The sequence below is a fragment of the Pseudomonas sp. DVZ6 genome (assembly GCF_024259445.1).
Taxonomy (GTDB): domain Bacteria; phylum Pseudomonadota; class Gammaproteobacteria; order Pseudomonadales; family Pseudomonadaceae; genus Aquipseudomonas; species Aquipseudomonas peradeniyensis.
On record NZ_JANCLM010000028.1, the window covers coordinates 1 to 88,179 of the forward strand.

General features: G+C 65.4%; 59 protein-coding genes, 1 pseudogene and 1 riboswitch. Of the genes and pseudogenes, 25 read left to right on the top strand and 35 right to left on the bottom strand.

Annotated elements, in window-relative coordinates:
• Positions 1–126: 126 nt before the first annotated feature.
• From NMG10_RS16660 to alaC, 5 genes are all read right to left on the bottom strand, one after another.
• Positions 127–378 (bottom strand): DUF3077 domain-containing protein, encoded by a 252-nt coding sequence (locus NMG10_RS16660; RefSeq protein ID WP_050703802.1) that lies wholly within the window; start codon positions 376–378, stop codon positions 127–129.
• Positions 375–620, bottom strand: coding sequence for a hypothetical protein (locus NMG10_RS16665; RefSeq protein ID WP_254464744.1), 246 nt, complete (start codon positions 618–620; stop codon positions 375–377). Before NMG10_RS16665 ends, NMG10_RS16660 begins: the two co-directional genes overlap by 4 nt.
• 571 nt (positions 621–1,191) lie before the next feature.
• Positions 1,192–16,476 (bottom strand): autotransporter-associated beta strand repeat-containing protein, encoded by a 15,285-nt coding sequence (locus NMG10_RS16670; protein ID WP_337994569.1) that lies wholly within the window; start codon positions 16,474–16,476, stop codon positions 1,192–1,194.
• Positions 16,477–16,854: 378 nt separating this feature from the next.
• Positions 16,855–17,238 carry a YkgJ family cysteine cluster protein gene (locus NMG10_RS16675; RefSeq protein ID WP_050703800.1) on the bottom strand — a complete coding sequence of 128 codons (384 nt, stop codon included), beginning with the start codon at positions 17,236–17,238 and terminating at the stop codon, positions 16,855–16,857.
• Positions 17,239–17,521: 283 nt separating this feature from the next.
• Positions 17,522–18,730, bottom strand: coding sequence for an alanine transaminase (gene alaC / locus NMG10_RS16680; RefSeq protein ID WP_203647943.1), 1,209 nt, complete (start codon positions 18,728–18,730; stop codon positions 17,522–17,524).
• Positions 18,731–19,099: 369 nt separating this feature from the next.
• On the opposite strand from alaC, the gene NMG10_RS16685 reads away from it, so the two are divergent.
• Positions 19,100–19,954, top strand: a complete 855-nt coding sequence (locus NMG10_RS16685) for an RHS repeat-associated core domain-containing protein (protein ID WP_254464745.1) — start codon at positions 19,100–19,102, stop codon at positions 19,952–19,954.
• Positions 19,955–20,042: 88 nt separating this feature from the next.
• Here the strand turns inward: NMG10_RS16685 and cyoE are convergent, their stop codons facing one another.
• The 7 genes from cyoE to hmpA form a co-directional block, all read right to left on the bottom strand.
• On the bottom strand, positions 20,043–20,930 hold the full coding sequence (cyoE, locus tag NMG10_RS16690; protein WP_028689798.1) for a heme o synthase: 888 nt from the start codon (positions 20,928–20,930) through the stop codon (positions 20,043–20,045).
• An 11-nt stretch (positions 20,931–20,941) separates the two neighbouring features.
• Positions 20,942–21,274, bottom strand: a complete 333-nt coding sequence (gene cyoD, locus NMG10_RS16695) for a cytochrome o ubiquinol oxidase subunit IV (RefSeq protein ID WP_110736808.1) — start codon at positions 21,272–21,274, stop codon at positions 20,942–20,944.
• A complete protein-coding gene (locus NMG10_RS16700) occupies positions 21,274–21,897 on the bottom strand; it encodes a cytochrome o ubiquinol oxidase subunit III (protein WP_023629875.1) in 624 nt (207 codons plus the stop codon). Before NMG10_RS16700 ends, cyoD begins: the two co-directional genes overlap by 1 nt.
• A gap of 3 nt (positions 21,898–21,900) precedes the next feature.
• On the bottom strand, positions 21,901–23,919 hold the full coding sequence (gene cyoB / locus NMG10_RS16705) for a cytochrome o ubiquinol oxidase subunit I (RefSeq protein WP_232854695.1): 2,019 nt from the start codon (positions 23,917–23,919) through the stop codon (positions 21,901–21,903).
• A 3-nt stretch (positions 23,920–23,922) separates the two neighbouring features.
• Positions 23,923–24,867, bottom strand: a complete 945-nt coding sequence (gene cyoA, locus NMG10_RS16710) for a ubiquinol oxidase subunit II (protein WP_028689802.1) — start codon at positions 24,865–24,867, stop codon at positions 23,923–23,925.
• A gap of 559 nt (positions 24,868–25,426) precedes the next feature.
• Positions 25,427–25,933 (bottom strand): disulfide bond formation protein B, encoded by a 507-nt coding sequence (locus NMG10_RS16715; RefSeq protein WP_203647945.1) that lies wholly within the window; start codon positions 25,931–25,933, stop codon positions 25,427–25,429.
• Between the two features lie 700 nt (positions 25,934–26,633).
• Positions 26,634–27,812, bottom strand: coding sequence for an NO-inducible flavohemoprotein (gene hmpA / locus NMG10_RS16720; RefSeq protein ID WP_254464746.1), 1,179 nt, complete (start codon positions 27,810–27,812; stop codon positions 26,634–26,636).
• Positions 27,813–27,966: 154 nt separating this feature from the next.
• Here hmpA and norR point away from each other — a divergent pair, with 154 nt between their 5' ends.
• Together norR and NMG10_RS16730 are read left to right on the top strand one after the other, a co-directional pair.
• The gene (gene norR / locus NMG10_RS16725) at positions 27,967–29,517 is read left to right on the top strand and encodes a nitric oxide reductase transcriptional regulator NorR (protein ID WP_254464747.1); all 1,551 of its coding nucleotides are present in this window, start codon (positions 27,967–27,969) and stop codon (positions 29,515–29,517) included.
• A 240-nt stretch (positions 29,518–29,757) separates the two neighbouring features.
• A complete protein-coding gene (locus NMG10_RS16730; protein ID WP_203647948.1) occupies positions 29,758–30,657 on the top strand; it encodes a chemotaxis protein in 900 nt (299 codons plus the stop codon).
• 196 nt (positions 30,658–30,853) lie between these two features.
• On the opposite strand, the gene NMG10_RS16735 is transcribed toward NMG10_RS16730, so the two are convergent.
• Positions 30,854–32,605, bottom strand: a complete 1,752-nt coding sequence (locus NMG10_RS16735; RefSeq protein WP_254464748.1) for an anti-phage dCTP deaminase — start codon at positions 32,603–32,605, stop codon at positions 30,854–30,856.
• Positions 32,606–32,792: 187 nt separating this feature from the next.
• On the opposite strand from NMG10_RS16735, the gene NMG10_RS16740 reads away from it, so the two are divergent.
• A complete protein-coding gene (locus tag NMG10_RS16740; RefSeq protein WP_050703793.1) occupies positions 32,793–33,098 on the top strand; it encodes a hypothetical protein in 306 nt (101 codons plus the stop codon).
• Positions 33,095–33,829 carry a YkgJ family cysteine cluster protein gene (locus NMG10_RS16745; RefSeq protein ID WP_232854699.1) on the top strand — a complete coding sequence of 245 codons (735 nt, stop codon included), beginning with the start codon at positions 33,095–33,097 and terminating at the stop codon, positions 33,827–33,829. Before NMG10_RS16740 ends, NMG10_RS16745 begins: the two co-directional genes overlap by 4 nt.
• Before the next feature lie 164 nt (positions 33,830–33,993).
• Here NMG10_RS16745 and NMG10_RS16750 read toward each other — a convergent pair whose 3' ends face one another.
• Complete coding sequence (locus NMG10_RS16750) at positions 33,994–35,577, bottom strand: PAS domain-containing methyl-accepting chemotaxis protein (RefSeq protein ID WP_234560466.1); 1,584 nt, start codon at positions 35,575–35,577, stop codon at positions 33,994–33,996.
• Positions 35,578–35,799: 222 nt separating this feature from the next.
• Here NMG10_RS16750 and NMG10_RS16755 point away from each other — a divergent pair.
• The 6 genes and pseudogenes from NMG10_RS16755 to NMG10_RS16780 all read left to right on the top strand — a co-directional run.
• Positions 35,800–36,921, top strand: a pseudogene (locus NMG10_RS16755) (efflux RND transporter periplasmic adaptor subunit); the annotation flags it as partial.
• Between the two features lie 140 nt (positions 36,922–37,061).
• Positions 37,062–40,154, top strand: a complete 3,093-nt coding sequence (locus tag NMG10_RS16760; RefSeq protein WP_254464749.1) for a multidrug efflux RND transporter permease subunit — start codon at positions 37,062–37,064, stop codon at positions 40,152–40,154.
• A gap of 9 nt (positions 40,155–40,163) precedes the next feature.
• Positions 40,164–40,835 (top strand): heavy metal response regulator transcription factor, encoded by a 672-nt coding sequence (locus NMG10_RS16765; RefSeq protein ID WP_028689812.1) that lies wholly within the window; start codon positions 40,164–40,166, stop codon positions 40,833–40,835.
• Between the two features lie 141 nt (positions 40,836–40,976).
• On the top strand, positions 40,977–42,392 hold the full coding sequence (locus NMG10_RS16770) for a heavy metal sensor histidine kinase (protein WP_203647952.1): 1,416 nt from the start codon (positions 40,977–40,979) through the stop codon (positions 42,390–42,392).
• Between the two features lie 130 nt (positions 42,393–42,522).
• On the top strand, positions 42,523–42,747 hold the full coding sequence (locus tag NMG10_RS16775; protein ID WP_050703787.1) for a hypothetical protein: 225 nt from the start codon (positions 42,523–42,525) through the stop codon (positions 42,745–42,747).
• A gap of 204 nt (positions 42,748–42,951) precedes the next feature.
• Positions 42,952–44,262 carry an OprD family porin gene (locus NMG10_RS16780; protein ID WP_203647953.1) on the top strand — a complete coding sequence of 437 codons (1,311 nt, stop codon included), beginning with the start codon at positions 42,952–42,954 and terminating at the stop codon, positions 44,260–44,262.
• 82 nt (positions 44,263–44,344) lie between these two features.
• Here the strand turns inward: NMG10_RS16780 and NMG10_RS16785 are convergent, their stop codons facing one another.
• Complete coding sequence (locus NMG10_RS16785) at positions 44,345–44,503, bottom strand: hypothetical protein (protein ID WP_232854783.1); 159 nt, start codon at positions 44,501–44,503, stop codon at positions 44,345–44,347.
• Positions 44,500–44,739, bottom strand: a complete 240-nt coding sequence (locus NMG10_RS16790) for a hypothetical protein (protein ID WP_062575113.1) — start codon at positions 44,737–44,739, stop codon at positions 44,500–44,502. The genes NMG10_RS16785 and NMG10_RS16790 overlap by 4 nt, the downstream gene beginning before the upstream one ends.
• A gap of 574 nt (positions 44,740–45,313) precedes the next feature.
• On the opposite strand from NMG10_RS16790, the gene NMG10_RS16795 reads away from it, so the two are divergent.
• On the top strand, positions 45,314–46,810 hold the full coding sequence (locus NMG10_RS16795; protein ID WP_203652705.1) for a diguanylate cyclase: 1,497 nt from the start codon (positions 45,314–45,316) through the stop codon (positions 46,808–46,810).
• A gap of 114 nt (positions 46,811–46,924) precedes the next feature.
• On the opposite strand, the gene NMG10_RS16800 is transcribed toward NMG10_RS16795, so the two are convergent.
• The gene (locus tag NMG10_RS16800; protein ID WP_203647954.1) at positions 46,925–47,401 is read right to left on the bottom strand and encodes a PA2169 family four-helix-bundle protein; all 477 of its coding nucleotides are present in this window, start codon (positions 47,399–47,401) and stop codon (positions 46,925–46,927) included.
• Between the two features lie 204 nt (positions 47,402–47,605).
• Between NMG10_RS16800 and NMG10_RS16805 the strand changes: the two genes are divergently transcribed.
• On the top strand, positions 47,606–47,827 hold the full coding sequence (locus NMG10_RS16805) for a DUF3820 family protein (protein WP_234560464.1): 222 nt from the start codon (positions 47,606–47,608) through the stop codon (positions 47,825–47,827).
• A gap of 144 nt (positions 47,828–47,971) precedes the next feature.
• Here NMG10_RS16805 and NMG10_RS16810 read toward each other — a convergent pair whose 3' ends face one another.
• Genes NMG10_RS16810 through ptsP form a run of 3 tightly spaced genes read right to left on the bottom strand, consistent with a single transcriptional unit; the run spans position 47,972 to position 53,489 of the window.
• Entirely contained in the window at positions 47,972–49,693 is a 1,722-nt protein-coding gene (locus NMG10_RS16810) for a PTS fructose-like transporter subunit IIB (RefSeq protein WP_254464750.1), read from the bottom strand.
• Positions 49,693–50,640 (bottom strand): 1-phosphofructokinase, encoded by a 948-nt coding sequence (gene pfkB / locus NMG10_RS16815; protein ID WP_203647957.1) that lies wholly within the window; start codon positions 50,638–50,640, stop codon positions 49,693–49,695. The genes NMG10_RS16810 and pfkB overlap by 1 nt, the downstream gene beginning before the upstream one ends.
• On the bottom strand, positions 50,640–53,489 hold the full coding sequence (ptsP, locus tag NMG10_RS16820; RefSeq protein ID WP_254464751.1) for a phosphoenolpyruvate--protein phosphotransferase: 2,850 nt from the start codon (positions 53,487–53,489) through the stop codon (positions 50,640–50,642). The genes pfkB and ptsP overlap by 1 nt, the downstream gene beginning before the upstream one ends.
• Positions 53,490–53,785: 296 nt before the next feature.
• Here ptsP and cra point away from each other — a divergent pair, with 296 nt between their 5' ends.
• Both cra and NMG10_RS16830 read left to right on the top strand, forming a co-directional pair.
• Positions 53,786–54,781 carry a catabolite repressor/activator gene (gene cra / locus NMG10_RS16825; RefSeq protein WP_186713203.1) on the top strand — a complete coding sequence of 332 codons (996 nt, stop codon included), beginning with the start codon at positions 53,786–53,788 and terminating at the stop codon, positions 54,779–54,781.
• Positions 54,782–54,783: 2 nt separating this feature from the next.
• On the top strand, positions 54,784–55,560 hold the full coding sequence (locus NMG10_RS16830; protein WP_203647959.1) for a TatD family hydrolase: 777 nt from the start codon (positions 54,784–54,786) through the stop codon (positions 55,558–55,560).
• Positions 55,561–55,712: 152 nt separating this feature from the next.
• Here the strand turns inward: NMG10_RS16830 and NMG10_RS16835 are convergent, their stop codons facing one another.
• From NMG10_RS16835 to NMG10_RS16850, 4 genes are all read right to left on the bottom strand, one after another.
• A complete protein-coding gene (locus NMG10_RS16835; RefSeq protein ID WP_234560459.1) occupies positions 55,713–57,725 on the bottom strand; it encodes a methyl-accepting chemotaxis protein in 2,013 nt (670 codons plus the stop codon).
• A gap of 220 nt (positions 57,726–57,945) precedes the next feature.
• A complete protein-coding gene (gene ampE, locus NMG10_RS16840) occupies positions 57,946–58,776 on the bottom strand; it encodes a regulatory signaling modulator protein AmpE (protein ID WP_254464752.1) in 831 nt (276 codons plus the stop codon).
• Complete coding sequence (ampD, locus tag NMG10_RS16845) at positions 58,773–59,339, bottom strand: 1,6-anhydro-N-acetylmuramyl-L-alanine amidase AmpD (protein ID WP_232854707.1); 567 nt, start codon at positions 59,337–59,339, stop codon at positions 58,773–58,775. The genes ampE and ampD overlap by 4 nt, the downstream gene beginning before the upstream one ends.
• An 88-nt stretch (positions 59,340–59,427) precedes the next feature.
• A complete protein-coding gene (locus NMG10_RS16850) occupies positions 59,428–61,578 on the bottom strand; it encodes a DUF1631 domain-containing protein (protein WP_254464753.1) in 2,151 nt (716 codons plus the stop codon).
• A gap of 244 nt (positions 61,579–61,822) precedes the next feature.
• Between NMG10_RS16850 and nadC the strand changes: the two genes are divergently transcribed.
• A complete protein-coding gene (nadC, locus tag NMG10_RS16855; protein WP_232854709.1) occupies positions 61,823–62,671 on the top strand; it encodes a carboxylating nicotinate-nucleotide diphosphorylase in 849 nt (282 codons plus the stop codon).
• A gap of 225 nt (positions 62,672–62,896) precedes the next feature.
• Here the strand turns inward: nadC and trxB are convergent, their stop codons facing one another.
• Positions 62,897–63,859 (bottom strand): thioredoxin-disulfide reductase, encoded by a 963-nt coding sequence (gene trxB, locus NMG10_RS16860; RefSeq protein ID WP_110736861.1) that lies wholly within the window; start codon positions 63,857–63,859, stop codon positions 62,897–62,899.
• 315 nt (positions 63,860–64,174) lie between these two features.
• Between trxB and cysZ the strand changes: the two genes are divergently transcribed.
• A complete protein-coding gene (gene cysZ, locus NMG10_RS16865; RefSeq protein WP_254464754.1) occupies positions 64,175–64,903 on the top strand; it encodes a sulfate transporter CysZ in 729 nt (242 codons plus the stop codon).
• A gap of 145 nt (positions 64,904–65,048) precedes the next feature.
• Here cysZ and NMG10_RS16870 read toward each other — a convergent pair whose 3' ends face one another.
• Positions 65,049–66,365, bottom strand: a complete 1,317-nt coding sequence (locus NMG10_RS16870) for a PAS domain-containing methyl-accepting chemotaxis protein (RefSeq protein ID WP_232854712.1) — start codon at positions 66,363–66,365, stop codon at positions 65,049–65,051.
• Positions 66,366–66,544: 179 nt separating this feature from the next.
• Between NMG10_RS16870 and NMG10_RS16875 the strand changes: the two genes are divergently transcribed.
• Positions 66,545–67,756, top strand: coding sequence for a glycosyltransferase family 1 protein (locus NMG10_RS16875; protein ID WP_254464755.1), 1,212 nt, complete (start codon positions 66,545–66,547; stop codon positions 67,754–67,756).
• Here NMG10_RS16875 and NMG10_RS16880 read toward each other — a convergent pair.
• On the bottom strand, positions 67,725–68,828 hold the full coding sequence (locus tag NMG10_RS16880) for an NADH:flavin oxidoreductase (RefSeq protein WP_232854714.1): 1,104 nt from the start codon (positions 68,826–68,828) through the stop codon (positions 67,725–67,727). The two genes, NMG10_RS16875 and NMG10_RS16880, sit on opposite strands and share 32 nt — an antisense overlap.
• 252 nt (positions 68,829–69,080) lie before the next feature.
• Here NMG10_RS16880 and NMG10_RS16885 point away from each other — a divergent pair, with 252 nt between their 5' ends.
• The gene (locus NMG10_RS16885; RefSeq protein WP_203647969.1) at positions 69,081–69,428 is read left to right on the top strand and encodes an HPF/RaiA family ribosome-associated protein; all 348 of its coding nucleotides are present in this window, start codon (positions 69,081–69,083) and stop codon (positions 69,426–69,428) included.
• 129 nt (positions 69,429–69,557) lie between these two features.
• The gene (locus NMG10_RS16890) at positions 69,558–69,857 is read left to right on the top strand and encodes a DUF3509 domain-containing protein (RefSeq protein ID WP_198743699.1); all 300 of its coding nucleotides are present in this window, start codon (positions 69,558–69,560) and stop codon (positions 69,855–69,857) included.
• A 3-nt stretch (positions 69,858–69,860) separates the two neighbouring features.
• Here NMG10_RS16890 and NMG10_RS16895 read toward each other — a convergent pair whose 3' ends face one another.
• Positions 69,861–70,331, bottom strand: a complete 471-nt coding sequence (locus NMG10_RS16895) for a phosphate-starvation-inducible protein PsiE (protein ID WP_050703765.1) — start codon at positions 70,329–70,331, stop codon at positions 69,861–69,863.
• A gap of 222 nt (positions 70,332–70,553) precedes the next feature.
• Between NMG10_RS16895 and NMG10_RS16900 the strand changes: the two genes are divergently transcribed.
• On the top strand, positions 70,554–70,817 hold the full coding sequence (locus NMG10_RS16900) for a YebG family protein (protein ID WP_186713189.1): 264 nt from the start codon (positions 70,554–70,556) through the stop codon (positions 70,815–70,817).
• Positions 70,818–70,886: 69 nt separating this feature from the next.
• Here the strand turns inward: NMG10_RS16900 and NMG10_RS16905 are convergent, their stop codons facing one another.
• The 6 genes from NMG10_RS16905 to NMG10_RS16930 form a co-directional block, all read right to left on the bottom strand.
• Positions 70,887–71,579 carry a sensor histidine kinase KdpD gene (locus NMG10_RS16905; RefSeq protein WP_186713188.1) on the bottom strand — a complete coding sequence of 231 codons (693 nt, stop codon included), beginning with the start codon at positions 71,577–71,579 and terminating at the stop codon, positions 70,887–70,889.
• Positions 71,576–73,183, bottom strand: coding sequence for a tetratricopeptide repeat protein (locus NMG10_RS16910; protein WP_050703762.1), 1,608 nt, complete (start codon positions 73,181–73,183; stop codon positions 71,576–71,578). The genes NMG10_RS16905 and NMG10_RS16910 overlap by 4 nt, the downstream gene beginning before the upstream one ends.
• Before the next feature lie 157 nt (positions 73,184–73,340).
• Entirely contained in the window at positions 73,341–76,058 is a 2,718-nt protein-coding gene (locus NMG10_RS16915) for a LuxR C-terminal-related transcriptional regulator (protein ID WP_254464756.1), read from the bottom strand.
• Between the two features lie 432 nt (positions 76,059–76,490).
• A complete protein-coding gene (locus NMG10_RS16920) occupies positions 76,491–77,855 on the bottom strand; it encodes a DUF1329 domain-containing protein (protein WP_203647972.1) in 1,365 nt (454 codons plus the stop codon).
• Between the two features lie 25 nt (positions 77,856–77,880).
• A complete protein-coding gene (locus NMG10_RS16925) occupies positions 77,881–79,806 on the bottom strand; it encodes a DUF1302 domain-containing protein (RefSeq protein WP_232854716.1) in 1,926 nt (641 codons plus the stop codon).
• Positions 79,807–80,137: 331 nt separating this feature from the next.
• Positions 80,138–81,820, bottom strand: a complete 1,683-nt coding sequence (locus NMG10_RS16930; protein ID WP_254464757.1) for a fatty acid--CoA ligase — start codon at positions 81,818–81,820, stop codon at positions 80,138–80,140.
• A 295-nt stretch (positions 81,821–82,115) separates the two neighbouring features.
• Here NMG10_RS16930 and NMG10_RS16935 point away from each other — a divergent pair, with 295 nt between their 5' ends.
• The 3 genes from NMG10_RS16935 to NMG10_RS16945 all read left to right on the top strand — a co-directional run bounded on the left by NMG10_RS16935 (position 82,116) and on the right by NMG10_RS16945 (position 84,965).
• Positions 82,116–83,081, top strand: a complete 966-nt coding sequence (locus NMG10_RS16935) for a 2-hydroxyacid dehydrogenase (protein ID WP_203647975.1) — start codon at positions 82,116–82,118, stop codon at positions 83,079–83,081.
• 50 nt (positions 83,082–83,131) lie between these two features.
• Positions 83,132–84,130, top strand: coding sequence for a class I SAM-dependent methyltransferase (locus NMG10_RS16940; protein WP_203647976.1), 999 nt, complete (start codon positions 83,132–83,134; stop codon positions 84,128–84,130).
• 39 nt (positions 84,131–84,169) lie between these two features.
• Positions 84,170–84,289: riboswitch (yybP-ykoY riboswitch) on the top strand.
• Between the two features lie 91 nt (positions 84,290–84,380).
• The gene (locus NMG10_RS16945) at positions 84,381–84,965 is read left to right on the top strand and encodes a TMEM165/GDT1 family protein (protein ID WP_203652706.1); all 585 of its coding nucleotides are present in this window, start codon (positions 84,381–84,383) and stop codon (positions 84,963–84,965) included.
• 73 nt (positions 84,966–85,038) lie between these two features.
• Here NMG10_RS16945 and NMG10_RS16950 read toward each other — a convergent pair whose 3' ends face one another.
• Positions 85,039–85,854, bottom strand: coding sequence for a M48 family metallopeptidase (locus tag NMG10_RS16950; protein WP_110735860.1), 816 nt, complete (start codon positions 85,852–85,854; stop codon positions 85,039–85,041).
• A gap of 152 nt (positions 85,855–86,006) precedes the next feature.
• Here NMG10_RS16950 and NMG10_RS16955 point away from each other — a divergent pair, with 152 nt between their 5' ends.
• Positions 86,007–88,148 carry a methyl-accepting chemotaxis protein gene (locus tag NMG10_RS16955; RefSeq protein WP_203647977.1) on the top strand — a complete coding sequence of 714 codons (2,142 nt, stop codon included), beginning with the start codon at positions 86,007–86,009 and terminating at the stop codon, positions 88,146–88,148.
• The last annotated feature ends 31 nt before the right edge of the window (positions 88,149–88,179 follow it).

Here is an 88,179-nt window from a genome sequence, read left to right on the forward strand (position 1 = left end):
CCACGCTGGAACTCTGTTACCTGCGCGACAGAGTAGCCCGAAGGGCTGGGCGATCTCCTACAGGAAACAGCAACTCCGGGTAGGAGCGGCCTTATGCCGCGAAAGGGCTGCGCAGCAGCCCCCCGTTCACCGCGCTCGGTTCAACCCCAACTCCATGTCATCGATCAGCCCCTTGGCCAGACCGCTGAGAATCCGCGCCGCACTGGCGGCCATGAGGTCCCCTTCCATCTCCGCCTCGGTGGTGAAATGCGCCACGCAGCCGAGCAGCACCGACAGGTCGCTGAAGGCGTGATCGAACGGGATGCCAGGCTGGATGCAGAAGATCTCGAGGCAGGTGGTCTTGCCCTGGGTCGGGCCGGGCTTGAAGTCGTCGCTCATACCGGCGCCCCCTTGGCCCGGGCGTGGAGGACCAGCGAGATGACCAGTTGGCCGAGGATCTCGACGCTGTCCTTCATCACGTCGAGGCGCTCGTCGCGCTGGCAGACGGTGTAGGCGTGGACGGTGTCGCTGAGGGTGTGCATCAGCTTGTTGGCGTGGGCCATGGCTTCCTCGGGGTCGAGGTCGCTGATGATGGTGACGAAGGGGATTGGGTAGGGTGGGTCAGGTACAAGTTTTTTCATGGTTACTCCTCGAAATTGAAATTCAGGAACAACCACCTCGATCCTTCTCACAGATTAGGGTGGCAGTCGTACGCATGGTGAGAAGCCCGTGTGTAACCATGAATCCACGGTCAGGCTAAAGCCTGCACGCGCACGACCGCCATTGACGGAATCGACATGGTTCACACAACGGGCTTCTCACACCCGGTCGCCAAATGTGACGACCCAGTGACGGTACCCCTGATGAGTTTCCCGGCCAATTCAGAGCCTTCCGGCAGGCGCGTAGGATAGGTCCGAAGCGCTGGCTGGCTGAAGGACTTGGTTTCAAATTCGGAAATGTCTTACGGGGTTTGGGACGAGGGTTTTGATCGCGTCATGGCCACCAGGTGCATGGCGCTGCAAAATTTGCGGCGAACGCCTGGTGGCCCTGATGCGGTCAACAGCCCTCGCGCTCGAAGACCAAGAAAAGGCCGGGGGCGCTTTGCGCCCCTTTCGCGGCACAAGGCCGCTCCTACAGAGAGGAACACGGTCTCCTCCTGTAGGAGCGGCCTCGTGCCGCGAAAGGGCTGCAACGCAGCCCCGGCGATCTACCTCAGAACCCCATGCTGAAGCTCACCACCACACCATGGTCACGGTTCTCGCTCGACAGCTGCCCGGAATACCCGACCCCCAGCTTGCCGCTCGCGCCCACCGACAGGTCCACCCCTGCCTCGACCACTGCCGCGTCCTTGGCGATCGGCACGCCCTCGGTGCTGAACCCGGCGCCACCGTCGATAAAGCGCAGATCCGCATCGGGCTTGTCGTCACCGAACGCATGGCGCCAACCCACCGACAGCCGCGGCGTGACGCTGCTGCCATTGTCGAGCAGGATGCGCTTGCCGGCCCGCACGCCCAGGGTGGAGAAGGTCACGTCCTGGTCGACCTTGCCTTCCAGCCGCCCTGCCCCGCCCTTCTCGTGGGCGGTGTCGCTGTCGTAGTTGACGTAGGCCAGCCCGGCGAACGGCTCCAGGGCGATGCCGCCGGCATCGATGGCGTAGCCCACCTCGCCGAACACCTGGGCGCTGCGCGCCTTGTACTTGGCCTTGAGCCGGTCGTCGTAGCTGCCGACGGTGACATCGCGCTTGGTGTCGATGTCGTGCCAGCTGTAGGCCACGCCCATACGGGCGGCGAAGGCGTCCAGCTGGTAGCCGAGGTAGGTGGTCAGGTGGTAGCTGTCTACCGTGGCGTCGGAGCGACGGCGGTGCGCATCGATGCTCGAGCGGGTGTAGCCGGCGGCGGCGCCGACTTTCCACTGGTCATCCAGGGCACGGTCGACGCCGAGCATGAAGCCCGACAGGTCGCGGTCGACGCTGGCATGGCTGCTGCTGCCGTCGTAGGTACCCCAGCCGCCGATGGCGCGGATCCAGCCCACAGCCTGGCCCTGGCAGCCTTCGCTGGTCAGCTGCTGGTTGGCGGTCGGCGCCAGGGTGCGACGCGGATCGTCCTGGTTGCTGCAGTCGGCCTGGCGCAGACGGTCGTTGACCGCTTCGCGGACGTAGCGCGAGTCCTCGATCAGCACGGTCGCGGTGCTGGCGTGGATCTCGCCGGACAGGCTGTCGAACGCCGCCTGGGCGCCCTGGCGGTCCAGCGGCAGCAGGTTGTTGACCAGCTCGGCCGGCGCCCCGGCGCTGCCCAGGGCCGTGGCCACGCCACGCTGGTTGCCGGTGGCGGCGACATCGGCGAAGGAGTTGCCGTTGCGGCTGACCGACAGGGTCACCTGGTTGGCGCCATAGTCCAGCGAGCTGTTGAGGAACGCCGAGTTGGCCAGGTTGGTGGTGGCGAAGGTACCGGTGACGCCACCCGCGGCGCTGACCACGGTGTACTGGCCATTGCCGCTGGCAAGGTTGGCCACCATCAGGCTGCCGCCGAGGTTCGCGGTGCCGCCCACGTTCAGGTAGTTCACCGGTGAACTGGCGAGGTCGATCACCAGGGTGCCGGTGGCGCCATTGGTGAAGTTGCCCGACACGTTCAGGTTGCCGGCCGGCCCCGGCAGCACGGTGCCGTTGTTGATCAGCCCGGCGACGGTGCCGTTGCCGGTCAGGGCGGCGCCGTTGGCCACCGTGACCTGGGCGCCGAGGTTGCTGCCCGGGTTGGCCGCGTCGCCCACCTGGAGCACGCCCTGGTTGACATTGAAGGCGCCGCTGAACGGCTGGTTGCCGGTCAGCAGCAAGGTACCGCCACCCTGCTTGGTGGTGGTGCCGGTACCGCTGAGGGTGCCGTTGAAGGTGCCGTTGCTGCCCTGGGCGAACACCAGGTTGGCGTTGTTGAGGATGTTGCCCTGCAGGCTGGTGGTGTTGCCGACCAGGGTACCGCCGCTGACGGTGGTGCCGCCGCTGTAGGTGTTGGCGCCCGCGAGGATCAGGGTGCCGGCATCGAGTTTCTCGATACCGCCAGTGCCGACCAGCGGTGCGCTGACGGTGGCCGTCGCGCCGGCGTTGACACGCACTGCCGCCAGGCTGCCGTCGGCATCGTTGACCGGGGTCAGGCTGCCGCCAGAGCCCGGGACGACCTGGTAGCCATCACTGAGGAACTGCAGGCCCTCGAACGACTGGTTGCCAACCACGGTAACGGTGCCCGACGTGCCGCCAAAGACCGCGTAGCCGCCACTCCAGCCTTCGCTGCTGGTACCGCCGGCATTGGTCCAGCCAGTGTTCGAGCCCCAGGTGCCACTGCCGCCGCCGACGCTGCCGTCGGGGTTGGTCTTGCCGCCGTTCCAGAACTGCAGCTCCTCGCCGTAGTTCTGCACCACCAGGTTGATCTGGTTGGCGATGGCGGTCTGCAGGCTGAGGTCGCCCAGGACCACGCTGCCGGGGATGGCGCCGAACACCAGGCCATTGTCGGTGAGCGTGCCGCCGTAGCTGAACAGTTGGTAGACACCGGTGCCGAAGCCGCCGGCATCGGTGATGTTCAGCGTGCCGTCAAGCACCAGGTTGCCGTTGACCCTGACCACGGTGGTGGAGGCAGCCGGAGCGCCAAGGCTGAAGTCCAGGGCGCTGCCCGACGCCAGGTCGAGGCTGCCTACTGTGAGCGGCGTGGCGCTCTGGCCGGCGGCCAGGGTAGCGCCGTTGGCGATCTGCACGCCGCCGCCGTAGGTGCCGCTGCCGCCCAGGCGGGCGCCGGTGGCGACCTGCACGCTGGTGCTGTCGAGACGGCCGTTGACCAGCAGGGTGCCGGCATTGACGCTGGTGGCGCCGGTGAAGGTGTTGACCCCGGTCAGCAGCAGCTCGCCGGTACCGTTCTTGGCCAGGGTGCCGTTGCCGCTGAGGTTGCCGGTGTAGCTGCCGTTGGCGTTCTGTTCGAAGGTCAGGGCCCCGTTGTTGAGGATCGCGCCCTGCAGGCTGGTGCTGTTGCCCACCACGCCGCCGGCGTTGATCTGGGTGCCGCCGCTGTAGGTGTTGGCCCCGTTCAGGGTCAGCAGGCCGGCGCCGTTCTTGATCAGCCCACCCGTGCCGCTGACTACGCCATTGAGAGTCAGGGCGTTGCTGCCGGCGATGGCCAGGGCACCGTTGAGTACGGTGGTGTTGGCCAGGGTGACGGCGGTGTTGCTGTCCAGCGTGGTGCCGCCTGCGGCCGTCAGCGTGCCGCTGCCCAGCGCGCTGTTGTTGCCAAGCACCAGGGTGCCGCCATTGAGGGCAGTGCCGCCGCTGTAGCCGTTGGCGGCGTTGAGCACCAGGGTGCCGCCGTCCTGCTTGGCGACGCTGCCGGTGCCGTTGAGGGCGACGTTGAGGGTCGCGGTGACACCGTTGTCGACCCGCAGGTTGGTGGTGCCGTTGCCCAGCAGTTCACCGGCGGTACCGGCGTTGAGCACATAGCCATCGGTGACGAACTGCAGGCCGGTGATGCTGTGGCTGCCGTTGACGGTGACAGTGCCGGGGGCGCCCTGGAACACCGCGAAGGTGTCGTTCCAGGTGCTGTTCAACACACCGTTGACGTCGGTCCAGTTGGTGTTGGTGGCGTCCCAGGTGCCGCTGCCACCGTCGATCTGGCCGTTGGCGACGCTCTGGCTGCCATCCCAGAACAGTACGTTGCTGGCACCGCCGACCACCAGGTTGACCTGGTTGGCCACGGCAGTCTGCACGGTCAGGTCGGTGATCGGCACCGGCGTGGTGCCGAAGCTCATGCCGTTGTTGGTGAGGCTGCCACCGTAGGCGAACAACCGGTACACGCCAGCGCCAAAGCCGCCGATATCGGTGACGTTGAGGGTACCGCCCAGGGTCAGGTTGTTGGCCACGTTGACCAGCGGCGTACCACCAGACGACGGCGTGCCCAGCGAGGCGTTGAAATTGGCGCCGCTGTCGAGCACCAGGTTGCCGGCGTTCAACGTGCTGCCGCTGGTGGCCGCGAGGTTGCCGCCGTTGGCCACCGTCACCGCGCCGCCGAGGCTGCCGGCGCCGCTGAGGCTGGCGCCGCTGGCGACGTTGACCGCGCCACTGGCCAGGGAGCCATTCACCTGCAGCCCCCCGGCCTGGACGTTGGTGGTGCCGGTGTGGCTGTTGGTGCTGCTCAACGCCAGGGTGCCGTTGCCGAGTTTGTTCAGGGTGCCGGTGCCGCTGATATTGCCGTCGAACACCCCACCCTCCACTGCCAGGCTGTTGCCGGCGGCGATCTGGATCGCGCCGGTGCCGCCGATGTCGCCGAGGCTGGTGTTGCCGTCAAGGTTGAGGCTGGCGCCGCTGCTGACGTTCAGCTGGCTCTGGGTACCGAGGGCAGTGGTGCCGATGGTGCTCAGGCTGCCGGAGAGGATGTTGAGGATGCCGCTGAAGGTGTTGTTGCCCGACAGGGTCAGGTCGGCCAGGCCGCTCTTGTTCAGCTCGCCCCCGCCGCTGAGCACGCCAGCCAGTTGCAGGTCGTTGCTTCCCAGCACGTTGAGCACGCCACTGACATTGACCGGGTTGGCCAGGGTGACGGCACTGGCGCTGTCGAGGTTGGCGTTGCCGCTGACCTCCAGGCCGCCGCTGCCCAGCGCCGCGTTGTTGCCGACCACCAGTGTACCGGCCTGCAGGTCGGTGCCGCCGCTGTAGGTGTTGGCGCCCATCAGCGCGAAGCGCGCGAGGCCAGCCTTGAGCAGGCGGCCGGTGCCGCCGACGGTGCCGCCCAGGGTCAGGTCGTTGCTGCCCAGCACGGTGAGATCGCCCGTGGTGGTGACGTTGTTGGCGAGGGTGACCGCCTGGCTGCTGTCCAGGCTGGTGCCGGGCGCCGTGGTCAGGCTGCCGGTGCCGAGCGCGGTATTGGAGCCCAGCACCAGGGTGCCGCCATTGAGCGCGGTATTACCGGCATAGGTGTTGTTGCCGGCCAGCGCCAGCCGCGCGCTGCCGGCCTTGACCAGGCCACCGGCGCCGCCGATGTTGCCGTTGAGGGCCAGGTCATTGCTACCGGCAATGTTCAATGGGCCCGCCAGGGTGACGGCATTGCCCAGGACGACCGAGGCGTTGCTGTCGAGGGTGGTGCCCGCCGCGGTGTCGAGCGCGCCGCTGCCCAGGGCCGCGTTGTTGCCGACAATCAAGGTACCGCCGCTGAGCAGGGTGCCACCGCTGTAGCTGTTGCTGCCGTTGAGCACCAGGGTGCCGCTGTCGAGCTTGTTGAGCTTGCCGACGCCGGTCAGGCCGACATCGAGGGTCGCCGTGGCACCCGGATCGACCCGCACGCTGGTGTCGCCACCGCTGCCGTTGATCAGGTCGAGCGCGCCGCCGGTGCCCGCCAGCAGGCGATAGCCATCGGTGACGAACTGCAGGCCGTTGACGGTCTGGCTGCCGTCAACGGTGACATCGCCCGCTGTACCCTGGAACACCGCGAAGGTGCTGCCCCAGGTGGTATTGAGCACGCCGTTGAGGTCGGTCCAGTTGGTGTTGCCGGCGTTCCACACGCCGGTGCCGCCATCGACCTGACCGTTAGGCACGCTCTGGCTGCCGTCCCAGAACTGGATGTTCAGGCCGGCGGCGCTTACCAGCAGGTTGACCTGGTTGGCCAGGGCGGTCTGCAGGGTCACGTCACCCAGGCCTACGCCCACTGGCAGGCTGCCGAAGTCCAGGCCGTTGTCGGTGAGCGCGCCGGTGTAGTCGAAGATGCGGTACACACCGTTGCCGAAGCCGCCGATGCTGCCGACATTGAGCGTGCCGTCGAGGGTCAGGTTGCCGCCGACGTTGAACAGCGCGGTGCCGCCGGTGGACGGGGCGCCCAGACCTACATCGACGATCGAGCCGCTGTTGAGCACCAGGCTGCCGAGGCCCAGGGTGGCGCCGCTCTGCCCGGCCAAGTGGCCGCCGTTGTTGATGACCACCGTGGCGTTGGCACTGCCGCTGCCGGTCAGGGTGGCGCCGCTGGCGACCGTCAGCAGGTTGCTGCCCAGGCTTCCGTCGATCTTGAGGGTGCCGGCGTTGACCTGGGTGTTGTCGGCCAGGTTGCTGGTGCCGGTCAGGGTCAGGGTGCCGCTGCCGATCTTGGTCAGGCCGCCCAGGCCGTTGAGACCACCGGCGAAGGTGCTGCTGAGGTTGTTGCCGCCCAGGCTCAGGACACTGCCGATGCCGACATCGACCTGGCCGCTGCCGGTCAGGCTGCCGAGGCTGGCGTTGCCGTTGAGGTTGAGCTGGCCGCTGGCGCCGACGTTGAGGGTGTCGACGTTGGCCAGCACACCGCTGCCGAGGGTGGTGAGGGAGCCGGCCTGGATGTCGACGTTGCCGATGAAGGTCTTGACGCCGACCAGGGTCAGGTCGTCGACGCCGGTCTTGACCAGGTTGCCGCTGCCGCCGAGGTCGCCGCTGAGGATCAGCGCGTTGGCGGCTTCAACGGTCAGGTTGGCACCATTGCTCAGGGCAATGGTGTTGCCCAGGGCCATGGGCGCGCTGTTGGCCAGGGTGGCGTCGGCGGTGACCGAAAGGGTACCGGTGCCCAGCGCACCGCTGCTGCCCAGGGTCAGGCGCCCGGCGTTGAGCTGAGTGCCGCCCTGGAAGCCGTTGTTGCCATTGAGGGTCAGGTTGCCGCTGCCGTTCTTGGTCAGGCCGGCGGTGCCGTTGATCACGCCATTGAGGGTCAGGTCGTTGCCGCCATCGACGCTCAGGCCGGCATTGAGGGTGACGTTGTTGGCCAGGGTGGTGCTGGCGCCGCTGCTCAGGGTCGAGGCCCCGGCGACGGTCAGGGCGCCCTGCCCCAGCGCGTTGTCGTTGCCGACCACCAGCCGGCCGGCATTCAGGGTGGTGCCGCCCAGGTAGTTGTTGGCGCCGTTGAGGGTCAGGGTGCTGGCGCCGGACTTGTTCAGGCCGCCGACGCCATCCACCACGCCGTTGAGGGTAAGGTCGGCGCTGCCCGGCAGGTTGAGGGTACCGCCCAGGTGTACATTGTTGGCCAGGGTGGCGCCTGCGCCACCGGCATCGAGGCTGGTGTTGGCACCGGTGCTCAACGCGCCGCTGCCCAGCGCGGTGTTGCTGCCAACCACCAGGGTGCCGGCGTTGAGGGTGGTGCCGCCGCTGTAGGTGTTGTTGCCATTGAGGGTCAGGGTGGCGGTGCCGTTCTTGACCAGGCCGTTGCTGCCGGAGACCACGCCGTTGAGGGTCAGCGCCTGGCTGCCGCCAAGGGTCAGGTTGCCACCGGCGAGGTTGACGGCGTTCACCAGCGCCAGCGCCTGGCTGGCATCGAGGCTGGCGGCGCCGTTGACGGTCAGCGCACCGCTGCCCAGGGCGCCGGCGTTGCCCAGCAGCAGGCTGCCGGCCTGCAGCGAGGTACCGCCGGCGTAGGTATTGCTGCCATTGAGCACCAGTTGCCCGGCACCCAGTTTGTTCAGCGCCCCGGCACCGCTGATGACACCGTCGAGGGTCAGGGCCTGGGTGTTGTTGACGCCGAGAGTGGTCCCGACGCCAAGGCCGATGGCATTGGCCACCTGCAGCACGCCGGTGGTGGCCAGGGTGCTGCTGCCGGTCACCGCCAGGTTGCCCGTGCCCAGGGCGGTGTTGTTGCCCAGGGTCAGGGTGCCGCCACCCAGGGTGGTGGTGCCCTGGTAGGTGTTGGCGGCGCCGAGGCTCAGGTTGCCGCTGCCGGTCTTGGTCAGGCCGCCGGTACCGCTGATCACACCATTGAGGGCCAGGTTGTTGTTGCCGGTCAGGCTCAGGGTGTTGTTGAGTGTCACCTGGTTGGCCAGGGTCAGGGCACCGGTGGTGGCCAGGTTGCTGGCGCCGCCGACGGTCAGGGTGCCGGTGCCCAGTGCCTGGTTGTTGCCCAGGGTCAGCGTGCCGGCATTGAGGGTCACGCCTCCGGTCAGGGTGTTGGCGCCACTGAGGGTGAGGTTGCTGGCACCGTTCTTGGTCAGGCTGCCGGCCCCCGTGACCAGGCCGCCCAGGCCCAGGTCGTTGCTGCCGGTGATGGTGAGGTTGCCTCCCAGGTTGACCGTGTTGCCGATGTTGATCGCCGCGGAGCTGTCCAGCGTGGTGCCGGCCGCCGCGTTGAGCTGACCGAGGCCAAGGGCGCTGGCGCTGCCGAGCACCAGGGTGCCGGCATTGAGGTTGGTGTTGCCCAGGTTGCCATTGGTGCCGTTCAGGGTCAGGGTGCCGCTGCCGGTCTTGGTCAGGCCGCCGACGCCGTTGACGTTGCCGCCCAGGGTCAGGTTCTGCGCCCCGGCGATCGTCAGGTTGCCGGCCAGGTTGAGCTGGTTGGCCAGGGTGACGTTGGCATTGCTGCTCAGGGTGGTGCCGCCGACTGCGTTCAGGGCGCCGGTGCCCAGCGCGGTGTTGCTGCCTACCACGAGAGTGCCGCCGTTCAGGCTGGTGCTGCCCTGCTGGCTGTTGCTGCCGTTGAGGGTGAGCGTGCCGGAACCTGTCTTGACCAGGCCCCCGGTGCCACTGAGCGCTCCGTTGAGGGTGAGGTCGTTTGTTCCCGGTAGGGTGAGGTTGGCGTTCAGGGCGACGGTATTGCCCAGTGCCAGGTTACCGGTGGTGTCCAGGCTGGCGGCGCCGGTGACGGTCAGGCCGCCAGTACCCAGCGCCTGGGCGTTGCCGAGGGTCAGGGTGCCGGCGCCCAGGCTGGTGCCGCCGCTGTAGGTGTTGGCGCTGCCCAGGGTCAGGTTGGCGCCGCCAGCCTTGACCAGGCTGCCAAGGCCGGAGACCACGTTGGACAGCCCCAGGTCGGCGGAACCGGCGACGGTCAGGGCACCGCTTAGATTGAAGGCGTTGCCAAGGGTCACGGTGGTGTTGCTGTCCAGGGTGGTGCCGTTGGCGGTGCTGACAGCGCCGCTGCCAAAAGCGGTGTTGTTACCGACCACGACCGTGCCGCCGTTGAACAGGGTGCCGCCGGTGTAGCTGTTGGCACCATTGAGCACCAGGGTGCCGCTGTCGAGCTTGGCCAACTGGCCGCTGCCCGAGAGGCCGACGTTGAGGGTCGCGGTGACGCCGGGGTCGACTCGCACGGCGAAGGCGCCGTTGCTGCCGTTGACCAGGTCCAGCCCACCGGCGCCGATCAGGCGATAGCCGTTGGTGACGAACTGCAGCCCGGTGGCGGCCTGGGTGCCGACCACGGTGACATCCCCCGCAGTGCCCTGGAACACCGCGAAGTCACTGGCCCAGCTGCCGTTGAGCACGCCGTTGACATCGGTCCAGTTGGTGTTGCTGCCATTCCAGGTGCCGGTGCCGCCGTCGATCACGCCATTGGGCACGCTCTGGGCGCCGTCCCAGAACTGTACGGTGCCGGTGGCGCCGCCGACCAGCAGGTTGACCTGGCTGCCGATGGAGGTCTGCACCTGCAGGTCGCCGGGCAACATGGCACCCGGCACGTTGCCGACCAGCAGGCCGTTGTCGAGCAGCGCGCCGGTGTAGTCGAACAGCCGGTAGATACCGGTGCCGAAGCCGCCGACGTCGGTGACGTTGAGGGTGCCGTCCAGGGTCAGGTTGCCGTTGACGTTGACCAGCGCGGTGCCACCAGTAGCGGGCGAGCCCAGGCCGAAGTCGAGGACCGAGCCACTGTGCAGGGTCAATGCGCCGGTGCCGAGGGTCGCACCGCTGTTGGCCAGCAGGTGCGCGCCGTTGGCGATGTCGACCGCCCCCAGCAAGCTGCCGGTGCCGCCGAGGCTGGCGCCGCTGTTGACCTGCACGCTGGCGCTGGCCAGCGAGCCGGTGACATTGAGCAAGCCGGTATTGACCGTGGTATTGCCAGCGAGCACGTTGACCCCGGACAGCTCGAAGCTGCCACTGCCGTTCTTGATCAGCCCGCCGCTGCCGGCCAAGACGCCGCTGAACACGCTGTTGAGGTTGTTGCCGCCCAGGGTCAGGGCACCACCGCCCGCGATATTCACCGTACCGGCGCCGCTCAGGCCACCGATGGTGGCGCTGGCGCCGAGGTTGAGGCTGGTGCCGGCGCCGACGCTGACCGCCGAGGTATTGCCCAGAGCGGTGGTACCGACGGTGGTGATGCTGCCGCCGAGCAGGTCGATGGCACCGCTGAAGGTGTTGTTGCCCGTCAACGTCAGGTCGGACACGCCGTTCTTGATCAACCCGCCGGTACCGGCGAGCACGCCGCCCAGGGTCAGGTTGTTGCTGCCGCCAAGGGTCAGGTTGGCGCCGAGGTTGACGTCGTTGCCCAGGGTCATCGCCACGCTGTTGGCCAGGGTCGCGGCGCCCCCGACGTTCAGCGCGCCGGTTCCCAGCGCCGCGGCATTGGCCAGGGTCAGGGTGCCGGCATTGAGGTTGAGGCCGCCGCTGAAGGTGTTGGCGCCCGACAGGGTCAGGTTGGTGCTGCCGTTCTTGGTCAGCGCGCCAGTGCCGCTGATCACGCCGCCAAGGGTGGTGGCGTTGCTGCCCGGCAAGGTCAGGGTGGCGCCGGCCCCCAGGTTGATGGCGTTGCCCAGGTTGAGCGCGGCGCTGCCGTCGAGGCTGGCGTTGCCGCCCACGCTCAGCGCGCCGCTGCCGATGGCGTTGTTGTTGCCCAGGGTCAGCAGCCCGGCATTGAGGGTGGTGCCGCCGCTGTAGGTGTTGTTGCCGTTGAGGGTCAGTCCGGCGCTGCCATTCTTGACCAGCGCACCGCTGCCGCTGATCAGGCCGCCGAGGGTGGTGGCGTTGCTGCCCAGCACGGTCAGGGTGTTGCCGCCCAGGCTGATGCCGTTGGTCACCGCCACCGCGGTGCTGGCGTCGAGATTGGCGTTGCCGCCCAGGGTCAGGGCACCGATGCCCAGCGCGGTGTTGCTGCCGAGGGTGAGCGTGCCGGCATTGAGCTGGGTGCCGTTGGTGTAGAGGTTGTTGCCGCTCAGGGTCAGGTTGGCGTTGCCGTTCTTGACCAGCGAACCGATGCCGCTGACCACGCCGCTCAGGCCCAGGTCGGCGCTGCCATCGATGGTCAGGGGGCCGGCGATGGTGACGTCGTTGGCCAGGCTGACTGCCGTGCTGGCATCCAGGTGGGTGCCGGCCAGCGTGTTGAGGGTGCCGGTGCCCAGCGCGGTGTTGCTGCCGAGCACCAGGGTACCGGCGTTCAGACGGGTGATGCCGCTGTTGCTGTTGTTGCCGCTCAGGGTCAGGCTGGTGGCGCCGTTCTTGGTGATGCCGCCGGCGCCGGCGATGGTGCCGCTCAGGGTCAGGTCGTTGCTGCCGGGCAGGATGAAGTTGCCGGCCAGGTTCAGCGCGTTGCCGATGTTCAGCCCGGCGACGCTGGTGTCCAGGGTGGTGTTGTTGGCGGCATTCAGCGCGCCAGTGCCCAGGGCGGTGTTGCTGCCCAGTACCAGGGTGCCGGCGTTGAGCGCGGTGGCGCCGCTGTGGGTATTGTTGCCGCTCAGGGTCAGGGTGGCGCTGCCGCTCTTGACCAGGCCGCCGGTGCCACTGAGGTTGCCGGCCAGGGTGAGATTGCTGGTGGTGGGCAGCGACAGGTCGGCGGCGAGGTTGATGGCGTTGTTCAGGGTCATGGCCGTGGAGTTGGCCAAGGTGGCAGCACCGCCGACGTTCAAAGCTCCGGTCCCCAGCGCCGCGGCGCTGGCCAGGGTCAAGGTGCCGGCATTGAGGTTGAGACCACCGCTGAAGGTGTTGGCACCTGACAGGGTCAGGTTGGTGCTGCCGTTCTTGGTCAGCGCGCCAGTGCCGCTGATCACGCCGCCGAGGGTGGTTGCATTGCTGCCCGCCAGGGTCAGGGTATTGCCGGCGAGGTTGATGGCATTGCCCAGGTTGAGGGTGCCGCTGCCGTCGAGGCTGGCGTTGCCACCCAGGGTCAAGGCGCCGCTGCCCAGGGCATTGTTGTTGCCCAGGGTCAGCAACCCGCCGTTGAGGGTGGTACCGCCGCTGTAGGTGTTGTTGCCGTTGAGGGTCAGGCCGGCGCTGCCGTTCTTGACCAGCGCGCCGGTGCCGCTGATCTGTCCGGTCAGGGTGGTGGCGTTGCTGCCCAGCACGGTCAGGGTGTTAGCGCCGAGGCTGATGGTGTTGGTGGCGGCTACCGCGGTGCTGGTGTCGAGGTTGGCATTGCCACCCAGGGCCAGGCCGCCGATGCCCAGTGCGGTGTTGCTGCCCAGGATCAGCGTGCCGGCGTTGAGCTGGGTGCCGTTGGTGAAGACGTTGTTGCCGCTCAGGGTCAGACTGGCGTTGCCGTTCTTGACCAGCGAGCCGATGCCGCTGAGCACGCCGCTCAGACCCAGGTTGGCAGTGCCGTCGATGGTCAGGGGGCCGGCGATGATGGCGTCGTTGGCCAGGCTCACGGCCGTGCTGGCGTCCAGGTGGGTGCCGGCGGCGGTGTTGAGGGTGCCGGTGCCCAGCGCGGTGTTGCTGCCGACCACCAGGGTACCGGCGTTGACAAAGGTGGAACCGCTGTTGGTGTTGGCACCAGTCAGGGTCAAGGTGGTGTTGCCGCCCTTGGTGATGCCGCCGGCGCCGGCGATGACGCCGCTCAGGGTCAGGTCATTGCTGCCGGGCAGATTCAGGTTGCCGGCCAGGTTAAGGGCGTTACCGATGTTCAGCCCGGCGACACTGGTGTCGAGGGTGGTGTTGGCGGCGGCATTGAGCGCGCCGGTGCCCAGCGCGGTGTTGCTGCCCAGCACCAGGGTGCCGGCGTTCAGCGCCGTGGCGCCATTCTGGGTGTTGTTGCCGCCCAGGGTCAGGCTGGCGCTGCCGTTCTTGATCAGCCCGCCGGTGCCGCTGAGGTTGCCGGCCAGATTGAGATTGTTGGCGCCGGCCAGGGTCAGGTTGGCGCCGAGGTTGACGCCATTGTTCAGGGTCATCGCCACGGCGTTGGCCAGGGTCGAGGCCCCGCCAACAGTCAGGCCGCCCGTGCCCAGGGCCGCCGCGCTGGCCAGGGTCAGGGTGCCGGCATTGAGGGTCAGCCCGCCACTGAACGTGTTGGTGCCACCCAGGGTCAGGTTGCTGCCGCCGTTCTTGACCAGTGCCCCGGTGCCGCTGATCACGCCACCCAGTGTGGTGGCGCTGGTGCCCGGCAGAGTGAGGGTGTTACCGGCCAGGTTGATGGCGTTGCCCAGGTTGACCGCCACGCCCGCATCGAGGCTGGCATTGCCGCCCAGGGTCAGCGCGCCAGTGCCCAGGGCGTTGTTGTTGCCCACGGTCAGCACGCCGCCATTGAGGGTGGTGCCGCCGCTGAAGGTATTGCTGGCGTTGAGGGTCAGGCCGGCGCTGCCGTTCTTGACCAGCGCGCCGGTGCCGCTGATGACACCGCCCAGGGTGGTGGCACTGGTGCCCAGCAGGTTGAGGGTGTTGGCGCCGAGGTTGACCGCGTTGCCCAGGTTGACCGCGGTGCCGGCGTCGAGGCTGACGTTGCCGCCCAGGGTCAGCGCACCGCTGCCCAGCGCATTGCTGTGCCCGACGGTGAGCTTGCCGGTGTTGAGCGTCAGGCCGCCGCTGAAGGTGTTGTTGCCATTGAGGGTCAGGTCGCCGGCGCCATTCTTGACCAGCGCGCCGGTGCCGCTGATGACACCACCCAGGGTGGTGGCGCTGGTGCCCAGCAGGTCGAGGGTGTTGGCCCCCAGGTTGATCGCGTTGCCCAGGCTGGCCGCGCTGCTGGCATCCAGGCTGGCATTGCCGCCCAGGGTCAGGCCGCTGGTGCCCAGCGCGGCGCTGTTGCCGACAGTGAGCTTGCCACCACCCAGGGTGGTGGTGCCGCTGTAGGTGTTGACGCCGTTCAGGGTGAGGTCGGCAGTGCCGGTCTTGGTCAGGCCGCCGGTACCGCTGATCACGCCGTTGAGGATGGCGGCATTGCTGCCCGGCAGCGTGAGGGTGTTGCCGCCCAGGTTGATGGCGTTGCCCAGGGTGAGCGCGGCGGTGTGGTTCAGGGTGCCGTTGCCAGTAAGGGTCAGCGCGCCGGAACCGAGGGCACTGTCGTTACCGATGGTCAGCGTGCCGCTGGCCAGTGTGGTACCGCCACTGAAGGTGTTGACGCCGTTGAGCGTCACGGTGCCGCTGCCGCTCTTGACCAGCGAGCCGGAGCCGCTGAGCACGCCGCCAAGGGTCAGGGCATTGCTGCCGGGCAGGGTCAGCGCCGCGTTCAACGCCACGTTGCTGTTCAGCACCAGTGGCACGCTGCCCTGCAGGCTGCTGGCGCCGCTGACGGTGAGGCCGCCGCTGCCCAGTGCCGCGGCGCTGGCCAGGTTGAGGCCGCCGGCGGCCAGGGTGGTGCCGCCGCTGTAGGTGTTGGTGGCGCCGAGGGTGAGCAGCCCGGTACCGGTCTTGGTCAGGCCGCCGACACCCGAGATCACGCCATTGAGAGCCATGTCGGTGGCGCCGCCGACGCTCAGGCCGGCATTGAGGGTGAAGTTGTTGGCCAGGCTCAGGCCGCCGACGGTGCCCGCCAGCCCGCCGCCGTTGACAGTGATGGCGCCACTGCCGAAGGCACTGGAATTGTCGAAGTTGAGCTGGCCTCCGTTGAGGGTGGTCTGGGTGGTGCCGTTGAGCACCTGGCCGATCAGGCTCCAGGTGCCGGCGTCGACAATCAGGCGGCTGAAGTTGATGTAGTTGGTGGCGTTGATCGTACCGCTGCCCGCGGTGCCGCTGCCGCCGCCAATGGCGTTCTGCAGCGCCAGGGTGTTGGTGCCGCCGGCGCCGCCGTCGATCTTCCCGGCTGCGGCAAAGGCGAGGTTGGGGTTGCTGGTGACCAGCAACGCCACGCCGACCCCAAGCCCTGCCCCGACGCTGGAGCCGGTGATGGCGTTGAAGCGGTTGGTGCTGTTGGCGCCCATCGACAGGCTGCCGGTCAGGGTCCCGGCGTTGGTGAAGGTGTTACCCGCCGCAGAAGCCTCGAACGCGGCACGGCCGAGGATGGTGCCGGTGTTGGTGAAGTTCACCGTACTGCCGCCGGTCACGGCGATGACCGGCGTGTCCTCGCTCACCAGCGTGAGGCTGGCCAAGGCCGAGGAGCCGATGCTGCCGGCGTTGCTGATGGTGGTGGTGCCGGCGGCGCCGTTGCGCGCGTCCAGCGCCATGCCGGTGAGGTTCAGCAGGTTGGCGCCGAGCAGGGCGCCGGTGCCCTTGATCACGCCCGTGGCGTTGTTGTTGATGGTGAGGGTGCTGCCGGTGCCGGTGTTGCCGATCAGCACGGCGGAGGACTGGATGCTCAACAGCCCGAGCAACGTCGGGTCGATGGTGCCGGAGTTGTTCAGGGTGTTGTTGTTGCCGGCCAGCGATAGCGAGGTGCCGCCCACGCCCAGCAAGGTGCCCAGGGTCGCGCCCGGGTTGACGTTCACGGTGAGGCCGCTGCCGCCGTTGGTATAGCTCGGCGCCAGCGGGTTGGCAGCGCCGTTGCAGGTGATCGTGGCCCCGGCCGCGCTACAGGCAGCCAGGGCCTGTTCGCTGGACAGACCAAATGCCATCGCACCTACAGCCAGGCTGACAGCCAGCGACAGTTGCGAGAAACGGGCGGGTGAACGGGGGGCGGCACGTCTGTCCACGGAGAGCTCCTTCGTGGATCAGGCGATTCAGTCCTTGAATGCGTGCACAGCGGGGCAGGAAAGAGCAGTGGAACACGCGACGGCCGAAACGCCTGATCTATGGCTACGAATTTCCTTTGAGGGAATGTGTAGCCGCTCAGGCGCGGGCGGTACGGCACAGGGGACGGTCAAATGGTGTTAATACTTTGTTTAGGCGGCACGTGTTTCGCGGGTTTCAGACTTGCGGCCATTGGATCCAACCGACGAACGGTCATGGAGAATGGCCAGAATGTGAAACGGTTTGTGGGAGCGGGCTTGCCACGGGATGACGCCGGCACCGCAATCGCGGGACAAGCCCGCTCCCACGCAGTTCGCAGTCTGCAAGGCCAAGTAATCCCTTCAGGCTACCTCCGCCCCCTCATCCGGCCAATGCGGCTCATTGGCGCCCGGTGGTGTCAGCGGTGGCAAGCCATAGGCTGCCCGGGCGTCGTCACAGCTGGGGTTGTGCACGCCGTTTTCCCACGAGGCATCGAACTCGCGGCAGGGGCTGGAGCGGTTCTCGTAGATGGAGCACGCCACTTGCGTGCCGATCTCGCCACCCAGGCTGACGCAGCGGCAAGGCTTGGCGTCGGTGCCGATCATGGCGACCCGGGTCGGGTTGATCTGCACCACCAGATCGTCGGGCACCACGCCGCCGGCGGACTGGCATTCACCCCAGAAGAAAGACACACGAAAGTAGCCGCAGCAGGCGCCGCAGGTCAGGCAAGGGTTCTGATCGGACATGATGGCCAGGGAAGGAGGTTGTTGTTATCGGGGCGAGCGCCCGCGGCGCTATTTGTAATCCAGGCGCGGACGGCTGAGAAGAGGGGGAAGCAAAAAAAGATCGCCGCTGATCGGCGTTCCGAGGTAAGCGATATGCGCAGGTCTGTGTAGGAGCGGCCTCGTGCCGCGAAAGGGCTGCAAAGCAGCCCCGGGTTCTTGGCAATGCTGCATACATCCCGGGGCCGCTTCGCGGCCCTTTCGCCGCACAAGGCCGCTCCTACACCCGCGATAGCGCCCTGGCGGCTTACTTGCTGGTCAGCCCATCGGCCCGGAACATCTGGCGAATGCCGCGAATGGCCTGGCGAATCCGGTCCTGGTTCTCGATCAGGGCAAAGCGCACATGATCGTCGCCGTAGTCACCGAAGCCGATCCCCGGCGACACGCAGACCTTGGCCTCGGCCAGCAGCTTCTTGGCAAACTCCAGCGAGCCCAGGTGCGCATAGGCCTCGGGAATCTTGGCCCAGACATACATCGAGGCCTTGGGGTTCTCGACCATCCAGCCCAGCTCGTGCAGGCCCTTGACCAGCAGGTTGCGGCGCTGGCGATATTGCTCGGCGATGTCTCGCACACACTGCTGGTCGCCTTCCAGGGCAGCGATGGCGGCCACCTGCAGCGGGGTGAAGGTGCCGTAGTCGTGGTAGCTCTTGATCCGCGCCAGGGCGCTGACCAGCTCGGGGTTACCGACCATGAAGCCGATCCGCCAGCCGGCCATGTTGTAGCTCTTGGACAAGGTGAAGAACTCCACCGCGATGTCCTTGGCGCCCGGCACCTGCATGATCGACGGCGCCTTCCAGCCGTCGTAGACGATGTCGGCATAGGCCAGGTCGTGCACCACCAGCACGTCGTACTGCTTGGCCAGGGCCACAACGCGCTCGAAGAAGTCCAGCTCGACGCACTGGGCGGTGGGGTTGGACGGGAAGCCGAGGATCATCATCTTCGGCTTGGGGATCGACTCGCGGATCGCCCGCTCCAGCTCGTTGAAGAAGTCCACCCCTGGCACCAGCGGCACGGAGCGCACCTGGGCACCGGCGATCACCGCACCGTAGATATGGATCGGGTAGCTGGGGTTGGGCACCAGCACCGTGTCTCCCTGGTCGAGGGTGGCCAGCATCAGGTGCGCCAGACCCTCCTTCGAACCGATGGTGACGATGGCCTCGCTTTCCGGATCGATGTCGACCTCGTAGCGATCCTTGTACCAGTTGGAGATCGCCCGGCGCAGGCGTGGGATGCCGCGGGAGGTGGAATAGCCGTGGGTGTCCTCGCGCTGGGCGACCTGCACCAGCTTCTCGACGATATGCGGCGGGGTGGCGCCATCGGGGTTGCCCATGCTCAGGTCGATGATGTCCTCGCCACGGCGGCGGGCGGCCATCTTGAGCTCGGCGGTGATGTTGAAGACGTACGGGGGGAGACGATCGATGCGCGCGAAGCGGCGCGGCGAACCTGGGTTGGCCATGTGTTCCTCTGCAGACGTAAGCGCCCGGAACCGTCCGAGCGACGTTGGCCGCTGCGGCGGCCTGATTCAGAAGATAGTGCCGAAACAATATTTCTGTAAAGGATAATTTCCTGTTTTGCTTAACATTTTCAGATGTATTTTTTGAAAATCAAAGATTTATGTTTTCAGGGCCGGCCTCTTCGCGGGTAAACCCGCTCCCACAGGGATCGCGCTAACCCTGTGGGAGCGGGTTTACCCGCGAGGAGGCCGGCACAGGACAAACAGGCATAAAAGCTTGCGGACGCCGACCTGTCATTTTTGCCAGCTGCGCTGTTCCAGCAGCCAGCCTACGCTTGATGCACCCTCACCCGACAGACCATGGGATGCATAATGGGAACGCATGAGAAGAAGGCTGAGCAGGGCCACCTCAGCAGCAACCCGCACTCCAGCATTGTCCATCTATTGGCGACTGAACACGGTGGCAGCGTGGTTGAGATACACCCACGGGACAACACCCCCACCATTACTTATTCACCCTACGGCATGACGCCCGGGGATATAGCCGTTTCAATACAACAGCGGTTCAACGGCCATTTCAGAGAGTGCTGGCTGGACGGTTACTTGCTGGGCAATGGTTACCGCATGTACAACACATTGCTGATGCGTTTCCACTCCCCCGACAATCTAAGTCCGTTCCTTCAAGGGGGCATCAATGCCTACATATATTGCTCTGGAGATCCAGTAAGTCGACATGATCCAAATGGTCACACCAGCGCAAGCAGGCGGAGAACAAACAGTCAATCGTCACTCAACTACGTGCAACGCTCGACTATAAAAAATCCACGCCCCACCAGTGCCCCAAGCAGAATAAAAGCACTTGAGCCATCGACCACTGTAGCTCGGAGCACCTCTCAGCAAAGGCCGGTTGTGATCGTGAAGCCGAGAGTAGAGCATGACAATCCATGGATATCAACATTCAATGAAATTGACTTGAGCAAAACATCAGCCACGAAACATATAGAATTCTGGATAAGTCAGTATGATTTTTCACACGTCCTCACAGACCGTTCTCAACACATGAACAGCACAGCAGTTTTTATTGCTAATGCCGCAGGAGGGAGAAACCCTTACAGCGCATTAAAACTAAAGAACAACATAAATGACATGGCACTTGGATTAGTAGCTTTAGATGCCGAAAATATCAGAAATCTTGTCGAGACAAGCTTGATAGCCAGCTCTACCTAAAATTCAAACTAACGGGCTTAGGCATCATTCAGAAGCACAAAAAAACCCCGGCACATGGCCGGGGTTCCTGGTGTAACAGGCTGCTGTATCAGCGCGCGTAGGTCATCAGCACATCGGCCGCGGTCTGGCTGTCCACGCCCATCATCACGCTCAGGGCGGTGACGGTGAGGATGGAGAAGCCGAACACCTTGCGGGCCCACTTGCTGTCGTCCTCGGCCTTGTAGCCGCCCCAGGCCATGTACAGCCAGTACAGGCCCATGGCGGCCGCCACGGCGAGGTAACCCAGGCCGGCATAGCCGCCGAGGGTCAGCATCAGGGTGGCGAGCACGAAGGCCAGTACGTACAGCACGATCTGCTTCTTCGCCGCGAGGATACCGCGTGCCACCGGCAGGACCGGAATGTTGGCGGCGCTGTAGTCCTTGAAGCGGAAGATGGCGATGGCGAAGCTGTGCGGCATCTGCCACAGGCTGAACATCACCAGCAGGGTCACCGCAGCCAGGTCGAAGCTGTTGCTCACGGCGCAGTAGCCGATCACCGGAGGCATGGCACCGGACAGGCTGCCAACCAGGGTGCCGTGCACCGATTTGCGCTTGAGCCACAGGCTGTAGAAACCGACGTAGACGACGAAGCCGACCAGGGCGCAGAACGCCGCCAGCGGGTTGGCTTGCACATACAGCAGGCTGAAACCCGCCACCCCGAGCAGGGTGGCGTAGATCAGCGCCAGGGGCAGCGACATGCCGCCCTGGACCATGACGCGGTTCTTGGTACGTTCCATCTTGTGGTCGATGTCACGGTCGATGCAGTTGTTGAACACGCATCCGGACGCGACCACCAGGGAAGTACCGATCACCACCGCCAGGAACAGGGCGAAATCCACATGCCCCTTAGCGGCAAGGAAGAAACCGCCTGCCACGGAAAGCACGTTACCGAAAATGATCCCCGGTTTGGTGATTTGGATAAAGTGCTTCACGGACATGCAGTCTTACCTCACTTGGCCAACATTTCGAAGTGGATGCTGAACATGATCCACAGCGACAGGCCGACCAGCAGTGCAATTACCAGGACGGTGAACAGGAACGTCGACACGTTGGAACGCTGCTCTTTCGAGCGGTCCATGTGCAGGAAGTACACGAGGTGCACGACAACCTGGATGATGGCCATGGCCACCACGATCAGGACGGTCAGGTTCTTCGGCAGGCTCGGGTACATCACCAGGCCGAACGGGATCGCGGTCAGGATGATCGACAGTACGAAACCGATCATGTACGACTTCACGCTGCCGTGATTACCTTCGTGGTGAGTGTCGTGTGCGTTAGCCATTACAGAACCCCCAGCAGGTAGACGACGGTGAATACGCAGATCCAGACCACGTCCAGGAAGTGCCAGAACAGGCTCAGGCAGCTCATGCGGGTCTTGGCGGTCGGCGTGATGCCGTGCTTGTTGATCTGGTACATCATGATTGCCATCCAGATCAGACCGGCAGTCACGTGCAGGCCGTGGGTACCGACCAGCGCGAAGAACGCCGACAGGAAGCCACTGCGCTGCGGGCCGTAGCCCTCGGCGATCAGGTGATGGAACTCATAGATTTCCATCGCGATGAAGCCGGCACCGAACAGGAAGGTCACGGCCAACCAGCCCAGCACGCCTGCCTTGTTGCCGGCGAACATCTTCAGCATGGCGAAGCCGAAGGTGATCGAGGACAGCAGCAGGAACGCGGTTTCAACCAGCACGAAGTCGAGCTGGAAGATGTCGTGACCCGACGGGCCGCCGGCGAAACCGCCGGACAGCACCGCGTAGGTGGCGAAGAGCGACGCAAACAGGATGCAGTCGGTCATCAGGTAGAGCCAGAAACCGAGTACGGTCATCTGGCCCGAGTCGTGGTGGTGGTCGTCGTGCGCATGGTCATGACCATGCGCGCCACCGTGGATTACTTGACTGGACATTGATTACACCCGTTCAAACGATTCGACACGTGCGCCGGCAGGCAGAGCACCTGCTTTGGCCAGCGCTTTCATGCGCTCGCCTTCGATGCGCGCCACTTCTTCGGCCGGAACCATGTAGCCCTGGTCGTCACGCGCGGCGTGGCGAACGAAGACAGCGATGGTTGCCACCAGGCTCGCGCCCACCAGCCACCAGATGTGCCAGATGAAGGCGAAGCCGAACACGGTCAGCAGCAGACCCATGAACAGACCGGTGGAGGTGTTGCTCGGCATGTGGATCGCTTCGTACTTGGCAGGTGCCTTGTACGCAGCGCCGGCTTCCTTGGCTTCGTGCCAGGCGTCCAGGCCAACATGCTGTGGCATGTGAGCGAAGTTGTAGAACGGAGGTGGCGACGAAGTCGACCATTCCAGGGTACGGCCGCCCCATGGGTCGCCGGTGACGTCCATGTTGTCCTTGCGGTCGCGAACCGAGACGTAGATCTGGATCAGCTGGCAGGCGATACCGAACAGGATCAGCACCGCACCGACCACGGCAACCCACAGGTAGGGTTCCCACAGCGGGTTGTCGGAGTGGTTCAGACGACGGGTCATGCCCATGAAGCCCAGGGCGTACAGCGGCATGAACGCGACGTAGAAGCCGGAGATCCAGAACCAGAAGGCAGCCTTGCCCCACTTCTCGTTCAGGGTGAAACCGAAGGCTTTCGGGAACCAGAAGGCGAAGCCGGCGATGTAGCCGAATACCGCGCCACCGATGATCACGTTGTGGAAGTGGGCGATCACGAACAGGCTGTTGTGCAGAACGAAGTCGGCACCTGGAACAGCCAGCAGGACGCCGGTCATGCCACCGATGGAGAAGGTGACCATGAAGCCCAGGGTCCACATGATCGGCGCGGTGAAGCGCAGACGGCCCTGGTAGATGGTGAACAGCCAGTTGAACAGCTTCACACCGGTCGGAATGGAGATCAGCATCGTCGCCAGGCCGAAGAAGGTGTTGACGCTGGCGCCGGCACCCATGGTGAAGAAGTGGTGCAGCCAGACCGCGAAGCCGAGGATGGCGATCGCGCCCGAGGCGTAGATCATCGAGTGGTGACCGAACAGGCGCTTGCCTGCGAAGGTCGAGGTGACTTCCGAGAACACGCCGAAGGCCGGCAGGATCAGGATGTAGACCTCAGGGTGACCCCATGCCCAGAACAGGTTGACGTACATCATCGGGTTCCCACCAAGCTCGTTGGTGAAGATATGGAAGTCCAGATAACGGTCAACGGTCAGCAGGGCGAGCGCGGCGGTCAGGATCGGGAAGGAAGCGACGATCAGCACGTTGGCCCAGGTGCAGGTCCAGGTGAAGATCGGCATGTCCATCAGCTTCATGCCAGGGGCGCGCATCTTCATCACGGTGACGAGGAAGTTCACGCCGGTAAGCGTCGTACCCAATCCGGATAGCTGTAGCGCCCAGATGTAGTAGTCGACACCCACCCCAGGGCTGTACTGGATACCCGCGAGCGGCGGATAGGCAACCCAGCCGGTCTTGGCGAATTCACCAACGCCCAGCGAGATGTTGACCAGCAGCACGCCTGCCAGCAGCAGGTAGAAGCTCAGGGAGTTCAGGAACGGGAAGGCAACGTCACGTGCACCGATCTGCAGCGGAACCGCGAGGTTCATCAGGCCGGTGAAGAACGGCATCGCCATGAAGATGATCATGATCACACCGTGGGCGGTGAAGATCTGGTCATAGTGTTCAGGCGGCAGGTAGCCTTCGGAGCCACCGGTGGCGGCGGCAAGCTGGGTACGCATCATGATGGCGTCGGCGAAGCCGCGCAGCAGCATGACCATAGCGACGATGATGTACATCACGCCGATTTTCTTGTGGTCGACCGTGGTCAACCACTCGGTCCACAAGTAGGTCCACTTGCGGAAATAGGTGATGGCACCAACGACAGCGATACCACCGAGCGCGATCATGGCAAGCGTCACCATGACTATCGGCTCGTGATACGGTATCGCCTCCAGAGTTAATTTACCGAACATCTCTTACTCCTCTGCACCGGCAGCTGGTTGCATACTCGATTCCACACCCTTGGTAGTGGCCAGGTCTTTGCTGCCTGCTTCTTCGTGGTTCGGACGACCGCGGTTCATGCCTTCGTACTTGTCGACGATGCGCTGGAACTGGTCAGCCGGAGCCTCGCTGTACAGCGCGACTGGGTTGTTTTCGCTAGCTTTGGCCAAGGCGTCATATTCGGCCTGGTCCAGTTTCTTCGGCGATGCCTTCACTTCAGCGACCCATGCATCGAAGTCAGCTTGCGAGGTGGCAACAGCCTTGAATTTCATACCGGTGAAGCCGGCGCCGCTGTAGTTGGCGGAGATACCGTCAAACACACCGTTTTCGTTGGCGATCAGGTGCAGTTTGGTGGTCATGCCGGCCATGGCGTAGATCTGGCCGCCCAGACCCGGGATGAAGAAGGAGTTCATCACGGCGTCGGAGGTGACACGGAAGTTGACCGGGGTGTTGGCCGGGAAGACGATCTTGTTGACCGTGGCGATGCCCTGCTCCGGGTAGATGAACAGCCACTTCCAGTCCAGCGCGACCACGTCGATCTGCACCGGCTTCACATCGGAATCCAGTGGACGGTACGGGTCCAGCTTGTGGGTGGAGTGGTAGGTGAAGTAACCCAGGGCGATGATGATCAGGATCGGGATGATCCACACCGCGGCCTCGATCTTGGTCGAGTGCGACCAGTCGGGGGTGTAGGTGGCGGCCTTGTTGGAAGCACGGTACTTCCAGGCGAACGCCAGGGTCATGATGATCACGGGCACGACCACCAGCAGCATCAGGCCGGTGGCGATCAGGATCAGGTTCTTCTGCTCAATGCCGACCTGGCCCTTCGGGTCGAGCAGGGTCCAGTTGCACCCACTGAGTAAAAGCATGCCTAAAAAGGGCAATATGCCAAACAGTCTGGGGTAACGCTTTTTACTCATCTCACGACCTCTAGATCAGCTTGCTTCAATGCAATTTGTGTTTTGGTAGCCAACACTTCGTCCTGCCAAGTGCGGCAATTGGCGCCCGTACTCGCCCCTGCCAGGGATCCGACTGCAGGATCTTGGCGTCAAGCGGGTGTGCGGTGCTTATGGTTTCGTAGGCAACAGGCCTGTACTTCAGACCAAGTCCATTTGGTGCGGAAAACGCGGAGGGGGGTCCGCCCGGTATCGCCGTTGGGCGAAACTTGACGAAGTCAGCAAATGGAAAGCGCTGCGGCTTCCATCAATCCTGCGACTTGCAAGCAGTGCCGAACGGAAATTGGGGGCGATTGTAGATAGGTCGTTCAACGATGACTATGACTTATTGAGCAACAGTCTTTTACAGAATGCGTAACAATGCTGGTCAAAAAATCAACTTCGCGACAGTTTGTCGCACCCCTTCCAGTAGCCCTGAAAGCCTTGCCGCGCAAGGGCTGGTGGCTGACCTGGATCAATCGTGCGGTGCGCACTGCGGCTTATCTCGCCGCGCAATAGACCCAGGTCAATTCGGGACTTTGGTCTAAGCGCGACGTCGGTTTCGGTAGATCCCCAGGGGCACCAGCACCGCCGTCAGGACGAAGGCCACCAGCGCCCATTGCGCCAGCGACAGGCCGAGGATCGGCGGGTACGGGGTGGAGCAGAAACCGTCGACCTGGAAGGCCAGCGGCCAGAGCTTGGCCAGCGGCAGGTCGTCGACGATGGGCTGCAGGGTGTCGATGCCGCAGCTGACCATCGGGTTGGCGAGTATATACACATGGTTACCCGCCGCAATGATCCCGCCGATGGCGCTGAGCACCACCAGCGCCTCGAAGAAGGTCAGGCTGCGACGCCCGGGCATGGCCGCGGCGATGAAGGCGAAGAGCGCGATGAACAGCAGGGCATAGCGCTGCAGGATGCACAGCGGGCAAGGCGCCTCGCCCAGCACCACCTGCATGTACAGGGCGCCGCCGATCAGCGCCAGGCAGATCACGCCGAGGAGCACCAGAAAGCGCCGTTCCCGATTCAGGCGCGATGAGAGTTCGTTCATTGCCGATTCCTTCGATGGAGAGTGGCAGCGCGGGCTGCCCGAGGGGCGCCCAGTCTACACGCTGGAGATGACCTTTGAATGCATCGAGGAGGGGCGTGCGCGGCTATCCATTGATGACCTAGTGTCCTGTCTCGGAAATACGTTCTCTTTTGGCGAGTGGCTTGGGTGTTCGGCCAAGGCGCCGCGACGAGTCATAGCAGGGCTATGGCGAGGAGTGGCAACGCCGGCCGGGCGCCCAAGACGCCGCCAAAAGTGAACAGCTTATTTCCGAGACAGGACACTAGGACCGAGCGGGTCGATTTCGGTTCACTGGCGCACATGAAAAATACGCCAGCCCGAGCGCCGGACAGGGGCAGGCCCCTCAACACCCGGGAGTGAAGGATACAGTGATTAAAGGAGGATTAAAGATGAACGCGGGTGTAGAGGCGTTCATCACTTTCTATATAGAGAAGGGGTGGTAGGCCCAATGGCTGGCAAGCCAGCCCCCGCACGGAGAATGCAATGGTCCGCTTCGTTCTCGATTACCCACGGTTGGGAGCATCCGGTACGGGAGCTGGCTTGCGAGCAATTGGGATGGTGAGCATCCCCGGGGGCGCTTTGCGCCCCGTTCGCGGCACAAGGCCGCTCCTACAGGGATCGCGCACTCCTGTAGGAGCGGCCTTGTGCCGCGAACGGGCTGCGCAGCAGCCCCCGGCGATTGCTACTCCAACGCCGCCGCCGGCCCGAAGAACTCGTAACGGCTCTGCCCTTCCGGCACGCCCAAGCCCTTGAGCTGGCGCTTGATCGCGGCCATGAAGCCCTTCGGCCCGAGGAAGTAGGCATCGACATCGCGCTCACGCGGCATCCACTCCGCCAGCAGGTCTTGATCCAGCAGGCCCACCGCGTCGGCAGCACGACTGCCATCGTCCTCGGCGTAGCAATAGAAGCGCTTGAGCTGCGGGTGACGCGCCGCCAGGCCGTCGACCCAGTCGCGGAACGCATGCACCGCGCCATTGCGCGCGCAATGGATGAAGTGCACCGGACGCTCGGTCTTGAGCGCCGCCTCGAGCATCGCCAGGGTCGGGGTGATACCCACGCCGCCACTGATCAGCACCAGCGGCTTGTCACTGGCGGCCAGGGTGAAGTCACCGGACGGCGGGAACAGTTGCAGGGTATCGCCGACCATCAACCCGTCATGCAGGTAGTTGGAGACCTTGCCACCCGCCTCATGCTTGACGCTGATGCGGTACTGCTCGCCGTCGCACAGGGCCGACAGCGAGTAGTTGCGACGCTGTTCCTGGCCATCGATGAACAGTTGCAGGCCAATGTACTGGCCCGGCTCGGCCTTGAGCACCGGCTGGCCATCGACAGGTGCGAAGTAGAACGAGACGATCTCGCTGCTTTCCTGCTCGCGGCGCACCAGGCGAAACTCGCGGGTACCACGCCAGCCGCCAGCGGCTTGCTCCTTCTCTTTATAGAGGTGCTCTTCCGCGCCGATGAGGATGTCGGCCAGTTGGCCATAGGCGGCGGCCCAGGCGGCGATCACTTCAGGGGTGGCAATGTCCTTGCCCAGCACTTCCTCGATGGCGCGCAGCAGGCAGCTGCCGACGATCGGATAGTGTTCGGGGAGGATCTGCAGGGCCACATGTTTGTTGATGATCTGCCCGACCAGGTCGCCCAGCTGCTCGAGCCGGTCGATGTGGCGGGCGTACATCAGCACGCCGTTGGCCAGGGCGCGCGGCTGGTCGCCGCTGGCCTGGTGGGCCTGGTTGAACAGCGGACGCACCTCGGGGTACTCGCTGAGCATCAGTTTGTAGAAGTGGGTGGTCAGGGCCTCGCCACCGCTTTCCAGCAGGGGGACAGTGGCCTTGATGATTGCACGTTGTTCGGCATTGAGCATTGCGACAACTCCTGAGCCTTTGGCTTCGAATGGTTGCGTAAGGCTTTTCAGCAATCGTGCCAACTTTAAACACCAATAAAATCAGGCTTTTGAGCACATCAGTGTCATAAAGACACACCCAGGCGTATAGTCATTACGACCAACAGGAGTCCATATGACTGCAAAGCCCCTGCTCACCGCCCTCCTCCCCCTGGTCAGCGACCTCTCCTGCGACCTGCCCGATCAGGAGCGCTACCGCCGCCTGCTCGGTGCCATGCGTGGCCTGCTGCCCTGCGATGCTGCAGCGCTGTTGCGCCTGGACGGCGAATGGCTGGTGCCGCTGGCGGTGGACGGCCTGTCGCCAGACACCCTGGGGCGGCGCTTCAAGGTCAGCGAACACCCGCGCTTTCAGACTCTCCTCGGGCGCCCGGAGCCGACCCGCTTCGCCAGCGACAGCCCGTTGCCCGACCCTTATGACGGTCTGGTCAATGCCGAGCATGTCGACCTCGAAGTCCACGACTGCATGGGCTGCCCGTTGATGGTCGACGAGCGCCCGTGGGGCCTGCTGACCCTCGACGCCCTCACCCCCGGACAGTTCCAGAGCCTGGAGCTCGATGCCCTGCAGGCCTTCGCCAGCCTGGCCGCCGCCACGGTGACCGTGGCCGAGCGCATCGAGCACCTGGCCCTGCGTGCCGAGGACGAACACCAGCGCGCCGAGGTGTACCGCCAGGCCAGCGGCCAGGACCGGGAACTGATCGGCCAGAGCAAGGCGCACAAACGTCTGGTCGAGGAGATCCGCCTGGTCGGCGGCAGCGACCTGACCGTGCTGATCACCGGCGAGACCGGCGTCGGCAAGGAGCTGGTGGCCCAGGCCCTGCACCACGCCAGCCAGCGTGCCGACAAACCGCTGGTCAGCCTCAACTGCGCCGCCCTGCCCGACACCCTGGTGGAAAGCGAACTGTTCGGCCATGTGCGCGGCGCCTTCACCGGCGCCCACGGCGAACGCCGGGGCAAGTTCGAGCTGGCCAACGGCGGCACGCTGTTCCTCGATGAGGTCGGCGAGCTGCCCCTGGCGGTGCAGGCCAAGCTGCTGCGGGTGCTGCAGAGCGGGCAGCTGCAGCGGCTGGGCTCGGATCGCGAGCACCGCGTGGATGTGCGCCTGATCGCCGCGACCAACCGCGACCTGGCCGAGGAAGTGCGCAGCGGCCACTTCCGCGCCGACTTCTACCACCGCCTGAGCGTCTACCCGTTGCACGTGCCACCGCTGCGGGACCGGGGTCGCGACGTGCTACTGCTGGCCGGCTACTTCCTCGAACAGAACCGCTCGCGCCTGGGGCTGGGCAGCCTGCGGTTGTCCGCAGACGCCCAGGCCGCACTGCTGGCCTACGGCTGGCCGGGCAATGTGCGCGAACTGGAGCATCTGATCGGCCGTTCGGCGCTCAAGGCGCTGGGGCAACACGGACAGCGGCCGAAGATCCTCACCCTGGAGGCGGCCGACCTCGACCTGCGCAACGTGGCGCCGCCCCCGCAGGTGGAAACCGAGGTGCCGTCGGCCGACGCGCCATTGCCCGAGGGTGGGCTGCGCGAGGCGGTGGATGATTATCAGCGGCAGATCGTCGAAGCGTGCCTGAATCGCCACGGGGACAACTGGGCCGCCGCCGCGCGGGAACTGGGGCTGGACCGGGCCAACCTGAGCCGGTTGGCCAAGCGACTGGGACTGCGCTAGCTTCAGGCCATGTGCAGCCCCTGCAGGAGCGGCCTTGTGCCGCGAAAGGGCTGCGCAGCAGCCCCTCATATCGATGAAACGCTGAAACTGCCGGGGCCGCTTCGCGGCCCTTTCGCGGCACAAGGCCGCTCCTACAGTTACAGCCCCGCGATGGACTGCAAATAGCAAACTAAGCTAAAGCCTGACGCCAAAAAGCCGATAACCCGGCATCCTCCCCCCATTTCGAACCGAAGGTTGCCCATGGCCACGCAAAAAGCCCGCGCGGACTCGTTGTCCCTGCTGCTGTTCACCCTGCGCAGCGGCAAGCTGATGGCAATCAACCTGCTCAAGGTCAGCGAGATCATCCCCTGCCCGCCGCTGACCAAGCTGCCGGAGGCCCACCCGCACGTCAAAGGCGTCGCCACCCTGCGCGGCAACTCGCTGTCGGTGATCGACCTGTCCCGGGCCATCGGCGAAATGCCCCTGGCCGACCCCGACGGCGGCTGCCTGATCGTCACCGAGATCAGCCGCTCGCGCCAGGGCCTGCACGTACAGGCGGTGAGCCGCATCGTCCATTGCCTGAGCACCGACATCAAGCCGCCGCCCTACGGCTCGGGCAACCGCTCGTTCATCACCGGCGTGACCCGGGTCGACAACGCCCTGGTGCAGGTGCTGGACATCGAGAAGGTCATCCATGGCATCGCCCCGCCGCCCCACGAGCCGCACCCGGGCGAAGTCAGCGAGGAAGACGCCAGCCTGCTGGCCGCCGCCAATATCCTGGTGGTGGACGACAGCCAGGTCGCGCTGCAGCAGTCGGTGCACACCCTGCGCAACCTCGGCATCGAGTGCCATACCGCGCGCAGCGCCAAGGATGCGATCAACGTGCTGTTGGAACTGCAAGGCACCGACAGGGAGATCAACATCATTGTCTCCGACATCGAGATGTCCGAGATGGATGGCTTCGCCTTCACCCGCACCTTGCGCGAAACCCCCGACTTCCAGCACCTGTACATCCTGCTGCACACCTCGCTGGACAGCGCGATGAGCGGCGACAAGGCCAAGCTGGCGGGGGCCAATGCGATCCTGACCAAGTTCTCCTCGCCGGAGCTGACCAACTGCCTGGTGACGGCGGCGCGGGCGGTGGTATTCGAGGAGCGCTGAAAGCCAGAGCGTGAAGAGCCATGCGAGTGCATGGCTCTTGAGGCCTCAGCGGCTATTCGTCGACTGAGGGCGGGGCTGCGAGGCCGCCCTGGAAACGACTGGCTCTCGGTTCGGCGCTTTCACGGCCCCCCGCTTCCAGGTCGGCCACTGCTCGACCTTTTCTCGACATTCATCGAGGTAACGAAGAAATTCCTCTTTACTTCCGTTCATCGGAATCATCCTTCAAGTACATTGACAAAGTATACCCAGCCTCATCCTCATGATCGATGTATGAACAAGGCAGCATCTGGGTGCGCAATCTAGCATCTGCTTCAGTCCAGTCAACCGTTTGCCCATCCTCGGTCTTACGTATGACAGCGTAGCCGCTACCCAGACTCATGGAAAACAGATCAAAGAAGCTTCTTGGGCCCACGCCGATGAACGCGTCAAAAAATACCCCTTTGTGCGAACGGTCCTGGGAAATCGAATCCGAATGAAATTTCTGAGCCTTACTCTTGGGGTAAGGCTCGACATAAACCACACGGTCGACACCTGCGGCAATAATGTGTTTTGCACAGTTGTGACAAGGGTAAGTGGTGCAATACAGCGTGCTATCAACTGCACTTACCCCCATTCTTGAAGATGACAGCAGCGCTTCCATTTCCGCATGGACGACCCGCCCGTATTCAGTGATATCTTTTATTCCGCTATTTCTTATCAACGGCGCCACTTCATCCCGACAGTGCTCGGGTAATGAGCGAATGATGTTGTCTACAATCTCCTTTTTTTGCATGGCGTTGGAGTCCTCGCCTCGTTTGTAGTCCCTTCCATCCTCCTCATCCACAATTTCATGTGTTTCACTCCTGGTTGGCCAGTACAGGCCGCCTCCTGCCTTGGGTACATCGTTAGCCCCCGTTGCGATGATGCAATCGTGCTTGGTCAGTACAGCACCGACCTGCCGTGATAGGTCAGCGGACCTCAGTGAGGCAGAAAATGCCATGAACATCGCATACTCATCGAAAGTGGGGGTGACGTAGGGCTTTCCGAACAACAGATCCAGAATTCGCCAGACCTGATTCTTGAGGGCATCAAGATTCCCGTCATAACTGACAAAGAAATCAGACAAATGGTAAGTATCTCGGGTGTGCTGCCCATGTGGCTCTTTTTCGTTCTCATCCCGTGAAATCAGATCCGCCGCCTGCTCCTTAGTCAACTGCAAGTCCTTGAGAAGATAGCGACTTCTGCGCTCATGGTCCGCATGCACGCCGATCAAGAAGAACCCTCCAGCGTAAATCTTCCGCAGTCGCTGCACCTCAAACGGTGTTTTCAGTGAGTTGATCAGATAGGCATTTCTACCAGGCGCTCCCTGATTTTTCTGGTACCTCAATTGGCTGATGGCGACAGCAGCACCCAACGCCAGTATCGAATTATCCCCTGACACCTCTCTTAACCGATTACCTTCACGCATGTACCTGTCTATACGCTCAACGCGGTTTTCTGTGTCCGGAACGTTCCCGATTTTTGAAATAACCTCATTGGATATACGAATGGAGTTAGAGGTATAGCGAAACGCCTTGAGCCGATCTTCGACAATTTGGCAAACCACTTTCAGGTCAGTTCCCAGTGCCCCGACGAATCCCAGAACCAACTCGGAATCCGCATAGGAATCATCCAGGAAGGACATATTCATGAATTCAGGAGCGTGCGCAAGATTTTCCATGAGTGGCCGGGCATCGGGCATGGCCTCACCGTCCTGTGACAGTATCCCTCTTACCAACTGCTCCAGCTCCAGGGAGGACTCCGGCTTCCCCTGAAAACTCAGTTCACCCGTGCCCGGGTACCAAGACATCACACCACCGCTATGGGTGCGAAACTCAAACTGGTTCGGGTTAAGTTCTTTCCATGTTCCAACCTGCGCCAATATTTCCAGGCGCTCCTTCAGCTGCGCGAATGATCCCTCGAAACGCATTCCATGACCTCACCGTTGCCCGTTGGCTTTTGAATCCCTACAGGTATAGCCACGAATCATCCTCTTTCCAGCGCGAGCAATGCTTGCTAATAAAGTTTCAGCCTTCCGCTAAAAACGTAGGAAAATTCGCAATTTGCGTTGCGCCAATGGAAAGGCATAATTCCCTCTCTTGTTGAGGTCATGCCCCATGCTACGTTCGATACTGCTTAGCCTTTCGTTACTAACCGTTTCCGCCCAAGCTTCGACGCCACAAGCCTGGAGCGACCAGCGCCAGCACATGCTCAAGGCCTGCCTGGCCGCCAGCCAGTTCAAGGATGCCCACGCCCTGGGCAAACCCGCCGAGTTCGACGACCAGGTCGGTTACAGCGCGCTGCTGATCGAAGGCACCTACCCCCAGAAGCACATGCAGAACCGCACCGGCACCGAGCTGTGCCTCTACGACCGCCAACGCCAGCAAGCCTTTACCAGCGAATGGGAAGCCGGCAAGCGATGAGCGACAGCATTCGCTTCGCCTGCACCGGCTGCGGCAAATGCTGCACGGGCCATCATGTGCCCCTGACGCTTGCCGAGGCCCATCAGTGGGCGGCCTCCGGCGGCCAGGTGGTGGTGCTGATCGAAGGGTTCATTGCCGATGGTCCTGGCATGCCGGCAGAGCAGCGCGAGCATGTGCTGCGCCGCTCGTTCCCGGTGCCCTGTGGCGCCGGGCAACTGCAGGTGTCGGTCACCTTCGCCGCGTTCAACCCGGGACGTTGTCGCAACCTCGATGACAACGACCTGTGCGGCATCTATGAAAGCCGGCCGCTGGTCTGCCGCATCTACCCGGCGGAAATCAACCCGCACCTGCCGCTGCGGCCGGAAAACAAGGACTGCCCGCCCGAGGCCTGGGAGCAGGGGCCTGAGCTGATTCATGGCAGCCTGCCGGTGGATGAGGCACTGCGCGCCTTGATCGAGGCCTCGCGCCAGGCGGACCGCGACGATATCGCCGCCAAGGTGGCGATATGCCAGGCGCTGGGGATGACCACCAGTGCGCTGAAGGGCAACGGGTTTACTGCGTGGTTGCCGGACATGGCGGCGTTTGCTGCGGTGCTGGAACAGGCGCCACAGGCGGTCGATGGGCCGTGGGGGGTGCATGTGCAGGACGAGGCGCTTGCGGCCGAACTACAAGCTCATCGCTTGCAGGTGACGGGCGAGGCGCCGGTCTACTATGCGTTCATCGGATTCTAGATAGATCCAATCGCGGGGCAAGCCCGCTCCCACGCCCTCCCCCTCCGATGCTTCGATGCTTCGATGCTTCGATGCTTCGATGCTTCGATGCTTCGATGCTTCGATGCCAACATTGTGGGAGCGGGCTTGCCCCGCGATAGGGCCGGCCCTGACAACTCAATCAATCACTGACACCGCCGCCAGAACTCATCCGCCAGCCGCCGCAGGTCCTTGGCCAGGTCCGCCACGTCACTGGCACTGCTATGACTGCGCTGCCCGACGCTGACCGTCGCCTCGCTGGCCTGGCGGATGCTGGTGATGTTGCGGTTGATGTTCTCGCTGACCTGGCTCTGCTGCTCCACTGCCGCGGCGATCTGCAGGCTCATCTCGTTGATCTGGTTGACCCGCACGCTGATGCTGTCCAGCGCGTCGCTGGCCAGCTGCGCCTGCTCGACACTGTGCCCGGCATGGGCGCTGCTCTGCTGCATCACCTGCACCGCCGCGCGGGCGCCGTCCTGCAGGGCGGCGATCATGCGCTGGATATCGTGGGTGGACTGCGCGGTGCGCTGGGCCAGACCGCGCACCTCGTCGGCGACCACCGCGAAGCCACGCCCCTGGTCACCGGCCCGGGCCGCCTCGATGGCGGCGTTGAGCGCCAGCAGGTTGGTCTGCTCGGCAATGCCGCGGATCACATCGAGCACCCCGGAGATCTCGCTGCTGTGACTCTCCAGCTGGTGGATCACCTCGCTGGCCTCGACCAGTGAACCTGCCAGGTCCTGGATCGCGCAGCGGTTGCGGTCGACCAACTGGTGGCCGGACTGGGTCTCGTCCTCGGCCTGGTCGGCGGCCATCGCCGCCATCTGCGCGCTGCTGGCCACCTGGGCGACGCTGGCGCTCATCTGGTGGATCGCGGTGGCCACCTGGTCGGCTTCGCTCTGCTGCTCAAGGCTGTTGGCATGACTGCTGTGCAAGGCCTCGACCAGCGAGCCGGAATGTCCGGCCAGGCGTGACGAGGTATCGCCGATACGCCCGACCACCGCCCCCAGTTGCGCCTTGAGCATGCGCATGGCGAACTCGATCTGCCCCAGGCCATCACGCCGGCCGGTGTACAACTGCTGGCTCAGTGGGTTGTCGGCGATCGCCTGGGCCTGCTGGCGCAGCCGCTCGTAGGGGCGCAGCAGTAACAGGATCGCCAGGCTGCTCAAACCTGCCGCCGCCGCCACTTCTACCAGCGATTCCAGCAGCGGCGCCCCCAGCCACCACTGCCCGGCCCCCAGCACCAACGCCAGCACGACGCCGACCGCCAGCGACAGACGCGAACCCAGCCCCAGCACCGGCAAGCGCTCGCGCCAGCCACGCCGACCTTCGCGCAGACGCGCATAACACCGTTCAGCCGCGGCGACCTGCTCGGCCCCGGGCTTGGTCCGCACCGACTGGTACTCCAGCGCCTGCCCGCCGCTGCTGATCGGCGAGACGAAGGCGCTCACCCAGTAGTGGTCGCCGTTCTTGCAGCGGTTCTTCACCAGCCCCATCCACGAGCGCCCGGCCTTGAGCGCCTGCCACATCTGGGCAAATGCCTGGGGCGGCATGTCGGGGTGGCGGACGATGTGATGGGCGTTGCCCAGCAGCTCCTCGCGGGAGAATCCGCTGACCCGCAGGAAATCGTCATTGGCATAGGTGATGCGGCTGTCCAGGTCGGTGGTGGACAGGATATTGGCGTCGCCGGGGTAATCCACTTCGCGACCGGTAACAGGCATATTGCACTTCATCGGAGGCTCTCGTTGTTGTACGTGAAATCGGCAGGGCGTACGACTCTAGGGGCAAACGCCGGCGCAACATTGATCCATGGCAGGGTATTGGCACTTGGCCATCAAGCCGCCGAAACTGACAGCCGTGACAGCCAGGCGTCACGCTGCCGACCCGGTCGGCGCGCTATAACCCTGCAATAGCCGAATCCTTTTCTTAGCCCCTTGGCCAAGGTGCCCGCCCCGATGCGACGTCCGTCCCGCTCCCTCGTTATCGCCGCCCTGGCCCTTGTCCTGCTGGCCGTCGTCGGCACCTGGCAGGGATTGCGCCACGAAGCCCCGGCCAACCGCGCCGCCAGCGCGATCCCCGTGCGGGTGGTCGCGGTGGCCCAACAGGACGTGCCGCGCTACCTCGACGCCATCGGCTCGGTGCTGTCGCTGCACAGCGTCGAGGTCCGCCCCCAGGTCGAGGGCGTGCTGACCCAGGTGCTGGTCAAGGAAGGCCAGTGGGTCAGCCAGGGCGACCTGCTGGCCACCCTCGACGACCGGGCGATCCGCGCGAACCTTGACCAGGCCCGCGCCCAGCTGGGCCAGACCCAGGCGCAGTTGCAGGTGGCCAACGTCAACCTCAAGCGCTACCAGTTGCTGAGCACCGACGACGGCGTGTCGAAGCAGACCCTCGACCAGCAGCAGGCCCTGGTGAACCAGTTGCAGGCAACCATCAAAGGCAACCAGGCGGCCATCGACAACACCGCGGTACAACTCAGCTACACACAGATCCGCTCGCCGGTCACTGGCCGCGTCGGCATCCGCAACGTCGACCCCGGCAATCTGGTGCGTACCAGCGACACCCAGAGCCTGTTCAGCGTCACCCAGATCGACCCGATCGCCGTGGAGTTCGCCCTGCCCCAGCAGCAGCTCCCGGTCCTGCAGGGCTTGCTGAAATCGCCTACCCCCGCCGAGGTCGAAGCGTACATGGACGCCGACGGTGAACGCAGCCTGCTCGCCAAGGGTCACCTGATGCTGATCGACAACCAGGTCTCGACCACCACCGGCACGGTGCGGATCAAGGCCGAGTTCGACAACCAGGACGGCCGCCTGTGGCCCGGCCAGCTGGTCACCGTGCGCCTGCGCACGGCGGTGGACGAGGACGCCCTGGTGGTGCCGCCGCCGGTGGTGCAACGCAGCATCGACGGCCACTTCGTCTACCGCATGGACGGCGACAAGGTCAGCGCCGTGCCGGTCAAGGTGGTGTACCAGGACAGCACGCTGAACGTCATCGCCGGGGTCAAGGCCGGCGATTGCCTGGTGCTCGATGGACAGTCGCGGCTCAAGCCGGGGAGCCACGTGGAGCTCAGTGGCGAGTCACAGTGCAAGCAGTCGCAGCGCCTGGCGGATGGCAATCGCGGGACAAGCCCGCTCCCACCCAGGCAGCACCAGGACGTGGGAGCGGGCTTGCCCCGCGATGAGGCCCTTACCGACAACGCCAAAGCCGAGGCGAGCCAGCCATGAACACCCGCAACGGCGTCTCGGCCTGGTGCATCGACCACCCCATCGCCACCCTGCTGCTGACCTTCGCCCTGGTGCTGCTGGGCGCCATCGCCTTCCCGCGCCTGCCGGTGGCGCCCCTGCCCGAGGCCGACTTCCCGACCATCCAGGTCACCGCCCAATTGCCCGGCGCCAGCCCGGAAACCATGGCCTCGTCGGTGGCGACGCCCCTGGAGGTGCAGTTCAGCGCCATCCCCGGCATGACCCAGATGACCAGCAGCAGCGCCCTGGGCTCGACCAACCTGATCCTGCAGTTCACCCTCGACAAGAACATCGACACCGCCGCCCAGGAAGTCCAGGCGGCGATCAACACCGCCACCGCGCGCCTGCCCCAGGACATGCCCAGCCCGCCCACCTGGCGCAAGGTCAACCCGGCCGACAGCCCGGTGCTGATCCTCACCGTCAGCTCGACGCAGATGCCCGGCAATGAGCTCAGCGATTACGCCGAGACCCTGCTGGCCCGCCAGCTCAGCCAGATCGACGGGGTCGGCCTGATCAACATCACCGGCCAGCTGCGCCCGGCCATCCGCGTGCAGGCCCAGCCCGAGAAGCTCGCCGCCATCGGCCTGACCCTGGCCGATATCCGCCTGGCCATCCAGCAGACCAGCCTCAACCTGGCCAAGGGCGCGCTGTACGGCGAACACAGCGTGTCGACCATTGCCGCCAACGACCAGCTGTTCCATCCCGAGGACTACGCCAGGCTGATCGTCAGCTACCGCAATGGCGCGCCGGTGCACCTGGCCGACGTGGCCAAGGTGATCGATGGCGCCGAGAACGCCTATGTGAAGGCCTGGTCCGGCGACCGGCCGGGGCTGAACCTGGTGATCTTCCGCCAGCCCGGGGCCAACATCGTCGACACCGTGGACCGGGTGCTCGAAGCCCTGCCGCGCCTGCAGGAGATGCTGCCGGCGGCGGTCGATGTCTCGGTGCTGCAGGACCGCACCCAGACCATCCGTGCCTCGCTGCACGAAGTGGAGCTGACCCTGATGATCGCCGTGGCCCTGGTGATCGGGGTGATGGCGCTGTTCCTGCGCCAGTGGTCGGCCACCTTCATCGTCTCCAGCGTGCTCGGCGTGTCGCTGATCGCCAGTTGCGCGCTGATGTACGTGTTCGGTTTCAGCCTCAACAACCTGACCCTGGTGGCCATCGTCATCGCCGTGGGCTTCGTGGTGGATGACGCCATCGTCGTGGTGGAGAACATCCACCGCCACCTGGAGGCCGGCGACGACAGCCGCACCGCCGCGCTCAAGGGCGCCGGCGAGATCGGCTTCACCGTGGTGTCGATCAGCTTCTCGCTGATCGCCGCGTTCATTCCGCTGCTGTTCATGGGCGGCGTGGTCGGCCGGCTGTTCAAGGAGTTCGCCCTGACCGCCACCGCGACCATCCTGATTTCGGTGGTGGTCTCGCTGACCCTGGCGCCGACCCTGGCCGCGCTGTGCATGCGCCGCCCGCCCGAGGAGCAGCACGGCGGCCTCGGCCAGCGCCTGGTGCGCGGGTACGAAAAGGGCCTGGACCGGGCCCTGGTGCATCGGCGCATCACCCTCGGCGTGTTCGGCCTGACCCTGGCGCTGGCGGTGGCCGGCTACGTGGCCATCCCCAAGGGCTTCTTCCCGTTGCAGGACACCGGTTTCATCCTCGGCACCACCGAAGCGGCGGCGGATGTCTCCTACCCGGCGATGATCGAGAAACACCAGGCCCTGGCGAAGATCATCGAGGCCGACCCTGCGGTACGCGCCTTCTCCCACTCGGTCGGCGTCACCGGCAGCAACCAGACCATCGCCAACGGCCGCTTCTGGATTTCCCTCAAGCCCCGTGGCGAACGCGATGTGTCGGCCAGTGAATGGATCGACCGCATGCGCCCGAAACTGATGCAGATCCCCGGCATCGTCCTCTACCTGCGCGCCGGGCAGGACATCAACCTCAGCTCCGGCCCCTCGCGCACCCAGTACCAGTACGTGCTCAAGAGCAATGACGGCGTGGCGCTGAACCTGTGGACCCAGCGCCTGACCGAGCGCTTGCGTGAAAATCCGGCGTTTCGCGACCTGTCCAACGACCTGCAGCTGGGCGCCAGCGTCACCCGCATCGACATCGACCGCCAGGCCGCGGCGCGCTTCGGCCTGACCACCACCGACGTCGACCAGGCACTGTACGACGCCTTCGGCCAGAGACAGATCAGCGAGTTCCAGACCGAGACCAACCAGTACAAGGTGATCCTCGAACTGGACGCCCGCCAGCGCGGCAAGGCCGAAAGCCTCGACTACTTCTACCTGCGCTCGCCGCTGTCCGGCGAAATGGTGCCGCTGTCGGCCCTGGCCCATGTCGCGCCGCCCAGCACCGGCCCCCTGTCGATCAGCCATGACGGCCTGTTCCCGGCGGCCAACCTGTCGTTCAACCTGGCCCCCGGCGTGGCCCTGGGCGATGCGGTGCAGATCCTTGAACGCACCCAGCGCGAGCTGGGCATGCCCGACTCCATCGCCGGCAACTTCCAGGGCGCGGCCCAGGCGTTCCAGAGCTCGCTGTCGAGCCAGCCGTACCTGATCCTCGCCGCGCTGGTGGCGGTGTACATCATCCTCGGCGTGCTCTACGAGAGCTTCGTGCACCCGCTGACCATCATCTCCACCCTGCCCTCGGCGGGCCTGGGCGCGCTGATCCTGCTGTGGCTGATGGGCCAGGACTTCACCATCATGGGCCTGATCGGCGTGGTGCTGCTGATCGGCATCGTCAAGAAGAACGGCATCCTGCTCATCGACTTCGCCCTCGATGCCCAGCGTCACCAGGGCATGACGCCAGAGCAGGCGATCCGCCAGGCATGCCTGGTGCGCTTCCGTCCGATCATCATGACCACCCTGGCCGCGCTGCTTGGCGCGGTGCCGCTGATGTTCGGCTTCGGCACCGGCGCCGAGCTGCGCCAGCCGCTGGGCATCGCCGTGGTCGGCGGCCTGCTGGTGAGCCAGGCCCTGACGCTGTTCACCACCCCGGTCATATACTTGGCCCTGGAGCGTCTGTTCCACCGCCGCCGGGCCGCTGCCGCCCCCGCGCCGACCGCCAGTTGAGACAAGACCATGCGTGTGCTGATCATCGAAGACGAAGAGAAAACCGCCGACTACCTGCATCGCGGCCTCACCGAGCAGGGCTTCACCGTCGACCTGGCCCGCGACGGCATCGACGGTCTGCACCTGGCCCTGGAAGGCGACTACGCGGTGATCGTGCTCGACGTGATGCTGCCGGGCCTGGATGGCTATGGCGTGTTGCGCGCACTGCGGGCGCGCAAGCAGACGCCGGTGATCATGCTCACCGCCCGCGAGCGGGTCGAGGACCGTATCCACGGCCTGCGCGAAGGCGCCGACGACTACCTGGGCAAGCCGTTCTCGTTCCTCGAACTGGTCGCCCGCCTGCAGGCGCTGACCCGGCGCAGTGCCATCCACGAGCCCTTGCAGATTCAGGTCGCCGACCTGTGGATCGACCTGATGGCGCGCAAGGCCACCCGCGCGGGATCGCGCCTGGACCTGACCGCCAAGGAGTTCTCGCTGCTCAGCGTGCTGGCCCGGCGCCAGGGCGAGATCCTGTCCAAGACCGCCATCGCCGAGCTGGTCTGGGACATCAACTTTGACAGCGACGCCAATGTCGTCGAGGTGGCCATCAAGCGCCTGCGCGCCAAGCTCGACGGGCCGTTCGACAACAAGCTGCTGCATACCATTCGAGGCATGGGTTATGTCCTGGAGCACCGTGGATAAGCTGCGCGATATCGCGCTCACTACGTACATGGCGTGGGAGCGGGCTTGCCCCGCGATGCAGACGCTGCGGTGGATGGCACCGGCTTGGCCGGTGTTCGCGGGGCAAGCCCGCTCCCACGAACCTCCGACGGGCAATCGGACATGAACCTCTTGCGTGCCAAACCCGGCAACTCCATCGCCCTGCGCCTCTCGGCCCTGTTCACCCTGGTGGCCCTGGCCGTGTTCGTGCTGATCGGCAGCGCCCTATACCGCCAGGTCGACCGCAGCCTCGACCTGCTGCCGGCCGCCGAACTGGACGCGCGCTTCAGCGTGCTCGAATCCACCCTCAACCGCTACGGCACTCCCGAGCACTGGGCCAAGATCAACAACAAGCTCAACCTGCTCAGCGAGGAAGACCGACGCATCCGCTTCTGGGTGGTGAGCAGCAACCCGGCGTTCGAATACGGCCATCCCACCGAGCAGGTGCGCGGCTTCGCCGAGGGCGCGCCGGGCATGCGCGACCTGCGCCTGAGCGACAGCCCCTACCCGTACAAGGTGTTGGTCAGCGAACTGCCGGCACTGGGTGAGCGCCCATCGCTGCGCTTTCTGATCGGCATCGACACCGAGACCTTCTGGCAGGCCCAGCACAGCCTGCTGGTGGCCATCGTCGGCCTGGCCGCCTTCGGCGTGCTGCTGGCCTCGCTACTCGGCTACTGGGTCGCGCGCATCGGCCTCAAGCCTCTGCTGGCGCTGTCGGACGAAGCCCAGGCCCTGGCCCCGCCACGCCTGGACGGGCGCCTGCAGACCCGCGACCTGCCGCCGGAACTGGCGCAGTTCGCCGGTGCCTTCAACGCCGCCCTCGACCGGGTCAGCCAGGCCTATTCGCAACTCGAGGCGTTCAACGCCGATGTCGCCCACGAACTGCGCTCGCCGCTGACCAACCTGATCGGCCAGACCCAGGTCGCCCTGACCCGCGGGCGCAGCGCCGAGCACTACTTCGAGGTGCTGCAATCGAACCTCGAAGAGCTGGAGCGCCTGCGCAGCATCATCAACGACATGCTGTTCCTGGCCAGCGCCGACCAGGGCAGCAAGGCCACCTCGCTGACCAGCGCCTCACTGGCCGAGGAAGTGGCCACCACCCTCGACTACCTCGATTTCATCCTCGAGGACGCCCAGGTCAGCGTCAGCGTCAGCGGCGACGCCCAGGCCTGTTTCGAGAAGGCCCAGCTGCGCCGGGCGCTGATCAACCTGCTGAACAACGCCGTGCAGCACACCGCGCCGCACCAGGTGATCCAGGTGCGCATCGAGGCGGGCGAGGAACAGGTCAGCATCGCCGTGAGCAACCCGGGGCCGGCGATTGCCGACGAGCACCTGCCGATGCTGTTCGAGCGCTTCTACCGGGTGGATGCGGCACGCGCCAACAGCGGCGGCGGCAACCACGGACTGGGCCTGGCCATCGTCAAGGCGATCGCCCTGATGCACGGCGGCAGTGTTTTCGTGCACAGCGAAGCGGGCGCCAATACCTTCGGTATCAACTTGCCAAACGCTCAACTACGCGGGTTTGCGGTAAAAGTCTGAGTGTTTTTGCCGTGATCATTACTTTTTGCGCAACAGTGCTTATCTGAACAGCCTCTGTTTCCCCGCTGTTTACAGGACTAACTTTAGCCCTGTCTCCATTAGCACTTGCCGCGCAAGAAGGTTGCATCACATGTCCAACAGTATGGGTATTGCCAGCGTGTTCGTCCTGTCTTCCCTGTTGTTGTCGCCCCTGGCCATGGCGGAAGAATCCCCGGCCTTTGTCGCCCGTAACGCTGAGTTTGCCGCCGTTCACCAAGAGGCTCGCGAAGCCTACGCCGCGCAACAGGCCGATGCGGTAAAAGACGCACGGCAGACTGCTTCCAAAGTCTCTGTCGACACCGATGCCGACAGCTGATTGGCCTGACTCCAGTTTCCAGTTTTCCCTTGGCTACACCATGGGCAGTGCCCGTGACGATATGTTAGCCTTTCAAAGCCGCTGCCTTTCAGCGGCTTTTTTTATGCGTCGAAAATATCAGCCTGGCTGTTACGTCTCTAATAAGAACTTGCAGACACGACAATAAAAAACTGCCCCATCGCTTGACCAAAGGAGTTTGTACCGGTGTCTTTTGCGTTTCGTTTCACCCCGTTGTTCGTTGCATTGGCCGCAACGATGCCCGTGGCCGCACAGGCCGATGAAGACAAGGCTGAAGGCTTCATCGAGGGTTCCACGCTGAACCTGCATTTCAGAAATGCCTACTTCAACCGCAACGAGAAGAATGCCTCGATCAAGGACAAGCGCGAGTGGGGCCAAGGCGCCGTCGCCCGCTTCGAGTCCGGCTACACGCCGGGCGTGATCGGCTTCGGCCTCGACGCCCACGCCATGGTCGGCCTGAAGCTGGACGGCGGCGGTGGCCGCGCCGGCACCTCGATCCTGCCAAGCGCGCCGGAAGACAAGGCACGCCACGCCTTCTCCACCGCCGGCGGCGCGATCAAGCTCAAGGGCTTCGACACCGAGTTCAAGGCCGGTGACCTGTTCCTCACCAACCCGGTGATCGCCGGTGGCGAAAGCCGCATGCTGCCGCAGACCTTCCGCGGCGTCGCCGTGACCAACCGCAGCATCGACGGGCTGATGCTCGAAGGCGGCAAGGTCAGCTTCACCAAGCCGTACAACCAGAGCGGCCACCGCCGCATCAACACCTACTACAGCAACCAGACGCGCGAGCAGGACAGCCAGAACCTGAGCTGGGCCGGCGCCTCCTGGAGCGGCACCGAAGGCGTTACCGCCAACGTCTACGCCGCCGAGCTGAAGGACATCTGGAACCAGTACTACGCCGACTTCGACTACACCTACCAGGTCAACGATCTGGTCAGCCTGAACCCGGGCGTACACTTCTACCACACCCAGGACACCGGCCAGTCGAAGCTGGGCGACATCGACAACAACACCTGGAGCGTGCACTTCACCGTGGCCGCCGGGTACCACAGCGTCACCGCCGCCTACCAGCGAGTCAACGGCGACACGCCGTTCGACTACATCAACCTGGGCGACAGCATCTTCCTCGACAACTCGCGCATGTACTCGGACTTCAACGCGCCGAACGAGCGTTCCTGGAAGCTGCAGTACGACTACGACTTCGCCGGCCTCGGCATGCCGGGCCTGAGCACCTCGCTGTCGTACTCGCGCGGCAAGGCCGACCTGACCAAGGCCAGCCAGGACACCCAGTACTACGCCTTCTATAACGCCGACGGCGAGAATGCCCGGCACTGGGAGCGCGACTTCGACGTGAAGTACGTGTTCCAGCAAGGCCAGCTGAAGGACCTGTCGGTGCTGCTGCGCTATGCCACGCACCGGGCCAACGCGGCGTACTCGAACATCCAGGACAACAACGAATTCCGCGTGATCGTGGATTATCCGCTGAACGTGTTCTGATCCGAAACCGATCGCGGGGCAAGCCCGCTCCCACGCCAGGTGGCTTATCAGGCGTGGGAGCGGGCTTGCCCCGCGATGGGCTTCAACGGTTACGGTTCAAGCCGATCTCCAGGTCATTGATCAACGCCTTGGCCATGGCGCTGAGGATCCGCGCCGCACTCCCCGCTTTCAAATCCCCTTCGAAAACACTCCAGGAACGTCGAAACGCCGGCAGTGGCACAAGGCTCGGCTGCTCGCTCATGGCTGCACCTCCAGCGACCTGGCGTGGGCCATCAGGCAGCTCAGCAGCCGGCTGAGGATGGAAATGTTATCCACCAGGATCTCGGGACGCTCATCCACGGGAAAGGCCATGTAGACGTCGCAAGTGCGGGTCATCATGGTCATCAGGACGGCGGCATGCTCCCAGACTTCGGCCAGCGGCAGGTGGTCGATGATGGAGATGTAGGGGATGGGGGGATCAGGTACCAGCTTCTTCATGTGCGTTTTCCAATGTCAATAAAGGAAACCGCCAGCTCATCCTTTCTCACCAGATAAGGGTGGCAGCCGTACATGGGGTGAGAAAACCGAGGACATCGGAACCCGGCCAGACCTAGGTCTGCCCATGCACAGCTGCCGTAACAGAATGCGGGACCAACATCGTTCGGGTTTCTCACACCCGATCACCAAATTCGGCGACCCGAAGACGTTAGCCCTGATGCATTTCCCCGCCTATCCAGACCCTTCCGGCAGACGCGTAGGATAGGTCCCAAGCTCGGCCCAACTGAAGCATTTGGTTTCAGATTCGGAAATGTCGTACATCCCATCGCGGGCCAAGCCCGCTCCCACGACCATGACCATGACCTGGACCTGGACCTGGACCTGGCCCTGGCCCTGGCCCTGGCCCTGGCGAATGGTGGGAGCGGGCTTGCCCCGCGATGGACCTACTGAATCATTTCCGTCGGCCAAATCAGCTTTGATCTTGTCCGACAATCCCGCCTTGCCTAAAATACCGCCGCCGCTTTCCGGCCCACTCCCCATGGATCCCGGGGCTTATGCAGTTGCGAGCATGACGTTGCCCACCCGATCACCACGATCCGCCCTGTACAAGTCACACCCCGAGCTGGTCCTCAACCTGGGCAGCTGCCTTGCCGTGCTCGCCATCGTGGCCATCGTCAGCTACCTGCTGGCCCGCGAGCGCGACAGCGTCGAGCAATCGGAAATGCGCTCCTCGAGCAACATCGTGCAGTTGATCGAAAGCGACATCCTGCGCAACGTCGAACTCTACGACCAGTCGCTCAAGGGCCTGATCTGGGCCGTGCAGCACCCCGAGCTGCTCAACGTGCCGGCCAAGCTGCGCCAGCAGATCCTCTTCAACCAGGCCTTCTCCGCGCCGGTGCGCGGTGACATCCTTTGGCTCGACGCCAAGGGCGATGTGCTCGGCGACTCCACCAGCGCGGTGCCGCGCCAGGCCAACTTCGCCGACACCGTGGCCTTCCAGGCCCACCGCGACCGCCCGGGCCTGGGCCTGCTGATCAGCCCGCCGTTCAAGGCGCGGCTGGGCGAGCTGGACTGGTGCATCAGCTTCAGCCGGCGCATCTCCGGCGCCAACGGCGAATTCCAGGGCCTGGCCGCCGGGGCCCTGCGCCTGTCCTACTTCAACGAGCTGTTCCAGCGCCTGGACATCGGCGTGGACAGCAGCATCAACCTGCTCAACACCGACGGCCAACTGCTGGCACGCCAGCCAACCCGCCCGCAGGACCCGTTGATCGGCACCAGTTTCAGCGAACGCCCCAACTTCAAGCGCATCCTCGAGGAGCGCAGCGGCAGCTTCACCGCCCGCTCGACTACCTATGAAGGCCAACGCCTCTACACCTTCGCCCGAGTTGCCGACCTGCCGCTGATCGTGCTGGTGGCGCACTCGGCCGACGAGGTGTTCCAGTCGTGGCGCCGCACCGCGATCGTGGTCAGCGTGGCCACCGGCGTGCTGTGCATCGGCATCCTCTGGCTGACCCTGCTGCTGGGCCGTGAATTGCGCCGCCGCCACGATGCCGAGCAAGGCCTGGCCACGCTTGCCGCCACCGACAGCCTCACGGGCCTTGCCAACCGTCGTCGCCTGGACCAGGTGTTGCGCCAGGAATGGGCGCGCGCCCAGCGCAACCGCAAGCCGCTGGCGGTGCTGATGGTGGATGTGGATCACTTCAAGGCGTTCAACCAGCGCCATGGCCATGCCGGCGGCGACCACGTGCTGCGCGAGGTGGCCACGACCCTTGAGCTGTGCATTCGGCGCCCGGCGGACCTGGCGGCGCGTTATGGCGGGGAGGAGTTCCAGGTGGTGCTGCCGGAAACCGAGCTGGCTGGCGCCCGGTTGCTGGCCGAACGCATTCGCGCCAGCGTCGAGGCGATGCCGCCGTTTGGCGATGACGAGCGGTCGGTGACGGTCAGCGTGGGGATCGGCCTGCATGTGCCGGGCACCGCGCAGGATTTGTCGACGCTGCTGGCCGATGCGGACGAGGCGCTTTACCGGGCTAAGGCCAATGGCCGGAATCGGGTTGAAGGGCCGATGGCCTAAGGGGCCGCTTCGCGCCCCTTTCGCGGCACAAGGCCGCTCCTACAGAGAGGAATGCGTTCCCCTTGTAGGAGCGGCCTTGTGCCGCGAAAGGGCCGCAAAGCGGCCCCAAAGATCTCAAGACCGAGCACGTGCCGCGTTACGCAGCGCCTTCACCTGGTCATGATTGCGCTGCACGCCCTGCAGCTGCTTCTCCACCAGCGTATAGCTCTGGTCATTGGCCGAGCGCCCCAGCTTGACCAGCTTCTCGCGGGCCTCTTTGTAGGCCTTGAGCGCATGGTCTTCACCACGCTCCACCTCGTTGAGCACCGCCTCTTCATCCTTGCCGGTGACCATCGACTTGAGGTTGACCCAGCCGCGGTGCAGGTCGCCGCTGATGCTGGTGCTGGTCTCCGGGTCACCACCCAGCCGGCGCACCTCGCCCTGCAGCTCGGCCGCGGCACTGGCGCACTCGCTGGCGCGCTGCACGAAGAAGGCTTTGAGTTGTGGGTTCTTCACATCCTCGGCGGAGGTCTTGAAGCCTTTCTCACCGTCCTTGCTGTACTCGATCAGGTCGTTGAGTACATCGATCGTGTCTTTGTTGGGATTGCTCATGGCAACAAACTCCTTGGCAGGTGATAGTCACCTTTACCGGAGCAGGCTTCGTGCCAGGCTAATGAATATTAAATTATTCATTAAAATCAATAGCTTGAAATGAAAAACAAAAAACCTGAAAACGGCGTTCTGCATGATCGCCGCTTGGGTCGTCGTGCAGTTTGCAGTATGGTCCGCGCTTCACCTGCCACAGGCCGATGCCCGATGAAACCCGAATCCCTGCAACTGCTGGTCACCCGCACCATGCCCTTCGGCAAGTACCAGGGGCGGATCATTGCCGACCTGCCCGGCGATTACCTGGCGTGGTTCGCCCGCAAGGGCTTCCCGCCCGGGGAGCTGGGCGCGTTGCTGGCGTTGATGCATGAGATCGACCACAACGGGCTGGGCGATCTGCTGAAGCCGTTGCGGGGCAAGACGCGGGGCTGACCGCACCCTCTGTAGGAGCGGCCTTGTGCCGCGAAAGGGCTGCAAAGCAGCCCCATTCACTGTGTATGACGCTGAAATCCTGGGGCCGCTCCGCGCCCCTTTCGCGGCACGAGGCCGCTCCTACAGGGATTGCGCCGGGCCTGGCTACCCCTTGGCCGGCGCCACCACCATCTCCACCTGTTCGCTCTTCTTGATCACGGCATACACCACCGCCGTCAGCAGGCTGCCGGCCACGATCGCCAGCAGGTACAGCAGCGCATGGTTGATCGCGTTGGGGATCAGCAGCACGAACAGGCCGCCATGGGGCGCCATCAGCTTGCAGCCGAAGTACATCGACAAGGCCCCGGTCAGCGCGCCACCGGCGATGCTCGCCGGGATCACCCGCAACGGGTCCTTGGCGGCGAACGGGATCGCCCCTTCAGAGATGAAGCACAGCCCCAGCGCCAGCGCGGCCTTGCCGGCCTCGCGCTCGCTCTGGGCGAACTTGCGTCGGGCCAGGAAGGTGGCGATGCCCAGGCCGATCGGCGGCACCATGCCGGCGGCCATGGTCGCGGCCATCGGCGCGTAGCTCGACGACGCCAGCAGCCCTACCGAGAACGCATAGGCGGCCTTGTTGATCGGGCCGCCCAGGTCCACACACATCATGCCGCCGAGCAGCAGCCCGAGCAGGATGGCGTTGGTAGTGCCCATGCTGTCGAGGAAGTGGGTCAGCCCTTCGAGCATGGCGGCCACGGGCTGGCCGACCACATAGATCATCACCAGGCCGGTGAACAGGCTGGCCAGCAGCGGGATGATAAGGATCGGCTTGAGCGCGTCGAGGCTACTGGGCAGGCGCACCCAACGGGCGATGGCCTTGGCGCTGTAGCCGGCCAGGAAGCCGGCGACGATGCCGCCAATGAACCCCGCCCCCAGCGTGCTCGCCAGCAAGCCGCCGATCATCCCGGGCGCCAGCCCCGGACGGTCGGCGATGGACCAGGCGATGTAGCCGGCGAGCAGCGGCACCATCAGCTTGAACGCCGCCTCACCACCAATCTGCATCAGCGCGGCGGGCAGCGTGCCGGCCTCCTTGTAGGCCTCGATGCCGAACACGAACGACAAGGCAATCAGCAGGCCGCCGGCCACCACCATCGGCAGCATGAACGACACCCCGGTCAGCAGGTGCTTGTAGACGCCCGTCTTCTCGGCCTGCTGCACCGCGCCAGGCGCATCCCCCGCAGCCTCCACCTTGCCCTCGGCCAGTGCCTTGTCCAGCGTGGCGCGGGCCTGCTTGAGGGCGATGCCGGTACCGCAACGATAGATGCGCTTGCCGGCGAAACGCGCAGCCGGCACTTCGATATCGGCGGCCAGCAGCACCACGTCGGCCTCGGCGATGGCTTCGGCCGGCAGCGGGTTGCGCGCGCCGACCGAGCCCTGGGTCTCCACGGTGAGCCGGTAGCCCATGGCCTGCGCCGCCTGTTGCAGCGCTTCGGCGGCCATGAAGGTGTGGGCCACGCCGGTCGGGCAGGCAGTCACCGCGACGATTTTCGACGCGCTGCCCTGCGGGGCCGGCGCCGGCTCGTGTACCCGCGCCTCGGCGGCGGCTTGGTCAAGAAACCCCTCGCGGTCCGCCAGTGCCTGGGCCGGCGTGCTCTGATACAGGCGCTTGCCCGCGAAGCGCGCCAGGTCCATCGGCCCGGTGCTGACCACCAGCACCCAGTCGGCATCAAGGATCTGCGCCGCAGTCAGGCGACGCTCGGGGTGCTCGGCATCCTGCACCTCGACACTGGTGCTCCAGCCCCGACGCTGGGCCACGGCGGCCAACAGGCGGGCGCTGAGCACGCTGGACACCTGCCCGTTGGGGCAGGCGGTGACAATGGCAATGTTCATCAGCAGCCCTCTTCTTGTTGTTCTGCCAGGTGCACGGCGGCCTCCAGCAGGGCCAGTTGCTCGCGATCGTGGATGCCGAAGCCGACCTGGGTGACCGCCTGGGCGGCGATGGCGGTGGCGCGGCGCAAGGTGGCGGCGGGCGCTTCGGCCTGGAGCAGGCCATGGACCATGCCGGCGACCAGTGAATCACCGGCGCCGACGGTGCTGGCGATGCGCACCTTCGACGGTTGCGCATGCAGCGCCAGGCCGGCGGCGAACCAGGTCACGCCCTGCTCGCCCTGGGACACCACCACATGCTCGACGCCGCTGGCCAGCAAGCGCTGCGCGGCGCCGCGCTGGCCGGCCGCGTCAAGCACAGGCTGCCCGAGCACCTCGCCGAGTTCCTCGGTATTGGGCTTGACCAGCCAGGGCGCGGCCTCGAGGCCGGCGCGCAAGGCCTCGCCGCTGCTGTCCAGGGCCACCTTCAATCCCTGCGACTTGAGCATCAGCAGCAGCTCGCGCAGCCATTCGGGGCTGATCCCCCGCGGCAGGCTACCGGCCACCACCACGGCGTCATGCCCCGGGGCCACCTCGGCCAGACGTTGCAGCAAGGCGTCGCGGGCGGCCTCGTCGACTTCAGGCCCGGGGCCGTTGATATCGGTGACCTGGCCATCGGCCTCGACCAGCTTGATGTTGCTGCGGGTCTCGCCGGGCACACGGACGAAGCAGTCGGCGAACCCACGCCAGGCAATCAGCGCCTCGAACGGCGCCAGGTTGTCGAGCCCGAGAAAACCGCCGACGGTCACGCGGTGGCCCAGGTCGGCCAGCACCTGGGCGACGTTCAGCCCCTTGCCGGCGGCATGGCTGTGCTGGGCCTGGCTACGGTTGACCGCGCCGGGGCGCAGGCGATCGAGGCTGATGGTGATATCCAGCGCCGGGTTGAGGGTGAGGGTGAGAATCTTGGCCATCAGTAACGCTCCACCAGCGCCCGGACTGCCTCGGCGCTGTCTTGTTGCAGGGCCTCGCGCGCCAGGGCGCGGGCCGTCGAAAGGTCGGCCTGGCGCACCAGTGCCTTGACTTCAGGGATGCTGCGGGCGGCGACGCTCAGTTCGTCCACGTCCAGGCCCAGCAGCACGGCCACGGCCTGCGGATCGGCCGCCAGCTCGCCGCACACGCCCACCCACTTGCCCTGGGCATGGGCGGCGCGCACGGTCATGTCGATCAGATTGAGCACCGCCGGGTGCAGGCCGTCGGCCTGGGCCGAGAGGCTTGGGTGGCCACGGTCGATGGCCAGGGTGTACTGGGTCAGGTCGTTGGTGCCGATGCTGAAGAAGTCCACCTCGCGGGCCAACTGCGGCGCCAGCAAGGCGGCCGACGGTACCTCGACCATGATGCCCACTTGCAGGTCGGCCACCGGAATTTCCTGGCGCAGGCGCTCGACCATGGCCTTGGCGGCGCGCCATTCATGGAGCTGGCCGACCATGGGGAACATGATGCGCAGCGGGCGATTGTCCGCTGCGCGCAGCAGGGCCCGCAGTTGCTCTTCCATCACCTGCGGGCGTTGCAGGGTCAGACGCACGCCGCGCACGCCGAGGAACGGGTTCTCTTCCGCCGCGATCGGCCAGTACGGCAAGGGCTTGTCGCCGCCCACATCGAGGGTACGCACCACCAGCGGGCGTCCGCACAGGCCGTCGAGCACCCGGCGGTACTCGGCCTCCTGGGTGGCCACATCGGGCAGTTGCGGGTGGGCCATGAAAATCAGCTCGGTGCGCAGCAGGCCGACGCCTTCGGCACCCTGCTCCACTACCTTGTCGATGCCACTGCTTTCGCCGATGTTGGCGAACACTTCGACCGCGTGGCCGTCGCGGGTCAGGGCCGGCTCATGGCGGTTGGCCCAGGCGATCTGCAAGCGCCGCTCGCGGGCATCGCGCTCGGCCAGCGCCCGTTGCAAGCGGGCCTCGGGCGGCGCGACCTCGACCTGCCCGCGCTGGCCATCGAGCAGCAGCGGCGTGCCGCTCTCCAGCAGCAGCACTGCCGCGCCGGCACCGACCACCGCCGGGATGCCCAGGGCCCGGGCGACGATGGCGCTGTGGGCCGTGGCGCCGCCCTGGGCGGTGATGATGCCGGCGACCCGCGCCGGGTCCAGGCGCGCCACATCGGACGGGCCCACCTCGGCCATCACCAGCACGTAGGGCTGCTCGGGCTCGACCACCGCCTGCACGCCACACAACTGGGCCAGCACACGGCGACCGATATCGCGCAGGTCGGCGGCGCGCTCGGCCAGCAGCGCATCGTGCAGCGCCTCCTGCTGGCGGGCGGCGTTCTCGATCACTGCCATCCACGCGGCGGCGGCGCTCTCGCCCTGGGCCAGGCGCAGCTCGACGTCATCGGTCAGGGCCGGATCGGCCAGCATTTCCTGGTGGGTGATGAAAATTTCGCCGATGGCCTTGTCGCTGCGTTGCACCAGGGCCTGCAGGTCGGCGTGCACCTTGTCGATGGCCGCTCGCAACCTGGCGCGCTCCTGGCCAGGCGACTCACCGCGCAGCGGGTAGTCGATCTCGCGCTCGACGCACACATGGGCCGGGCCACTGGCGATGCCCGGCGCGGCCGCGACACCCTGCACGGTACTGCCGGGTACGGGCGCCTGGAGAATCTCGACCGGTGATTCCTCCAGCACCAGCATTTGCAGCAAGGGCTCGACCTCTTCGCCCAGGCCCTGCTCGATAGCTGCCAGCAACACAGGCAAGACGTCGGCGGCGATGCCAGGTTCGGCGATCAACTCCAGCACCTGACCGCGACGGGCACCGAGGCTCAGCAGCTTGCTCAGGCTCTTCACCGAGACGGCGGGCTGGTCGCTGCCTTGCACGCGCAAACGAATCTCACCCTCGAAACCCTTGGCCAACTGCGCCAGCACCTTGGCCGGACGCGCATGCAGGCCATGGGCGTTGGCCAGTACCACCCGGGCGCTGGGCCAGTCGGCAGGCGCCTCGCCGCCGAGCACTTCGAGCACGGCGCGGCTGCTGGTAGCCTGGTAAAGCATCTGCCCGCGCCCCTCGATCAGCACCTCGCACAGGCGCTCGAGCAAGGCCTGGTGGGCAGCGCCGAGGCTGGCCAGGCAGAACAGGCCATTGAGCGGCTGGTCGCGGTAGCGCAGGGGTTGTTGCGGGGTAACGAAGGCCAGGCCCGGCTGGCGCACCTCGCGTTCGCTGTGCAGCCACCACAGGCCTTCGCCCAGTGGCAGCGGCTCGGTCTGCTGCAGCACGGCGGCAAAGCCGCTGTCGGCACAACCGGCGCGGTGCAGCAGGCGAGCGCCGCGCCAGGCCAGCTCGTCGAAGTCGTCCGCCGCCAGGTTGAGGCCGACCAACTGGGCATCCAGCGCCAGCTCACGCGGCGCCCCTTGCAGCAGTTTGAGCAGCGCCTCGGCGCTGCTGGCCCGGCGCAGAGCCTCGGCCAGGTCGGTTTCGCCCAGGGCGCGGGTCAGCAGTTGTAGAAGACGCAGGTGTTCATCGGAGCGGGCGGCGATGCCAATGGCCAGGTAGACGATCTGGCCGTCGCCCCAGTCCACGCCATCGGGGAACTGCAGCAGGCGCACACCGGTGGCGAACACCAGCTCGCGGGTCTGCGGCGTGCCGTGGGGAATGGCGATACCCTGGCCGAGGAAGGTCGAGCCCTGCGCCTCCCGGGCCTGCAGCCCCGCCAGGTAGCCCTCGGCGACCAGGCCATCGGCAACCAGTCGATCAGCCAGCAACGCCAGTGCCTCGCCCTTGTCGGCGGCACGCTGGCCCATGGCAATCTGCTCCACGGCAAGCTCGAGCATGACCCTCTCCTTTTGCGGCAGCCCCGTCGGCTACCGAGGTATTGTTGTGGAATTCGACGGCAAAAGCCGCCAAAACGATCAGCGCAACGGGCGAATACTCATTTCCAGGCAGGAAATTTCGTTTTGCTGAAACGTTTAATCTGACCAAGTGGCCACGTTACTCGATAATCTGCCAACGAAAAAGCCCCATCCTGTCGGACAATTGCGACAATGGTCGTCTGCGCGCGGGACCGTAGATGGGTGAAACTAGCCGGTCCAGCCCCGTGGCCAGTCCCGGAAACAACAAGGAAAATTCGGTGAAACTCAGCGATATCGCCCGTCTGGCCGGTGTGTCCGTGACCACCGCCAGCTACGTCATCAATGGCAAGGCCGAACAACAGCGCATCAGCAACAGCACCGTCGAGCGCGTGCGTGCGGTGGTCGAGGCCCATGGCTTCACGCCCAACCCCCAGGCCGCCGGCCTGCGCAGCCGCCACACGCGCACCCTGGGCTTCATTCTCCCGGATCTGGAGAACCCCAGCTACGCCCGCATCGCCAAGCAACTGGAACAAGGCGCCCGTGCCCGTGGCTACCAACTGCTGATCGCCAGCAGCGACGACCAGCCCGACAGCGAACGCCAGTTGCAGCAGCTGTTCCGCGCCCGCCGCTGCGACGCACTGTTCGTCGCCAGCTGCCTGCCGCCGGAAGACGACAGCTACCGTGAGCTGCAAGCCAAGGGCCTGCCGGTGATCGCCATCGACCGACGCCTGGACCCGGCGCATTTCTGCTCGGTGATCAGCGACGACCGCGACGCCAGCCGTCAGCTGGCACAGAGCCTTTTGAAAACCCGCCCGCGCAGCATCGCCCTGATTGGCGCGCGCCCCGAGCTGTCGGTGAGCCAGGCCCGCGCCGGTGGCTTCGACGAGGCCCTGCAAGGCTTCGACGGCGACGTGCGCCGCTACCAGGGCGAGGCCTTCAGCCGTGAATGCGGCCAGCGCCTGATGCAGCAACTGATCGACGAGCTGGGCGGTCTGCCGGATGCCCTGGTGACCACCTCCTACGTGCTGCTGCAAGGCGTGTTCGACACGCTCCAGGCGCGCCCTGAGGGATCCCGCGAGCTGCAACTGGGCACCTTCGGCGACAACCAGCTGCTCGATTTCCTGCCGCTGCCGGTCAACGCCATGGCCCAGCAGCACGGCCTGATCGCCGCCACCGCGCTGGAACTGGCCCTGGCCGCCATCGAGGACAAGCGCTACGAGCCCGGCGTGCACGCCATCGGCCGCACCTTCAAGCAACGGATCGCCAAGGCCTGAACATGCGCCTGATCGACACCCACACCCACCTCGACTTCCCCGACTTCGATGCCGACCGCCCGCGCCTGCTGGCCAACGCGGCGGCGCGCGGGGTGGAGCGCGTGGTGGTGCTGGGGGTGTACCAGGACAATTTCCAGCGGGTCTGGGACCTGGCCTGCGCCAACCAAGGCGTGTACGCGGCGCTGGGGCTGCACCCGATCTACCTTGAGCAGCACCGCCCCGAACACCTGGCGCAGCTACGCGACTGGCTGGAACGCCTGCGCGGCGATCCGCGGCTGTGCGCGGTGGGTGAGTTCGGCCTGGACTTCTACCTGCCCGAACTGGACCCGACGCGCCAGCAGGCATTGTTCGAAGCCCAGCTGCAACTGGCCTGCGACTTCGAACTGCCGTCACTGCTGCACGTGCGCCGCAGCCACGCCCAGGTAATCGCCACGCTCAAGCGCTACAAGCCGGCGCGGGCGGGGATCATCCATGCCTTTGCCGGCAGCTACGAAGAGGCGCGGGAATACATCAAGCTCGGCTTCAAGCTGGGACTCGGCGGTGCCGGCACCTGGCCCCAGGCGTTACGCCTGCGCAAGACCCTGCCAAGGCTACCGCTGGACAGCGTGGTGCTGGAGACCGACGCGCCGGACATGGCGCCGGCGATGTTCCCGGGGCAGCGCAACAGCCCGGAGCATCTACCCGAGATTGCCGGGGCGCTGGCCGAAGTCATGGGGATCGAGCCGGGGCTGCTGGCCGAGGCCAGCAGTCGCAATGCCTGCGAGGTGTTTGGCTGGTAGACCGACGCGGTCCCTGTAGGAGCGGCCTTGCGCCGCGATAGGGCTGCGTAGCAGCCCCAGGATTTCGGTGTTGACACAAAGATCGCTGGGGCCGCGTTGCGGCCCTTTCGCGGCGCAAGGCCGCTCCTACACGGGATTCACGCTGCCCTCGATCAGACCCTGAACGCCCCGATCAACCGCTTGAGCTCCACCACCTGCGCCGACAACGCCCGGCTGGCGTCCTCGGTCTGGCAGGCGCCCTCGGTGGTGTCCTGCGCTGCGCGGTTGATCGCCACGATGTTCTGGTCGATGTCGTGGGCCACGGCGGTCTGCTGCTCGACGGCGGCGGCGATCTGCTGGTTCTGCTCGACGATCCCGCCCACCGCGCCAAGGATATTGCCCAGCGCCTGTTGCACCTGGCGCGCCTCGTCCACGGTACCGGCGGCCATCTGGTGGCTGCTGCCCATCACCCGCACCGCCGCGCCCACGCCATCCTGCAGGCGCTGGATCATCTGCGCGATCTCTTCGGTGGAGTCCTGGGTGCGCCGGGCCAGGGTCCGCACTTCGTCGGCGACCACGGCGAAGCCCCTGCCCTGCTCGCCGGCCCGGGCCGCCTCGATGGCGGCGTTGAGGGCCAGCAGGTTGGTCTGCTCGGCGATGCTGCGGATCACTTCCAGCACCCGGCCGATGGCCTGGCTGTCGCCCGCCAGCTGGTTCACCGCCGCCACGCTCTGGTCGATCTCGCCGGCCAGGCGGGCGATGCTGCCCTGCTGGCTTTCCACCAGGTCGCGGCCCGAGGCGCTCTCGTGGTTGACCCGCTGCGCGCCTTCGGCGGCCAGGGCGGCGCTGCGGGCAACCTCCTGCGCGGTGGCGCTCATCTGGTTCATGGCCGTGGCCACCTGCTCGATCTGCTCGCGCTGGCCGCTGACCGCCTGGTTGCTGCGGCTCGACACCGACAGCACCTGCCCGGCCTGCTCCTCCACCGTGGTCACGGTCTTGCCGACCTGCTCGATCAGCCCGCGAATGCGCCGTACCGTCTCGTTGAAGCCACGCCCCAACTCGCCCAGTTCGTCCTGGCTGTTAGCCTTGAAGCTGATGGTCATGTCGCCGGCGGCCACCTTGTCCATGGCGTTGCCCAGGTTGCCGAGGGTTTCCCGGGTGGAGACGTAGAAGCCGCCGTACAGGTAGATGATCAGCGCGAACACCGTGGCCAGGGCCGCGACCAGCGCGATCGTGCGCAGGCGGTGCTCGCCCAGGCGCTCCTCCAGCTGGCCGTGCAGGTGGGCAAGGACGGCATCGTTGAAGCGGTAGGTCTGCGCCATCAGGTCGCTGGTCTGCTGGTAGAAGCCGGCCCAGGGCGCATCCAGGGTCTCGGCCACCACCACCTGGTCCTCGAACAGGGTCGCGGCCTGCTTGACCGTGGCCTGGCTGGCCTGGGCATCGCTGGCCAGCGCGGCCCTGAGCCCGGCATCGCTGGCCAGGACATCGTCGAGACGGATGGCATAGTCGGCGGACAGCCGCTCCAGGCGCTGCAGCAGGTCTTCGAAGCGCGCGCTGCCCGAGGAATCCATGAAACCGCGGCCGAGAGCCACCGCGCCCATCGCCCGGCCTTCGCCCAGGGCCTGGGTGACCTGCGCCGTGGCGTTGCCGACCAGTTCGCTCAGCTGGCGCACCGAAGCCTGGCTGTCCTGGTTCAAGCCCGACTGGCTGGCGACCAGCTTGCCCAGCACTTGGGCCTGGGCCAGCAACTTGTCGAACAGCGCCGCCTTGTTCTGCAGCGAGCTTTCCTCACGGGCGCGGGCAAAGGCCTCGGCCAGCTCGGCACGCTTGGCCTCGAGCGCCGGGTCGCTGCCCTTGAGGCCGTCGAGCCGGGCCTGGACCTTGTCCTGCAGGGCACCGATGCGGCTTTCCACATCGCCAGCCTGGCCCGACTGGCCCAGCACAGCGTTGATCTGCAGCAGGTTGCCCAGGGTCTCCAGATCGCCGCGCAAGGCCAGGCTTTCGGACAGCGGCGCTAGCCCCTGCAGTTCGCCGCGGGTGGCCTGCAGCTGGTTATAGGCGTCACGGACCAGGTAAAAACTGGTGACCAGCATGGGCAGGAAGAACAGGACGCTGATCAGGCTGAACTTCATGCCGAAGCTCAGCCGGTTCATCAGTGCGATGGCCGGATAGAGCAGACGCTTCACAGGTCACCTCCTTGAATTCTTGTTGTTCTGCGGGGTAGCACAAGGCCATCTAGGGCCAGTGGCTTTGTATAGCGCAGATTGGAATCAAGGTTTGTAACTTATGGTTAAGCGCGGTTCGGTAGGAGCGGCTTTAGCCGCGATGCGGGCACCGCGGAGTCTGGCACCCGCTTCGCGGGTGATCGCGGCTGAAGCCGCTCCTACAAGGAGGTGATTAAAGTTTTCAGACCAGCACGGTCCACAGGGCGAAGCAGGCATACCACAACACGGCGCAGCGCAGCAGCAGCTCCCACAGGCTGTCCAGGCGCTCCAGGCCATGCTGGCGGTCTTCCTCCTCGGGAATATCGTCGGCCACCCGACCGACCTTAGCCACCAGGTGCCCGGCGCTGACGTGCCAATCGAGCAGCTCGTGCAACATCACCCGGGTCACCGCGACGAAGTTGCCGACCAGCGCGAAGCTCACCGTCATCACCCGCACCGGCAGCCAGTCCATGGCATGACGCAATTGCCCGGCCAGGGTTTGCAGCGCCGGCTGGCGGCTGTGGTCCATGGTCAGCGCCAGCAGGCGGTAGGCCAGCGCCGCCCCCGGGCCGAGCAGGAAGTACCAGAAGATCACCGCGAAGAAGCTCTGGTAGGCCTGCCACAGCAGGTGGCCCTGGACCCGCTTGATCAGGCTCTGGGCATCGTCGGCAGCCAGCCCCAGGTCGCGTTCGGCCACATGCAGCGCAGCCTGGTCGTCACCGCGGCGCCAGGCGTCGCGAAACGGCCCGAGCGCCGCCTTCACATCGCCTCGGCCGAGGCTGTAGACCAGCACCAGCAGGTGCACCGGCAACGCCAGCAGACCGTAGGCCACCGGCTCCAGCACATGCAACAGCAGCACGAGCAACGCCACCGGCGCCAGGACCAGGATGCCCAGCGTCCACCACGGGTGGACCTTGCCGCTGCGCTCCAGGCGCACCAGCTCGCCCAGGTAGAAGCCGTCGCGCTGCAACCGCTGACGCAGGGCCGAGAACTTCTCGACCCACAGCGCCAGCACCAACACCAGAAAACTCATGCCTTGTCCTCGTTGCGTTGCAGCGCGGCCCGGTAGCGCGGCCAGTCGAAGGCCGGGCCCGGATCGGTCTTGCGCTGCGGGGCGATGTCGCTGTGGCCACAGATGCGCTGGGCGTCGATCACAGGCCATGCCGCGCGGATCTCGCGGGTCAGGCGCTCCAGGGTGGCGTACTGGGCATCGGTGTAGGGCAGCTCGTCGGTGCCCTCCAGTTCGATGCCGATGGAAAAATCGTTGCAGCCCTCGCGCTCGCCGAAGCGCGACACGCCGGCATGCCAGGCGCGGTCGAGCAACGAAACGAACTGGGTCGCCGCGCCATCGCGCTCGACGAACAGGTGCGCCGAGACGGTCAGGTGGTTGATGCTGGCAAAATAGGGGTGCTCATTCGGATCCAGGCGATTCTGGAAGAACTGCTGCACCTTGCCGGTGCCGAAGCAGGCCGGTGGCAGGCTGATGTTGTGGATGACCAGCAGCGCGATGGCCTCGCCCTCGGGGCGGGCGTTGAAGTTCGGCGAGGGGCAGTGGCTGACGCCGCTGAACCAGCCGGTCGCACGGTCCAATTGCATGGTGCAGATCCTGAAATGACGCCCGAGACAGGTGCCCAGTATGCCGTGGCCGGCCGGTGCTTGCATGTAAATGATTGTGTAGGGAAATTCAGCTCTGTTGGGCCTGCTGCCCGCGCAACTGCTCCAGCACCGCTTCCAGCGCTCGCTCGAACAGCAGGCCGTCGTCCAGCAGGCGCACCTCGCCACGGCGCAGGGCCAGGGCAAGGCCCATGCGGTTCCATTCGCGCACCTTCATGCCGGTGCGGTTGGTGAAGACCAGGCGATCATTGCTGTCGATGCGCGCCACCAGCTTGCAGCGCAGCGGCTCGTCGTCGTCCATCACCTCGACCCAGGTGCCGACCTGCAGGCGCTGCACCTGGCGCAATGCCGGCTCCTGGTCATCGAGCGGCAGGCCAGGGGCAAGGGCGGACTCGTCGCTGACCGCCAGCACGATAGCCTCCTCCAGCCACACTTCATCCAATGCGGCGTCCGGCTCCGGCGTGCCACCGCAGGCACGCAGGTGCAGTTTTTCCAGTTGCAGGAAGAAATCACGAGTGGCGGCGGAGTCCAGCGCCACCCCCGCCAGGCCGTCGCGCAGCGCCTTGAGCAGGCCCGGCACCTGCTCCAGCAGACGCTGTGGCTCACGGTACGGGGCAATGCTGACCAGCAGGTCGTCCACCGTCGCCAGGGCGTCGGCCCAGGCCGGCGAGGCCTCGCCCTGCTTCAACCAGGCCAGCAGCAGCACCTGGCTCCAGGACTGCACCAGCATCTGCACCACCACCTGCGGCAGTACCCGGCCATGCAGGCGGTCGTTCAACTCCTGCTGTACCCGCTGGCGAGCCTGCAAGGCACGGGCACGCCCCTCCTCGGCGTCGCGGGTGCGCTGTTCGAGGAGTTCGTTGCGCCGGCGCTCGTCCTGGCTGAAGGCGAGAAACTCATCGAGCAGTTCGTTGAACACTGCACAGTCGTCGGAAAAGTCATTGAGCAGGCGCTGGACGATGCGCTCGACCCGCAGGTGCAAGCTGTCGCGCAGCCCCTCGGCATCGCTCTCCCAGCCGATGGCCACGGCGGCGATCTCGTTGAGCAGGCGGCGCGCCGGGTGGCTGGCGCGGCTGAACATGCCCTTGTCGATCAGCGCGACCTTGAGCACCGGGATATGCAGGCGGACGATCAGCGCCCGCAGGCTGGCCGGCAGGTTGTCGTCGCCCTGGATGTAGGCGAACAGCAGGTCGACCAGGTTGATCGTGTCCTCGTCGTCGGTGGCGATCCGCCGCCGCGTACCGCTGCGCACGCTGACCCGCAGCAACAACTGCTCCAGCTGCTGGCCGAGGTTGAAGTCATCCGGCTCGCCAGGGGCCGGCACATAGTGCTGCAGGTGGGTGAGCAGGCGCAGCAGGTCGCCGGTGCTGGTCGGCTGCGCGGATCCGGCCGCCTGCAGCCGCGGCGCGACACGCCCGCGCACCGGCGCCAGCAGCGTCTGCACCGAGGCAAAGAAAGCCTGGCCGGCGGAGTCGGACAAGCCGCCCAGCGCCGGGCTGGCCGGAACGCGCCGGGCGATGCTGCGCCGGTCCTCGGCGCGGCGCCGCGGGGCGGGCATCAGCTGCGGCAGTACACCGGCGCTGGCGAGCAACTGGCTGGCCTCGCCGTAGAGCAAGTCGAGGTCGCGCAGCACGTAGCGCTCGAACAGCTTGAGCAGCACCATCTTGACGCTGGCGCCAACCCCCAGGTTACGCCCGGCGTCCAGGAAGTAGCCACACAGGTTGCCAGGGCCCAGGGGATTGCCTGCGCTGGCCAGCGGCAGCTCCAGCAGCGTGGTGAAGCGCAGGTTCAACTGCTCCAACAGGAAGCCGTCGCGGGACAACACCCGGTCGACCATGGTCTGCACGGCCACCGAGCGCTCCAGCGACGGCTTGTCCTGTGTCTGCGCCCTGACCAGGGACTCGAGCCCGTCGCCCTGGCCGATGCGGGCGAAGGCCTCGTAGAAAGTGTCGAGGAAACCTCGTTCAATACTCTTGCGCTTGAGGCGCAGGTCGCGCATGGCTTCGAAGTAGAGGTTCTGATCGAGGCGACCACTGGCCTTGTCGGCCATTTCGAACAGGGTGTCGTCGGCATTGTCGAATAGCGCCTGCAAGCCCTGGCGCAATTGCAGGGCAGCCTTGTCGCGCACCTGCAGGAGCAGCACGGGAAGGCATGGCGAGGGCGCGCGCGCACCCCGGTCGATGGCAGCCGCCAGGGGCACCACCTTGCCTTCATCATGCATCCCGGACTCCTTGCTGGATGTTACGTTGTTCGACTGGAAGGAAATCGTCAAAGCTATGACGCCAAATACTGGGCGCTATTATCAGTGAAAACACTGATAGCTGCCAGCACGCCTTTCGCACGCCTCAACTGACAGTGCGTTCGCAAGAATGCTCAAACCGCCTGACCAAAGGTCATCGGCCCGGCAGCTGTACACGCAGCCCCCCTGCCCTATAATCGCCGGCACCTAGCTTGTGGAGCCGACCATGCCGAACCTACGCCTCGCCGACCTGACTGCCGAAATCGAAGCCAACGTGCGCCGCGCGCTGCTCGAGGACATCGGCAGCGGCGACATCACCGCCCAGCTGATCCCGGCCGAGCGCCTGGCCAAGGCGACCATCATCACCCGCGAGGACTGCGTGATCGCCGGCACCGCCTGGGTCGATACGGTATTCCGCCAGCTCGACCCACGGGTGGCGGTGCACTGGCAGGTGGCCGACGGTGAGCGGGCCACGGCCAACCAGGTGCTGTTCCACCTCGAAGGCCCGGCGCGCTCGCTGCTCAGCGGCGAACGCTCGGCATTGAACTTCCTGCAATTGCTCTCGGGTGTGGCAACCCGCGCGCGCTTCCTGGCCGACCTGGTGGAAGGCACCCAGGTGCGTCTGCTCGACACCCGCAAGACCCTGCCCGGCCTGCGCCTGGCGCAGAAGTACGCGGTCACCTGCGGCGGCTGCCACAACCATCGCATCGGCCTGTACGACGCCTTCCTGATCAAGGAAAACCATATCGCCGCCAGCGGTGGCGTGGCCGAGGCCGTGGCGGCGGCGCACCGCATCGCTCCGGGCAAGCCGGTGGAGATCGAGGTGGAAAGCCTGGACGAACTGCGCCAGGCGCTGGCGGCCGGGGCCGATATCGTCATGCTCGACGAGCTGACCCTGGACGAGATGCGCGAAGCGGTGCGCATCACCGCCGGCAAGGCCAAGCTGGAGGCCAGCGGCGGCGTCAACGAGACCACCCTGCGGGTGATCGCCGAGACGGGGGTGGACTACATCTCCATCGGCGCGATGACCAAGGATGTGAAGGCGGTGGACCTGTCGATGCGCCTGAGCCTCTGAGGTTTTCGCAAGGCATGAAAAAACCGGCCAGATGGCCGGTTTTTTTATCGCGGGGCACTCCCACATGCCATGCACAATCCCTGTAGGAGCGGCCTTGCGCCGCGAAAGGGCTGCACAGCAGCCCCTGTCTCGGTGGACCGCTGAAACTGCCGGGGCCGCTTTGCGGCCCTTTCGCGGCACAAGGCCGCTCCTACAGTGGAATGCTTGGCAGCGGCAAAGGCTGGATCAGTGCGCGGCGTTGGCCAGGCCGTCCAGGTAGCGCTCGACGTCCAGGGCCGCCATGCAGCCGGCGCCGGCCGAGGTGATGGCCTGGCGGTAGACGTGGTCGGCCACGTCGCCGGCGGCGAACACGCCCTCGACGTTGGTGGCGGTGGCATTGCCTTCACGGCCGCCGTGGACCACCAGGTAGCCGTCCTTCAAGGTCAGCTGGCCTTCGAACAGCGAGGTGTTCGGGGTGTGACCGATGGCGATGAACACGCCGTCGACCTTGATTTCGTCGAAGCTGCCGTCGTTGTTCTTCAGGCGCGCACCGGTCACGCCCATGTTGTCACCCAGCACTTCGTCCAGGGTGGCGTTGAGCTTGAGCTCGATCTTGCCTTCGGCGACACGGGCGTGCAGCTTGTCGATCAGGATCTTCTCGGCGCGGAAGGTGTCGCGGCGGTGGACCAGGGTCACCTTGCTGGCGATGTTGGCCAGGTACAGTGCTTCTTCCACTGCGGTGTTGCCGCCACCGACCACGGCGACCGGCTTGTTGCGGTAGAAGAAACCGTCGCAGGTGGCGCAGGCCGAAACGCCCTTGCCCATGAAGGTCTCTTCCGACGGCAGGCCCAGGTAGCGGGCGCTGGCACCGGTGGCGACGATCAGCGCGTCGCAGGTGTAGGTGCCGCTGTCACCCTGCAGGGTGAACGGCTTGTTGGCCAGGTCGACGGCGTTGATATGGTCGAAGACGATCTCGGTCTCGAAGCGCTCGGCGTGCTCCTGCATACGCTGCATCAGGGCCGGGCCGGTCAGGCCGTGGGGGTCGCCCGGCCAGTTGTCGACTTCGGTGGTGGTGGTCAACTGGCCGCCGGCCTGCATGCCGGTGATCAGCAGCGGCTTGAGGTTGGCGCGGGCGGCATATACCGCGGCGCTGTAACCGGCAGGGCCGGAACCGAGAATGATGACGCGCGAATGACGTACTTCAGACATGTCGAACTCCTGTCGAGCGGGCCGCACGGGTCCAGCATCTAGGTGCCGGTTGCGCCAGCTGGAATTAAAAGGGACCCACGCAGCACTTGGGGAAGGCTACAACGCGTTGGTCCAAAACCGAAAAAGTTGAGCGCACTGTAGCGAGGCCGCAGAGATTAAGGAAATATCCTTCGACAATCCACCTTATAGACAGTCTCTATCCGACAACCATTGTCCCAGTGCTTTGTTACACGCCGTTTCCCAGAGGTGCGGCTCCTTCCGTCGACGCGCCAAACTCGGTAAGGTCAGCGCGTTTTCCTCAAGCGGAGCATTCCGATGCAAGCCCCCGTCCTGTCCGGCCCCCAGTACCTGCGCGAGGGCCTGAAACTGGTCCTGAGCCCGAACCTGCGCCTGTTCGTGCTGCTGCCCCTGGCGGTCAACCTGCTGCTGTTCGGCGGCCTGATCTACTTCGCCGGCCATCAGTTCAGCCTGTGGGTCGATACGCTGATGCCCACCCTGCCCGAGTGGCTGAGTTTCCTCACCTACATCCTGTGGCCGCTGTTCGTCGCCCTGGTGCTGTTGATGGTGTTCTTCACCTTCACCCTGCTGGCCAACATCATCGCCGCGCCGTTCAACGGTTTCCTGGCGGAAAAGGTCGAGGTGGTGGTGCGTGGCCAGGACAACTTCCCGCCCTTCAGCTGGGCCGAGCTGGTAGCCATGGTGCCACGCACCCTCAGCCGCGAGATGCGCAAGCTGGGCTATTTCCTGCCGCGGGCCATCGGCCTGTTCATCCTCTCGTTCATCCCGGTGGTGAACGTGATCGCCGCGCCGCTGTGGTTGGTGTTCGGCATCTGGATGATGGCCATCCAGTACATCGACTACCCGGCGGACAACAACAAGATGAGCTGGCAGGACATGCTCGCCTGGCTGCGGCAGAAGCGCTGGCAGTCGATGGGCTTTGGCGGGATCACTTATCTCGCGTTGATGATTCCGGGGGTCAACGTGCTGATGATGCCGGCGGCGGTGGCCGGGGCGACGCTGTTCTGGGTGCGTGAGCGCACCTGAGCGCCCACAATCCTGTAGGAGCGGCCTTGTGCCGCGAAAGGGTGCGAAGCGCCCCAGGGTTCATGCGTCAAGCTGAGATCGCCGGGGCCGCTTTGCGGCCCTTTCGCGCCACAAGGCCGCTCCTACACAGGCGGTGTGAAGCCAATCAGTGGCTCAACTGGCTGGAAAACTGCCCCACCGCATCCACCACCTTCTTCGCCCCTTCCTGGATCTCGACGATCACCCCGCCAGTATCGGCGGCCAGGGCCAGGCCCTGCTCGGCCTGACGCTTGCTGGTGTCGATGATGTCCACCGCGGCCTGGGCCAGCTGTTCGTTCTGCTGCACCACCTTGGCGATCTCCTCGGTGGCGCTGCTGGTGCGCGAGGCCAGCTGGCGCACTTCGTCGGCGACCACGGCAAAGCCACGCCCCTGCTCGCCGGCGCGGGCGGCCTCGATGGCGGCGTTGAGCGCCAGCAGGTTGGTCTGCCCGGCGATGTCGCTGATGGTCTTGATGATCGCGCCGATCACCTTCGACTGCTTGTCCAGCGCCTGGATGCCATCGGCGGCGTCCTGCATCGAGCCTTCCAGGCCACGCATCACCTCGACGGTCTGGGTCACCACATCGGTGGCCTTGCGCGCGCTGTCGTCGGTCTCCAGCGAGGTGGTGTAGGCGATGTCGGCGGCCTGGGCCACGGCCAATTCCTGGTTGACCTGATCGGTGATCACGGTGGCGAACTTGACCACCTTGTACAGCACGTCATGGGCGTCGATGATCGGGTTGTACGAAGCCTCCAGCCAGACCACGCGGCCATGGGCATCGATGCGCTTGAAACGCTCGGCGACGAACTCGCCACGGCGCAGCCGGTTCCAGAACTCCTGGTAGGCCGCCGAGTTGGCCTCCTCCGGCTCGCAGAATATGCGGTGGTACTTGCCACGGATCTGCTCCAGGCTGTAGCCCATGGTCTGCAGGAAACGGTCGTTGGCGGTCAGCACCTGGCCTTCGAGGTTGAACTCGATCACCGCGGTGGAGCGCATCAGCGCCTTGATCAGGCTCTCGTGCTCGCGGGAAGTCTCGATGGTGCGGGTCAGGTCGCTGGAGTGCAGGGAGAAGTACTTGATACGCCCCTGGCTGTCCTTGACCGGTTGCAGGATCGAACGCAGCCAGGCCTCGTCACCGTTGCCGCGCAGCAGACGGAAGGCGCCGTTGAGGTGCTCGCCACGGGTGATGGCGTGCTTCATGCGCTGGTAGAAATCGAGCTTCTTCACATGCGCCGGCACGATCTCTTCGATGTTGCGCCCGATCAGTTGCTCGGCGCGATAGCCCATCTCGGCCTCGAAGTTGTTGTTTACCGACTCGATGCGCCCCTGGGGGTCGAGCTGGAGCACCAGCATCTCGCTGTCGAGGCTGTTCTTGACCTGCTCGATGGACATCAGCTCTTCGCGCAGTTGCTGGATTTCTTTCTTCAGTTTGCTGTTGAACATGGCCGCTCTCCCGGAGCGAATTCCTGTAGTCGAATGCCTCTGCATCGGCTGCGTGACAAGAGTTCTTGAGTGCGTTGCAAGGAAATATTCAAACGGGTGCAAGTGCCGGAAATCAGGCGTCATGCGCACGTCACAAAGGCGTCACATGGGCGCAACGGGGGCGGCCCAGACTTTTCCCCATGAGCACACCGTCCCTGCGTATCACCCTGGTCAGCGAAACCTTCCCACCCGAGATCAATGGCGTGGCCAACACCCTTGGCCGCCTCAGCGAAGGGCTGCGCCTGCGCGGCCACCAGGTGGAGCTGATCCGCCCGCGCCAGGCCACCGACAACGGGGCCGGCAACGACGAGACCCTGCTGCTGTGCCGGGGTTGGCCATTGCCGGGCTACCCGGGCCTGCAATGGGGCGAGGTGTCGATGCACAAGCTGTGGCGCCGCTGGCGCCGGCAACGCCCGGACGTGCTGTACATCGCCACCGAAGGCCCGTTGGGCCTGAGCGCCCTGCGCGCCGCCCGGCGCCTGGGCGTGGCGGTGGTCAGCGGCTTTCACACCAACTTCCCGCAGTATTCGGGACAATATGGCCTGGGCCTGCTGTCACGACTGCTCACCCACTACCTGCGCTGGTTCCACCGGCGCACCGCCATCACCCTGGTGCCCAGCGCCAGCCAGCGCCTGGAGCTGGAGCGCCGCGGCTTCGAACGGCTCGGCCTGATGGCCCGCGGGGTCGACGCCAGCCTGTTCAACCCGGCACGGCGCAATCAGGCCCTGCGCGAGCAGTGGGGGCTGGGTGTGGATGACATTGCCGTGCTGCATGTCGGGCGCCTGGCCGCAGAGAAGAACCTGGCCCTGCTGCGCCCTTGCATGGAGGCCCTGGGCAAGGCCTATCCGCAGCGGCGGCTGCGCCTGGTGATCGTCGGCGATGGCCCGATGCGTGGCCAGCTCGAACAGCAACTGCCCAATGCCATGTTCTGTGGCGCACAGCGCGGCGAGGTGCTGGCCGAGCACTACGCGAGCGGCGACCTGTTCCTGTTCCCGAGCCTGACCGAAACCTTCGGCAACGTCGTGCTCGAGGCGCTCGCCTCGGGCCTGGCCGTGGTCGCCTACGACGAGGCCGCCGCCGCCCAGCATATCCGCCACGGCCACAGCGGCGCCCTGGCCATGCCGGGGGACCAGGCGGCGTTCATCGACGCCGCCTGCTGGTTGCTGGAGGAAGGCGAAACCCTGCGCCGGGTGCGCCTCAATGCCCGCCAACACGCCAGCCGCCAGGGCTGGCTGGCGATCGTCGAGCAGTTCGAGGGCTACTTGTACGGCGCCTGCCGCGAGCCGCATGCTGCCCGCGAACAGGCCCCGCCGCTGGTGATCAAGCCAGGGTCGTCAGCGCCTCACGGCTGAACGGCAGCACATCGTCCTCACGCCCGTCCCGCACTTTGCGCGCCCACTCGGCATCCACCAGCAGGGCGCGGCCCACGGCCACCAGGTCGAACTCCTGGTCCTGCAAGCGGCGCAACAGCCCTTCGAGGCTGGCGGGCTTGGCCACCTTGTCGGTGGCCACCATGAACTGCAGGAACTCGCCGTCCAGGCCGACACTGCCCACGGTGATGGTCGGCTTGCCGGTGAGCTGGCGGGTCCAGCCGGCGAGGTTCAGCTCGCTGCCCTCGAATTCCGGCTCCCAGAAGCGCCGGGTGGAGCAGTGGAAGATATCCACGCCGGCCTCGGACAAGGGCTTGAGGAACGCTGCCAGGGCCTCGGGGGTTTGCACCAGGCGCGCGCTGTAGTCCTGCTGCTTCCATTGCGAGAAACGCAGGATGATCGGAAAGTCCGGGCCGACGGCCGCGCGCACGGCCTGGATCAGTTCGATGGCGAAACGCGAGCGCCCGGCCAGGTCACCGCCGTACTCGTCATCGCGACGATTGCTGGCGTCCCAGAAGAACTGGTCGATCAGGTAGCCGTGAGCGCCATGGATCTCCACGCCGTCCATGCCGATGGCCTGGGCATCGTGCGCCGCCTGGGCGAAGGCGGCGATCACCTCGCGGATATCCTCCCGGCTCATGCCGTGGACCAGCACCTGGCCGTCCTTTTCCTTGCCGCTCGGGCCATAGCCCGGAACCGCGGCGTCCGGCTCGGTACCCAGGCGGCGCACACTGCCCACGTGCCACAGCTGCGGCACGATGCGCCCGCCCTCGGCATGCACGGCCTCGACCACGCGCTTCCAGCCGGCCAGGGCATCCTCACCGTGGAAACGCGGCACGTTGGGGTAGCCGTTGGCGGCCTTGTGCCCGACCGTGGTGCCCTCGGTGATGATCAGGCCGACACCGGCGGCGGCACGGCGGCGGTAGTACTCGACCACGCCGTCGTGGGGCACGCCGCCGGGGCAGAAGGTACGGGTCATCGGCGCCATGACCACGCGGGTCGGCAAGTCGAGGGAGCCGAGGGTGAAAGGCTGGAACAGAGGGTTGCTGGACATGCGGCGCTCCCGAGGGATGAGATGGATGCGCCCGAGCTTAGGGGCCACCAGGTGCGTGTCACAGCATCATTGATTGCAGTGATCGGCAGGTATCGCTGCGAGCGGGCCGATTTGCAACAGGAAATTTATTTTGCAAAAGGGCTTGAATTCGTCCGGCGGTTGCCTGACTTTAGAGTCAAGAGGCGCAGAAAACCCAACGCCCTCAGTGGCCTAGGCACGCCTCTCGCGAGCAAGCTGAATAAGGATTGAATCATGCAAATCCAGGTCAACAGCAGCAACCAGATCCAAGGCAACGTCCGCTTGAACGAGTGGGTCCGCAGCACACTGCAGAGCAGCCTCGAACGTTACGAGGACGACCTCACCCGTATCGAAGTCCACTTGCGCGACGACAACGGCGCCAAGCCCGGACCGCACGACAAACGCTGCCAGATGGAGGCTCGCCCCAAAGGCCACCAGCCGATTTCCGTGACCCACACCGCCACTTCGCTGGAACATGCCGTCGATGGTGCCGCCAGCAAGCTGAACCACGCGCTGGAACACTTCTACGGTAAGCTGCGCAGCAAGCGCGCTATCCTGGAGCAGAGCGATCCAGACGCCTGACACTCGAATGTGTCCAATGAAAACGCCCGGCCTTGCGCCGGGCGTTTTCATTGCGTGCCGATCAGCGGGCCTGAACCAACCCACCCTTGCCCCGGTCAACCCCTGCAGTCATTCAGTGCAGGACCGACCATGAACAACCCTTTCGACCAGATCAGCGCCGCCTTCGCCCCCGAATACCGGGTCAACCTGAGCATCGAGCGCCTGGACGGCAGCATCATGCTGACCCTGTCCGACGACAGCGGCGTGGTCGCCAGGCGCCTGATCAGCCAGGCCCAGCGCAACGATCCGGTGCGCCTGCAGCGGGTCATCGACAGCATCCGCCTGGGCCTGGCCATCGAGCTGGGGCAGAACCCACTTGAGGTGCTGGCGGCCCTGACCCGCACCTGGCATGGCGAACAGCGCTTTCCCGCCGCCGGCATTGCCAACTGAGGGCTACTTGCTCTCGTCCACTTCCTTGCCGCTGGCATCCAGCGCCTTGGTCGACGGGTAGCGGTAGGAGGCGTAGCGCACCACCAGGATGGCGAAGGCCAGCAGCAGGATGCCGCCACACACGTACAGCAGCCCGACATCCGGTGCCTTGTGGTGCGAGACGTCGCCGATCAGCAGGCGGGTCAATGCAGTGATCGCCACGTAGAGCAGGAAGCGGATCGGCATGTGGTTGGTCTTGAAGTAGATCCCCACCATCGCCCCCAGCTCCAGGTAGATGAACAGCAGCAGGATGTCATCGACGCTGACCCCGCCCTTGCCCAGCATGTCCAGGAAGGTCACCACCGCCGCATAGGCGGTGATCGCGCCGATGCCGAACAGCGCCAGGTAGTGGAAGGCTTCCACGCACAGGTTGCCCAGCGAGTCGGCGGAGCCGTGCAGGCCCTTGCGCAGTCTTTCTGCCCATTTGATGTTCACGATGTTCGATTCCTAGATACGGCTGAAGGTCTTGTGCCATGCAGTTAAAGGGCCACGGCCCCTGTCTTGGAAGGCGGCCGATTGCCGCAGGGCACCTGTGGGCTACGCTGATTTTCAGTTTGCCGGGCCATCATTGCGGTTGCAGGGTGATGGCCTGGCGATGTACTGTATAAAAATACAGTGATCCGTAACCCCATCAGCAAAAAGGCACAGAGGTGATGAATGGCCGTCGAAGTGGTGTACCGCAGCAGCCGCGACCCGGAGCGCTTGTTCATGGATAAGGCCGAAGCAGACCGTCACGACAAGATGCTCGAACTGGCCGAACGCCTGGCCGAGGTACTGCACAAAGCCGTACCGTCGCTGAGCGAACAGCAAGTCGAGGAAGCCGGTATCTACATGGCCAAGAACCGCGACGTGTTCGCCCGGGCGTTCAAGAGCCAGCCGGATGCGCTGGCCGAACTGCTCGAAGGCGCAGCAGCCGAGTGATGGCTGCACCGGCCATTTCGCGGCCCCTTCGCGCCTGAGGCGGCACGACGGCCAACGCCGTGCTGCGGTTCAAGGCAGGTACAAGCGGAACAAGCCGCCCCCCAGCGTACCGCCATTGGCGATCTCGATCCGCCCGCGCACGCCGTTGCGCTCATGCAGCGCGGCAATTCGCGCGGCGAAGTACAACCCCAGTCCGGTACTGCCGCTCTGCGAATCGATGCCCTGCACGTAGTCGTGCTGGCGCTCGAGCATGCGCTGTGGATAACCGGCGCCATCGTCGTTGACACTGATCACCAACTGCTCGCCCTCTTCCTCGATGCTGATCAGCAGGGCGTGCCCAGCATAGCGGATGGCGTTGGTAAGCACGTTGGCCACCACCGAGGCGACCAGCTCACGGTCGAAGAAACCCAACGGGCTTTCGGTCTCGATACGCCAGGTGGCGAGGATGTCGCGGTGCTTGATCACGTCTTCCTGGGCCGCCAGCTGGGCCTCGATGAAGTCGTCCAGTTCGTGGTAGTCGGGGCAGATGGGCAACTGGTTGACGCCCAGCTTGTACAGCCCCAGCAACTGCACGAGCATGCCGTTCAGGTGGCTGAGTTCATGCTCCACCACGCCCTGCTCGATACCGCCGCGCAACTCTTCGGGCAGGCGCGCCAGCCACTGGCTGTGGGCGTGGGTGAGCGCCGAAAGAGAGTTTTTCAGGTCGTGCACGGTGGAGGCGATCACCGTGGAGAAGTCCAGCCCCTGGTTGTCCTGGTTCATGCGCCGAAGACCCGGATGTGCAGTTTGCGGTAACGGTCATAGCGACTGTCGCTGGCGGGAATGCCGGCCACGCTGGTGAGGCAGTCGCGACACTCCTGCATCAGCGCCGGCGGTGGCGTCTCGCCGCCGATGCGCAGCAGTGCCTGGGCGGTGTTCAGGGCGATGCTGATGTTCTTCGGCTGCAACGACAACGCCTTGCGGAACATGCCCAGCGCTTCGTTGAGCTGGCCGCCCTGGTAGCTGCGCACGCCCTGGCGGTTGAGGTCCACGGCTTCGGTCACCGCCCCCAGCACCAGCGGGTCGTCGGTGAGCTTGGCGACGCTCTGCATGACCTTGGGGTCGTCGCCGTAGGTTTCCACGCAACCCTTGAGAATCGAGGTACCCGCCGCATCCTGGCCAAGTTGCTGCAACTGCTTGGCCACCGTCAGCGCCGCCTCCACGGAGAAGAACTGGTCCATCTTCTCCAGGCGCTGCATGGCCTGCTCGGTGAGCTTGGCGGCGGTTTCCGGGTCGCCGGCCTGCTGCAGGCTGGCGGCCTTCATCAGGCGCGCGCGCACCTGCAGGCCCTGGTCCTCGACGTTTTCCTTGGCCACCTCGCTGAGCACGGTGTTGATCTCGACCCGGGTACGGGCATCGAGACCGTTGCCGCTGTTCTTGTTCATCAACGCCTGGACCAGCCCCAGATTACTCTCGGCGTCCTTGTAGCGCGAACTCTGCCCCTGGTTCACCGCATGGCGAAAGGCCTTGGAGGCACTCTCGAAGTCGGCGTTGTCCAGCGCCAGCTTGCCCAGCGCGGCCTGGCGGCGCACGGCGAGCGGCGACAGACGCACCGCCTCCTCAAGCATGTGCTGGGCACGCCGGGTCTCGCCCTGGGCCACCAGCACCTCGGCCATGCCATCGTAAAGGTTGGGCATGATCGGGAAGGCCTTGAGGGCCTGCTCGTAGACACCCTGGGCCTGGGCATTCTGCCCGCGCTTGTGCAACAGGCTGCCGAGCGCCGCGTAGACCCAGGGCTGCGGGCGGCTGGCGAGGATGTTCTTGAGGAATTTCTCCAACTCCTCGAAACGGTTGAGGTCGCGCAAGGCGTCGGCGCGATAGCGCAGGCACAGCGGGGCGAAGCGCGGGTCTTTCTTGCACAGCTCGGCGCAAGCGGCCAGCACTTCGGCCGGGCGCCCGCGATCAAGGGCTTGGAGAATGGGCTTGAGCAGCGTCTTGCGCTGGGTCAGCTTCTCCAGGCGCTGGGCCAGGCCGACCCGGTTGAAGGGTTTGGTCAGGTAAGCATCGGGTTCGTGCTCAATGGCACTGAGCACGATGGACTGGCTGCTTTCGGCGGTAACCATGATGAACACGCATTCATGGCTGATCAGCTTGTCAAGGATCAGGTCCTCGAGCACCTGCTGGCCGTTCTTCTTGCCGTCGCCCAGGTGGAAGTCCTGGAGAATGAAGTCATAGCGCTTCTGCCCGCACATGCGCAGCGCCTGTTCGCCACTGTCGGCGGTGTCGACGTCGCGCACGCCCAGCTCGCGAAGCATCGAGCGGGTCGAGGTGCGGAAGTCGGTGAAGTCGTCGACGATCAGAAAGCTTTTTTGCCCATACTGCAGCATCAACACGACCTGTATTGAAAAAAGTGGGGAAGTGGCGCGTGGCGATGCATACCGCCGAGGTCTGTATCGGCAGCGGTTCGGGAAAGATGAGCCCGGAAGGTAACGCCGAATGACGGCCTAAAGCCGCTATCTTAGCCGCCGACCTCGCCCCAAGCCACTAGACCAGCAAGCCAAGGGACTTGGCCCTGGCCACCGCCTGGGTGCGGCGCTCGACACCGAGCTTGCTGTTGATATGGCTGGCGTGGGTCTTGACCGTGTGCAGGGAGATGAACAGGCGCTCGCTGATCTGCTGGTTGGAACAGCCCTGGGCGATCAGTTCCAGCACCGCAAACTCGCGGCCGCTCAGGGCCTCGGTGGCACCGCCGCCGGTAGCCAGGGCCTGCGGCAGATGGGCCAGCAGATCGCTCTGCGCCGGGCAGGCCGCACGCCCCGTCAACTGCTCGCGCAGCCAGTGTGGCTGCTCTTCGATCAAGCGTTGGAAGGCCTGCAGGGCACCGCCCTGGGCCGCTTCCAGGGCAGGTGCGAGCAACCTGGCCGCTTCGGCGTCACGCCCCTCGGCCAGCAGCAGAGCGATCAATTGGCACTGCGCGCTGACCACCAGCGTCATGCCACCGCTGGCCTGGCCCCGCTCGACCAACGTGCGCAACCGCGCTTCGGCATCACCGGGGCGGGCCAGCACCCGTTCCAGCAAGGCCTGCTGCAATTCGATGTGCAGCGGCAACAGCGGGTGGAACTCCGGCGCGGCCGCAGGCTGCTCGCCACCGTAGGTCTGCCCCAGGCGCAGCAGCCAGGACTCGGCCAGGTCCGTTCGGCCCTGGGCCAACCAGAGCTCGCACTTCACCAGGGTAATCATGGCCAGGTAGAAGATCGGCGGCACGTCCCAGATATGCATCAGCCGCTCCGCCTCGGCCAGTTCCGAGAACGCCTCGGCAAAACGCCCTTCGCGACCGTCCAGCGAGGCGATCACGCAATGCCCGATCAGGACGCTGATGTCGCGGCAGCTGCGCGCCTCGCTGAGCCCGGCGCGCAAGCGCGCACGGCCCTGGGCACAGTGCAGGCGGGCCGCCAGCAAGTAGCCCTCGTACAGGGTCAGGCGCGCGCGCACGGCATACAGGCGTTGCCCCGAAAGGCCCTGCAACCGCTGCAATCCCTGGCGCACTTCGTCCAGGGCGCGCAGCACCTCGCCGCGGGCGTGCAGTACCCGCGCCCGATCGTAATGGGCCAGGGCTTCGAACAGCGGGTTGCCGACCCGTTGCGCCAATTCGAGTGCTTCGCGGTTCCAGCCCCGCGCCCGCCAGAAATCGCCATCGGCGATGGCCAGGTTCGACAAGGTCGACAGGCACACCAGGCGCTGGCCGTAGCGTTTGTTCGGCAGGCTCTGCAGCGCTTCGCCACAGTAAGCGAGTGTCCGCTCCCGATCGCCGCGGCCACGGGCAATGACCCCGCTCAGGGCCAACCATTGGGCCAGCATCGACTTCTGCGCGGTGGCCGACGGCGCGGGCAGGAAGCGGCTCAGGTAGGCCGCCAGCTCCTCGGCGGCGTCCAGTTGGCAGGCCAACCCCAGGGCCCAGCTGTACAGGACGATCAGCCTGGGCGTGCTGATCAACAGGCTGTCGGGCAGGTCCATCTTCCAGCGCAGCAGCATGCCGACATTCTGCTCCGCCAGCAGTTGCTCCTCGGACAGGCTCTGTACCAGGTCCGCCGCCACGTCCAGATGGCCCGCGCGCAGGGCCTGCTCCACCGCCTCGTCCAGCAGACCCTGCCCTTCGAACCAGCGGCAGGCGCGCAGGTGCAGCCCCGCCAGCGGCTCGCTGGCCTGCCGGCTACGCAGCAGGTCGGAGAACAGGTGGTGATAGCGGAACCACAGCCCATGCTCGTCGAGCGGCACCAGGAACACCTGGTGGGCCTGCAGGTAGCTCAGGATCTCGCCGCTGTCATGGCGCTCGCGCAGGGCGTCGCACAATTCGGCGCAGAAACGCTCCTGGCAGGCAGTCTCGTAGAGAAACGCCTGCACGGGGGCCGGCAGGATGTCGATGACTTCCTCCAGCAGGTAGTCGCGGATCAGTCCTTCGCCGCCATGCAGCGCCTGGGGCAAGGCGTGGTCCTCGCCGGACTCGCTGGCCGCCAGTTGCCAGAAACGCAGCCCCGCCACCCAACCGTCGCTGCGCTGGATCAGGTTATCCAGGGCCTGGCCGCGCAAACCGGTGGGCTGGCGGCCGATCACGGCCAACGCTTCATCGGGGGTCAGGCGCAGGTCCTGCTCGTTGAGTTCGACCAGTTGCCGTGACAGGCGCAGGCGCGCCAAGTGCCAATCGGGCCGCTGGCGGCTGGTGACCAGCAGGACCAACCCGGCCGGCAGATGGTTGAGGAAGAACTGCAGGCAACGATCGAGCACCGGCCCCTGGGCCAGGTGGTAGTCGTCCAGCACCAGCAGCAAGGGCGTGTCCGGCTGCAGGTAGAGCGCGAGTTCATCAAGCAGGCCGTCGAGCCACTCTTCGAAGGCGAAGGGTTGATGCCGCTGGCGCATCTTCAAAAGCCCCAGAGCCTGGCCGCCGAGTGCCGGGCAGAATTGCTGCAAGCCTTCGAGCAAGCGTTCGAGGAAGCGCCCCGGATCGGCATCGCGCTGGCTCAACCCGAGCCAGAGGCTGCGCCAGTGGCTGGGCAACGCCTGGCAGAACTCGACGGCCAGCGAACTCTTGCCGAAACCCGCCGGCGCGTTCACCAGCAACAGGCGCCCCGCCAGGCCACTTTGCAGGCGCTGGCACAGGCGTGCTCTGGGGACGTGTGTTTCCGGCAGCGGCGGCCGGAAGAAACGCCCATCCAGCAGGCCCAGGGCCTGGCTGGCGACTCCGTGGGTACGGGACAGGTCTGTCATGGCCGGCTCGTTCTGATTGGAATTAGGGCGGCGTTAGATTCAGCCCTTTCAAGGTGTTGGTAATAGGCGCGCGGCTTGGAGTTGCCGGGGCTGCTTTGCAGTCCTTCGCGGCACAAGGCCGCTCCTACAGGGGAGCGCGGTCGTCTGTAGGAGCGGCCTTGTGCCGCGAAAGGGTCGCAAAGCGGCCCCGGCACTCTTGAACCTGAGCGGCCATATCCCAAAAATCGCAAAAACCTTGAAAGGGATGGGCGTTACGGCTTGTTGCGAGACTAGCGGCAAACGCGGCGCATTTGAAGATGATGCAGCCGCTTTGCCGCAAAAAGACTACGACAAAAAGAAACAGGTTGCCCGATCTCACACCCACATGAACAGAAACGCCCCGGCAAGCCGGGGCGTTCTGGGAGATCAAACGGAGTTGCGATGCCTGTCAGCTCAACGCACACCGTCCTGACGCAGGGCTGCCGGCTGGAACTCGGCCTTGCTGGCGCTGAAGCCGAAGTTGTAGGCGCTCTTCTCTTCGTTCTTCATGCCCAGGGCCAGGTAGCGACCCGACTGCAGGTCGTAGATGGCCTCCAGGGTGTACCACGGCACCTGCACGTTGTAGTACGGCTGGGCGTGGGCCTCGGAAATGCGCCACAGCTGGTTGCGACCGTCGTACTGGTCGATCACCGCGGCCTGCCAGGTGTCCTCGTCGATGTAGAAGTCACGCTTGGCATAGATGTGACGCTGGCCTGGCTTGAGGGTCGCAACCACGTGCCAGACGCGGCGCAGTTCGTAGCGCGACAGGTCCTGGTTGATGTGCCCGGCCTTGATGATGTCGCTGTACTTGAGCTTCGGATCATCCAGCTTGTAGGCGTTGGAGGCGATGTACATCTCCTTCTTGCCTTCGAGTTTCCAGTCGTAACGGTCCGGCGCGCCGTTGTACATGTCCAGGTTGTCGGAGGTGCGCAGGCCGTCGGCGGCGGTACCCGGGCCGTCGTACGACACTTGCGGCGCCTGGCGCACGCGGCGCTGGCCGGCGTTGTAGATCCACGCCTTGCGCGGTTCCTTGACCTGGTCGAGGGTCTCGTGGACCAGCAGCACGGTCCCGGCCAGACGCGACGGCGCGGTTACTTTCTGCTTGAAGTAGAACAGGATGTTGCCCGGGTTGGCCGGATCGTAGTCATTCATCTTGTCGCGGAACACGAACTGGTCCTGGAAGTACACCAGGCTGTACGAGCCGTTCTGCTGCGGGGTGGCCTGGGTGACTAGGCGGGTCACGCTGCCGCCACGGTAGCGGGTGATGTGGTTCCAGATCACCTCCAGGCCGTCCTTGGGAATAGGGAACGGCACGGCGGTGCGGAAGTTCTCCAGGCCGTTGCCGCCCGTGACCAAGGTGGTCTTGGTGGCGTTTTCCTTGATCGCGGCGAACACATCGTCCGGTACCGTGGAACCACGGTGGGTCTTGTACACTGGGATCTTGTAAGTGTCCGGATAGCGCTTGAACATGGCAACCTGGCCAGGCGAGAGCTTGTCCTTGTACTGGTCGACGTTCTGCGCGGTGATGGTAAACAGCGGTTTTTCGCTGGCGTAAGGGTCGGACAGGAAGCCCTTGGCGTCGGCGCTGCCAGCGCTCTTGGACAGCGGTTCCCACGGGCCGATCGAGCCATCGGCGTTACCGGCCTTCTCCGCGCCCATCGGGGTCAGCGTGGAACCCAGCTTGGCCGCTTCGGTGGCGGAAACCGCAGCCATGACGCTGGTTGCCAGCAGGGACATGCCCAGTACACCGGCTTGCAGCAGACGTGTGGTCATTTTCATTGTGTGTCGTCCTGGATCAGGTTTCTTAGAAGTTCACGCCGAAGCTGAGGGCGACGAAGTCGCGATCATCCACGGTGGTGTACTTGCCATCGAAGAAGTTGGTGTACGACAGGCTCGCCGTGTAGGTGTTCTGGTACTCGGCGTCCAGGCCAAGGCTGACCGCCTTGCGGCCTTCCTCGAAGTTGCCGCCTGGGCCCGGGGAGTAACCGTCGACGTCATGCGACCAGGCCACGCTCGGGCGCAGGTTCACACCGGCGAAGACGTTGTTGTAGTCCCAGATGGCGCGCACGCGATAACCCCAGGAGTCGGAGGTGGTGAAGCCGTCGTTTTCGCAGTAGCGCGACAGGTTGTTCTGCTCGACGCCTGCCAGCGTGGTGGCGTTGAGGCTCTGGCAGCGGCCACTGGGCAGCGGGCCTGGCCCGTAGACCGGGTCGCGGCCGTAGCGCATCTTCGAGGTGCTTTCCAGGCCACCGACGTGCGTCCAGCCTACCTCGCCGACCATGGTCAGACGCTCGGCGCCCATGACCTGGTCGAAGAAGTGGGTGAACGTGGTCTGCAGCTGGGTGATTTCCTTGCGACGATAGCCAGGCTGGTCGGTGTTCGGCGTGCCTTTCAGGACCGATGCGTTCGGATCGAGTGGCGTCAGGCCCGAATACAGGATGTCGGTGGTGTTCAGTTGCACCGGCGCATTCGGGCGATAGCTGATCTCGCCGCTCCAGGCCGTGCCGGTAGGCAAGGTGGTGGAGAAGCTCAGGCCGTACAGGCGAATATCCTCGGGGTATTCGACGTAGTAGCTGGAGTTACCGGCGACATACAACGGCATCAGTTGTTGGAGCAACGCCGGGTTGGTCGCCGCGCCCGCTGGAACCCCAGCGCCGATCAGTGCGCCAGCCAGGTTGGCCGGGTTGTAGAAGCGCGCAGCGGCGCCTCGACCACTGAAGATCGGCGCACGGCTGTGATAGTTCATGAAGTAGCCACCGAACTCGGTATTCAGCGGCTCGTACATGTAGCGCAGCGCAACACCGAACTGGCCACTGTCCCGCGCATCACGGTCAGGACCACGACGCACGATCACACCTTCGTCAGGCGAGCCCCAGGAAACGCCCTGTGCCGCCAGCGCACGCATGGTCGGCCCCGAGAGCGCCCCCAGGCGTCCCGCCACGGCCGATTGCTTGGCCAGCACCGCCAGGTTGTTGTTGCAACCATCGGCGATTACGTCGGGCTGGGAGAAGAAGGTGCCGCAGTTGTCGACGACGGTCTGGTCCCACTCGATCTGGTAGAAGCCTTCGGCGGTCAGGTTGTCGGTCACGCTCTGCGACAGGTAGAACATGTTGACCGGGATCAGGCCTTCCTTGATCTCCGCACCCGGGCGGCGGAACGCCGAGACGTCGATGGGGTTGATGGCGTTGATGCCCCCCCCGATGAAGGTACTTTCACCCCAGCTCACCACCTGCTTGCCCAGGCGCACGGTGCCCGGCAGGTCGGCGATGCTGTAGTTGTGGTAGACGAAAGCGTCGAGCAGCTCCGCGCCCGAGGACTTGGCGCCCTCCTTGCGGTTGGAGTCGCTGATGTCCTTGAACTCGCGGTTTTCATCCTTGAGCTCGAAGTCATACCAGTACTTGCCGCGGACGAACACGCCGGTGTCGCCGTACTTGAGCTCCAGGTCGTGGATACCCTTGAAGATCTTCGAGAAGGTCTCGCCCTTCTTGAAGTTCAGGTGGCCATCGTCGGAGGTCTGCGACAGCCCCCTGCCGCCGTTGTTGGCCCCGATGAGGTTCTTGTTGGGGTTGGCAGTCGACCAGCTGGCGCCAACGGAGAGCGAGGAGTCGAACTGGCCTTCGATTTCACCGATGTTGAAGCTGACAGCGAAAGCAGGACTTGCGAGCGTGGAAGCGAGGCTGACGGCCAGGGGCAGTTTCGCCCGGCGCCAGAACAGGTTTGCAGATGTCATCGACGCTACTCCATGTACTTTTTTGTTATGGCAGTGAGTCCTTTCAGAAACGGCTCGAGCGCCCGGTGAAGCAGGCTCCTGCCCGTGGCGCCGCGCGTTGCCGCGTGGCGCCCTCCCCCATTCCTGAAAATCCCCTGACCCGACTATAGCCAGCGGTCACAGGTGCTTGATCCCTCTAAAGTGTGATTTGCGCGTCCCGCTTGCGGCCCACCCCGATCGGCCGGCCTGCGCGCTGGCAGTGCTCAAGCATGGCTCAATTCTACCGTTTGACAAGGCGCCATCCTGTCTAGCCTGCGGGGTCGCGCTGGAAAAAGCGCGACCCGCGCCCGGGTTACAGGGTGGAGAGGAAAGCGCTGTTACTGGCCTGCCACTGGCTGATATCCACGCGGATACGCTTCTTGTCGAGCTTGCCGACGCTGGTCTTGGGAATTTCAGTAACAAGGGCGATCTGGCTGGGAATCGCCCACTTGTTGATGTGCCCCTGCTCGACGAAAGGCTTGAGGTGTTCCTTGAGCGCGCGCGCATCGATGCTCTGCCCCTCGCGCACCACCAGCAATGCGAACGGGCGCTCGCCCCACTGCGGATCGGGCACCCCGACCACCGCGACCTCGCGCACCGCCGGGTGACGGCTGACCAGGTCTTCGAGGTCGAGCGACGAGATCCATTCACCACCGGTCTTGATCACATCCTTGATGCGGTCGCGGATGTCGATGAAGCCCATGCCGTCCAGCGTCGCGACATCGCCGGTGTGCAGCCAGCCGCCCTGCCAGAGCTCCTCGCCCTTTTCCGGTTCGCGGAAGTAGCCCATGGTCAGCCAGGGCGCGCGCAGCACCAGTTCGCCCTGGGTCTCGCCATCGGCGGGCAGGAAGTTGCCATTGCCATCGACGATGGCGGCCTCGACCAGGGGCACCGGCACGCCGGCCTTGATCCGGTAGCTGGTGCGCTCATCCTCGCTGCCGGCCTGCAACTCGTCGTTCAGGTGCGCGGCACTGATCAGCGGGCAGGTCTCGGACATGCCGTAGGCGGCGGTGAGCTGGATGCCCCGGGCCAGCGCCGCCTGGTACAAGGCGCGGTTGAGCGCGCTGCCGCCGATGATGATCTTCCAGCCGCCGAAATCCTGGCCGGCCGCCGACGGGCAGTTGAGCAGCATCTGCAGGATGGTCGGCACGCAGTGGGAAAAGGTGACCTTCTCCTCGCGCCACAGCCTGATCAGCATGTCCGGCTCGTAGCGCCCCGGGTAGACCTGCTTGATACCCATCATGGTCGCCGCGTAGGGGATGCCCCAGGCGTGCACATGGAACATCGGCGTGATCGGCATGTAGACGTCGTTGCTGCTCAGCAGCCTCACGCTGTCCAGGCTGCCCAGCACCGAAGTTTCGGCCAGGGTGTGCAGCACCAGCTGGCGATGGGTGAAATACACCCCCTTGGGATTGCCGGTGGTGCCGGTGGTGTAGAAGGTGGTGGCCACCGAGTTCTCGTCGAAGTCGGGGAAGTCGTACCCCGGGCTGGCGGCAGCCAGCAGTTGCTCGTACTCGCCCACCAGGTTCGGCAGGTCGGCGGTCTTGTCCGGGCCGTCGGTCAGCAGCAGGGTCTTGTCGACCGTGGTCAGCTGCCCGGCGATGCCCTGGTAGAGGCCGATGAAATCACTGTTGACCAGCACGAAGCGGTCTTCGGCGTGATTCATGGTGTAGAGGATCTGCTCGGGCGACAGGCGCACGTTGATGGTGTGTACCACGGCGCCGATCATCGGGATGGCGAACATGCACTCCAGGTAACGGTGGCTGTCCCAGTCCATCACCGCCACGGTGTCACCGGCCTTCACACCGGCCGCGGTCAACACATTGGCCAGGCGGGCGATGCGCTCGTTCAACTGCGGGTAAGTGAGGCGGATCTGGTCGCGGTAGACGATCTCGCGGGTCTTCTCGTAGCGGCTGCCGGACATCAGCAGGCGCTTGATCAGCAACGGGTATTGGTAGGCGCCCTCGGCGGGCTTGATGATGCGTGTCTGCAACATGGGTATCCCTTTTCTTCAATACGGGCAGAACGGTTCAGGAATCCACTGTAGTTCGGTGACGCACCGGTCAAATCAGCCGAAGGAATGATTTGCCGCGCCAAGGTATGAGTGGCGATGTCGGCGTTGACGAACAGCAACGCCGGGCCAGACACTGCCCCGAACGGATCGCGTGCCCTGTGGGAGCGGCTTTACCCGCGAATGCGCTAGTGGACTCGCCTGCGCATTCGCGGGTAAACCCGCTCCCACAGCTTCGAACCGCCACCAAGAATGTATCCAGCCCTGCACCGGAGCCTCCATGCCCAGCCCACGTCGCGCCGTGTTTCTCGATCACCAGTCACTGGACCTGGGTGACCTCGACCTTTCGCCACTGCAGTCGCAGTTCGATGAACTGCAACTGCACGCCGCCACCGCGCCAGGGCAGGTCGCCGAACGCCTGCAAGGCGCCACGGCGGTGATCAGCAACAAGGTGATGCTCGATGCCGCCACACTGGCCGCCGCCCCTGACCTCAAGCTGATCCTGGTAGCCGCCACCGGCACCAACAATGTCGACCTGGCCGCCGCCCGTGCCCAGGGCATCACCGTGTGTAACTGCCAGGGCTACGGCACGCCGTCGGTGGCCCAGCACACCCTGGCCCTGCTACTGGCCCTGGCCACGCGCCTGTGCGACTACAACCAGGCGGTGAAGGCCGGACAATGGGCCAAGGCCAGCCAGTTCTGCCTGCTGGACTTCCCCATCGTCGAGCTGGAAGGCAAGACCCTCGGCCTGCTCGGCCATGGCGAGTTGGGTGGCGCGGTGGCGCACCTGGCCGAGGCGTTCGGCATGCGCGTGCTGAGCGGGCAGATTCCCGGCCGCCCACCCCGGGCCGATCGCCTGCCGCTGGACGAACTGCTGCCGCAGGTCGATGCCCTGACCCTGCACTGCCCGCTCAACGAGCAGACCCGGCACATGATTGGTGCCAACGAACTGGCCCTGCTCAAGCCGGGCGCGCTGGTGGTCAACACCGCCCGCGGCGGGCTGATCGACGAACAGGCCCTGGCCGACGCCCTGCGCCGCGGTCACCTGGGCGGCGCCGCCACCGATGTGCTGAGCGTTGAACCGCCGGTCGAGGGCAATCCGCTGCTGGCGGCGGACATCCCGCGCCTGATCATCACCCCGCACAGCGCCTGGGGCGCAGTGGAGTCACGCCAGCGCATCGTCGGGCAGCTGGCCGAGAACGCCCAGGCCTACTTCGCCGGCCAGCCGCGGCGAGTGGTCGGCTGATCCGCCGACGCCTCTGGTACACTGCGCCACTTTTTCAGGAGGCGTCGTCCATGGACCCGCGCAGTGAAGTGTTGCTCCGCCAGGCAGAGCTGTTCCAAGGCCCGCTGCTGATCGCCGGCGCCCAGGCCGATGGCCTGCTCGGCCAGCTGCCCGGCGCCCATGGCTGGACCTGGCATGCCGGCGACCAGGCGCTGCTCGAGAGCCGTTTCGCCGGGCGCAGCCACTACGGCGTCGAGGTGCCCGAGGTGGCCTTCGACGCCGCCGTGCTGTTCCTGCCCAAGTCCCGCGAGCTGGCCGCCTACCTGCTCAACGCCCTGGCCTCGCGCCTGGGCGGTCGCGAGCTGTACCTGGTGGGGGAAAAGCGCGGCGGCATCGAAGGCGCGGCCAAGCTTCTGCAGGCATTCGGCAAACCGCGCAAGCTCGACAGCGCCAGGCACTGCCAGTTGTGGCAAGTAACCGTGGACAGCGCCCCTGAGGCCAAGCCGCTGGAAAGCCTGGCCGAACGCTTCGAACTGCCGCTGGAAGATGGTCCGCTGCAAGTCATCAGCCTGCCCGGGGTGTTCAGCCATGGGCGCCTGGACAAGGGCACCGCGCTACTGCTGGAGCACCTTGACGGCCTGCCCGGCGGCCATGTCCTAGACTTCGGCTGCGGCGCCGGCGTGCTCGGCGCCACGATCAAGCGCCGTTATCCGCAGAGCCGGGTCACCTTGCTCGATGTCGATGCCTTCGCGGTCGCGGCCAGCCGCCTGACCCTGGCGGCCAACGGTCTGGAAGGCCAGGTGATCAGCGGCGACGGCATCGATGCCGCGCCGGCCGATCTTGACCTGATCCTGAGCAATCCGCCATTCCACACCGGCGTGCACACCGACTACCAGGCATCGGAAAACCTGCTGAAAAAATCAGGCGAACATCTGCGAAAAGGCGGCGAAATGCGGCTGGTCGCCAACAGCTTCCTGCGCTACCAGCCGTTGATCGAAGGCGCCCTGGGCAACTGTGAAATCCGTGCCGAGGCACAAGGCTTTCGCATCTACCGAGCGACCCGCGGCTAAAAACAGGGCTTGCCGAAAGCGTTTCGCCTAGGCAGAATCCGCTCCGTCCTAGGGGAGTAGTCTCCCGCGAGCGCCCTGCTCGCCCGGCACGCGTCAACACACTTGGCCCACAGGCCATGGCGCGTGCGACCCACGATCTGCGCAGACAGGTCCAGGGTTTGACAAGACCTATGACACGCACACCTTACCCGGGGCGGGAAGGCTGTACGTGTCATAGCCGTGTCGACCCGCCCCCGTAGGAATCCTGATGCTGGAATCGTTGCTCGTCCCCACCGCCATCGTTGCCCTCGCCGAAATCGGCGACAAGACGCAATTGCTTGCGCTCATCCTCGCCGCACGCTTTCGCAAGCCTTGGCCGATCATTGCCGGGATCATCGCCGCGACCCTGGCCAACCATGCCGCCGCAGGTGCCGTGGGCGCCTGGGTCAGCGGTTTCTTCAGCGAGTCGGTGCTGCACTGGATTCTTGCCGCGAGCTTCACCGCCACCGCGCTGTGGACCCTGGTACCGGACAAGATGGACGATGACGAAACCAGCAACGCGCGCCGCTTCGGGCCGTTCGTCACCACGCTGATCGCGTTCTTCCTCGCCGAGATCGGCGACAAGACCCAGGTGGCCACGGTGATGCTGGCCGCCCAGTATCCGCACCTGATCATGGTCATCATCGGCACCACCTTGGGCATGCTGATCGCCAACGTGCCGGTGGTCCTGGCGGGCAACTTCGCGGCGGAGAAACTGCCGCTGACGCTGATCCGTCGCCTGGCGGCGACCGCGTTCATCGTGCTGGCCATCGTCGCGGTGTATTCGGCGATGAAGACCAGCGGCTGGATAGGGTGAAGCAGCGACAAGTGGCAAGCTACAAGCGGCAAGAAAGAGCAGATGCGTCCTTACTTGCCGCTTGAAGCTGCTTTTACTTCTTGGCCGCTTGATACAACGGCATCACCTTCGGAATCGCTGCCTGCAGCGAGGCGATCCGGCTGCTCGACGCCGGGTGGGTGCTCATGAACTCAGGCGGCGCGCCTTCGGACGCCTTGCTCATCTTGTTCCACAAGGTGATCGCGGCGTTCGGGTCGTAGCCGGCGCGGGCCGACAGCTCGAGGCCGATCAGGTCGGCTTCGTTCTCGTTGGCCCGGCTGTTGGGCAGGGTCATGGCGTAGTTCACCACGGTGTCGGCCATGGCCATGCTGTCCTGGCCCAGGCCGAAGATCGCGCCGGCACCCTGGCGGGCCATTTCCACGCCATAGGCCTTGGACATCGCTTCACGGCTGTGCTCGCGCAGGGCGTGGGCGATCTCGTGGCCCACCACCGCGGCGATCTCGGCGTCGGTCAGCTTGAGCTGATCGATCAGGCCGGTGTAGACGATGATCTTGCCGCCCGGACCGCAGTTGGCGTTGAGCTCGTCGCTCTTGATCACGTTGACTTCCCAATTCCACTGCGCGGCATCCGGCCGGAACTGTGGTGCCTGGGCAATCAGGCGCTTGGCGATGGCCTGTACGCGCTTGGCATCATTGCTGCTCTTGTCCAGCACGCCCTTGCTCGACGCCTCGCCGAGGGTCTGCTGGTAGGACTGGGCGTACATCTGGTTGACCTCATCGGTCGAGAGCATGCTGAACATGTACTGCTGGCGCTGGACGCCCACGGCACCGCCACTGGTGGTATTGACCGCCTGGCAGCCGCCGAGCAGGACGCTGGCCGTCAGCATGCTGACAACGAATGACTTACGCATGAAAACACTCCCTATTTACGTGCCGCGTATCCTAGGCCCTGACGCCCGTGCCTGCCAGAGCCACAGGTAAGATTTCTGACAAGCCCCTCATGCTTTGGTATTAGCCCGCCGATAACCCTCGGTAACGACCTCCTTGCGCGCGGAGCTTTGCCATGAAGTTCAAGTCGATCCAGTTTTCCGTGGCCGCCCTGGCCGGTGCCATCGTGCTGAGCATTGTCGCGGCCCTGGTGCTGTACGCCGTGTATTCCGGGCAGCGGACCCAAACACTGGTGCAACAGCGCACGCAACAGCAGTTCGAGACCGTCATCGAACAGCGTCTCTCGGCCCTGGCCCGCACCCAGGTCAGCGAGATCCAGCGCGGCCTGGAAGCGCCCCTGGCGATCGCCCGCGGCCTGGCCACCGGCAACGCCATGCTCGGCATGCAGGGCGCCGATGGCCAGCCGCTGATGCGCATTGATCGTGAACACCTGATCAACCAGCTCAAGCGCACCGTGGAGGTCAACCCGAGCGTGCTGGGCGCTTACCTGGGCTGGGAGCCGAACGCCCTCGACCATGCCGATGGCCGTTACGTCGGCAGCCACCTGGTGGGCATCGACAGCGCCAGCGGGCGCTTCCTGCCCTGGTGGTTCCGCAATGGCGACGGCAGCCTCGGCCAGGACAAGCTGGCCGATGTCGACGACCGCACGGTGCTCGCCACCGGCGTGCGCGCCAGCGAGTACTACCTGTGCCCCAAGGAGTCGAAGAAGGCCTGCGTGATCGATCCCGCGCCTTATAAGGTGGGCGACAAGATGGTCATGCTCGCCTCGTTCGTCGAACCGATCATGATCGACGGCCAGTTCCAGGGCATGGCCGGCGCCGACCTGTCGGTGAACTTCATCCAGGACTTGCTCAATGCCGCCGACCGCCAGCTCTACGACGGCGCCGGCGAACTGGCGCTGGTCTCCAGCAACGGCCGCCTGGTGGCCTACACCCGCGATCCGGCCAAGTTCGGCGAAAAGGCCGGCGACGTGCTGGACAGCGACGAAGCCAACACCCTCAAGAACCTGAGCGGCGAGGCGCTGCACTATGAAGTGGACGCCGCCAAGGACCGCATCGAGCTGTACCTGCCGTTCAAGATCGCCGGCACCGACGCACGCTGGACCCTGCTGCTGGAGCTGCCGCTGAGCACGGTCATGGCCGACGTCAACCGCCTGCAGCAGGACCTGGCCGAACAGCGCCGCACCGATATCGCCGGCATGACCGTGGTCGGCCTGGGCATCGCCGCTCTCGGCCTGCTGGTGATCTGGTTGCTGGCCCTGGGCATCGCCCGCCCGCTCAAGCAGATGGTGAGCATGCTCGACGACATCGCCCAGGGCGAAGGCGACCTGACCCGGCGCCTGCAGAGCGACCGGGCCGACGAACTGGGCGCCATCGCCAAGGGCTTCAACACCTTCCTGGCCAAGTTGCAGGCGATGATCAGCCAGGTGGTCAGCTCGGTGCAGAAAGTCAGCGACTCCTCGGAACACACCGCCGACATCGCCATCCGCACCAACCAGGGCGTGCACAAGCAGATGGCCGAGATCGACCAGGTGGCCACCGCCGTGCACGAAATGACCGCCACCGCCCAGGATGTGGCGCGCAACGCCACGCAAGCGGCCCAGGCCGCCAGTGAAGCCGACCGCGCCGCCAACCAGGGCCTGGACATCGTCCGCGATACGTCGCACTCGATCAGCGAGCTGGCCGCCGAGATCGGTCGCGCCGTGACCGTGGTCCAGGACCTGGCCCGCGACAGCGAGAACATCAACGCCATCCTGGTGACCATCCGCGCCATTGCCGAACAGACCAACCTGCTGGCGCTCAACGCCGCCATCGAGGCGGCCCGGGCCGGCGAACAGGGCCGCGGTTTCGCGGTGGTCGCCGACGAGGTGCGCAACCTGGCGCAGAAGACCCAGCAGGCCACCCAGGAAATCCAGCAGATGATCCAGCAACTGCAGCTGGGCACCCGCGAGGTGGTCAAGGTGATGGAAGACAGCCAGGGCAAGACCGACATCAGCGTGCAGCAGGCCAGCCGCGCGGCCGAGTCGCTGGCGAGCATCACCCAGGCGGTGTCGGTGATCAACGACATGAACACGCAGATCGCCAGCGCCGCCGAGGAGCAGAGCGCCGTGGCCGAGGACATCAACCGCAACGTGATCAACATCGGCCAGGTAGCCGGCGAGGTGGCCGGCGGCGCCGACGAGTCGAGCCAGGCCAGCGCCGAGCTGACCAAGCTGGCCGAGCAGCAGCGGCGGTTGATCAATCAGTTCAGGGTGTAGGCCTGCACGCGCGCCCTTGTAGGAGCGGCCT

What these genes read in the sequence shown, in the direction of transcription:
- ampE (WP_254464752.1), bottom strand. Translation starts at nt 58,776, where the DNA reads ATGAGTTTTCTGGTGTTGGTGCTGGCGCTGTGGGTCGAGAAGTTCTCG.
- NMG10_RS16745 (WP_232854699.1), top strand. Translation starts at nt 33,095, where the DNA reads ATGAGCGACAGCATTCGCTTCGCCTGCACCGGCTGCGGCAAATGCTGC.
- NMG10_RS16675 (WP_050703800.1), bottom strand. Translation starts at nt 17,238, where the DNA reads ATGTCCGATCAGAACCCTTGCCTGACCTGCGGCGCCTGCTGCGGCTAC.
- alaC (WP_203647943.1), bottom strand. Translation starts at nt 18,730, where the DNA reads ATGGCCAACCCAGGTTCGCCGCGCCGCTTCGCGCGCATCGATCGTCTC.
- pfkB (WP_203647957.1), bottom strand. Translation starts at nt 50,640, where the DNA reads ATGGCCAAGATTCTCACCCTCACCCTCAACCCGGCGCTGGATATCACC.
- NMG10_RS16765 (WP_028689812.1), top strand. Translation starts at nt 40,164, where the DNA reads ATGCGTGTGCTGATCATCGAAGACGAAGAGAAAACCGCCGACTACCTG.
- hmpA (WP_254464746.1), bottom strand. Translation starts at nt 27,812, where the DNA reads ATGCTCAATGCCGAACAACGTGCAATCATCAAGGCCACTGTCCCCCTG.
- cyoB (WP_232854695.1), bottom strand. Translation starts at nt 23,919, where the DNA reads ATGTTCGGTAAATTAACTCTGGAGGCGATACCGTATCACGAGCCGATA.
- NMG10_RS16950 (WP_110735860.1), bottom strand. Translation starts at nt 85,854, where the DNA reads ATGCGTAAGTCATTCGTTGTCAGCATGCTGACGGCCAGCGTCCTGCTC.
- nadC (WP_232854709.1), top strand. Translation starts at nt 61,823, where the DNA reads ATGCCGAACCTACGCCTCGCCGACCTGACTGCCGAAATCGAAGCCAAC.
- NMG10_RS16935 (WP_203647975.1), top strand. Translation starts at nt 82,116, where the DNA reads ATGCCCAGCCCACGTCGCGCCGTGTTTCTCGATCACCAGTCACTGGAC.
- NMG10_RS16760 (WP_254464749.1), top strand. Translation starts at nt 37,062, where the DNA reads ATGAACACCCGCAACGGCGTCTCGGCCTGGTGCATCGACCACCCCATC.
- NMG10_RS16915 (WP_254464756.1), bottom strand. Translation starts at nt 76,058, where the DNA reads ATGACAGACCTGTCCCGTACCCACGGAGTCGCCAGCCAGGCCCTGGGC.
- cyoD (WP_110736808.1), bottom strand. Translation starts at nt 21,274, where the DNA reads ATGGCTAACGCACACGACACTCACCACGAAGGTAATCACGGCAGCGTG.
- NMG10_RS16740 (WP_050703793.1), top strand. Translation starts at nt 32,793, where the DNA reads ATGCTACGTTCGATACTGCTTAGCCTTTCGTTACTAACCGTTTCCGCC.
- NMG10_RS16885 (WP_203647969.1), top strand. Translation starts at nt 69,081, where the DNA reads ATGCAAATCCAGGTCAACAGCAGCAACCAGATCCAAGGCAACGTCCGC.
- NMG10_RS16665 (WP_254464744.1), bottom strand. Translation starts at nt 620, where the DNA reads ATGAAAAAACTTGTACCTGACCCACCCTACCCAATCCCCTTCGTCACC.
- NMG10_RS16850 (WP_254464753.1), bottom strand. Translation starts at nt 61,578, where the DNA reads ATGCATGATGAAGGCAAGGTGGTGCCCCTGGCGGCTGCCATCGACCGG.
- NMG10_RS16940 (WP_203647976.1), top strand. Translation starts at nt 83,132, where the DNA reads ATGGACCCGCGCAGTGAAGTGTTGCTCCGCCAGGCAGAGCTGTTCCAA.
- NMG10_RS16955 (WP_203647977.1), top strand. Translation starts at nt 86,007, where the DNA reads ATGAAGTTCAAGTCGATCCAGTTTTCCGTGGCCGCCCTGGCCGGTGCC.
- NMG10_RS16925 (WP_232854716.1), bottom strand. Translation starts at nt 79,806, where the DNA reads ATGACATCTGCAAACCTGTTCTGGCGCCGGGCGAAACTGCCCCTGGCC.
- NMG10_RS16770 (WP_203647952.1), top strand. Translation starts at nt 40,977, where the DNA reads ATGAACCTCTTGCGTGCCAAACCCGGCAACTCCATCGCCCTGCGCCTC.
- NMG10_RS16810 (WP_254464750.1), bottom strand. Translation starts at nt 49,693, where the DNA reads ATGAACATTGCCATTGTCACCGCCTGCCCCAACGGGCAGGTGTCCAGC.
- NMG10_RS16715 (WP_203647945.1), bottom strand. Translation starts at nt 25,933, where the DNA reads ATGAACGAACTCTCATCGCGCCTGAATCGGGAACGGCGCTTTCTGGTG.
- NMG10_RS16750 (WP_234560466.1), bottom strand. Translation starts at nt 35,577, where the DNA reads ATGAAGTGCAATATGCCTGTTACCGGTCGCGAAGTGGATTACCCCGGC.
- ampD (WP_232854707.1), bottom strand. Translation starts at nt 59,339, where the DNA reads ATGCAATTGGACCGTGCGACCGGCTGGTTCAGCGGCGTCAGCCACTGC.
- NMG10_RS16890 (WP_198743699.1), top strand. Translation starts at nt 69,558, where the DNA reads ATGAACAACCCTTTCGACCAGATCAGCGCCGCCTTCGCCCCCGAATAC.
- NMG10_RS16805 (WP_234560464.1), top strand. Translation starts at nt 47,606, where the DNA reads ATGAAACCCGAATCCCTGCAACTGCTGGTCACCCGCACCATGCCCTTC.
- norR (WP_254464747.1), top strand. Translation starts at nt 27,967, where the DNA reads ATGACTGCAAAGCCCCTGCTCACCGCCCTCCTCCCCCTGGTCAGCGAC.
- NMG10_RS16900 (WP_186713189.1), top strand. Translation starts at nt 70,554, where the DNA reads ATGGCCGTCGAAGTGGTGTACCGCAGCAGCCGCGACCCGGAGCGCTTG.
- NMG10_RS16875 (WP_254464755.1), top strand. Translation starts at nt 66,545, where the DNA reads ATGAGCACACCGTCCCTGCGTATCACCCTGGTCAGCGAAACCTTCCCA.
- NMG10_RS16870 (WP_232854712.1), bottom strand. Translation starts at nt 66,365, where the DNA reads ATGTTCAACAGCAAACTGAAGAAAGAAATCCAGCAACTGCGCGAAGAG.
- cyoA (WP_028689802.1), bottom strand. Translation starts at nt 24,867, where the DNA reads ATGAGTAAAAAGCGTTACCCCAGACTGTTTGGCATATTGCCCTTTTTA.
- NMG10_RS16905 (WP_186713188.1), bottom strand. Translation starts at nt 71,579, where the DNA reads ATGAACCAGGACAACCAGGGGCTGGACTTCTCCACGGTGATCGCCTCC.
- NMG10_RS16930 (WP_254464757.1), bottom strand. Translation starts at nt 81,820, where the DNA reads ATGTTGCAGACACGCATCATCAAGCCCGCCGAGGGCGCCTACCAATAC.
- NMG10_RS16735 (WP_254464748.1), bottom strand. Translation starts at nt 32,605, where the DNA reads ATGCGTTTCGAGGGATCATTCGCGCAGCTGAAGGAGCGCCTGGAAATA.
- NMG10_RS16790 (WP_062575113.1), bottom strand. Translation starts at nt 44,739, where the DNA reads ATGAAGAAGCTGGTACCTGATCCCCCCATCCCCTACATCTCCATCATC.
- NMG10_RS16700 (WP_023629875.1), bottom strand. Translation starts at nt 21,897, where the DNA reads ATGTCCAGTCAAGTAATCCACGGTGGCGCGCATGGTCATGACCATGCG.
- NMG10_RS16660 (WP_050703802.1), bottom strand. Translation starts at nt 378, where the DNA reads ATGAGCGACGACTTCAAGCCCGGCCCGACCCAGGGCAAGACCACCTGC.
- cyoE (WP_028689798.1), bottom strand. Translation starts at nt 20,930, where the DNA reads ATGTCCGTGAAGCACTTTATCCAAATCACCAAACCGGGGATCATTTTC.
- NMG10_RS16910 (WP_050703762.1), bottom strand. Translation starts at nt 73,183, where the DNA reads ATGCTGCAGTATGGGCAAAAAAGCTTTCTGATCGTCGACGACTTCACC.
- trxB (WP_110736861.1), bottom strand. Translation starts at nt 63,859, where the DNA reads ATGTCTGAAGTACGTCATTCGCGCGTCATCATTCTCGGTTCCGGCCCT.
- NMG10_RS16800 (WP_203647954.1), bottom strand. Translation starts at nt 47,401, where the DNA reads ATGAGCAATCCCAACAAAGACACGATCGATGTACTCAACGACCTGATC.
- NMG10_RS16785 (WP_232854783.1), bottom strand. Translation starts at nt 44,503, where the DNA reads ATGAGCGAGCAGCCGAGCCTTGTGCCACTGCCGGCGTTTCGACGTTCC.
- ptsP (WP_254464751.1), bottom strand. Translation starts at nt 53,489, where the DNA reads ATGCTCGAGCTTGCCGTGGAGCAGATTGCCATGGGCCAGCGTGCCGCC.
- NMG10_RS16730 (WP_203647948.1), top strand. Translation starts at nt 29,758, where the DNA reads ATGGCCACGCAAAAAGCCCGCGCGGACTCGTTGTCCCTGCTGCTGTTC.
- NMG10_RS16685 (WP_254464745.1), top strand. Translation starts at nt 19,100, where the DNA reads ATGGGAACGCATGAGAAGAAGGCTGAGCAGGGCCACCTCAGCAGCAAC.
- NMG10_RS16880 (WP_232854714.1), bottom strand. Translation starts at nt 68,828, where the DNA reads ATGTCCAGCAACCCTCTGTTCCAGCCTTTCACCCTCGGCTCCCTCGAC.
- cysZ (WP_254464754.1), top strand. Translation starts at nt 64,175, where the DNA reads ATGCAAGCCCCCGTCCTGTCCGGCCCCCAGTACCTGCGCGAGGGCCTG.
- NMG10_RS16830 (WP_203647959.1), top strand. Translation starts at nt 54,784, where the DNA reads ATGCGCCTGATCGACACCCACACCCACCTCGACTTCCCCGACTTCGAT.
- NMG10_RS16920 (WP_203647972.1), bottom strand. Translation starts at nt 77,855, where the DNA reads ATGAAAATGACCACACGTCTGCTGCAAGCCGGTGTACTGGGCATGTCC.
- NMG10_RS16775 (WP_050703787.1), top strand. Translation starts at nt 42,523, where the DNA reads ATGTCCAACAGTATGGGTATTGCCAGCGTGTTCGTCCTGTCTTCCCTG.